Here is a 115,343-nt window from a genome sequence, read left to right as displayed (position 1 = left end):
AGTCAAAAGTTACCTCTCAATCCTCTCATCTTTCGAGACAACAAGCTGTTAAAGAACCATCTACCTCTAACTAAAATCCTAGATGATTGGGTCGGTCACACCAGACTGACCCAATCGCTGTCACCCAGCGCTTACAGCACCTGATTCTAAATTCATAAATTTTCTATTGATTTGCTGTCGTTGTCCTCGATCCGGTCTTTAATCCGATTTTAGGCGGTTTGCTGTCGACGACGACAAAAATCACATCTAAATTTCCGCTAATCTCATCACTATTTACCCAGCAAAATCTCACTCCAGACTCATCGCAGATTGCTTCCAGAATCAGCTCTGGCTCATGAATTACCGTTGCTAGCATGAATACTAATCTGATGTTTAACCGCTGGAATCTAATGGATAGATTTCGATGAAGCAGGCGAAAAGGTGAGTGACCGGAAGGCATGACGGACTGGATATCGACCGGTCAAAACGAAAAAAGGCTCATGAATTTCTCCATAAGCCTTCTGGAATTTGGTGGCCCCTCCCAGACTTGAACTGGGGACCAAGCGATTATGAGTCGCCTGCTCTAACCACTGAGCTAAGGGGCCAAATGTGCAACCGATTATATGGGATGGGTGGGGTATTGTCTACCGGACAGGGGGTGACTTTTGTTTGTTTCTTAGGCAGTTAAATGCCTGCCGAGCCCTTGTGTGGCAAGGGTTGTGAGCTGAGTCCCATCGATATGCTGGCCAAGAAAAAGCGGGCAATGATGCCCGCTTTGTCATGTTTGATTGACCGAGAACCGGCTTACTCGTCCAGGAAGCTGCGCAGCACGTCGGAACGGCTTGGGTGGCGCAGTTTACGCAGGGCTTTGGCTTCGATCTGACGGATACGCTCACGGGTGACGTCGAACTGCTTGCCGACTTCTTCCAGCGTGTGGTCCGTGTTCATGTCGATACCAAAACGCATCCGCAGAACCTTGGCTTCACGCGGCGTCAGGCCAGCCAGTACTTCGTTGGTTGCCATGCGCAGGTTGGTTGCGGTGGCAGAGTCCATCGGCAGTTGCAGCGTGGTATCTTCAATGAAATCGCCCAGATGTGAATCTTCATCATCACCGATTGGGGTTTCCATCGAGATTGGCTCTTTGGCAATCTTCAGCACTTTACGGATCTTGTCTTCCGGCATTTGCATGCGCTCTGCCAGTTCTTCCGGCAGTGGCTCACGACCCATCTCCTGAAGCATCTGACGCGAGATACGGTTCAGTTTGTTGATGGTTTCAATCATGTGAACCGGGATACGAATGGTTCGTGCCTGGTCCGCGATTGAACGGGTGATTGCCTGACGGATCCACCAGGTCGCGTAAGTGGAGAACTTGTAACCACGGCGGTATTCGAATTTGTCGACCGCTTTCATCAGACCAATGTTCCCTTCCTGAATCAGATCCAGGAATTGCAGGCCACGGTTGGTGTATTTCTTGGCAATCGAAATCACTAGACGCAGGTTGGCCTCAACCATTTCTTTCTTCGCGCGACGAGCCTTGGCTTCACCAATGGACATGCGACGGCTGATGTCTTTGATTCGCTCAATCGACAGGCCGGTTTCGTCTTCCAGCATGCGCAGTTTGGTCGTTGCACGACGCAGATCTTCTTCGTAGTTTTTCAGACGCTCTGCATAAGGCTTGCCTGAGTTCAGTGCTTCGTCAATCCACGCAGAAGAAGATTCGTTACCGCTGAACAGCTGAACGAAGGTTTTCTTCGGCATCTTGCTGTTGTCGACACACATACGCATGATCAGGCGTTCGTTGGTACGAACTTTATCCATGGAATTGCGCAGTGAGCTGACCAGACGGTCAAACTGTTTTGGGATCAGACGGAACTGTTTGAAGATTTCAGACAGCTCACCAATGGCCACTTCGGTATCGGCATGATGACGGCCATTTTGATCAATGGCAGCAGCCATGCGCTCATAAGAAACACGCAGCTCTTTGAACTTCTCGCGTGCGACTTCCGGATCAATGCTGCCGTCGTCTTCATCGCTATCGCTTGAGTCGTCATCGTCGTCTTCAAGATCTTTGTCTTCGTCTTCAAGATCGGACTCACTCAGCTCGGAGCCAATGTGTGTCGCCGTTGGCGCAGACGTTTCTTCTTCGTTCGGGTCAACAAAGCCAGAAATGATATCAGTCAAACGCAGTTCTTCTGCTTCAACTTTATCAAATTGTTCAAGCAGATAAGAGATTGCTGATGGGTATTCAGCAACGGAACACTGAACCTGATTGATACCATCTTCGATGCGTTTTGCGATGTCGATTTCGCCTTCGCGAGTCAGCAGCTCAACCGTTCCCATTTCACGCATGTACATGCGAACCGGATCAGTGGTACGGCCAATTTCGCTTTCAACGCTTGATAATGCCTGCGCCGCCGCTTCGATGGCGTCTTCATCGGCATTATCTTCAGTCATCATGAGTTCATCGGCATCAGGGGCAGTTTCCACCACCTTAATACCCATGTCGTTGATCATCTGAATAATGTCTTCGACCTGATCAGAGTCAACAATGTCTTCTGGCAGGTGGTCATTAACTTCGGCATAGGTCAGATAACCTTGCTCCTTGCCCTTGGCAACAAGCAACTTTAGCTGTGACTGCGGATTTTGCTCCATAGACGATATCCAACTTAGGGTCTGAGTGAGAAAAAAGAATGCAGAAATGCAAACCAGTAATTATAACAAATGTCAGAATTGTTGACTACTTTTTAGTCGGGACGATTGAACAGCAATAGCTGGAGCTCCCGCTTTTCTTCGACTGATAAGCCGACAGTGTTCGATTTAGCCTGCAACTTCTCAATTTGTTGTGTGACGCATTGATCGATAACTTTATCCATCGCGTCTAGAAATACAGTGTGTAAACTATCTTCGTCATTGCCGAGCGGCATGTCCCAGGTGGCAAGCCGTGCCATCAGGGAACCTTGTTCCGTCTCTCGCCAATCTTCAAGCAACTGTCCGGTAGTGATATTGGGACGAAGTCGACATTTATCAACTATTGTCAGTAATAATTTTAATCCGGCCAGTTCTATGCCGGAAAAATCGGCCGTGTTCAGTTCCAACCCGTCGGCAAAGCCCGGGTTTTGCAGCAGCAGCGCAATGGCGACCCGCATGGGCGTGCGTTTGATGGTCGGCTGTGACACACGCACCGGTTTGTTGTCGCCATGTTCGCTGATCAGCTGTCTGAGTTGTTCCTCATCTGGTAGACCCAGCTTTTGCCCTAAAACTTTCCGTAAGTATAGCCGCAGCGTCCCGCCCGGTACTTTGTCGATCAGGGGAACCGCCAGCGTACTGAGCTTGGCTTTGCCTTCCCGACTGCTGGTATCTACTTGTTTCAGCAGGGTTGAGAACAGAAAATCAGAGAGCGTCATGGCGTCGCTGATTTGCTGCTCGAAAGCTTCCTTTCCGAATTTTCGTACATAGCTATCAGGATCTTCGCCGTCGGGCAGGAACATAAATTTCAGCTGGCGGCCATCATTCAGATACGGCAACGCTTGTTCCATCGCCCGCCAGGCTGCGTCCCGTCCTGCCCGGTCGCCGTCATAACAGCACACCACGGTGCCGGTCTGCCGGAACAAATGCTGAATATGATCGCCTGTCGTTGAGGTTCCCAGGGATGCCACCGCATAGTCGACGCCATATTGCGCCAGTGCGACAACGTCCATATAGCCTTCGACGACTAAAACGCGCTCAGGTTCCCGATAGGTCTGCATCACCTGATACAGGCCATACAACTCACGCCCCTTATGGAAAATCGGGGTTTCCGGTGAGTTGAGATATTTCGGGGTTCCGTCGCCCAATACCCGTCCACCGAATGCGATCACCCGGCCACGACGATCATGGATTGGGAACATGATCCGACCTCGGAATCGGTCATAGCGCCGACCTTGATCGTTTTCGATCAACATGCCAGCGCTGACCAGATCCTGCTGTGCCTGCTCGGTTCTGCCGAAGCGGTTGCGGACCTGATCCCATTGATCCGGCACATAACCAATGCCGAATTGTTTCACGATCTCACCTGACAGGCCGCGCCCTTTTAAATACTCAATGGCAACCTGAGCGTCTTGCTGACGTAACAGGGACTGATAGTATTGGGCGACCTGACCCATCAGGTCATAAAGACTTTGTTTTTCCTGTCGCTTGGCAGCGCTCTGGCCGCTTCCGCCTTGTTCACGTGGCACTTCCAAACCGAGCTGTGAGGCCAGATCTTCAACCGCTTCAACAAATTCGAGACGGTCAAACTCCATGACAAAGTCGAGGACATTGCCTTTGGCGCCGCAACCAAAGCAATAATAGAATTGCTTTTCGGGGCTGACAGAAAAAGAAGGGGTTTTCTCATTGTGGAAAGGGCAGCAGGCACCATAATTCTTGCCTTGCTTCTTGAGCTTCACCCGCGCATCAATTACATCAACGATGTCATGTCGTGAGATGAGGTCATCGATGAATGAACGAGGGATCTTTCCTGCCATACAATGAGTATTACCTGAAATTTGATCGGGAGAAATACAAACAAGCCGCGCATTCCCGGTAGGATAGCACGGCTTGCTGTAGAGCTGGGGGAGTTTTAGCCGAGCTTGGCTTTCACCAGTTGGCTAACTTTCCCCATATCGGCGCGGCCCTGCAGCTGTGGTTTGAGCACAGCCATCAGTTTACCCATGTCTTGCATGCTGCTGGCACCAGTGCTGGCAATCGCTGCGTCCAGCAGAGCGGCAACTTCGTCGTCGTTCAGAGGCTGAGGCATGAATTCTTCCAGCACGGTAATTTCAGCACGCTCAACATCGGCCAGATCCTGACGACCTGCAGCTTCATACTGAGCCACAGAGTCACGACGCTGTTTCACCATTTTCGTTAGTACTGCCACGATGTCGTCGTCGGTCAGAGTGATCTTCTCGTCGACTTCACGTTGTTTGATGGCAGCCAGAACCAGACGGATAGCACCCAGACGGGCTTTATCCTTCGCTTTCATAGCGGTTTTCTGTTCGTTCTTAATACTTTCGATTAGGGCCATGACGCTGTCCTTGTTCTCTGTAAATTAGTACAGACGAACGCGACGTGCGTTTTCGCGAGCCAATTTTTTCAGGTGACGCTTAACTGCCGCTGCTTTAGCGCGCTTACGTACAGTTGTTGGCTTTTCGAAGTGCTCACGACGGCGAACTTCAGAAAGGATACCTGCTTTCTCGCAAGAGCGCTTAAAACGACGTAGAGCTACGTCGAACGGTTCGTTTTCACGTACTTTGACTACTGGCATGTAATACTCACCTCAGAGTGATTCGGTTAACGCTGATGATCAAAATTATCAGCTGATTAAAAATGGTGCGAAATTCTAATCTGATCCGGGGCCGTTTGTAAAGTATTCTGCATGTCAGAACTGGTGAAATTCTGTCAACAGCGGTAACATGCCCGTCCGACGTTCCGCACCGGCTAACGGCATCGGTGCTGCACCGAGTGTTAGTCCGTATTAAGTATAGAGGTTGATATGCGTATCCTGGGCATCGAAACGTCCTGTGATGAAACAGGCGTAGCGATTTACGATGACGAAAAAGGCCTGCTGGCTCATGAGTTGTACAGCCAAGTGAAATTGCACGCCGATTATGGCGGTGTCGTGCCAGAGCTGGCCTCACGGGACCATGTCAAAAAAACCATTCCGTTGATTAAGCAGGCGCTGGCCGATGCAGGATTAACCCCGGCGGACCTGGACGGTGTGGCCTACACTGCCGGTCCGGGACTGGTGGGTGCATTGCTGGTTGGCGCGACGATTGGCCGCAGCCTGGCTTATGCCTGGAACCTGCCAGCAGTGGCAGTACACCATATGGAAGGCCACTTGCTGGCCCCGATGCTGGAAGACAATCCACCTGAATTTCCGTTTGTGGCATTGCTGGTTTCCGGTGGTCACACCATGATGGTGGAAGTGAAGGGCATTGGTGAATACCGTATTTTGGGCGAATCGATAGATGATGCGGCCGGTGAAGCCTTTGATAAAACCGCCAAACTGATGGGGCTGGATTATCCGGGCGGGCCTTTGTTATCAAAGCTGGCCGACCAGGGCACGGCAGGGCGCTTTACGTTCCCGCGTCCGATGACAGACCGCCCGGGTATGGATTTCAGCTTCTCCGGTCTGAAGACCTTTGCGGCGAACACGATTCGTGCGAACGGTGATGATGAGCAGACCCGTGCTGACATTGCTTATGCGTTTCAGGAAGCCGTGGTCGATACGCTGGCGATTAAATGTAAGCGTGCGCTGAAAGAAACCGGTTTTAAACGTCTGGTGATTGCCGGTGGGGTGAGTGCGAACAAGCACCTGCGCGCCGAACTGGAAGTCATGATGGAAAAACTGGGTGGCGAAGTCTTTTATCCGCGCACTGAGTTCTGTACCGATAATGGTGCGATGATTGCGTATGCAGGTATGCAGCGTCTGAAAAATCAGGAAATCATGGATTTGGGCGTGAAAGCGCACCCGCGCTGGCCAATTGATACCCTGAAACCGCTCCGCGGCTAAACCCCTTGCCGAGCTCAGTGCTCCGTCCGAATTCGGGCTGAACGCTGAGCTGATACAATCGCAGTCATTCACGGGTCATCCTAGCTTGTTCAAATGTTCGATCACTGCGTTAGATTTTTGATTGTAGAATGACTACTGATCTAAAAATCTGCTTTGTTCTCAACCATTTTTCTGCGCTATCTCTGACCTCTGACTCACTTTGATTGGTATTATTTCGGCAGAAATTTATGCCAGATTTTATATTCTTTGCCGTCGAGTAACCGGCGTACATTCTCGTGATGTCGCAGGATAATCAGGCAGGAGAGCATCGCCACCGGCATGGTGTACTGTGGTTTCACCCACCAGGTAAACATCGGGGCCAGCAGTGCAGTGATCATTGAAGCCAGCGAAGAATAGCCACAGACGAGCGCCACGACCACCCAGGTTCCAATTAACATGCCGCTTAAATCCCAGCCTATCGGCGCGAGTGCGCCCAAGGCAGTCGCCACGCCTTTCCCGCCCCGAAAATGAAAGAAAATCGGGTAGATATGTCCCAGACAGGCGGCGATCCCGATGATCCCCAGCAGAAACGGATTGATGCCAAGAAAGTAACTGATCCAGACCGGCAACATGCCTTTCAGGATATCGCAAACCAGCACCATAGCGGCGGCACCCCGGCCACCGATACGCAGCACGTTGGTGGCTCCGGGATTCCCTGAGCCGCTGTCACGGGGATCCGGTAAACGGAACAGGCGGCAGATCAAGACAGCACTGGAGATCGATCCCAGCAGATAGGCAGCAATAATGATCAGCAGCACCAGCGGTGTCATAGCGGCTCCTGTGGATCCGTGACGGCGTCGTCATCCGGATCAATTCGGTGTTCGTGACGTGTCACGTCTGATGACATTCTTGAGAACAGCTGTGGTATAGTGCATCAGCTTTCAGCGGCCTGGCGTGTTTTAAACGCCGGGCAGCGCTTATGTCATGAAAAGTGACAACAATGTCCCGATAATACGCACTTTTGCTCACATTGGGTATCCGACCTCTCAACAAATTAGCGATGGAACATGGATTCAGTATTTATCGAACATCTGGACGTCATTGCCTCGATTGGCGTGTACGACTGGGAACAGGAAATTAAGCAGAAGCTGGTGTTGGATTTGGAAATGGCTCACAACAACCAGCCAGCCGCGCTGGCTGACGATGTGAATCTGGCACTGGACTATGCGGCGGTCAGCCAAACCGTCACCGACTTTGTCGAACAGGGACGCTTTTTATTGGTTGAGCGCGTGGCAGAAGAAGTGGCCAGCCTGATCATGAACCGATTCAATGTGCCTTGGATTCAGGTCAAAGTGACCAAGCCGGGCGCCGTGCCAAACGCGCGTGGTGTGGGCGTGGTGATTCAACGGGGACAGCGTGACTGAGGTTTATATCAGCATCGGCAGTAATCTTGACCGTGAGTACTCGGTACGCGCGGCCATTGCCGAGCTGAAACAGTTGGGGGCTGAATTTCGGTTATCGCAGATCTTTGAAGCGGAGCCGGTGGGTTTCGACGGGCCAAGTTTTTTGAATTGTGTTGTGGCATTCAAGACCCAACTGTCGCCGGATGCGCTGCAGGCGCAGCTGAAAACACTGGAACGTCAGTATGGCCGGTTACCGGATGCCCCTAAACATCAGAGCCGGACGCTGGACTTGGATCTGTTGCTGTATGGCGATCTGATCCGGACGGATGCGCCCGTGCTTCCCCGTGATGATATTTATAAGTTTGCATTTGTCTTGCAGCCGCTGATGGAGCTCTGTCCTGAACAGGTGATTCCCGGCGATGGCAGAACCGTGGCAGAAATCTGGCGGGAATTTGAACACCCGCAGGTGCTTCGGCCGGTCGTCATCAAGATTTGACCCGGAATTGTCTTTGCTGCCGGAACTGACTGCGTCAGCTGCGGTCAATCCGTTGACGATCAAACACCAAAGGTCACAGACCTGAAAAAAAGAAAGGAAAACAATGAGTCATTTTGAAGCGTTCATGTTGGCATTGATCCAAGGCTTGACGGAGTTTTTACCGATCTCCAGTTCGGCCCATTTGATCCTGCCGTCTCAGGTTCTCGGCTGGGCGGATCAGGGTATGGCGTTTGATGTTGCAGTCCATGTGGGGACGTTGGCGGCCGTCGTGCTGTATTTTCGTAAAGAAGTTGTCGCGTTGCTGGTGGCTTGGGTGCGATCGCTGATCACCGGTAAATGTTGCCGGGAAGCCTCACTGGCCTGGATGATTGTCCTGGCAACGATTCCGGCCTGTGTGTTCGGCTTTTTTATGGCTGACATTATTGAGCATTATCTGCGTTCAGCTTGGGTGATTGCGATCACGACGATCGTTTTTGGTCTGCTGTTGTGGTGGGTGGATCGCCGGGCTCCGCAGAATATGGATGAATACGCAGCTGATCCGAAACGTTCACTGTATATTGGTCTGGCGCAGGCTGCAGCCATGATTCCGGGCACTTCCCGCTCTGGGGCCACCATGACCGCGGCACTGTATCTGGGGTTCACCCGTGAAGCGGCAGCCCGGTTTTCGTTCCTGATGTCGATTCCAATTATCGTGCTGGCGGGGACCTATCTGGGCACCAAGCTGGTGGAAAGCCCGGCACCGATTGATCTGGGCGGTCTGGGCATCGGTGTGGCGGCCTCTTTTGTCAGTGCCTATGCCTGTATTCACGTGTTCCTGAAACTGGTGACCCGACTGGGCATGCTGCCGTTCGTGATTTACCGGTTATTGCTGGGCTTTGGTCTGATTGCTTTTCTGCTGAGCCAGCAGTGAGCCTGATTGGGCCATTTGTGATGAAAGCCGGACAGTGTGCCGGCTTTTTTGTACGCGGAGTTCAGGATTGGTTCACGCCATCATGAGCTGGCAAACCCGGGAGTCAATCTAGCGTCCCAAAACGTGTGCGGCAGCCTCGGTGCGGCGTATGGCCAGTTGTTCCTTGATGGCTGCGCCCTGATATCCGGCCTCGACAATGGGCTGGACTGCGACGGCCTGAGCCGCTGCAAAGACAGCCAGCAGCACATCTGCCTGTGGGTAGGGATCGTTTTCAAAGCCTGTCCGGCCCCGGACATCTGCCCGGCAGCACAGGGCCAACTGTGTCACGCGTTCTGGTTTTCGCCAGGCATCGATCTGGTCGAAGATTTTGATGAACGTGGCCGGACGCAGCTCATCGGCTTTGTGGATCTTGGTGTGCTGGGCGCAGACCATTAAGGCGGCATCGCGGTAATGATTGGGGATCCGCAGCCGCTGGCACAGATTGCGAATCACATCCAGCCCGAGCTGGCAATGCAGTTTATGGCTGGGCAGTTCCTCGACCGGTGACAAGGCTTTGCCGAGATCGTGGACTTGGGCACAAAAACGAATCACCGGATCCGTGCTGAGCAAAGACGCCTGATAAGCAACCATCAGGGTGTGCACGCCGGTATCGATTTCCGGATGCCATTTGGCCGGTTGCGGGACGCCAAACAGGGCATCAATTTCTGGCATGACCACGGCTAAGGCGCCGCACTGGCGCAGAACCGTCAGGAAGATGTCGGGCCGGGCGGTGTTCAGGGCACGCTCCCATTCCTGCCAGACGCGCTCCGGGGTCAGGGCTTCCAGCTCACCCTCGGCAACCATTTCCTGCATCAGTGACAGGGTTTCCGGTGCGACCGTAAACCCCTGTGGTGCGAAGCGGGCCGCAAAGCGGGCCACACGCAAGACCCGCAAAGGATCCTCAACGAATGCCGGGGAGACATGACGTAACTGACGCTTTTCCAGATCGCGCTGGCCGTGATAGGGGTCGATCAGCGTTCCGTCATCTGCCTCAGCGATAGCGTTGATGGTCAAATCCCGGCGCATCAGATCCTGCTCCAGCGTGACTTCCGGCGCCGCATAGCATTCAAAACCTGTGTAGCCTTTGCCCGCTTTCCGCTCCGTGCGGGCTAAGGCGTATTCTTCTTTGGATTTCGGATGCAGAAAAACGGGAAAATCACTGCCGACCTGGCTGAATCCCTGTTCCAGCATCTGCTGTGGTGTCGCGCCGACGACCACCCAGTCTTTATCTTTGACGGGCAGATTTAACAGCTTGTCCCGAACAGCGCCGCCCACCAGATATATTTCCACGATTCTCTCCTCGTCTTTGTCAGTCTTGCGTCCGAAGGGTATACAATCGGTGTCACGAACGCTAATGTATCTCAGTTATTTTACTTCATCCCGGACGAAGACATGTACACGGCATTTTTTGGCCTGACCGAAGCCCCTTTTTCTATTGTGCCCAGTGCACGCTTTCTATTTCTCAGTGATCGTCATCGGGAAGCACTCAATCATATGCTGGCCGGACTGGCGGACGGTGGCGGTTTCGGCCTGCTGACCGGTGAAGTCGGGACGGGCAAAACCACAGTGCTTCGGGCGTTACTCTCAAAGCTGGGTGAAGACACTCAGGTGGCTGTGGTACTGAACCCGGCGCTGTCGGCGCACGAGCTGCTGGAAAGCATCTGCGATGAGCTGGGATTACCGGCTTCGCCGAAAGATAGCTATAAAGCCCTGACTGACCGCTTGTATGCGCATCTCAAACAGAATGATCAGGCAGGGAAGCATACCCTGTTGCTGGTGGATGAAGCGCAGCACCTGCTGCCGGATGTGCTGGAACAACTGCGGTTACTGACCAATCTGGAAACGGACCAGCGCAAACTGCTGAAAGTGGTGCTGGTGGGCCAGCCGGAATTGCAGCAGTTGCTCCAGCAGCCTGGTTTACGGCAACTGGCACAGCGGATCACGTCCCGCTATCACCTGTTACCCCTGACAGAAACAGAAGTGGCTGCTTATGTTCGCTTCCGGCTGGAGCAGGTGGGATGCGCGCAGCCTGTCTTTACGCCTGCCGCACTGAAAACGCTGGCCCGGGTGTGTCATGGTATTCCGCGACAAATCAATCTGGTGTGTGACAAAGCCATGCAGCTTGCCTGCAGGGACAGTCGTCAGCAAATCGCACCGGAGCACATCCGGCAGGCCAGTGAGCTGGCACTGGGCTGGGCTGTTCCGCAGCCGGTAAGTACGCCCGCCGCGGGTCAGCGACATTGGAGATGGGTGATCGCCGGGTTGCTGGCACCTGTGCTGGTGGCCAGCGGCTATTATGGTGCGGGCTGGCTGACAGAAAACAAGCTGGGCGTGGTGATTCAGGCGCCGGCTGTTGTGGATCTTGAGTCTGGCGAAGCGACGCCTTCCGCTGAAACACTTGCGGCGCGAGCATCGGCCGAGCAGGAAAAACGCTGGCAGCAATTACTGGCGATGCAGCCGGATGAACGGGGCGCGATGCAGCGTTTATACCAGTTGTGGGGATATGAGGTCACCCCGAATCTGGCCAATTGCCTCAGCAGTCAGCGAATCGGGCTGGTGTGCCAGAAGCGGGAAGGGGATCTGGCCGAACTGAGCCAGATTAACCGGCCAGCAGTGCTGCCGCTGACCCTTGAGGACGGCACCACCGATTACGCCGTTTTGTATGCACTGTGGCCCGGTGAAGCCGAACTGATGCTGGGTGACGAGCGGGTTCGGGTGAGCCGGGCCTGGCTTCAGGCGCGCTGGCAACAGCAATATACCCTGATGTGGCGACCCCCGATGGGCGAGAGCAGTAGCATTCGTTATGGTCAGCAGGGGTCGCGTGTTGCCTGGCTGGATCGCCAGCTCAATCGGCTCCTGGGAGAGCCCGGTGGCGTCAGCCGTCAGTTTGATCAGGATGTGCTGGAAAAACTCCGCCGGTTCCAGCGGGCACAGGGCCTGTATCCGGACGGGATTGCCGGGCCGATGACCCTGATGGTACTGGATACCGCGCTGGGCTTGCCCGGCCCAGTCCTCCATCAGCAGTACCGCACCGATGCCGAACCTGCACATGAACTGGGGCCGGTCGCTTTCCTGCCGATGCCCAAGCTCACGACAGAGGCATTACCGGATCTGATTCAGACCGGTTATTCACCGTCTGGTGATGCACAGCCTGAGCGGAGCGCGTCGGACAGCACCCCGGATGATCAGTGGCCTGAACTGGCTGAAACACCTGTGGAATATGACAGCGCTCGGGACAGCAGCTGGGATCTGGATAATCTGGATCTGTCGGAGTTATCGCCAGAGCTGGCCAGCCGGTTGCATCAGGCCATTTCGGCTACAGATCAGCCGAAAGGTCAGGGGCCTTCCCTGATTGATTCACACATGCTGGAAAAATCAGCTCGGGATGAAACACAAGCCCCGGCAGAGGATGAGCTGATGAGTGTTGAGCAATTACCAGTACGACTGCAAAAGCAGTTACCCGCGATTGATCTGCAAACCCATATCTATTCTTCCAGCGCGAACAGCCGCTGGATTAAGGTGAATGGCCGCGAAGTCTATGAAGGGGATGAAATTGCACCGGGGTTGATTCTGGAGCAGATTGGTCCGAGAAAAGTGGTGCTGGACTTCCGAAACCAGCGCTTTGAAATGGCCGCACTGTCGCAGTGGCCTGCTGGTTAAAAATCGAGAGGCAAAACGGACAGCTACAAAAATGGCAGCCTTGGCTGCCATTTTTCTGTGTCGGAATACGGGTTCCGTTGACGGGGGATTATGCCCAGCCGTTGTTGCGCTTTTTGCGGCGCGGGATCAGGTGTGGCAGAACCAGGCCAAACAGCAGGCCACCACCGGCAACCATACCGCCGTAAGTGAACCACTTCATCAGCAGGTCGTCCGCTTGCGTATCCAGCTTGGCGCGCAGTTCACGGATTTCAGCCTGTGACGTCGACAGTTGTTCATTCAGGCTGGAATTTCGGTTTTCCAGATCGGTGATCTGCTCTGTGCGGCTTTCCAGAGAAGACTGAAGCGTCGCATTGCGCTCGTCACTGGATTGTTTGGCATTGGCCAGTGCTTTTTTCACTTCACTCAATTCTTTTTCAAGCTTCGGCAGGCGTTCTTTCAGGCCAACCTGATTGGAAATGTAATCACTGTTGACCCAGCCGGTGCGACCACGGTCATCTAAAACCTTGGTGAAACCTGTTTCTCTGTTGGTTTCCAGCACGGTGACTTTGGTGCCGGCATCGACGCTGCCTAAAATTTTGTATTGCGTACTTGGTCCGCGATGCATGTAAGTAAACAAGTCATCGGAGATATAACGCACCTGCTGAGCGTGTACCTGAGCGGCCATCAGCACGGCGACAGCGGCAAAAATTAAGCGGAAAAGTTGCTTCACTCTGGGATCCTTGAAGGAGCTTGGTTAATCGTTGGAGCACAGATACTAAAAATTTTGCGTCTTTTGCGCAAGAGAAGAGGGAGGCATAGCCTCCCTCTTTTGACCTTGTGCTACTTTTTGGCAAAGTTGACTGAAGGTTGACTGAAATCAGCCAAAAGCCGCTTGCATTACGTAGAAGAAAATGACTGACAGCAGCGCACCTGCAGGCAGGGTGATGATCCAGGATGCCACGATGTTACGGACAACGCCCAGATTCAGTGCCGCGATACCGCGTGCGAAGCCGACACCCAGGACAGCACCCACCAGTGTTTGTGTGGTGGAAATCGGCAGACCTGTGCCCGACGCCAGCACAACGGTTGAAGCCGTTGCCAGCTGCGCGGCAAAACCACGGCTAGGGGTCAGTTCTGTGATCCCGGTACCGACGGTTGCCATCACTTTATGGCCCATGGTCGCCAGACCGACAACGATACCCAAACCACCCAGCGGCAGAATCCACCAGGCAATGGTCGCTTTCTCAGCCAGTTCGCCCATATGCTCAACCGTGGACACAACGGCAGACAGCGGACCAATCGCGTTGGCAACGTCATTTGAGCCGTGGGCGAAAGCCATCGCACAGGCCGTCACCACCATCAGCAGGCTAAACACACGCTCAACGCCCGCGTAACCATTGCTTCCGACAGATTGCTCTGCGTCTTTGTAATTGCGCTGAATATACAGATAACCGAAACCCATCACGATCAGAGACACCACGATTGAAGCCGCCCAAGCTTCTGTGTTGCTCAGATGCAGGCCCACGTGCTTCAGACCTTTTTTAATGGTCACCAGCGCAATAACCATTGCGGTGATAAACATATAGACAGGCACAAAACGTTTGGCGTTGATCAGCGGATTATCGGTATCGAAAATTAATCGCTGCGCACTGATAAAGATGACATAGGCAAAAATACCTGAGATCAGTGGCGTGACGATCCAGCTGCCTACGATGCCCTGTACTGAACCCCAGTCGACAGCTTCTGTTCCGACAGAGACACAGGCAAAACCGATGATGGCACCAATGATGGAGTGTGTGGTCGAAACCGGCCAGCCCATGTAGGAGGCCAGCAGCAGCCAACAGCCAGCAGCCAGCAGTGCCGACATCATGCCGTACACCAGAATTTCAGGCTGTGACGTATAGTAAGAGGTTTCAATCACCCCTTTCCGAATCGTTTCGGTCACTTCGCCGCCCGCCAGATAAGCCCCGGCGAACTCAAAGATCATGGCGATGATGATCGCCTGTTTCACCGTCAGTGCTTTGGAGCCGACCGAGGTACCCATTGCGTTTGCGACATCGTTGGCACCGATACCAATCGCCATAAGAAAGCCAAAGAGGGCCGCCACCATGATAATCACGGTGCCATAATTAGCCAGGATTTCCATTGTAAAACCTTGTGTATTTACTCTTGCTCGTTAAGAGCGGGATAGCATAATTTCGAGTCGTGAACCGACGCGTTGCGCCTGATCCGCAATACCACCAATCCATTCGAAGATTTTGTACATAAACATCACGTCGACGGGATTGTATTGGTCTTCGACCTTGCGTAACTGCTGCCGCAGGGTGACCTGCATGCTGTCAGTATCATCTTCGATCACATCAAGCTGGTTGATCATTTCAGCAACCAACGTGACTTCGCGGCCTTTGAAACCGGTTTCCAGCAGTTCATCCAATTCGTGAATAACACGGCTGGCCTGATTCGCGGCATCAAGGCAACGTTGAACATAGGCGAGAAAGTCTGCGTAAAGGTTCTCAGGGATGTCTAACTGGCGTCCGTAAACGCGCCCTGCGATATCCTTGGCGAGGTTGGCAAGTTTGTCCTGCTGGGTCAGAAGGTCCAGCATGTCAGTCCGGTCGACTGGCATGAACAGACCGCGGGGAAGCTTCAGGCGGATTTCACGTTTCAGCACATCTGCATCTTTTTCAAGCTGCGAGATTTGCTCACGGTACTGTCCGGCTTTTTCCCATTCTTTGGCGTGACACGCTTCAAAAAACGGGACAAGCAGTTCACAACATTCATTCACACGAGTGACGTGGCGTTGCAACGGTTTGATTGGGGATTTCGCAAAGAGCCCCATAATTGTATTTACTGGCATAGCCGATCAACCTAAAGATACCTGTGATAAAGGCGAAATCTTGAGCGATGAATCTGAGCCTGTTGCGCGTTGGAGACTTGTTCGGGACATCAGCAACAAGCCGATGTGGCAGCAGAAAGCAGGAGGGGCGTCGCAAAATAAAAGCCTGAATGACGTCGGAGAAGCGATCATAGTCGTCACAGTTCAGGTTCTGAACTGAACGAGCGCTTCACTGCGTTACTCATCATTTATTTAGACGCACTAAACTCCATGATTCGTGCCTTGATTAGCGCTTTATCCAGCACTGAACAGAACAAATAGTCCAAAGGTCAATAGGCCCTATGGCGCGCATGGTAACGTATAACTTAGTACAGGGAAACACATTTTGTACGGCGATTTCGGGAGATTTCCTGCTTGCTCCCGGCAGGATAAGCAAATATCCTTGGCTGGCTACCGTTTATAGGGACAATTATGGAAACCGAGATAGAACTGAAGTTTTTCGTCTCAGCGGACTTTTCGAGTCATTTATTGCGGAAAATTGCGCAAGCCAAGATTTTGCAGCAGAGCAGTAAACGACTGGGTAACATTTACTTTGATACCCCTGAGCAAATTCTTCGTCAGCATGATATCGGCCTTCGGGTGCGCCGGATTGATGATGTCTATATACAGACCCTCAAAACAGCAGGACGCGTTGTTGCCGGTTTGCACCAGCGCCCGGAGTACAATGCTGAACTCAATGGCTCGCAGCCGGACTTATCCTTACATCCTGCAGATGCCTGGCCGGAGCATTTCGACATTGCTTCTATATCCAGCCAGATCGCCCCTCTTTTTTCGACTGATTTTGAACGCCAGCAGTGGCTGATTGCCATGCCGGACGGCAGCCAGATTGAACTGGCTTTTGATCAGGGGGAAGTGCGTGCAGGTGAGCGGAGCGAACCGATTTGCGAAGTGGAGCTGGAACTGAAATCCGGACAGACCGATGCGCTGTTTACACTGGCTCGCGATCTCTGTGATGAAGGCGGTATGCGGCTTGGAAACCTGAGCAAAGCCGCTCGTGGTTATCGTCTGGCGGCTGACTATCCCGGAGATAATGTTCATCCGCTGTCTGAGGTGATGCTACCCGGTGATGCCTCTGCTGAGCATGCGCTGATGGTTTCACTGGAGTCTGCACTGGCTCACTGGCATGATCATGAGCAGATTTATGTTGAGCGCCAGCCATTAGAAGCCTTGATTGAAATCCGCCATGCGATTTCTCTGATCCGTCAGGCTTTGGTGGTCTTCGGGACCATGATTCCACGCCGGGCCAGCGCGCAGTTGCGTCAGGAACTGAAATGGCTGGAAGGTGAGCTGGACTGGCTGGAAGAAGCAGGGGCGCTGGATCGCTGGCTGGCTGAAAAAGGCCATGCGCTGAAAAAACTCAATGCCCGCAAACCGTTGGTGAAAATGCTGAAAGCGCAGCATGAAGATCTGCCGGACAACGAAGCGGTGTTGCGGCTATTCAATTCCAGCCGCTACTGTAATTTACTGCTGAATCTCAGCAACTGGTTATTAAGCCGTGGCTGGCAGCCATTTCTGGATGAGAAAGCGCGGGACAAGCTGGCGGCGTCGGCCAAATCGTTCGCGGATATTTCTCTGGCCAAAGCCTGGGAAGAGTTGGGTGAAGCGTTCAGTGAAAAGCGACACCTGAACCGGGCCGATTATCTGGATCAGCAACCGCGCCTGTTGCGAAATCTGGTCGGTGGTTTGTGTTTTGCGTCGCTGTATGACGCGGAGCGCCGCGAAGCATTCCGCAGTCCCTGGCTGGATATTCTGCAGGGGATGGAAGATCTGAAACAGTTGGAGCCGATTCGCGCACTTCAGCCCGAATTTGATGATGAAGATGATCGGAAACAAATCGATAAATGGTTGCACCGCAAGGAAGATTCTTTGCTGCATGCCATGGATCAAAGCCGGCAGATTGGACTGACGCAACAACCTTACTGGCCCTAAGCCATCGCCGGTATGATTAATCCGGCTCTGAATCTGAACGCCCTGTCTGCGTTGCCTCGGAATCTGAGGACAATGCGCCGGGCGTTTTTCGTTGCTGTTTCTCGCGTGCCGCTCTGTCCAGTTTGCGCTCCAGCGCATCGATTCGAGTCAGTAGCTTTTGCTGGCTCTGAAGCAGTTGTTCGAAATCCTGCTGATTGGTCACGGGTGTTGCCTGTTTATGTTTGCCCGGCTCAGAAATAAAGGAACTGATCAGGCCCGCGACCATACCGAACAGCCCCACACCACAGGTAATAATGACCGCTGCCAGTAATTTTCCCAGCGTGGTCACCGGATAATGATCGCCGTAACCCACGGTTGAAATCGTCACAAAAACCCACCACAGCGCATCATCCGCACTGTGAATATTTGCCGCCGGATCTTTACTTTCAATGATAAGGATCAAGGAGGAGCCGACGGTAACCAGTACAGTGAGCAACAACACAATGGTGGCGATGGTCGCTTCCCGGCGGTAAGTCAGGACGTGCTGCAGCACCTCCTGACCGGATCGGAGCAACCGGATCACCCGGAAGATCTGAACGACTCGCATAAACCGCAGGGGTTCAATAATAGGGATACTGGCCAGATAATCCGGCCAGTGGGTTTTCAGGAAGGCGCGCTTGTCCTGACTCCGGAGCAGATCCGCTGTCAGCTGTAGCCAGAACACCAGACAAATCAGGGTATCGACGGTGATAAAGAGCGAATAAACCCGGTCATCGCGCGGGATAAAGAACAAACTGGTGACCAGCGCCAGCGAGATAAACGAAAGCACGAGTGCAACCAGACTCATCGGGTTCAGTTCATGTTTGACACCGTCGATATTTTTCATCATTCCATTTTAGTTATTCATGACAGGCATATAAGATACAAAATTACTGCGGGCTCTCTGAATTTACTGGTGTTACTCAGGAAAATGCAAGTGTGTTGTTGCGTGTGAATGCACACTTTCGGATACCGTTGCAGTGCAGAGACTGTGCCATCGCAGCAGACGCCAGGCGTTCGAGGATCGAACTGCTGACACAGACAAAGGGGATTCATCCATGATGGTCGAAATGACGTTCAAACCTTGGGAGCGCGGGGTGAGTAATCTCCGGCTGGTGCCCAAGCTGGTCTTGCTGATGGTGTTCAGCACAGTGTTATTGATTGGTAAACAATTGTGGGATGCCCGTACCTTTTATCATGCCGTGGTTGATATGCAGCAGACGCAAGCCAGAGAGCAAGCGATCAGTCAGGCCGGGATGTATCGGGCTTTGCTCACTCAGGGTGAATCCGGTGTTCGTCTGATGCAGTCTGCGCTGGCCGCGCAGCAGCGCGAGGACGGTGCTTATCTGTATCTGATTCAAACCGAAAGCGGACAGGTTTTGGGTCACCCGACTGCGAAGCGTCTGAATGATTTATCGGCGGCCACACAAACCGATCAGAAACTTGGACAGGTTTTGAAATCATTGTCGTCCGCACAGGCATTGACCCTGGGCGACAACCAGCGGTTTGAATACGCTGTACTGCTGGACGGCAACAGTGGCTGGGTGTTGGTGGCGTCACAATCCGGCGCGGAAGCCGACAATTATTATCAGGCTTATCTGGTGCAGATGGCCTGGCAAACCGCCGGGATGATCGTGGCGTTCATGGTGTTGCTTCTGGGCGCAGCCAGCCTGATGCTGCGTCAGACCCATTATCTGGCCGATGCCATTCAGCGCATGGCCAACCGGGACTTTTCTCAGCCCGTGGTGATGCACTGCCGCGACGAATACGGCGATCTGGCCCGTGAGCTGGAACGCACCCGGCTACAACTGAGCGATGTTATTCGCAGTCAGCGTAGCGCTTCAACAGAGCTGACAGAGCTGGCCGATATCATGTCGCTGAGTATGCAGGAAACCAAAGCGTCGGCGCAGGAAGAATTCCACGAGATCGATCAACTGGCGTCTGCAATGGGTGAAATGACGTCGACGGTTCAAACGGTGGCTGAGAATGCCCGTGAAGCGTCCGGTGCCACTGAAGGAACTGCGGCGCAGGCGCATCAGGGACAAGAGTTCGTGGCGAAAACCATTACTACTATTCATCAGTTATCGACCGATATCCGGGCTTCGGCTGAAGTTGTCAGTCAGGTGGAAAGCCGGGTGGAGCAAATTGGCTCGGTGATTGTGACCATTCAGGGTATTTCCGAACAAACCAATCTGCTGGCGCTGAATGCGGCAATTGAAGCGGCCCGTGCCGGTGATGCCGGGCGGGGGTTTGCTGTGGTTGCAGATGAGGTCCGCAATCTGGCCCAGCGAACCCAGACGGCAACGGTGGAAATTCAGGACATGATTGGCCAGTTGCAGGGGAGTGCCAAGCAGGCGGTCAGTCTGATGGAACAAAGTGTGGTTGAAGCGGCGGAAGGTGTGGATCTGGTCACCAGTGCGGGTGGCGAGCTTGATAAGATTGTCGAGCAGGTTCAGCGGATCAATGACATGAACTTCCAGATCGCGTCAGCATCGGAGCAGCAAAGTACGGTCGCGGAAGAAATGAACCAGAATCTGAACAATGTCAGGGAGCTGGTGGAGGCGTCTGTTGTGGTCGTGACGGAGCTGACGGAAACGGCTGACACCATGAAAGGCCACGCCGCCGATCTGGAGCAGAAAATACAGGCCTTCCGCGTCTGATTCATCTCAAATTGACACGGTAGACACAACGCCCGCCTTTTGGTGGGCGTTGTTGTCCTGATCCGTTATCTTATATCAATCGCAGTCAATCACTGGTCATCCTAGCTTGTTCAATTGTTCGATCGCTGCGTTAGATTTTTTGATTGTAGAATCAGGACTTATCTAAAAAATCTGCCTTGTTCTCAAACATTTTTCCTGCGCTATTTCTGATCATTGACTGACTTTGATTGGTATTATTGGCGCTGCCTGGCACTTCTGACGGCCGGGCAACACAGCGATGTCGGGTGGACAGCCCCTATGAATTGCCAAGGAACCGATATGACACATGCACTGCTGAAACATGCCGCCGAACGCGCTCTGGAAACGTTGCAAAACACCCAGCCGGAGTATATAGAACAATGGCCGTCATCTTTACAGGACGAGCTTGCTCAGGTGCTGGGATACAGCGATTTTATTCAGGACGCCCTGGTTCAGGACGCGGCTCTGCTGCCTTGGCTGGCCACGCAACTGCATGTGCATGAGCGCAGAGCCCTGTATCGCCGTGAGCTGAAAACAGGGCTGTCCACAGTGACGGATGAAGCGGCGTTCATGCGTGTGCTGCGGTCGTTCCGGCGCCGCGAAATGGTGTGGATTGCCTGGCGGGATTTCACCGGCCGGGCCACGTTGTCGCAAAGCCTCTCTCATTTGTCATTCCTGGCTGAAGCCCTGATCATGGAAGCCTATCACTGGCTGTACGCGCAATGCTGTGCGGAATATGGCACGCCATGTAATGCTGAGGGTGAGCCTCAGCCAATGCTGATCCTGGGGATGGGGAAACTCGGCGGCGGCGAGCTGAATTTCTCTTCTGACATCGATTTAATTTTTACCTATCCGGAAAACGGGGAAACTCAGGGTGGACGCCGTAGTCTGGCCAATGCGCAGTTCTTTACCCGGCTGGGGCAGCGGCTGATCAAAGCGCTGGATCAGCAAACCGTGGATGGATTTTGCTACCGGGTGGACATGCGTCTGCGTCCGTTTGGGGACAGCGGTCCCTTAGTCATGAGCTACGCTGCGCTGGAAGATTATTATCAGGAGCAGGGGCGGGACTGGGAACGTTACGCCATGATTAAAGCCAAAGTCATGGGGGATGAAAGTGCCGGGCATTATCAGGCACTGCGCCAGATGCTGCGCCCTTTCGTGTTTCGCCGTTATATTGATTTCAGTGCCATTCAGTCGTTACGCCGGATGAAATCCATGATTCGCTCGGAAGTCCGTCGCCGGGGCCTGACCCATAACATCAAGCTGGGGGCGGGCGGCATCCGTGAAGTGGAGTTCATTGCGCAATCCTTCCAGCTGATTCGTGGAGGCCGCGAGCCCAGTCTGCGTCAGCGTGGCTTGCAGCCAACGCTGGATGCGGTGAATACACTGGGCCTATTGCCGTCGTCGCAGGTCGCGCAGCTTCATGATGGTTATGCTTTCCTGCGTCGGCTGGAAAATCTGTTGCAGGCGCTGGGAGATAAGCAAACGCAAACGCTGCCGGATACTGCACTGGATCAGATTCGCCTTGCCAAGGCGATGGGTTATGACGACTGGGCCACGCTGTCTGCGGCAGTGAACCAGCATATGTCTGCGATTCATCAGGTGTTTGAGGACATTATCGGTGCCGATGACGAAGACACGCATGACACCGCCGCACAGTCTTATCAGGAACTCTGGACGCTGATTGACGATGATGAAATGCTGGCATCGATTCTGACCGATGTCGGTGCGCCTGCAACAGACATTCAGATCACAGTGCTGGGACGGATACGCGATGATCTGGCGAAACGGACGATTGGCTCGCGTGGACGGGAAGTTCTGGCCCGGCTGATGCCGGAAGTGTTCTCCCGGATCGTCACCCGGGAAGATGCCGCGCTGGTGCTGGAACGCGTCGGGCGTCTGATTGTTCGTATTGCCACGCGGACCACCTATCTTGAGTTGCTGAGTGAGCATCCGGGGGCGCTGGATCATCTGGTCCGGTTGTGTGCCGCCAGTTCTATGGTTGCCGAACAGCTGGCGCAGTATCCGATCCTGCTCGATGAACTGCTGGATCCGCAACATCTGTACCATCCGGTGCCGCTGGATCAGTATCAGGCCGAACTGCAGGAATATCTTGCCCGGATCCCGGAAGAAGATATGGAACAGCAGATGGAAGCCATCCGCCAGTTCAAACAGGCCCAGTTGCTGCGCATCGCCGCGGCAGATATTGCCGGCGTGCTGCCTTTGATGAAGGTCAGCGACCATCTGACTTACCTGGCGGAAGCCATTATCGGTGCCGTGGTCAAGCAGGCCTGGCATCAGATGGTGGCCAAGTATGGCGAGCCGTCGCATCTGGCGGAGCGGAACAGTACCGGATTCGGGGTCATTGGTTACGGAAAACTCGGCGGGATTGAGCTGGGCTACGGATCTGATCTTGATCTGGTGTTTTTGCATGACTGCCCGGCGGACGTGTACACCACGGGCGATAAAAGTATTGATGGCCGACAGTTTTATCTGCGTCTGACTCAGCGGATTGTGCATCTGTTCTCGACCCGTACGGCGTCTGGGGTGCTGTATGAAGTCGATGTGCGGCTGCGTCCTTCCGGAGCTTCGGGCTTGCTGGTCAGCCCGCTGGATGCCTTTGCAGATTATCAGGCGAAAGAGGCCTGGACCTGGGAGCATCAGGCACTGGTCCGTGCCCGGATGGTCTATGGTGATGACGTGCTGCGGCCCGGTTTTGATCAGGTGCGGGCTGCGATCCTGTCGCAAACCCGCGATCCCGAGACCTTGCGTCAGGCTGTCGTGGAAATGCGGGAGAAAATGCGCCAGCACTTGGGGCAGAAAAAGGCCGGTCAGTTTGGCTTGAAGCAGGATCCGGGCGGGATCACCGACATTGAATTTATGGCGCAGTATCTGGTACTGCGCCATTGTGCGCGCCAGCCGAAACTGTCGCGCTGGTCTGACAATATTCGTCTGTTCGAAACCATGGCAGCCCGTGGCGTGCTGGAAGAAGCGCAGGCGATGGCACTGATTCAGGCCTATTGTACGCTGCGCGATGAAATTCACCGTCTGAATCTGCTGGGTCAGGATGCCTATGTGGACGAGCAGGCGTTTGCGGCCGAGCGTGATGTGGTGACGCATCTGTGGCAGCAAATCTTCGAGATCTAAGTGAAGGGTCAACTGACTGTTAACTCGGTGCCAGCGGCATGCCCCCAGGTGTATGCCGTCCCGGCTTTTATGATAAGATTCTGCTGTTTTTACCGTTCCGGAGAGAAGAATGAAACTGACACTGCCTGATTATGACCATGCCAGTGTGCTGGTTGTGGGTGATGTGATGCTAGATCGCTACTGGACTGGCCCGACAGGACGCATTTCACCGGAAGCGCCTGTGCCTGTTGTGAAAGTAGACCAGATTGAAGAACGCCCGGGCGGTGCAGCCAACGTGGCAATGAACATTGCGGCTTTGGGCGGCCATGCGCGCCTGGTTGGTCTGACCGGAATTGACGATGCGGCCCGAGCGCTGAATGAAAAGCTGGCGTCACTGAAAGTCCGTTGTGATTTTGTCTCCCTGCCGGATTATCCAACGATCACGAAACTGCGTGTGATGAGCCGGGGCCAGCAACTGATCCGTCTGGATTTTGAAGAAGGTTTCCATGATGTCGACGTCGATTTGATTCTGCCGCGTCTGGAGCAGTCGCTGCCGAATGTCAAAGCGATGATCCTGTCTGATTATGCCAAAGGTGCACTGGAACATGTGCGTGCGATGATCGAACTGGGTCGTCGTCACGGCGTTGCAGTCTTGATTGATCCGAAAGGGACGGATTTTGAGCGTTACCGTGGTGCGACCATGCTGACGCCGAATCTGTCTGAATTCGAAGCGGTGGCAGGCAAAGCGAAAACCGATGAAGAACTGGTTGAGAAAGGCCTGGCGCTGATTGACCAGTTTGAACTGGAAGCCTTACTGGTGACTCGCAGTGAGCATGGCATGACGTTGTTGCAAAAAGGCCAGGCGCCGCTGCACATGCCGACTCAGGCGAAAGAAGTCTATGACGTAACAGGTGCGGGCGATACAGTGATTTCGGTGCTGGCTGCTTCTCTGGCTGCCGGGAAATCCCTGTCTGATGCCTGCAAACTGGCGAATGCTGCGGCTGGCGTTGTGGTTGGGAAGCTGGGAACTTCGACCCTGTCGACAATCGAGCTGACCAATGCCGTCCACGGCAGTCAGGACAGTGGCTTTGGCGTGATGGCGGAAAGTCAGCTCAAACAAGCGGTTCTGGCAGCAAAAGCCCGTGGTGAGAAAGTCGTGATGACCAACGGGTGTTTCGACATTCTGCATGCCGGTCATGTGGCTTATCTGACGGAAGCGGCGAAACTGGGCGATCGCCTGATTGTGGCCGTGAACTCCGACAGTTCCGTGCGTGGCCTGAAAGGGCCGGGTCGTCCGGTCAATCCGGAAGATCGCCGTATGGCGGTACTTGCCGGACTGGGTGCAGTGGACTGGGTCGTTCCTTTTGCTGAAGAGACCCCACAGCGGTTGATCAGCGAAATTCTGCCGGATTTACTGGTGAAAGGCGGTGACTACAAGCCAGAGCAGATTGCGGGTGGCAAGGAAGTGATTGCTAATGGCGGGGAAGTGCGTGTGCTGAATTTTGAAGACGGCTGCTCCACCACCGAAATTATCGAAGCGATTCGTGGCGGCAAAGGTTAATACCAATCGCAGTAAGTCACTGGTCATCCTAGCTTGCTAAAATATTCGATAACTTCGTTAGATTTTTTGATTGTAGAATAACTACTTATCTAAAAAATCCGCCTTGTTCTCAAACATTTTCCCGGCGCTATTTCTGATCATTGACTTACTTTGATTGGTATAAGACACCTGCCCGGTTAGTCGCCATCGTGTTGCTGACCGGGTATTTGCAGAGATAAAAAAAGCGCCTTACGGCGCTTTTTTGTTGGCTGTGACCCGTATCAGGGCGGGTTATCGCTTCGGTTATTTCTTCTTCGCTGGGATCAGGCCCTGGTTGACATCCAGCACATCCTGCTCATTCAGAGAGCCCACCGCTTGTCTCAGCTGCAATTGGCTGAGGATGTATTCATAACGCGCATTCGCCAGCTGGCGGTTGGCATCATAAAGACGACGGGTTGCATCCAGCACATCGACAATGGTCCGGGTGCCGACATCAAAACCAGCTTCAGTCGCTTCCAGTGCGGAACGTGCAGAAATCACGGACTGCTCGTAGGCTTTCAGTGCCCCGATGGACGCATTGATGTTGTTATAAAAGGCACGGACATTTTTCACCACACCCCGATACGTTTCTTCCAGGGACTCGCTGGCGGAAACATAAGCGTATTGCGCCTGTTTCACTTCAGAAGTCACGCGCCCCCCGGTATAGACAGGCAATTTGAGGTTGATACCGGCTGAAATCGTCCCTTCATCACTGCTCTGGCCTTGCTGCATATCGTTGTACTGATAACCCGCATCAAAACTCAGTGTTGGCAGGTGACCGGTCTCCGCCAGTGAGATTCTGTCACGGGAGATGTCTTGTGAAATGCGTTGGCTGAGGAGTGATAGGTTTTCACTTTCGGCATTTTCCAGCAAGGTTCTGACCTGATTTTTCGGGCTGCTGGCAGAAAAACGTTTTGTATCCAGCACAGCCAGGTCTTTGTGTGCCTGACCCGTAATTTCACGCAGGTTCTCATAGCTGTTGGTCAGTGCGTTTTCTTTCAGAATTTCATCAGCCAGCACGCTGTCGTACTGTGCTTGTGCATCATGGACATCGGTAATGGCAGACAGGCCGACTTCAAAGCGCTGTTTGGTTTGCTCTAACTGGCGACCAACAGCGGCTTTTTCTGCCCGAACGAACTCCAGATCATCCATTGCGCGCAGGACAGAGAAGTAGGCGTTTGCGACCCGAAGGATCAGGTCCTGCTGAGCAACCGCGTAGCTGGCGTCGCTCTGACGAGCCAGTTTTTCACTGATATCCAGGTTCACCCAGCTGGCACGGTCGTACAGCGATTGGCTCAGCGTCAGGCCACCGGTGAAGCCTTCGTCATCATAATCCAGACGGGTGGCTTGTAGTCCCGCACTCAGATTGATTTGAGGCAACAGATTACTGCGGGATGAATTAATCGCTTCGAAAGCGGTATCTTTATCAGCCGCGGCCCGGAGCAGCTGAGGGTCGTTTTGTTTGGCTTGTTCGTAGATATCGGCAAGATCGTCGGCAAAAGCAAATGGGGTAAGACCACCCAAAGCTAGACCGAGATAAAGCGGAAGCAATTTTTTCATGAATGCTTTTCCTGAGTCCTGACAAATTATGTGCAACGTTCAGTTTACCTGATGATACCTTGCTTGAAACTGATCAATTGTGATTTTTTTGCGCAATTTTAACCTGATCGGCTGCTTTTACTTGATTGTAATTGCGAACTTTTTGTACAGATGTCGCAATGATAGCGAATATTTAACATCATAGCCCAGCAAAATTTCACATCTAACTTTTCCTGTTTAACATTTGATTCATGCTAAGAATAGGCCCGATTGGGCGTGCTGATGAAAAATTACTGCAACATTTATCAAAAAAGTTGAGTTTACCCATTGCCACCTTGTGGGGATGAATGGAAGAATGGTGCATTGCTCAACGAGCTTCAGACCAGTCGTTTGGGTGTCTGCAAGGAGAGGAAAGATGACTGAACCACACACGGAATCGGCGGAAACATTCGGGCAGAGTGATGTCGAAGTGACTGCTGAAACGGTGCTTTATCAGGGATTTTTTCGTTTAAAAGCGTTTCAGTTTCGCCATCGCCTGTTTGCTGGTGGCTGGAGCCCGTCCCTGAACCGGGAAATGCTGGACCGTGGTCATGCCGCAGCGTTGCTGCCTTATGATCCGGTGCGGGATGAAGTGGTCCTGATTGAGCAGTTTCGGATTGGTGCGCTGGCCGGTGACTGCCAGCCCTGGCAACTGGAGATCGTTGCCGGGATGATCGAACCGGGCGAGACGGCGGAAGCCGTGGTCAGCCGCGAGGCGGTTGAAGAAGCGGGGGTGACGGTGGATCAAATGACCTACGTGACTCGCTATCTCTCCAGCTCGGGTGGCTGCTCAGAAACGCTGAGTGTATATGCTGGTTGTATTGACAGTCGGTTGGCGCAGGGCATTCACGGCCTTGAAGATGAAGGCGAGGATATTCGTGTCCACGTCGTCAGTCGTGAACAAGCCTATGCGTGGGTAGCGTCTGGTAAAATAGAAAATGCAGCCAGCATCATTGCGCTACAATGGTTGCAACTACACTATCAGCAATTACAGGCTAAATGGGTTAAGGAAGGGTTGTGAACAACAGAAGGTACACCGTCGATCTCGCAGGTATCATGCGTTTATATGAAACCAATTATGCGAAGTTGCTTCCATTGCTACCAAAAAGTGAAGTGGTGGGGGATGAGTGTGCCTATCAGGTTGGCAGCCATGACTATAAGCTTCGCATTCTGGAATCAACCCGCTACACCACGTTGATTCAGCTGCAAATGGAGACCGATACCGGTTTACCGGAATACCTGATCCCGACCTTCAAAGTACGCTTGTACCATGATGCCAGGGTGGCAGAAGTGTGTTCCATTCAGCAGATTTCGCGTCTGAAGCCAAGGTATGATTACCCCAATATGCGGATGCACCAGAAAGATGAAAAACATCAGGTCAATCGCTTTTTGGGAGATTGGCTGGCTTACTGCCTGAAGAACGGTCTCAGTAAGCAATCGGTTTATTAACGACTTCATTCAACAAGGTTTTGACGTTTTGCAGACCTACTCTCTGCCGCAAGAAAATTCAGATAGTGTGCTGTTACTTCAGCTGACCGATACTCATTTATTTTCGGATGAGACGGGCAGTCTGCTGGGAGTTGCAACCAGAGACAGCTTCCATGCCGTGCTTGAAGAGGTGGCGGCTCAGTCACGTCCGTTTGATGCAATCATTGCAACCGGCGATATTTCCCAGGATCATACACCGGAATCCTATCAGCGCTTTGCCGATGGGATCCAACGCTGGACGCAGCCGTGTTTCTGGTTGCCGGGTAATCACGATGATCAGCCGAGCATGAAAACTGTGCTGCCTTCAACACAGATCAAATCTTGTGATCAGGTGTTGGCAGGTGAACACTGGCAGGTGATTTTGCTGGACAGCCAAGTCGTCGGGGTGCCGCACGGGGAGCTCAGTGCGGTGCAGCTGGACATGCTGGATCAGGCGCTGTCTGGTGAACCGGACCGTCATGCGCTGGTGTTGTTGCATCATCATCCGTTAGCGGCCGGCAGCCGCTGGCTGGATCAGCACCAGTTGAAAAACAATGATGCATTCTGGCAGGTCGTGTCCCGCTATCCACAGGTCAAAGCCGTGTTGTGCGGTCATATTCATCAGGAACTGGATGTGCTGCATCAGGGCGTTCGCGTGCTGGCAACGCCATCGACCTGTATTCAGTTTAAACCGGACTCTCAGGATTTCGCGCTGGATAAATGCAACCCGGGTTGGCGCTGGTTATCGCTTCTGCCGGACGGTGCCATCGAGACTCAGGTTGAGCGCGTTTGTCGCCGGACGTTTTCACCTCAGTTTGATGCGGCAGGTTACTGATGAAATCACTGCTGCTCTATCTTCACGGTTTTAACAGTTCCCCCAAGTCCCTGAAAGCCCAGCAAATGGCAGCGTACTGCCAGTTGGAACGCCCGGACATCAGAGTCGAAATCCCGCAACTGCCTTGTTATCCGGCGCAGGCGGCTGATTTCATTGATGCACTGGTCACTCAACTGAAACCCACCCACCACATCGGGTTGGTGGGCAGCTCGCTCGGGGGCTATCTGGCTACCTGGCTGAGCCAGCGTCATCAGTTGCCGGCAGTGCTTGTGAACCCGGCGGTCAGGCCGTTTGAATTACTGATGGATTATCTGGGCGAGCAGGTGAACCCCTATACGGGAGAAACCTATGTCCTGATGCCGCATCATATGGATGAGCTGAAAGCACTGGACATTGCCGGATTGAATCATCCTGAACTGCTGTGGCTTTTGCAGCAGGAAGGGGATGAAGTGCTGGACTACCGTCAGGCGGTTGAAAAATACGCAGCCTGTCTGAATACGGTAGAACCGGAAGGGGATCACAGTTTCATTGGATTTAATCGATATCCCGCCGATATTGTCCGCTTTTTAGGTTTATAACTGTTTTTCAGTGTGTGCTTCGGCACACTTTGTTTATCTGGTCTCAGCGAGCCTCAGCTTGACATCAAGGCTGAGGTTACTGACTATTGTGGCAACATTTTCTCGTAACTTTCCGAATCTATGACAGACCAAAGCTATAACGCCGGAGCCATTGAGGTTCTGAACGGCCTTGAGCCGGTTCGCCGTCGTCCCGGCATGTACACCGATACGGCACGGCCTAACCACCTGGGTCAGGAAGTGATCGACAACAGTGTCGATGAAGCCCTGGCTGGCCATGCCAGGAAAGTCGAAGTCATCCTGCACGCAGATCAGTCACTGGAAGTGATTGATGACGGGCGGGGGATGCCGGTCGATATTCACCCTGAAGAAGGGGTTTCCGGGGTTGAACTGATCCTGTGTAAACTGCATGCCGGCGGTAAATTCTCGAATAAAAACTACCAGTTTTCCGGTGGTCTGCACGGGGTGGGTATCTCCGTGGTGAATGCCCTGTCGAAGCGGGTGGAAGTCACCGTGAAACGTGACGGCCAGGTTTATCAGATTGCTTTTGAGCATGGCGATAAAGTCAGCGAGCTGGAGGTGATTGACACCTGCGGTCGTCGCGCCAAAGGCACCCGTGTGCATTTCTGGCCGGATGGTCAGTACTTTGACAGCCCGAAATTCTCGCTCAGCCGTCTGAAAAGCGTGCTGAAAGCCAAAGCTGTGCTTTGTCCCGGACTTGAAATCGTCTTCACAGACAAAAACACCGACGAAACACTGCGCTGGTGTTACGAAGATGGCCTGAACGATTATTTGTACGAAGGCGTCAAAGAGTATCCGCTGTTGCCTGAAGCCCCCTTTACCGGTGTGTTTTCCGGTCAGACGGAAGCGGCAGACTGGGCGGTGGTGTGGCTGCCGGAAGGCGGAGAGCTCATCACCGAAAGCTACGTGAACCTGATTCCAACGGCGCAGGGCGGTACCCACGTGAACGGCTTACGTCAGGGGCTGCTTGATGCCATGCGTGAATTCTGCGAATTCCGGAGCCTGCTGCCGCGTGGTGTGAAGCTGACGGCTGAGGATATCTGGGAACGCTGTGCTTACGTGCTGTCGGTGAAAATGCAGGATCCGCAGTTTGCCGGTCAGACCAAAGAACGCCTGTCGTCGCGTCAGTGCGCGGCCTTTGTTTCGGGTGTGGTGAAAGATGCCTTCAGCCTGTGGCTGAATGAGCGTCCGCAGATTGCCGAGCAACTGGCGGAAATCTGTATTGCGAACGCCCATCGCCGGATGCGTGCCAGTAAAAAAGTGGTGCGCAAGAAAGTCACCAGCGGCCCGGCACTGCCCGGTAAACTGGCAGACTGTTCGCAGCAGGACCTCAGCAGAACTGAACTTTTCCTGGTCGAGGGTGACTCGGCAGGCGGCTCGGCCAAGCAAGCCCGTGACCGTGATTTTCAGGCCATCATGCCGCTGCGCGGTAAGATCCTGAATACCTGGGAAGTATCTGCCGATCAGGTACTGGCCTCTCAGGAAGTGCATGATATTTCGGTTGCGCTGGGCATTGACCCGGACAGCGACGATCTCACCGGCCTGCGTTACGGCAAAATCTGCGTGCTGGCCGATGCGGACTCCGATGGTCTGCACATTGCCACTCTGCTGTGCGCCTTGTTCATGAAGCACTTCGAATCGCTGGTCCGTGCCGGACATGTTTACATTGCGATGCCGCCGCTGTACCGGATTGATTTGGGGAAAGAGGTGTATTACGCCCTCGATGAAGCCGAGAAAGAAGGCATTCTGGATCGACTCAGCAACAAGCGTGGCAAAGTGAATGTGCAGCGCTTTAAAGGTCTGGGTGAGATGAACCCGATGCAGCTCCGCGAAACTACCATGGATCCGAATACCCGGCGTCTGGTTCAGCTCACCATTGATGATGATGAGCAGACCACCCAGATGATGGATATGCTGCTGTGTAAGAAGCGTTCAGAAGACCGCCGCAGCTGGCTGCAGAGCAAAGGTGATCTGGCCGACGTAGAAGTCTGAGCCTCGCCCATTCAAGATTGATCTCTGCCGGGCGATCCCGGCAGAGCAAAGACACGGATTTTAGCCACCATGACTGATGTCTCAATGGAAGGTATCGAACAGCTTCCGCTGCGTAAGTTTACGGAAGATGCCTATCTGAATTACTCCATGTACGTAATCATGGACCGGGCCCTGCCATTTATTGGTGACGGCCTGAAACCGGTTCAGCGCCGGATCATTTACGCGATGTCAGAGCTGGGCCTGAGTGCCACAGCCAAGTATAAAAAATCGGCCCGGACTGTTGGTGACGTGCTGGGTAAATACCACCCGCATGGCGACTCGGCCTGTTATGAAGCCATGGTTCTGATGGCGCAGCCGTTTTCTTACCGTTATCCGCTGGTCGATGGTCAGGGGAACTGGGGTGCGCCGGATGATCCCAAATCATTCGCAGCGATGCGTTATACCGAATCGCGTCTGTCCCGATTCTCTGAAGTGCTGCTCAGTGAGCTGGGTCAGGGCACGGTAGAGTGGGGGCCGAACTTCGATGGCACCATGAAAGAGCCCCTGACGCTGCCTGCACGCCTGCCGCATATTCTGCTCAATGGTGTGACGGGGATTGCCGTGGGCATGGCGACGGACATTCCGCCGCACAATGCCCGTGAAGTGGCCGATGCTGTGGTGCATCTGATTGAAAATCCACAGGCTGATCTGGATGATCTGATGGGCTTTGTGAAAGGTCCGGATTATCCGACAGAAGCTGAGATCACATCCGCCAAAGAGGATCTGAAAAAGATCTACCGCACCGGGAAAGGCAGCGTGAAAATGCGTGCCGTGTGGAGCAAAGACAATGGTGAAATCATCATTACTGCGCTGCCACATCAGGTGTCCGGTTCGAAATTGCTGGAGCAGATCGCCGGATTGATGCGGGCCAAGAAACTGCCGCTGGTCGATGACCTGCGGGATGAGTCGGATCATGAGAACCCGACCCGAATCGTCATTGTGCCGAAATCAAACCGGGTGGATTGTGAACAGCTGATGGAGCATCTGTTTGCGTCTACGGATCTGGAAAAAAGCTACCGTGTGAACCTGAACATGCTGGGGCTGGATGGCCGTCCGCAGGTGAAAGGTCTGGTGACTATTCTGTCTGAATGGCTGACGTTCCGTCGCGACACGGTTCGCCGTCGTCTGCAGCATCGTTTGGACAAAGTGCTGGCCCGTCTGCACATTCTGGAAGGTTTGCTGGTGGCTTATCTCAACATTGATGAAGTGATTGAGATTATCCGCACCGAGGACGAGCCGAAAGCCGTACTGATGAGCCGTTTCGGCCTGAGTGCGACCCAGGCGGAAGCGATTCTTGAGATCAAATTACGCCAGTTAGCCAAACTGGAAGAAATTAAGATTCGTGGCGAACAGGATGAGCTGAACAAAGAGCGTGAGAAGCTGGAGCAACTGCTGGGCTCCGAGCGTCGGATGAACACGCTGCTGAAGAAAGAAATTCTGGCGGATGCCGAGAAATACGGTGATGAGCGTCGCTCACCCCTGGTCGAGCGTGCAGAAGCCAAAGCCATGACAGAACGCGATCTGATCCCAAGTGAAGCGATTACTGTTGTGCTGTCCGACAAAGGCTGGATCCGTCATGCCAAGGGGCATGACGTGGATCCGAGCAGCCTGAATTACAAGTCTGGTGACAGTTATCTGAGCCATGCGCGGGGCAAGAGCAATCAGCCTGCGGTCTTCATTGGCAGCGATGGGCGCAGCTATGCGCTGGAGTCGCATACACTGCCATCGGCCCGGAGCCAGGGTGAACCGATCACCGGACGCCTGAATATTACTGCGGGCAGCAGTGTTCGTCAGGTGCTGATGTCAGAAGAAGAGCAATACTGGCTGATGGCCTCAGATGCGGGTTATGGTTTCGTCTGCAAAGGCAGCGACATGATTTCCAAAAACCGTAACGGTAAAGCCCTGCTGACCGTACCGGCGGATTGCGAAGTGATGCCGCCGCAGCCGATTAAGGATCTGAAACATGATCTGGTGCTGGCGATCACCAATGAAGGTCGGATGCTGATCTTCCCGATTCAGGATCTGCCGCAGCTGGGTAAAGGGAAAGGGAACAAGATTATCAATATTCCTTCCGCTCGTGCCAAAGCAAGAGAAGAGTTCCTGTCGCACTTGCTGGTGCTGCCTGCGGGCTGTGAACTGACGCTCTATGCCGGGAAGCGCAAACTGGGGCTGAAGCCAGCCGATCTGGAGAACTTCTACGGCGAGCGCGGTCGCCGTGGCGCCATGCTGCCACGCGGCCTGCAGCGTGTGACCAGCTATGAGATGGTACGACCGGCTCAGGACAGCGACGACAGTTGATCGTTTCAGTCACATCCATTGAACAGGCCTCAAATATGAGGCCTGTTTTGTTTATCGGGGTGTTTGAACTGGTGTCAGAATCGGATAAAAAAGCGGTTTTTTGGGTGTAATTTCCCATTGACTGAGTATACTAGCGCACGCTTGTACGCTGAGGAGAGTTTGATGATTGCTGTATTTCGACTGGTGGCCATTGCGTTGTTTGCCATCGTCATGTTTGTATTTGGGTGCGGTTATTGCCTGCTGAGTCCGAGAAATCCGAAACATGTTCACACGTTTGCCCTGTTATTCGCTAAAATGTCGCGGATCCTCGGTATCAAGCTGGAATTACGTGTGGCCGACTCGGCCAGAGAAGTGGGTCCGAGCATTCATATCGGTAACCATCAGAACAATTATGATTTGTTCACGATTTCCGGGGCTGTCTTGCCGCGTACCGTGACGGTTGGCAAGAAAAGCCTGCTGTGGATGCCATTGTTCGGTCAGCTGTACTGGCTGACAGGGAACATTCTGATTGACCGCGCCAATCGCAGCAAAGCGATGGGGACGATCAGCCAGGTCGTTGAAAAGATTAAAGATCGTAATGTATCGGTGTGGATGTTCCCGGAAGGCACCCGGTCTCGTGGCCGTGGCTTGCTGCCGTTCAAAACCGGTGCATTTCATGCGGCGATCAGTGCTGGCGTGCCTGTGGTGCCGATTGTGTGCAGCAGCACGGAACATGTGAAGCTGAATCGCTGGAACAATGGTGTGGTCATTGTTGAGGTGATGCCGCCGGTTCAGACGGAAGGCATGACCAAAGAGGATGTCCGTGATTTGTCTGTACGCTGCCGGGATCTGATGGTTGCGAAGCTGGATGATTTGAATGCTGAGGCTGCGTCACGTTCATAATCAGGGATACACTGAAAATCAGATTGTCAGGAAGACAGGCCGTTATGGCCTGTCTTTGTTTTTAGCGCACAGCAGTGCGTGGTCGGAGGGTAAGCGATGAGCCGGGAATATGTGATATTAGTCAATCAGGACGGTGAACCGCGTGGCCTGGCTGAAAAAATGCAGGCACACCGCGACGGCGCACTTCATCTGGCCTTTTCGGTGCTGTTGTACCGTGAGACCCCGTCAGGCCGCGAATTTCTGCTGCATCAGCGGGCACAGGGGAAGTACCACAGCGGCGGGCTGTGGACCAATACCTGTTGTTCGCATCCGCGTGAAGGCGAAAGTCTGCAACAGGCTGCGACACGCAGACTGGGTGAGGAAATGGGGATCACCAGCGTGCGTGAGTTTGATGAGATCGCCCGTTTTATCTATCGGGCAGCACTGGATAATGATCTGGTCGAGCACGAGCTGGATCATGTGCTGGTGGCGCATGCTGATCCGGCTATTGTGCCAAATCCAAATGAAGTGATGGCGTATCGCTGGTGGCCGGAAGCAGAATTGTCGGCCCGGTTAACCCAAACGCCAGAGGTATTTACGGCCTGGTTTGCAGAAGTCTATCGCAGGACACTGGCCTCATTCTGAGGTGCTGACTATGGCGGGAGATGAAGGCGGAAAACCCGCCTTCAGGAAGTGATATCAATCGCAGTCAATCACTGGTCATCCTAGCTTGTTAAAATGTTCGATCACTGCGTTAGATTTTTTTGATTGTAGAATCACGATTTATCAAAAAATCTGCCTTGTTCTCAAACATTTTTTCTGCGCTATTTTTGATCACTGACTGACATTGATTGGTATGAATCAGGCTTTACGCACTGCAATCGCTTCAATTTCAATTTTCACATCTTTCGGCAGACGTGCCACTTCAACACAAGAGCGTGCCGGATATGGCGCATGGTTTTCGTCAAAGAACTGGCCATACACTTCGTTCACAGTGCCAAAATCATTCAGATCTTTCACAAACACCGTCATTTTGACGATATCAGAGACTTTCAGGCCTGAAGATTCAACCACAGCCTTCACGTTTTCCAGCGACTGACGTGCCTGCGCTGCGATATCGTCCGGCACTTCACCTGTGGCCGGATTCACTGGGAGCTGGCCTGAAGTCAGAACCATGTTGCCCAGATCTACGCCCTGGACGTAAGGGCCAATGGCAGCAGGAGCTTTGTCGGTGTGCAGTACTTGAGTCATCTTCGATCCTTATTGGCTTTATTCGGGAAGAAAGACCCTAGTTTGCAACGGCTTTTCGGGCAGGTCAAAAGGTTTGCGGGCCCGAGTGGAAAAGGCCCGCTGACGTTAACGAAATGCCGGGTCATTATTCATGTTCTGAATCATCTCCGGAGGCGACTGGCGCTGATAAATCACGGGCTGGGGTTGTTTCAGGGCAATGTCATTCTGCTCTTCTTCCGTGGCGGGAAAAGTACCAGACACCGGGGTCTGGAAACTCCCCAATGGCGATGGCGTATTGTGCGTGCCTGCAAATGGGGCGAAGCCCGCGACGTTTTGCCGTGCCTGTGTATTGCGGGGCAGGCCCAGCTTGTCCGGGACATCCGTATGCCGGTTGATCTGGCGGACATAATCCGACACCTGGATACCCGCCAGTGCGTCATTGGCTGCGGTTGGGCTGATCCCCAGCTCTGCCAGCCAGTCGAAGATCAGGGTGGCAGGAACAAACTGGCTGTAGCGGTCTGCAGCCCTCAAGTTGCGCAGATCTTCCGGATTATTGACGATGGCCACGGTGATCCCAACCACTTCGCCTGCCTGATTGAAAACCGGGCCGCCGCTCATGCCGGACATCACCGGCGCATCACTCAGCGAATACAGACATTTGGTGTTGGTATCAATCACATCCTGCAGATATTTCCCCTGTCCCTGAATACTGGTGCCCAGCAAAGAGTGACCCAGATGGGTAACCGGCTGATCGGGATAAATCAGCCCCCAGGTCGGGATGGTGGCTGAATCGGCTCGGATCAGGGCCAGATCGCAGAGCGGGTGATAAATCACATCCCGGTTCCAGGCATACCGAGCGACGTGTTTGGCCGTGACCTGAAGTTGAGGCGTAATGGGTACGGCAGAGCCAAAACCACCCAGTAAAATCGGTACGCCAATGACTACTTGCCGGTTGGCGGCGTGGGACGGCGCCTGCGTGACGTCGCCATTGGCCGTGATACAACTGGTCAGGAAGATGACCAGTCCCACGACCAGAGATTGACCGGCCTGAAATTTCAGCAACCGGCGACAAAACTGCGCATTCAAACTCATGCAATGTCCCCGAAACGAGCTTTTGATGAAAACAGAACGAATCACGTGCTGTTTTCCTGAGTCTAGTGAGCGGGGACAGGCGGAATTGTTGTTGAACTGAGAAAGGCGGGTTTGTAGGGGAGAAAGCCTGAAAAACAATAAAGCCGACTCAGGGCTGAGTCGGCTTTCTCAGTTTTGCCATCCGGGAAACCGGGGGATTAGTGGTAATCGGTCACGATATCGCGGGCAAAGACTTTCTCGCAGTATTTACACTTCAGGCGAATTTCTTCACGTTTCGTCAGCACTTTGAAGCTGCTGTCGACGGGTTCGTTATGGGTAATACAGTTGGAGTTCGGGCATTTGAAAATGGCATGGATCTGATCGGGCAGCGACAGCGTCAGTTTCTTCACAACCTGATAGTCTTCAATCTGATTGACGGTCGCATTCGGCGCATATAACGCCAGCTGATTGGCCAGTTCCTCATTCAGGAACACGTTTTCAATTTTGATCAGATCTTTGGTGCCCTGCACGGAAGACGGCAGATTCAGACCGATGGTGACGCGTTCTGAAGCTTGGTGCAGTTGAAATAACCGCAGCACTTTGATGCCGATGTTGGCAGGAATGTGGTCAATGACAGTGCCATTTTTAATGGCTTCGACCTGAAGCTGAGTATCTTTTGTCATGATGGGTCTCCTGCTTAAATTGTTTCGTTCAGGACCAGGGCCAGCAGCGCCTGGCGGGCATAGACGCCGTTCTCCGCCTGCTGGAAGTAGTATGCGTGCGGGGTTGTATCTACATCTGTCGTGATCTCATCCACCCGTGGCAGCGGATGCAGGACTTTGAGATTGGCGCGCGCATTGGCCAGCATGTCCGCGTTCAGAATGTAAGCCGCTTTCATATGGGCATACTCGGATTCATCGAAGCGTTCTTTCTGCACGCGGGTCATGTACAACACGTCCAGTTCCGGGATCACTTCTTCCATTTGGGTGTGCAGGCTGTACTGAATCCCGGCGTCGTCCAGTTCTTCGCAGATATAATCCGGCATCGCCAGCACTTCCGGAGCGATGAAGAAAAAACGGATGTTGTTGAACTTAGACAGCGCCTGGGTCAGCGAGTGCACGGTGCGGCCATATTTCAAATCACCGACAAAGGCGACATTGAGGTTATCCAGACGGCCTTGTGTTTCGGCAATACTGAACAGATCCAGCAAAGTCTGCGTCGGATGCTGATTGGCACCATCACCGGCATTGATCACCGGCACTTTGCCGGAAAACTCGGAGGCCAGACGGGCCGCACCTTCCTGCGGGTGGCGCATGACGAAGGCATCCACATAAGAGGTGATGACCTGCACAGAGTCAATCAGGGTTTCGCCTTTCTTGGCCAGTGAGGTATTACCGCCGCTGTCAAAACCAATCACGCTGCCGCCCAGCCGCTGAATGGCGGTTTCGAAAGACAGACGGGTCCGGGTCGATGGCTCGAAGAAGCAACTGGCAATGACCTTGTGTTTCAACAGCTCAGGATTCGGGCTTTTCTTCAGCTGGGTTGCCGTTTCCACGATAAGCTCGAGTTCGCTGCGGCTAAGCTCGGGGATTGAAATAATGTGCTTATGGTATAGCGAATTCGCCATGACGCTTTCCCTCTTTTAGGCTGGAACGAGTTGCTGCAAATCTGTCTCACCTGACGTGCAGGCAAAAAAAAGCCCCCTGAGATCAGGAGGCTTCTGGATTCAGATCCGGAGAAACAAAAACGGCATCGCTCGCCGTCAACCGGCGGCATCGCAACGGATTGTGCAGTGCGTTTGGGGCCATTTTTTGCTCTCGCTGGACAAATTGCGGAGGATTATACCGTCATTTATCCGGGGCGCAAGCGTTTGCCTGCTGGCTTGGCGGATTAACTGCCCAGCGTGGCGACCATCACAGCTTTGATCGTGTGCATTCGGTTTTCTGCCTGATCAAAGACAATCGAGTGTTCCGACTCAAACACGTCTTCTGTCACTTCCAGACCGGAAAGCCCATACTTTTCTGCGACTTCCTTACCGACACTGGTTTCGTCGTTATGAAAAGCAGGCAGGCAGTGCATGAATTTCACTTTAGGATTACCGGTGGCCTGAAGCACCTGAGTGTTGATCTGGTAAGGCAGCATGGTTTTGACCCGTTGATCCCAGGCTGAAGCTGCTTCGCCCATAGAAACCCACACATCGGTATACAGGAAATCACAGCCTTGAACGCCTTCCTCAACGGATTCGGTCAGGGTGATTTGGGCGCCGGTCTCTTTGGCAATCGCCTGACACTGACGGACCAGCTCGGCTTCCGGCCAGTAATCTTTCGGCGCCACCAGACGGAGATCCATCCCCATTTTGGCGGCGCCGACCATCAGAGAGTTGCCCATATTGTTTCGCGCATCGCCCAGATAGGCGAATTTGATGTCCTGTAAATTTTTTCCGGTGCTGTGCTCTTGCATGGTCAGAAAGTCGGCCAGAATCTGGGTGGGATGAAATTCATCGGTCAGACCATTCCAGACCGGTACACCCGCGTATTTTCCCAGCTCTTCCACAACCGCCTGACCAAAACCACGGTACTGGATGCCGTCATACATGCGGCCCAGCACGCGCGCGGTATCTTTCATTGATTCCTTGTGCCCGATCTGACTGCCCGAAGGGCCCAGGTAAGACACGCGTGCACCCTGATCAAACGCTGCAACTTCGAAGGCGCATCGGGTCCGGGTGGAGGACTTCTCAAAAATCAGTGCGATGTTTTTACCCGTCAGCTGGGGTTGCTCGAAACCACCGTACTTGGCTTTTTTCAGCTCTGCGGAAAGAGACAGCAGATACCCGATTTCTTGTGAAGTGAAATCCAGCAGCTTGAGAAAATTCCGGTTGCGCAGATTAAATGCCATCGTTTGTCCTCGTGTTCATGACTTCAGCGAACACTGAATCGCAGTGTTATGTGTGAAAACGTGTATTTTATGAATAATTATCCATAAAATATGAAATTGTATATGGTTGTGTCAATCGAAAAAACAACCTGAAAATCGGCGGGGCGAATCCCTTCTTGAACCGGCCTGTATTGAGGATGGAAATCCGCGAGAATCCGTGCCATATTGGCGGCCAATTTCGTACATACTTTGGTCGGCAGACCTTACTTGGAGAGACCCCATGTCTTATGCAGAATTGATTGAAGAGCAGAAGGAAGAGACTCGCGAGATTATTGAGTCCCTGCTGGAAGATGGCAGTGATCCTGATGCGCTGTATTCGATTGAGCACCACTTCTCTGCGGATACCTTTGCGCAGCTGGAAGGCGCGGCTGCAGAAGCCTTCAAAATGGGCTATGAAGTCATGGATGCAGAAGAGCTTGAGCTGGATCCGGAAGACGGTGGCGGTAAAGTTGTCTGTTTTGATGCCGTGATGGAATCTGCGCTGGATGCCGAACTGATCGACGCGCAGGTACTGAAGCTGGTTGAGCTGGCGCAGAAATACAATATTGATTACGACGGCTGGGGCACTTACTTTGAGTCCGGCGAAGACGATGAAGGCGAAGACGCTTAATTTTCTTCGCTGACAGGATAGGTTTCACCTGCCATCAGGGGCCGTAAAGACTGGCCATGATTCAAAAAAATCCCCCGACTCGTCGGGGGATTTTTTTATGGGCTGCTTCTGAATTTCCGGGGAACATCTGACACTGAAGATTGTGTTGGAATCATCCCCGCGGTTGCCGCTTACAGGCTGAGGTTACGCTCGAAAAGAACGATATCCACATCTGGTTTTAAGGTATAGAGCTGCGCCAGTCGGCCTCCGGATTTCACTTTTTCACCCAGCGCTTCAAACATGCCGCTGGCCTCGATTCTTCTGACCAGGCTTTTACGCTGGATGGGCTTGGCAATGATGGCTTCAATGGCGGACTTGAGCTGCCCGATGGTGAATTGTTCAGGCAAGCAGTAGACCGGGATCATCGAATACAGGGCCTTCTGCTGTAAGCGCTCTCTGGCTTTTTCGATGATGTGTTTGTGATCAAATGCGACGGCAAGATCAGGTAAGTCACTCAGATCGACCCATTGAACGTCATCCACGGCGTCGATTTGTGTTGCAATCTGCTGTGGAGAAATTAAAGCATAATACACCAGCGTCACGCTGAACCCCCTTGGATCGCGGTTGATCCCGGAGAAGGCTTGCAACTGTTCCAGATATTGAGGTGCTACGCTGGTTTTCTCTTTGATCTTCCTGAGTGCACTCATCTCTGTATTGTCGTCTGAATCGACATCCACAAAGCCGCCAGGCAATCCCCACCGACCTTGAAAAGGCGCATTGGCTCGTTTCACCAGCAGCACTTTCAGGCTGCCCTGCAAAATTGTAAACAGCACACTGTCCACCGTGAACAGTGGGTTTTTGTATTGATTTAAATCGTAATCAAGTGCCATGAGAGTCTTATTTTGTGTCTTTCCGACACAATAACGAATTCTGACTGCTCATTCAAATGAAGCGGGAGAAGGATAGAAAACTGAACCAATAGTGTCCCTGAGACATAAATTTGTTGATCCGCAGAATCTTGTTTGCTACCTTGTTTGTGTCTTAGGGACATTATATGTAGGGATTTATGAAAATCATCAGTTTTGATGGTGCTGGCAACACCAAAGAAGTGGCATATGAAGCGTTTACATTCTCCGGTGGGGAGGAGCACATTCGTTTCGAGCCATCGGATTTTGCTCAAAGTGAGAAGATACAGGTGATTGTCAGAGCCTCGGATGCCTCACAGATCATGCGACTCTTCCTTGCTGTCGATGCATTAAAAAGGTTGCGTATGGAACGAACATCAATTGAGTTGCTCTTGCCCTATTTTCCTTATGCACGTCAGGACCGGGTCTGTGTTGCGGGGGAAGCGCTGGGCGCAAAAGTCATGGCCTCACTGATCAACTCGCTTCACCTCAATCAAGTCACCGTGTGGGATGCCCATAGCGATGTCGTCCCGGCGTTATTGGACCGGGTTGAAAATGTTTCGCAGGTCACACTGATTGAACAGTTTCCAGCTTTGCGAGCGCAACTGAGCCGCGGTGAGCTCGCTCTGGTGTCGCCGGATGCTGGCGCCAGCAAAAAAACGATCAAAATTGCGGAGCACTTTGGCGGTGAACCTGAAGTGATTCAGGCACAGAAAGTTCGTGATCTGAAAACCGGAGATATCCTGCAAACTCAGGTACTGGGCGAGGTCAGGGGAAAAGACGTGCTGATCGCCGATGATATCTGTGACGGAGGCCGAACCTTCACCGAGCTGGCGAAAGTGCTGAAGGCACAAGGGGCCAAGTCGGTTGCCCTCTATGTCACTCACGGCATCTTTTCTCAGGGGCTGGCTGTTTTTGCTGGTCTGATCGACACCATTTACACCACGAATTCTTGCCGTGACAAAGCGGACTTTATCCAGCACAGCGATGTGCAACTTGAAATGATTGAACTTTAAGGAGCACCTCATGACCATTACCGCAGCCAGCATGCAGAAAGATGTGTATAAAGAGTTTCACAGCCGTGCCTATCACCCGGATGTCACAGAAGTCTATGCAAACTATACGTCCCGCAGCGGCAAGTTAAGCAATGTCGAAAATAACGACACAGTAGCCTTTGTCGGCCTGCAATACTTCATCAAAAGTTACCTGCAGGAAGAGTGGCAGGCCTTCTTTGCGGCAGACAGAGAGAGTGCAGTAGCAAACCACAGACGGATTATGAGTGCCATGCTGGGCTACCCTGTGGATGTCAGCTATCTGGAAGCTTTGCATGATTTGGGCTATTTGCCGTTAAGGGTGAAAGCGTTACCGGAAGGCACGCTGGTGCCTTATCAGGTGCCGCCAATCACCATTGTAAACACCAAACCAGGCTTTGAGTGGCTCACAAACATGATTGAGACCGTCCTCAGCTGTGAAAACTGGCCGATTCAAACCAGCGCCACCACGTCTGTGGCATATCTGAAAGTCTTCCGGGAGTTTGCGGAAAAAACAGGACTGCCAGCCGAGTTCGTCCCTTTTCAGGGCCATGATTTCAGCTTTCGCGGCATGTTCGGTAAACACGCCGCGGCGATGAGTGGTTTCGGGCATCTGGCATCGGGGCTGGTGGGAACCGACACCATTCCTGCGGTGCTCTTTGCAGAAAAATATTATGGTGCAAATGTGGATGAGGAGCTGGTGGGATGCTCAGTCGATGCGACGGAACACTCAGTCACCTGTTCCTGGATCCTCGAAGGCGAAATTGAGTTTTTCCGTTATCTGATGCGGGAACAGTCACCGACGGGCATTCTCAGTGTGGTATCAGACACCTGGGATTTCTGGAAACTGGTGACGGACTATCTGCCACAACTGAAAGAAGAGATCATGGCCCGCGAGGGGACTGTGGTGATTCGCCCGGATTCCGGCGATCCGGTGAAAATTCTGACGGGTTATCGGATGTCGCCCGTGTCTGATTACAGTGAACGGGTTAACTCACAGCAAGCCGCAGAACAAGCGGCTGTGCGTGAAGGGTACGAAGCCTATCGTTGGCAGGGGGAATACTTCGGGGTGGTCGAAGGCGACACGCAACGGCTCGAGCACTGTGAAATCAAGGGACTCATTGAGTGCTTGTGGGACACCTTTGGTGGCACATTCACCGACAAAGGCTATAAATTGCTGGATGATCATATCGGTGCCATTTATGGAGATGCGATTACCCTGACCCGCCAGCGTCAGATTCTGCAGCGGCTTATGGACAAAGGGTTCGCTTCCAAAGTGGTACTGGGAATTGGTTCATTCAGCTATCAGTATGTCACGCGGGATACCCATGGCTCAGCGGTGAAAGCAACCAGCGTTGTGAAAGGCAACCAGCGGGTTGCGATTTTCAAAGAACCTAAAACCGACAGTAAAAAACGATCGGCAAAAGGTTTACTCAAAGTGGATCGTGTCGATGGCGAATTGGTGTGCTTTGATAACGTGACCGAAGCCGAGGAGCAGCAAGGATTATTGCAGGTTGTTTTTGAAGACGGACAACTGGTGAAAGAGACGACACTTCGCGAGATCCGGGGGCTGATCAGCACGCAGATTTAGCGGGCATCATCAGCTCAATATGCCGCTCAGATAAGAGCGGCATCGATAAGAAAAACGCGACTTCATGGCAATATTGAGCAGTGAAATTGTTTCTGTCCAAACCACTTCACCATCCGGATTTCACAGGCATCATGCCCGGTGTTGCCCATAGGTTCCTCAATATGGTGAAATCCTAAAGACTCGTAAAGCGCGATGGCTTCTACCAGATTGGCAGTCGTTTCCAGGTAGCAGGCACGGTAACCCTGTTCCCGGGCGAAACGCAGGGCTTTCACCGCAAGCTTTCGCGCCAGCCCTAAACCGCGAAGCTCCGGCAGAAAGTACATTTTCTGCAATTCGCAGACATCCGCTTCCCCAGCCAGTGCGGCAATACCACCCCCGCCCAGCACCCGGTGGTGATGTTCGATCACCCAGTACTCATGCCTGTCCGCCTGATAGACTTCACTCATGCTGTCGAGCGTCGGATCGGCGACACCATAGCCTTTGTCTGCGGTCAGGCCATATTCAGCCGAGACTTTTCGGATCACGGCGGCAATCGATGCGTTATCCAGCGGCGTTAACGGCCGGATGGCGTAACCCTGCTGACGGCTGGCCATGACCATGGATTTTTTGTATCTGGCCAGACTGGCACCCAGCGCTTCAATCTCATCCAGATCCATCTGATCCAGAAAACCTTCCACCTGAGTATTCAGACTGTGGTGCAGTGCGGTCAGTTTCGTCTGCCCGGCAGGGGTCAGCGTGGCAATCTGGCTTCGTTTATCGTCGGGATGCGGATGAAAGCGGATCAGGCCCAGGTTGCTCAGAACAGCGAGTGTACGGCTGGCATTGGACTTATCGACATTGAGCAGACTGGCCATATCACTGACGGTGCAGGGCGCCGCTTCCAGTTCGATCAGTGTGTGGGCCTGAACTGGAGTGAGGTCTATATTGCCGCACTGATTATCCAGCATGCCGAGCTGGCGAACCAACTGGCGGGAGAGGTGGCGCAGGGTTTGTGCATCCATGTCTGTGTTCCATTCGGTTGTTGTTCGCAACCGAATTTAGTTGCGGATAACAACAATGTCAATGAAAAACAGAATGATGATGGCAGTGAAACGCTGTATGTTGTGCCTCACGTTTTTCACGACGTTGCCACAGGGTTTCATGCGCCAGATATGCCAGCGTATTAATTGAGGGCTCAATCAGCGCCATAATGCCGCCAATCATCCAGCTGCCACTGAGCAGGGAAGCCACACTGAATGCAACACTGAAATGGACCACGGCAAATGTCATGGTCTTGTTTGATGGTTTCCCAAACCGGGATGTTTTCAGAGATGGCCACTGCCAGACTTTCTCGTGAAAGTAGAAGGCGACTGTGTTGACCATAGGTTCAATCATGGCGATCAGGCTGCCCAGAATCACATCGCCGGTCAGCAGGTAAGCGACGGTGAAGGCAACGGTAAAGTGAATCACGGCGAAACTGATTGTTTTTTTCATGGCAAAACCCTCTGTTTGATGTTTTCAGTATGGGTGTACCCGGTAAATAAGTAAAAACGATTGGTTCTATCATATTAATCGTCATTAACTATTGTTTGATACGAATCAACATGAATAATCTTTTCGGGTCGCCTTATCTTTTCTGGCTTCGATGAAAAATGGCGACGATACGCTTTATTGTGCTTTATGTTGCATTATGATGGCGTCGAATGAACGACCTGCCTCCTCAGGTAGATGTGATTGCTTGCGAACAGCTAGGAACGATAAGAATGAATAATAAGGTTATATTTCACGGTAAAGGTGGCGAGTTTTTCGGCATCTGGATTGTTAATATTCTGCTCAGTGTTGTGACGCTTGGGATTTACTCGGCGTGGGCAAAGGTCCGGACAAAGAAGTATTTTTACGGCAACACGGAGCTTGCAGGTGATCGCTTTGATTATCATGCCACCCCGACGCAAATCCTGATTGGCCGGATCATTGCTTTTGTGTGTGTTTTGATCTGGGCAATCGCAAATGCAACTTTCCCATTGGTTGCTTCATTACTGATGCTGATTTTTGTGGGCTTCACCCCCATTCTGGCCCGAAATAATGCCCGGTTCGATGCGCGGATGAGTAGTTACAGAAATGTCCGTTTTAACTTTACGGGAAGCGTGAAAGGCGCTTACTGGGCGATGATGGGGGCTGGTCTGATCGGGATGATTCCGCTTGTGTTCTTGGCGATCATCACGGCGCTTGTCGCAGCGCACTCTGTCGTTTTGGTTATCATTTGTGGCATTTTGACTGTTGCAGCCTATCTCTTTCTATTTGCTTATGTGAGTGCAGCAATGACCCGTTATTTCGCAAACGGGTATCAGTATGGCGATCGGCCTTTCCGCGCAGAAATCAGCACTGAGTTTTTTATCAAAACCATCTTGCTGGGGGCATTAATGGGCGCTGGCCTGACTATCGTGATGATGGCTGTCGCCGCCATTATCGCTGTAGTGATTGCTTTCTTGACGATGAGTTCGGGTGAAATGGGCACTGTGATTGATCAATTCTGGTTTATGGTGGGCGGGATGTCTGGCATGGTGTATGTCATTTTACTGATGGCCTTTATTGCCGTATTTGTGCAGGTGCGTGTCCGGAACTACACCTTTGCGCAACTGGTCGTCTCGGGAGACCCGGAATACGGTTTTACGTCGACCGTCCGTACGCGCAGCTTCGTTTGGCTGATGATTACCAACTTCCTGGCGCAGGCTTTCTCTCTGGGCCTGGCACGGGCATGGGTGATGGTCCGCACAACGCGCTTCCTGTGTGAGCATACGTCTGTGGTCGGGGATCTCTCGCTGCTGACGGCCAAAGGTGAGGTCATGGATGAGGGCGCAGCCATTGCGGATGAAGTCGCGTCTGCCTTTGATATTGAAATGGGACTGGGATGATCATCTCTGGCTTTTGTTATCCGCCGCTCAGTGCTGAGCGGCAGGATGCAGAATTGGAATTGGGAGCTTCGGGTGAACTGACGTTACGTTGCGGGGAATACACCACGCAATGTGCGGCCTCGCGTGCGAAGCTGACTGAGCCATTAGGAAATCTGCCTGTATCGGTGACATTTCCGGATGGCTGGTTGTTTAAACCCAACGATGATCAGACTCTGAAGGGATGGATTGCGCAGCATGCGCCACATCAGAGCCGTTGGGTGCACCGACTGGATCGCCACTGGCTGGCGATCCTGCTCAGTATCGTGCTGACGGTACTGGCGGGCCTGGGAGGGTTCCGTTATGGCATTCCTGCGGCGAGTCATTATTTTGCCCGGATGTTGCCACAAGCGGTGCCTGTCTATCTGGGTGAAAATGTCCTTGAGATCTTGGATGCGCATCTTTTCGAGCCGTCGGATCTGACGGAACCGGAGCAATGGGAGATTCGAGACCGGTTTGCTTTGTTGCAGGACAATTTGCCCGCTTTACCGGTTGAACCGAAGATCGTGTTTCGCACTTGGGAGCATGGCCCCAACGCTTTTGCATTGAGTGACGGGACCATTGTCGTGACGGATTCGCTGGTTGAGCTGGCAACGACACCTGCCGAACTGGAGAGTGTGCTGCTGCATGAAGTCGGCCATGTGTACCACCAGCATGTGATGGAAGCCGTGGTTCAGTCGGCTCTGATATCTGTCTCGGTTGCCCTCCTGACCGGGGAAAGTTCAGGTCTGGTGGATAACCTGACCGGTACCGGCGTTTTTATTGCGTCTTCCGGTTACTCCCGGGATGCCGAGCGCGAGGCGGACCGCTTCGCTGCTGAGCAGATGATCCGGCAGTATGGCTCAACGGAGCCCATGGTGGCGATGTTCAATCGTTTTATGGATCACGATGGTGACAGCGAGTTGCCGGCATGGCTGCAAAGTCACCCGGAGCTTTCTGAGCGTATTCAGAGCCTTCAGCAAACATCCCGCGATTAACAAAAAAAGCTATCCGGTGATCCGGGTAGCTTATACCAATCGCAGTAAATCACTGATCATCCTAGCTTGTTCAAATGTTCGATAACTGTGTTAGATTTTTTGATTGTAGAATAACTACTTATCTAAAAAATCTGCCTTGTTCTCAAACATTTTTCCTGCGCTATTTTTGATCACTGACTTACTTTGATTGGTATTATTGATTCCTTTCTATTTTCGTCTTCCTGCTTTTCAGCTCAACTCTGATTTCTTGTGCAATGACATGAGGAAAAACATTTCAGCCTGTGAAAACGGTCAAGAGCAATTTATTGCATTCTTGTGTCTATCGGTTTGAAAGTTAGTCTCCGGTGGTTCACGCGGATGAACACGATGTTCAGAAATCACAGGAAGAACGCTCAATGAAAAAACAAATGACACTGGCCTCAATGCTGTCCACTTTTGCTGCCGCTTGTCGTCATCCTGCTGGGTCTCATGAATGATATCCGTGTCGCAATGCGTGATGTTCGTGGGTGAATGTACGGGCAGGAACGAACCTTTATGTTGTAACCAATTGATTAGCATTTAAAATCCACCGAACTATACATCTTGTTGGTTATGCGCTTGCTGTGTTGGGATTGGCGCAGGCCTGTTTATCCAATCATGTCACCTCATGGAAGATAGTGATGATCTCATTTTCAAATATCAGACAAATTTTGATGCTCATGTCTGTGATTGCTCTGGCTGCCTGTCATGGTGGAGACGGGCAGTCAGAGCAGTCTCCTGCTGTCACCGCATCCACTCAGATTCAGGGGCAGGTTTTTAAAGGGCCAGTGGCATATGCGACGGTACGCGCTTTTGATGCCATCGGAAACCCGCTTGGTGAAACTGTCACTGACGATAAAGGTTTTTATCGGTTGTCTCTGGATATGTCTTATCAGGGGGTGATCCGGATTACTGCCGCTGGGGGAAATTACATTGATGAAGCAACCGGCGAACTCACGTCACTGACGGACAGTTTGAGTGCAGTGAAAGTGCTGTCGGAAAGCGAAGCGGTGATGAACGTGACCTTGCTGACCGAGTTAGCGGCCCGTGAAGCCAATCTGGGTCTGTCGATGGATCGGGTCGCATGGGCAAATCGTCATGTTGCGGAATCCATGGCATTGGATCTGGATATTGTGAGTGAAGCCCCCGTTGATTTGCTGGATACCGCGCATCAGGGACAATCCGGCCTTCATGTTGATTATGCGCTGGTCATTGCCGGGATGACGAAAATTGCACAGGCTGAAGGCATCGGTCTTGGGGAAGTGTTGAACGGTTTTCGTCAGGACTTTGCAGATAATGGCAATCTGGATGACCCTCAAGTGCTGAATCAACTGCATGCGGGCATCAATGATTTTCTCGATTCTCCACTCAACCGGGTTGTACTGGACCGGAGTCAAACATCCAAAGACAAGGCGTTTTACCGCAATACACCGCCAGTGGTAGAAAAACTCGCAGCGTCAACGCTGATAGAGGGGGGCGTCTATGAAATTGCGCCTGAGATTACGGATAATCAAGGTGCATTGGGGTATCAGTGGCAGCAAATCAGCGGTCCTGAGGTGTTCATGCAAGGGGCTGAAACCGCTGCGGTTTCCATCAAAGTACCGGCACCAGAGACAAGTCAATTCTTCGTGCTCAAATTAACGGTCACAGACGTTGAAGGCTTATCAACGGAACAGCACTATTCTTTTCGCATATCTCCGGTTCCGGTGATTTCAGGCATCGCTTTTAAAGGTCCGTTAGCGGGTGCAAGGGTGATCATTTATCAGCCAGATGGCACGGTCATCGGAGAAGCGATCACCGCAACTGACGGTCGCTATCGCATCAAGAATTATCAATTTTATGAAGGCATTATTATTGCTGAAGTGACGGGGGGCATATATGAAAGTGAGGCGACAGGTCAGTCCGTCACTCTGGAACAGCCCCTCCAGGCAGCAACCTATACGTCTGCGGCCAGATTGACGACATTGAATATTACGCCGTTGACTGAACTCGCTGTTCGCCGGGCAAAAATGCTCGGGACAATGCTGACGAAAAATACCGTTGAGCAAGCGAATCGGGATATTGCGTTCGCCTTTGGTCTGCGTCGCAGCCTTGTTTTTTACTCGCCCACGAATTTGCTGGATCCGTCGGGCATCTTCAGGAAAGGGGATAGCACTGAGCATGCTTTAGCGATTGCAGCCATGATGGTTGCGATTAATACAAATGCGTACAGTTTAACCGACTGGCTTGAAATGGTTTCCAGAGACTTGTCGGACGATGGCCGGCTGGATGATGTCAATTTGCAGAAAGTGCTGTACCAAGGGTTGAACGACTTTATCCGATCGCCGTTGAATGTGCTTGGTGTGACCCCCGAAGACACACAGTTGGATGAACGGTTTAGCGGGATCGCGCCGCCAGAAATTATTTCAGTGACGGGGAACGATGGTTTTGAGCGGCAACTGACTTCCGCGACGGTTCAGGTCAAAGACACTTCGGGTGTGAGCTATGACTGGTATCAGACTGAGGGTCCTCACGTCACGCTCTTTGATCGTGATAGCAGCCGTGTCACATTCAAATTTCCGAACATTGAAGAAAACTCACCAGAAACGATCACATTGGCTGTCACGGTGGAAAACAGCGACGGGCTGATGAGTTCATCGCAAATCACGCTACAGATCCAGCCCTATACTGAGGTTGCGTTCGATAAAATTATCGATTCACAACTGCGTCGCTGTGTTGAGGATCTTGCCCCGAAAGTTCGTGATATCGGGGATTTAAACCAGCTTGAATGTGGTCCTGATTATGCGGGGATCAGTCAGTTCGATGGCTTGGCACAATTTACCCATCTGAACCATATCGGGGTGCTGGCGAAAAACCAGATCACGGATGTTTCCGCTTTGGTGTCATTGAGCACACTGAAAAGTCTTGAGCTTCAGCAAACGGTCATGACTGATTTGACTGTGCTGAAAGCGCTGACCAGCCTGACGGAGCTGGCTTTGACCCATAGTCCATGGCTGACCGATATCAGTGCGCTGCCTCAACTCACTCAACTGAATGGAATCAACTTGTATGGCACAGGCATCAGTGATGGTCATATTTTTCTGCGAATGAATGAGCTACAGAAAATTGCGATAGGGAACACTCAGATCAGCGACTTCAGCTTTTTCAGGGAAAAGTCCAACCTGATTTCCCTTGAGCTTGCTGATTCAGGATTGACTCAGCTTGATCCAATCGGACTGGCGGTTCAAACCGAATTAAAAACACTGGATATTTCGGGCAATCCACTGACAGATATTTCGGCCCTGTCAGGGTTGACGAAGTTGCAATGGGTGAACTTATCAGACACCGATATCTCAATGTTGCCATCGCTGGAACAGTTGAGTGAATTAAGAAATGTGTATCTGAATCATACCCATGTCACCGATCTTTCTGCTTTGCGCGTGTTACCGGAACTCATGCATATTTCTTTACAGGGCTTCAAGGGGACAGATATCAGCCCGTTGATTGACCTGAAGCAAAAGAGACTGTTCAGTTCGCTGTCTCGGGTTGATCTCACCGGTGCGGTTCATGTGCCTTGCTCGCAAATGACAACGCTCAAGCAATTGAATGTGAAGATTTTTGTCGACGTGAACCCCGGTGTGACCTGTGCTGCGGATTAGGGGGCGATGTTTGCGCACAAAAAAGAGGCCATTCGGCCTCTTTTTTCATGTCTTGCTGTGAACTGAAACCGCTTACAGCGCTGCGATGGTCGCTTTCTGCTCTTCCAGTTTGAACAGGGTTTCTTTGTAACCTTCCAGCTTCTCGCGCTCTTTGGCCACCACGGCTTCCGGCGCTTTTGCGACGAAACCTTCGTTACCCAGTTTGCCTGCGATGCGTTTGATCTCGCCCTGAGTCTTGGCCATTTCTTTGTCAAGACGTGCCAGCTCAGCGTCTTTGTCGATCAGACCCGCCATCGGAATCATCAGCGTCGACTTGCCGACCAGTGCTGTGGCACAAGCCGGTGTTTCTTCACCGGCAGCCAGTACACGCAGACTTTCCAGTTTCGCCAGCGCAACCAGAACAGCCTGGTTTTGCTGCAAACGGGCAGCGTCTTTGTCGTCGGCGGCTTTGAGCATCACATCCAGGCCTTTGCTTGGTGCAATGTCATATTCGGCGCGCAGGTTACGAATGCTGGTGATAAAGTTCTTCACCCATTCGATGTCAGCCAGTGCATCGGCATTGAAGTTCGCGTCATCATACTGAGGCAGTGCCTGTGTCATGATGGTGTCGCCTTCGACGCCTTTCACCAGTGGCTTCACGCTCTGCCAGATGGTTTCTGTGATGTACGGGATCACCGGATGGGCCAGACGCAGGGTCTTCTCCAGCACAGTAATCAGGGTACGGCGGGTCGCGCGTTGCTGCGCTTCAGTGCCTTTCCACAGAACCGGTTTGGTCAGTTCCAGATACCAGTCACAGAACTGGTTCCAGATGAACTCATAGATACTGTTGGCTGCCATATCCAGACGGAAGTTTTCAATGTGGCTGTTGAACTCTTTCGCAGCCAGCTCGAACTGAGATTCGATCCACTTGTCTGCCAGAGAGTATTCCAGCTCAGCGCCTTCGGCAAAGCCGCAATCCTGATCTTCGGTGTTCATCAGCACGTAACGGCTGGCGTTCCACAGCTTGTTACAGAAGTTCCGGTAACCTTCCAGACGCTTCATGTCCCAGTTGATGTCACGGCCGGTCGATGCCATGGCAGCCAGGGTGAAACGCAGGGCGTCAGTACCATAAGGTTCAATGCCGTTTTCGAATGTTTTACGGGTGTTTTTCTCGATCTTCGCGGCCAGTTGCGGCTGCATCATGTTGCCAGTCCGTTTCTGAACCAGAGACTCCAGATCAATCCCGTCGATCATATCGATTGGATCCAGCACGTTCCCTTTCGACTTCGACATCTTGTCGCCGTTTTCGTCACGGATCAGGCCGGTCACGTAGACGGTTTTGAATGGAACCTGTGCTTTACCGTCTTCATCTTTACAGAAGTGCATGGTCATCATGATCATGCGGGCAACCCAGAAGAAGATGATGTCGAAACCGGTCACCAGCACATCAGACGGGTGGAAGACTTTCAGATCATCGGTTTTCTCCGGCCAGCCTTGAGTCCCGAATGTCCACAGGGCAGAGGAGAACCAGGTATCCAGCACGTCGTCGTCTTGTTTCAGCACGATCACAGGTGCCAGACCGTATTTTTCACGGACTTCTTCTTCCGTGCGGCCAACATAGACGTTGCCGTCATTGTCGTACCAGGCCGGGATGCGGTGACCCCACCACAGCTGACGGGAAATACACCAGTCCTGTACGTCGCGCATCCACGAGAAGTACATGTTCTCGTACTGCTTCGGCACGAATTTGATGTCGCCGTCTTCAACCGCTTTCACTGCTGGTGCGGCAAGTGGTGCAGTGCGCACGTACCATTGGTCGGTCAGCATCGGCTCGATCACCACGCCGCCACGGTCGCCATATGGCACGGTCAGGTCGTGATCTTTGATTTCGTCCAGCAGGCCCAGGGCATCAAATTCAGCGACAATGGCTTTCCGCGCTTCAAAACGTTCCATGCCTTGATAGGCTGCAGGCATGTCGGTCGCGTAAACGTCCGTGGGTTCGCCGTTGCTGTTGAATACTTCAGCCGTATCACGGATGTTAGCGTCGAAAGTCAGAATGTTGATCATCGGCAGACTGTGACGCTTGCCTACTTCGTAGTCATTGAAATCGTGCGCCGGGGTGATCTTCACACAACCGGTGCCTTTTTCCATGTCTGCGTGCTCATCGCCCACGATAGGAATCCGGCGGTTCACGATTGGCAGCAGGATGTGTTTGCCAATGAGATCCTGATAACGCGGATCTTCTGGATTCACTGCAACGCCGGTATCACCCAGCATGGTTTCCGGACGTGTGGTGGCAACCACGATGTAATCTTTGCCATCCGCAGTTTTTACGCCATCGGCCAGCGGATAGCGGAAGTGCCACATGTGGCCCTTCTTGTCTTTGTTTTCAACTTCCAGATCTGAGATTGCCGTGTGCAGTTTTGGATCCCAGTTCACCAGGCGCTTGCCACGGTAGATCAGATCGTCTTCGTACAGACGGACAAAGACTTCACGCACGGCATTGGACAGGCCGTCATCCATGGTGAAACGCTCACGATCCCAGTCGACCGATGCACCCAGGCGGCGCAACTGCTTGGTGATGGTGCCGCCGGATTCGCCTTTCCATTCCCAGATCTTGTCAATGAAAGCTTCACGACCGTAATCGTGCTTGGTTTTGCCTTCTTCAGCAGCGATCTTACGCTCCACAACCATCTGGGTGGCAATGCCTGCGTGGTCTGTACCGACCTGCCACAGGGTGTTTTTGCCTTTCATACGCTCACAACGGATCAGGGTATCCATGATGGAATCCTGGAACGCGTGGCCCATGTGCAGGCTGCCTGTGACGTTCGGCGGTGGGATCATGATGCTGTAGGCATCTTTCGTCGTGTCACCGTGAGGCTTGAAGTAACCAGCCTCTTCCCAGCGCTGATACAGCGCTTGTTCAATCGATTGTGGGTTGTATGTCTTTTCCATAGCGCTCTTGATGGATCTCGGTGGAATTAGGGCGACTCAGGCGCAGCGGCGGTCTGTAATTGGATGCCAGCCAGGCGATACGCTTTAAAACGTTCGCGGGCCTGCTGCTTGAGTTGTTCATCGCAAGGAACGAAGTCTACCACTTGTGCAAAGGTCACGGCAAAATTTGGTGCGTCTTGTCCCAAATTTATCAGCACGGCCCGTCGGCCACTGTGGCGCATACCGGGCCAGCCGATTTCGACCGGGGAGCCCTGACGCGGACCTTCCCCAATGAGATTATGGGGGACAAAGTGATCCGGTTCCTGTTGCCAGAGGTATTCGTCCAGCCATTCGGCCTGTTCGCGGCTTTCAGCGAGCAGATAAACGGTCTGGCCTTGCTGGTAGCGCCATGCTGCCTGCTGACAGGCCAGTTTCAGCCTTGCCTCGGGGGCGGCGTCATCAATGATATAAAAGGTCGCATGGCTCATAAATTACTATCCGAAAAAAGGGGCCTGCTGGCCCCTCTGTCGATGATGATTAATCGAGGTTTTCCAGCCCGGCTCTATTGAGCAGGAACTGGACCAGCAGCGGAACCGGACGACCGGTCGCGCCTTTGTCTTTGCCTCCGGTCCAAGCGGTACCGGCGATATCCAGGTGTGCCCAGTTGTACTTCTTGGTGAAGCGCGACAGGAAGCAGCCGGCAGTGATGGTACCGGCACCCGGACTGCCCAGGTTGGCCAGATCCGCAAACGGGCTGGCCAGCTGCTCCTGGTACTCATCTGTCATTGGCAGACGCCAAGCACGGTCCCCTGCCTGCTCAGAGGCATTCACCAGCTCATGCGCCAGTGGATTGTGGTTCGCAATCAGGCCACTGATGTGATGACCCAGTGCCACAACGCAGGCGCCGGTCAGGGTGGCAACATCCACCACACATTCAGGCTCATAACGCTCGACATAAGTCAGGGCGTCGCACAGCACCAGACGACCTTCGGCATCGGTGTTCAGCACTTCAACCGTCTGGCCGGACATGGTGGTCAGAATATCACCCGGACGGTACGCACTGCCGTCTGGCATATTTTCACAACCCGCCAGTACGCCAATGACGTTCACCGGCAGATTCAGTTTCGCCAGAGAGCGCATGGCGCCGAAGACCGTCGCGGCACCACACATGTCGTATTTCATTTCGTCCATGTTGGCAGACGGCTTAATTGAAATACCGCCGGAGTCGAAGGTCAGACCTTTACCCACCAGCACAATCGGCTTGGCGTTCGGGTCCGGATGACCTTTGTACTCAATGACGGACATCATGGCTTCGTTCTTTGAGCCCTGACCAACCGCCAGATAGGACGTCATGCCCAGTTCTTTCATTTCCTGCTCGCCAATGATCTTGGTGCTGACGGTTTCAAAATCGTCTGCCAGACGGCGTGCCTGAGAAGCCAGATAAGCCGGGTTGGCCACGTTCGGTGGCATGTTGCCCAGATCTTTTGCAGCACGGACACCGGAGGCAATAGCCAGACCATGGCTGATTGCACGTTCACCCAGCGACAGTTCGCGGCGGGTCGGAACATTAAAGACCAGCTTGCGCAGCGGACGACGCGTCTCCGGCTTCGTGCTCTTGAACTGGTTGAAAGTGTAGAGGCTGTCTTTGGTGGTCTCTACCGCCTGACGAACCTTCCAGTAGGTGTCGCGGCCTTTGACATGCAGTTCAGTCAGAAAACACACGGCTTCCATCGACCCGGTTTCATTCAGGGTACTGATGGTTTTCTTGATGATTTGCTTGTACTGGCGCTCATCCAGCTCGCGTTCTTTTCCGCAGCCAACCAGCAGGACGCGCTCTGACAGCACATTAGGCACGTGATGCAGCAACAGCATCTGTCCCGGCTTTCCTTCCAGATCACCGCGACGCAGCAGGGAACTAATGTAGCCCTCGCTGATCTTATCCAGTTGTTCAGCAATTGGAGAGAGGCGGCGTGGTTCGAAGACGCCAACGACGATACAGGCACTGCGCTGTTTCTCGGGGCTACCACTTTTAACACTGAACTCCATGCGTACTCCTAACATCCTATAAAGACAATGAGGGCTAAATGATAGATAATGCCGCACTTACTTGTTGTCTCTTGAATTCAGTTTAAGATCGAAGTGCAGGCTGACAGTTAGCCGAAAGATAAAAAAATAACTGATTTACCGGAAAATTATAGTGATTCCAGCAAAAAAACAAGTTTTCTATGGGTATGTAACGCGTGATTATTGTTCGTTATTTGACACGTGAGACAATAAAGAGCCAGGTTGCAGTGCTTTTTGTATTGTTTCTTATCTTTATTAGTCAGAAGTTTATCCGCATCCTGGCCGATGCGACAGAAGGATCCATTCCCGGCGACCTGGTACTGACCCTGATGGGGTTATACATGCCGTCAATGGCGATGTTGATGCTCCCGCTCAGTCTGTATATCGGGATCTTGCTCACATTTGGGCGATTATATGCGGAAAGTGAAATAACTGTGATGAATGCCACAGGGATTGGAAATACTTTCCTTATTCGCGCAGCATTGTGGCTGGCAATCATCACGGGGTCAGTGGCAGGCTTTAATGCCTTGTGGCTGGCGCCCTGGAGTGCCGAGAAAGAAACCCAGGTGATGGAGCAGGTGGAAGCTGATTCCGGCCTTGATCTGCTGGTCAAAGGGCAGTTTCAGGGCGCGCCGGATGGTCGGGGGGTCGTTTTTGTCGATGACATTACAGACAAAGGCGGCACGTTGAATCGTGTTTTTGTGGCACAGCCGACGGCCAGTGACACCCTGCGTCCGAGCGTGATGTTTGCCAACAGCGGCACGATCAGTGAGCTGAAAGACGGCCGGCAGGTACTCGATCTGCAAGATGGGGTGCGTTACGAAGGGCTACCGACGCGTCTGGATTACAGCATCACCTCTTTTGATAACTATCAGGCGGTGATCGGGCAGCGGGCCATCAAAGAAAAGAACCGGGACTGGGATGCACTGCCGACTCTGGCGCTGATGCAGCGACCGGAGCTGGCTGCGCAGGCTGAATTCCAGTGGCGGATGTCGCTGGTGCTCTGTATTCCGTTGCTGACCATGGTGGTGGTGCCGTTATCTGCGGTGAACCCGCGACAGGGTCGTTTTGCCAAACTGGTGCCTGCGGTGCTCATCTATCTGACCTATTTCCTGGCAATCAGTGCTGCGAAATCTGCTGTCGAAGACGGTGCGTTACCGGTCGGGATCGGACTTTGGGGGATCAATATCATCATGCTGTTGGTCGCCATTGGCCTCAATAGCTGGGATACCTTACCAATGCGACTATTCAGAGAAAAATTCCGGAGACGCGGCTGATGTTTAAGATTCTCGACTGGTACATTGGCCGGACCATTATTGCGACTTCTGCATTGACTCTGTCGACGCTGGTGGGGCTGTCGGCCATCATTAAATATGTGGAACAGCTGCGTAAAGTCGGCGACGGTAGCTATGATTTGTGGAAAGCATTAATTTACGTGTTGCTCAGTGTGCCGCGTGATATTGAAATGTTTTTTCCCATGGCAGTCCTGCTTGGGGCCCTGATTGGTCTGGGAACGCTGGCCTCCAGTTCGGAGCTGGTGGTCATGCAGGCGGCAGGGTTCTCGAAACTGGATATCGGCATGTCCGTGCTGAAAACGGCGGTACCGCTGATGCTGCTGGTGATGGTGCTGGGGCAATGGGGGGCGCCACAGGCGCAAAAGGCAGCCCGTGAACTCCGGGCGGTCTGGACCTCCGGGGGGAACGTGTTCTCGGTACAGCGGGGAGTCTGGGCCAAAGATGACAATGACTTCATCTATATTGGTCGGATCCATGAACAAACCACGCTCAATGCCATCAACATCTGGGAATTCGATGAGAATGACGTCTTAAAGGAAAACCTGTTCGCCCGTACGGCAACCTTTGTCGAGGAGAAAGGCTGGGAACTGAAAGATGTCACCGTGACCCAGATCGGTGAGGTAAAACAGGAAAATACGCATTTTGATACGAAAATCTGGCAAACCAGTCTGACGCCGGACAAGCTGGCCGTGGTTACGGTGAAACCGGAAGAACTGGCACTGACCGGCGTCTATGACTATGTGAGTTATCTGAAAGATACCAAGCAAGATGCGTCCCGGTATGAGCTGGCTTTCTGGCGTAAAGCGCTTCAGCCGGTTTCGATCGCCGTCATGATGTTGCTGGCTCTGTCGTTCGTGTTCGGGCCACTGCGTTCGGTCACGATGGGGGCCAGAGTATTGTCCGGGGTGATTTTTGGATTTGCCTTCTATATCTCCAACGAAGTTTTCGGTCCGCTGAGTATTGTCTATCGGCTGCATCCGGTGATTGGGGCATTGGGGCCAAGTTTGGTGTTCCTTGGCATTACACTGTATTTGCTCAAGCGAAAACTCTGAGACAGAATCATCAACAAATAGAAATGGCGCCGTTCAGGCGCCATTTTTTTATCCGTGAGCACTTAGTTCGGTTTCGGCAGTAAGACCATTTCGCACTCTGCCATCAGATCCTGAAAAGACTGTTTGGTGGTGCTGAAGGGAACCATCAGATTGCCTAAACCAAAAGCTGACGTTGCCATCCGGATCAGGGCCTGCGTCAGGCGAATGTTGGAACCGTCCGCATTTTGGATGCGTAGTTTCCAGGCCCGCATGCCCAGTGTCTGTCCGGCTTTACACCAGAAATAAGCATAAAATCCAATCACACTCAAAGCCAGATACATCGAATACAGCGGGGCAGCCACCGAATGTCTGCTGAGGTATTCACTGGCATCGATATAAGGTGCCAGCGTCAGTATGCCGGTATTGAGCAGGATGGCGACGACTGCCATTGCCAGTCCGCCCGCGAGCATGAGTACGGCCGCAACGACCAGCGCATCATAAATCCAGGCGCCGATCCGGCGGAAAAGCCCCGGATATTGTTTGGTGTGCGTTGTGTCCTGATTCACTTTCGTTGTCATGGTTCCACCAGAAAATGTGAGCGATCGGCCAAACCGGCCTGCCAGAAAAATCTGGCGCACAGTGTAGCAATACTTCTTTCGCAGGGGTACATACCAAAGGTGTCTCCCCACGTTTATTCGTTGAATTGAAAGCCTTGATGTGTAAATTGGTTGATGTGTTTGCATCGTGTTGAAAAAAACAGCAAACGGTTCGTGAGGCCAGATAAAGTTTCTTGCACATCAACACGGTATACGTATAATGACCCCCATCTGCCCGGGTGGCGAAATTGGTAGACGCAGCGGATTCAAAATCCGCCGGTGGTAACACTGTGCCGGTTCAAGTCCGGCCCCGGGCACCAACTTCAACGACAAAGCCTCGACGAAAGTCGGGGCTTTGTCGTTTCTGCGTTCTGAAACGGACGCCCGCTTTTCTCTTGTCATCAAACGCAGGAAAGCGGGCTGATGTTTTCTGTCTTCTTCTCTAATACCAATCGCAGTCAATCACTGGTCATCCTAGCTTGTTCAAATGTTCGATCACTGCGTTAGATTTTTTGATTGTAGAATCACTACTTATCTAAAAAATCTGCCTTGTTCTCAAACATTTTTCCTGCGCTATATCTGATCATTGACTTACTTTGGTTGGTATAAAAACATTCCTCAGACTTGAAGTATGAAACCCGAAAATGTCTGCATATACTGGATGTTCAGGGACGCTTTGTTCATTCAGGGAAAATCTTTTGAAGACTCAATTGATCAGCCTGTTCCTCGGACTCGGACTCGCGGGATGTGGCTTACAGATGCATCATGGTCGCCCGGATATCCTGACGGAACACGCCAGATATCGCATTGCAGATCAGTCTGATGACGATGGCAGACAAATCCGGTTTGCCGATTTTCAGGGAGTGATCCGAAAGCGTTGGGTGAATCTTCATGAAGCGGGTGATTTTCCGGACGCGCACCATGCACCATTCAATGTGCAGGAAGTGCAACTGACGTTGTCGGGGTTTACCGATGTACAGGCTGCCATGAATTACCGGCAGGCCTGCGTTCAAACAAAGCCTGTCTTCGGGGCAGGGGACTCATTGTTTGGGGATGAGCCAGTGTTGCTCAGTGGCGCAGCGCAGGTGAAACAAGCGTTGTGGACCGTGCAAAATACGGCTCTGCTTGAAAATGAAGCCAAAGACGCCATTGAGGTTGGCGGCAACCGCGTCCGGCTTAATCAACGTGTGATCGCAGAATATCATTTCTCGTCAGGGCAGCCTTTAGGCGCTCGCGGCGATTATGTCTGGCTGGATGAATCACTGCCGGATGAACGTCGTGTTCTGGCGGCCTTGATGGTTGTCTATGCGATGACGTATGAGGCAGTTTCCTGTGCATTGAATTAGTTTAACATCCATCTTAATGTATGCTCTCTGTTTCTTAATGAGAACAGGTTGGAGCTATTGATGAAATATGTTTTAACGGCGGCGATGATAGCAGCCAGTGGGTTGGTTCAGTCTGCTGAGACAATCGACTGTGGTGAGGTGGATTTGAAAACTGTTTATGTGCAGGCTGATCGCGGAGATGGGTCTTTCCATGCCAACAAAATGTTGATCTTGATGGGGGCGGGGAAGAATGCCGCTTGCAATGATATTACGTTTGCCTATCTGGAAAATAATGATGACGCTTATGACAGTACGTTATCGATGGCGATTTCGGCTTATATGGCAGGCAAAAAGCTCCGGGTTGTTGTTGAAGATGCACCAGCTCAGGCTGATGCGAAAAGGATTGCCTGGATAAACTTTTGAATCAGAGACTGAACGGCATGTATGCTGTTCGATTTAACTGACTGAAAAGTCATGTTATCTCTCACAACACCTGTATTCGTGCAACTGGTTCAGGTCAGACAGGTTCCGCAAACCATTGCCTGATGGCGGGAGATGTCTGCCGCAGGTTAACCGCACGATTGATCACTGGCTTCGGAAGGATTTCCGAAGCTTGTGTTCTCAGCGTCTTGCTTTTTTCTCTGGCAAACGTTTTCTTTTTCCTGACCGGAAATCGGTGCTGGAAATTAGATGCATGTCACATTAATATGCGCTCCCGGCTTGCGTGTTCAACCTGAATTCAGATTGAACTCTGCAGTTGCCAGCTATCAGTCGCCGCGTTTGCCCATGGATGCCAGGTGTTGCACTGAGATGCTTCTTGGCACACACGCATGACGGAATTTCTCGCCTTCGGCAGCTTTGCGTGCGCCAGTCCACACTCATCGGACTTCGACATCGCAAGGTAGTTTTATGCAGCTTCTCTTCAGCGCGGCAGGTATCGTCGCAATTTTTTTATGTGCGTATGCACTTTCAACCAATCGACAGGCCATTCGCTGGCGAACCGTATGCGGCGCATTCGGGTTGCAGTTTGCGCTGGCAGCCTTTGTGCTGTATCTGCCGTGGGGGCAATCCCTGCTCGGTAAGATGAGCCAGGGAGTATCGACCATTATCGGATTCGCCAACGAAGGGATTGGATTTGTCTTCGGCCCGCTTGCAGACAGTGGGGCTGTGGGGTTTGTGTTCGCTGTCAAAGTTTTACCGCTCATCATTTTTATCAGCGCACTCATTTCTCTGCTCTATTATCTGGGTGTCATGGGCGTGGTGATCCGGGTGATCGGCGGTGGTCTGGAACGTTTGCTGGGAACAACCCGTGCTGAATCTCTGGTCGCGACCAGTAATATTTTTCTGTCTCAGGGCGAATCGCCTCTGGTCGTCCGACCATTTCTGGCTTCCATGACGCGTTCAGAGCTGTTCGCTGTGATGGTGGGCGGCATGGCTTCCGTCGCTGGCAGTGTTTTGGGCGGTTATGCAGCCATGGGCGTGGATCTGAAGTACCTGATTGCAGCCAGCTTTATGGCGGCTCCGGGCGGACTGCTGATGGCGAAAATCATGGTGCCGGAAACCCAGCAGCCCGTTGATCAGTCAGAGATTGACCTCTCTGGCAGTGAGCAAAGTAATGCAATTGATGCGCTGGCATCCGGTGCCATGAACGGGATGAAAGTTGCCGTTGCGGTCGGCACCATGCTGATTGCCTTTATCAGCGTGATTGCCATGGTGAACCACGGACTGGATCTTCTGGGTCAGGAGCTGGAGATTCAGGGGTTGTCTCTGCAGCGTCTTTTCGGTTACCTGTTTGCGCCGCTGGCCTTTGTCACGGGTGTCCCAATGGATGAAGTGATGGCTGTTGGCAGCCTGCTGGGCCAGAAGATCGCCATGAATGAATTCGTTGCCTTTATGGATTTCGCGACCGTGAAAGATACTTTGTCGGCACACAGCCAGATCATCGTGGTGTTTGCCCTGTGTGGTTTTGCGAATATCGGTTCGATTGCCATTCAGCTGGGCTCAATTGGTGCCATGGTGCCGGAGCGTCGTAAAGATGTTGCCAGCCTGGGAATTCGTGCCGTGATTGCCGCGACGTTTGCCAACCTGATGAGTGCTTCACTGGCAGGCTTCTTTACGCAATTGTCTCTGTAATCACCGACCTCCGGAGTATATTCAGAGAAAAGCAGCACTGTGGCTGATGCGCTCCGGCATCAGAGCCCAGTGCTGTTTTTTTATGCCTGCCAGTGGGCTGAAGGGGAGAAAAAGGGGCGCCAGATTGGACTGAAGGCATCGGTGAGGGCAAAAAGCAGCTAAACTCAGTGCATTACGATGAACGTCGCAGGAGGGACAGATGATTGATCTGGTGACTTTGGGCGTTACGGTTTTTATGGGCTTTTTCGCCATCATGAACCCCATTGCCAATACCGCGGTGTTTACGGGGCTGACGGCGCACCAGTCCAGTGCCGAAAAAAGACAAACTGCCATCAAAGCGCTGACGGCTGCATTCTTTATTGTCGCGGCGTTCAGTTTGCTGGGAAAAGGGATATTCCAGTTATTTGGCATTACCTTGCCAGCGCTGCGTCTGGCAGGAGGCATTCTGGTCTTTTTAGTCGGCTTTCATATGTTGCAGGGGAGCAGTTCTGCCATGCACTCTCAAAGTCCCAGTCGTGATGCCGAGGATATCTCGATTTCGCCGCTCGCCATTCCGATTCTGGCCGGTCCGGGCACCATCGCGACCGCGATGAATTATTCTGCGGCAGCGAGTCTGCTGCATATTCTGATCACCATCTCGGCATTTGCGGTGTTGTGCCTGCTCACCCTGATTTGCTTTTTATACGCGCAGAAACTGGTGGATTTTCTGGGGAAAGACGGGGTGAATGTGATCACTCGAATCATGGGGTTACTCCTAACGGTCATCGCGATGCAGATGCTGATTCAGGGGGTACATGATGCGATGCATCTGTTTACGCCTGCGGGCGGGCCGTGAACCTCAAGAATCATGAACACTGAGAAAAGATGATGAGCGACAGATCTGAGCATGCGTTGTATTGAAATTGGGATTGTGTGAAAGGCAATGGCATTCTTTCGTCTGTTACGAATAAAAACCTCAATGTTTTTTATTTATTTGATTTTATTTAGTTTTATATTTTTATCGCCTGAGTTTGATTTACATCAAGTCTGATGCCTGACGCATTTCCTCCCTCTTATTATACTTATACCTGATCAAATCGTCGGGGGTGAATCTTCTGTGTGGAAGGAGGTTGAAAATGCGTACTGACGTTAAAAAAAGTGGATTTCCTTCACTGCTGGATAATGATTTTGACAACTTGTTTCAAGGCTTCTTCCGGCCAGTGCTCGGCGGTGATTTTTTGAATCAAGCCAGTCAATTGCCTGCGGTGGATATTCATGAAACCAAGGACAATTATGTTCTGACTGCAGAGCTGCCTGGATTCAGTAAAGAGGATATTCAGGTATCGTTCCACAACGGTAAATTAACCATTGCCGCTGAACATAAAGAAGAAACCGAGAAAAAACAGGAAGGACAAGCTGTTTTGACAGAACGGCGCTACAACAGCTATTCGCGCACTTTCCAGTTCGGATCGAATATTGCTGAGCACGACATCGATGCGGCCTATCAGGATGGTGTATTGCGTCTGGTGATGCCAAAAACAGCGATAAGTGAGCCTGAAGTACGGAAAATTGAAGTCCGTTAAACTTAGGGCGTTATCATAAACATCAGGTGCGGGCAGCAATGCCGGCACCTGCTGCCAGTCAGACAGGGGATTTCCCCTGATATCGGAGGTCTGGAAAATGAAAACTTTTGTTCTCACCGCGTTATTTGTGACGATTGCAGGGCTGTCCGGATGTGACAGATCCAGTCAGGGCTTTAGCTTACCTCAGGGCAATGCTGAGCTGGGCGAACAGGTTTTTGTGAAGTACCAATGTCTGCGTTGCCACACGATGGCTGGCTATGAAGCAGAAGCCGAGACTCTGTCCGGTGCGCTGCAAACGCCGGTACAGCTTGGTGGACAGGTGAGTCGCATCCGGACTTATCCTGAGCTGGTGACTTCGGTGATTAACCCCTCACACAAACTCGCCGAAGGCTATGATGGGGCAGATATTCAGGTTGATGGCCAGTCTGTGATGCCGAACTTCAATGATGTGATGACGGTGACTGAGTTGGTGAATCTGGTGTATTTTCTGGAAGACCATTATGAGTTAGAACCCTATCCGCGTACAGAGTATGTCAGCCCTCACTGAGTGTGTGTCTGCGTGGCTCACTGCTATTTCTACAGCGATTCGGCTGGAATAGCAAAAAGCACCACCAGCGCCAGAATGATGACCAGCAGAGTGAATGCACACCTGAGCCATCTGCGCTTTGTGGTTGCCTGAATTTCCCCTGCCAGTAACCAGGCAGTCATGCATTGGGTGAGGTAGTAGAGCGCGAAGGCTTGCGAGGCGAGCGTGATGATTGAAAACAGGTTGGTACTCCAGATCAGGGCAATGGCAAGACAGACGGCAACCGTGTAGCCTGTGCGCTCACTGTGCTTTTTCTTGATCACCTCATGAAATAACCCGCCAAAGCCTGCTGTGTCTGCAACGGCGGCACTGAACTGGCTCATCACGGCAGCAACAGTCAACAAAATGGGCAGCAATAAGCTTACCTGCTGGCTCATGGTGATAATGGCTGTTTCTGACGGTGAACTGTTGCTGATTGGAAGCAGAGAATGCGCTAGAGTGACAAAAACTAGGTATATCAAAGCGGATAACCACTGGGCATATTTCATTGTTTGGATGCGGTGTCTGGCTGAGTACGCACTGCCAAGGTAACGTGAGGTTTCAAATCCTTGAACCACCAGGAGCATGCCTGCGAGCAAACGCAATGCGTGGATAGGATCGCTGACGGGGGCCGAGGGAATAAATAATGATTCGGCAGGCGTTTGGAACTGATAGGCCGTCAGGCCAACCAGCAGGGCTGCGATGATACTGAGTTTGATGCTGACCGCAAATTCTTCAGCAACTTCCATGCCACTCAAGCCCCGGAAGACGCCAGTGATAGCGATGCATAACAGGCAAACTGTTGCGATTGAGTTGGCGATGGCTATATGGGTGCTCATGTTGAATGCATTCAGCACGAAAGAGGCAAATAACCTGATGTAAAAAGCGATAGAAATCAGGTAGGCAATGGCAAGTATGAATTTGCTGGTAAGTTCTATGACTGTTAATAGCGGCGCTGCCGGGTTGGCGTCTTTATCCAGCTGAGCAATGTTGAACCGAATGACCCAACCAATGCAATAAGCCAGCAAGACAATCAGTAGCATTGCAATTGTGCTCCAGGATCCGACGGCATAGCCGAGTAGTGGTGCAATCACCAGAAAGCCGCTGCCTATGATTGAGGCAAGTGGTGTCAGTGTGGCCCGCCAGATTTTGTTCTTTCGCATGCCCGGCATTAGCAGTCCTGAAAGTGCAATGGCTATAGTCAGCAGTAGCACGGCGTTCAGTAAAATACATCCCCCCTTGATTTAAAGGTACCTCTCCTTAAAAGGCAGAGTTTTTAAGATCTTATGGTATTGAGTATAGGGTGCGATCAGGTGTCGCAAAGGTAAATTCAGGAATTTGTTAGGGGCAGATCATTGGTCAAGCGTAATCCGCTTTACAAGCCAAGGCGCAATGGGCGAGACTTCACCTGATATTATTATGGTCAATATTGTGTGCTGTCAGCTGCTGTGCGTGACACGACAATCGACTAAACAGGTTGAATGCTAATTATGTGGATCCCCTTACTGGACAATCTAGAACAAGTAGTAACCTACTTTTTAACACATAAGTTGTTGTTAAGTTTGTGTCTTATTCTGCTTGTGATCTTGCTTCGCCGGATAACAATTACCCGGATTCGTGGTGAGGCCAATTTTCTCAGTGAAGATCAGCGAAAATGGATCTCGCGCACCAAAAATGGTGCCTTCACTTTATTGTTACTGACGCTTTTTCTGTTATGGGAATCGGAAATCAGCAAATTTGCCTTGTCGCTGACAGCGATCGCGGTGGCACTGGTGGTGGCGTCGAAGGAAATTATTCTGTGTTTGACCGGATCCCTGCAGCGAGCCAGTTCGCGATCGTTCAGAATTGGTGACTGGATTGAAGTCGGGCCGGTTTGTGGCGAGGTGATTGAGCACAATCTAATGGCGACCGTGATTCAGGAGATCGCTTTGCAGCAAGGGCAGTATCACTACACCGGAAAGACCATCACACTGCCAAACAGTATGTTTTTCACGGTTGCCGTCAAAAATCTCAATTTCATGAAACGCTATGTTTATCATGGTTTTACGATCACTGTGAAAGAAACGGTGAATCTGTATCCGATGGTGCCGATGATGCTGCAGAAAATAGACGCGCACATTGTTGAATTTTTTGATGTGGCACAGCGTTACAATCATATGATTGAACGTCATGCTGGTGTCGATTTACCGGGAGCGGATCCGCACATTTATATCACCACCACCCCGACGGGGGAGCAGCAGGTTCACTTTAAACTGTTTTGTCCCACCATTCAGGCAGCAGAGCTGGAAGCGATCATCCGGGAAGAATTTATGACCATGTATTGCCGGGATTTTCTGCCTCAGCCGAAACAGGAACCCTGTGTACCGGATCCTGTTGAATCCGTTCTGTAGTGCAAAATGAAAGCAGCGCCCGAAGACGCTGCTTTTTATGCGAACAATGAACAAACATGGTTTACCTGACAACGTCATCCCTGCTGGTCAGGCGGTCTCCTTTCGGATAACCCATACGAACAACACAGTTTGAGGTTGGTGGAGAACCACCACTTTGTATGTTGCAATGCCTGTGCCAATTGAATCTACGATTTAACCTCTTGATTTTTAAATATCATTTCCAGCGGATGTTTCACGGCTTGATGCTGTTTTGCAAAATGCATTTATCGGTTTGAAAGTTGCAGTGTGTGATTGCATTTTAGGACACTTCCCGGCATTGTGCGTGTGGTTGACTATGTGTTTCAGAGATGTCGGTGCTCATCGAAGGCATATCTGAAGCAGATAACACTTGATTGACAATGTTTGGCATAGGGAGGTTTGATGCGCGAAGTAACTTATCCGATTCGGGGCGCCTGTCAGTGTGGCGGGGTCACTTATTCTTTGCTGGCACCACCGAAAATGGTAGTGGCCTGTCATTGTAAGGAATGCCAGAAATTATCCACCAGTGCCTTCAGTATTACTGCGATGGTCGATGCGGAGAATCTGGTTTTCGAAGGCGTGATGTCGGACTGGTCCCGTCCGGCGGACAGCGGCAACACCAGCGCTGCAAAATTTTGTCCAACCTGCGGCAATCGGATCTATCATTATGATCCGAATCAGCCGAATGCGATTAAGCTGAAACCCAGCAATCTGGAAGATACCCGTATCATTGAGCCGACATTGCATGTCTGGACCAGTGAAAAACAGGCCTGGTATCAAATCCCGGATGGTGTGAAGCAGTTTGAGAAACAGCCTTAACCGACTCGTTTTCAATGAATAACCACCTGCGTGCAGGTGGTTTTTTTTATGCCAGTTTCAGTGACATGAATCCATGCAGATTGAATCGCTGCGATATTCGAAACGCTTCTGACCCAATGGTCACGAACCGGTTCTGGTGAGTTTTTGTTCTACACTCTGATTGTGCAGTCGTAAGATAATAACAAGAAATGGGTGTACTGATGAGCAAAGATCGAGAACCAAAGACTGTTCGCTTCTGCTGGCTGACGGGTGTCTTCCTCTTGCTGGTGACGAGCGGGCCTGAGGCGAAAACTGAATCAGAGGCCAAAGCACAAATCAAACAGGATCTGATTGGCTTCTGTGCCGATTGTCATGGCCGGCAAGGGATATCCGAACTGAAAAATGTGCCCAACCTCAGAGCGCAGCCGCCGGCCTATCTGAAGGCGCAGCTGGAAGCGTTTCGCAGCAAGACCAGAAGCACCACTTTCATGGATGCTTTCATCTATCAGATTTCAGATGCCCAGATCGAACAGGCTGTCGCGCATTTCTCCTCTCAACCAGCAAGTTTAAAAACGCAACCTGTGTGGCGTGGTGAAAAGTGGCCGGGGGATATGTCCCCGGGTGAGCAACTGGCGTATGTCGGCAAACTCGCCCCGCATGTGCCAGCCTGTGTTGCCTGTCATGGCCCGAGCGGAATTGGCGTTGAGCCGTCGTTCCCCCGGCTGGAAGGCCAGAAATCTGATTATATGGTGAATCAGCTGAAGGCCTGGAAAGCCGATAAACGGCCACCCGGCCCGTTGGGCGTGATGGCTGCCATTGCAAAATCCCTCACCGATGATGAGATTCTTGCCGTCTCTGAATACTTTGCACAACTGGGAGGTGAGCAATGAAAGCGTTCAACGTGTTCACGCTGTGTCTTCTGAGTACAGCCGTTACAGCGGCGACCGAATTTGAACAGGAATACCGGCATCTGGGCGAGATAGAAGCAGGCCAGCGTCTGCCGGACGGGGAAAGCTATCACGCCACGCCAGACTGGAATAACTTACCGGAAGCGCATTTTGGTGATGCAGTGAAACAGGGCTATCAGGTGTTCACCAACACCCAGTCTCTGAAGTCTCAGGGCGTGATCAAAGGGGGGCTGAATTGTGTGAACTGCCACTTGAATGCCGGCCGCCTTGCCGGAAGCGCACCGTTGTGGGCGGCTTATGTTGCTTATCCGGCTTATCGTTCAAAGAATCAGCGGGTGAATAATTACGAAGATCGGTTGCAGGGGTGCTTTCGCTATTCCATGAATGGCGGCGATAAGGTGCCAGCACTTGATAGTGATGAAATCCGCGCATTAACGGCTTATTCCTATTGGCTGGCAACCAATGCGCCCGTGAACAGCCAGCTGCCGGGGCGGGGATTTTTCAGTGTAGAGAAACCCAAAGTAGCGCCGGATTATAGCCGGGGCGAAGCGGTGTATCAGGAAAAATGTGCGTTTTGCCATGCGGAAAACGGGGAAGGCCGTAAAGTGGCGGATCGTTATGTATTTCCGCCGCTGTGGGGGGAAGACAGCTACAACTGGGGCGCAGGTATGCATCAGATCAATACCGCGGCTGCCTTTATCAAAGCCAATATGCCCCTGGGGATGGGCAATACACTGAGTGATCAGGAAGCCTGGGATGTGGCCATGTATATCGACAGCCAGGATCGTCCGCAGGATCCGCGATTTACCGGTCATGTGAAAGAAACCGCAGAAAAATATCACAGTCATCAGGGGATGTACGGTAAACCTTCACCAGCAGATAAGCATGTGCTTGGTGAACCTTCTAAAAAATGACCCGCTGACTCAACTCGCGCGGCTCAAGCGCAGTTGAGTCAGGGAGCTGTGCTTCAGACTCTGAAATGACTTGTGATTTCTTCCAGTTGTGTCGCCAGCGTTGAAAGCTCTTCACTACTGCCGGAGATCCGCTCGACCGCCTCACTGGTGTCACGGGTCATCATATTGATGGTGTTGATGTTGCTGTTGATTTCTTCTGCCACCGCGGATTGCTGTTCAGAGGCTGTCGCGATCTGGCTGGTCATTGCGGCGATATGATCGACGGATGCGACGACAAGGCGCAGCCCCTCGGTTGCCGCCAGGGCCTGTTCGCTCACCTGGCTGGTGTGGTTGATGCTGTGTTCCATCACCGTGCTGACATCCCGGCCGTGGTTGAGCAGCGTTTCCAGCATGGCGGCGGTTTCATTGGTGGCATCCTGAGTATGTTGTGCCAGATTGCGGACTTCTTCTGCCACCACAGCAAATCCCCGGCCATGCTCTCCGGCCCGGGCGGCTTCAATGGCGGCATTCAGCGCCAGCAGATTAGTTTGTTCTGCTATCCCGCGAATGGTTTCCAGCACTTGGGTGATATCATCCGAACTCTTTCTCAGGAGCGTGAGTTTCTGGTTGGCTTGCTGCATGTCGCTCGACATCACACTCAGGTTGTCCGTGCTCTGTTTTAGCAATTGTGAGCAGTCGCTAACCTTGGTCTGCGCTTCATTCCCGGCTTCTGCAGCCGATGCGATGTTGCCGGAAATATCTTTGGCTGTGGCACTCATTTCATCAATGGCGACGGCGAGATGGGCGGTTTCCTGTTCTTGTTGAGTTACTGCCTGAGCAGTTTCGACGGCACTGGCTGCTAGGGCTTCTGCTTCACTGCGTTGCTGGCCAGCCGCCAGTTTGAGCTGGTTGATGATGGTACTCAGATTCGAAGACATGGCCAGCATAGAGGCATAAACTCCCGTCGCTTTTTGCTGGGATGGATTGTGGATGCGTAAATCTCCTTCTGCAATGGCACTGGCCATCTGTGCCATTTGGTCCGGTTCCCCGCCAATGGGGCGGGTAATGTTCCGGCTGATCAGGATGGCGGCCCCGAGGATCAGCAGCGTCACAACAGCAATGACGGACAACCCGATTTGTTTGAGCTGGCTAATTGCGGCCAGTGCTTCTGCGTGGTCGATTTCTGCCACAATCACCCAGCGGTGCTGCTTCAGTTCAATCGGCGCAAATGCCGAGAGGACGGTATTCCCTTTGTAATCCAGCAGTGCATCGATGCCGCTCTCGCCCGATAACGCGCGCCGGACGGCTTCTGTGTTGACCTGACCTTGTTCCGGGTGGAGAAATGAAGCCACCACGGAATGATTGACCGGATCGAGATAAGAGTTGGACCGCATCAGTTTATCCGGACCAACCAGATAGGTTTCTCCGCTGTCTCCCAGTCCGGCACGGACGCCCATGATGGCGGTCAGGCGGTCAATTGGAAACTGAAACACCAGCACGGCAGACACCTGACCCTGATCGTACACAGGCGTCGCAATAAAACCTGCCGGGGTCAGGTAAGAGGGCAAATAAAGATTAAAGTCGATCAGCGCACTCTGACCTTTGTTAAGCTTTAAACCTTCCTCGTAAGCTTGCCGCAGCAGACTGTCCCGGAACGGACCGCTGCGCAGAGACGTCGCAAAGTCAACTTCTTTATACACGCTGTATATCACCTGTGCGCTTGCAGCATCGATCAGAAAGAGATCGTAATAACCTGATTGTTCGATCAGTTCTTCAAAAAAAGGGTGGTACTGCGCATGCGCGTTATCGTAAGTCGTGTCACCTGCCGTGAGCAGTTTTTGCTTTTCACCCAGTCCGTACGGACTGTCTGCAATATAGCGGGCCTGAAGGATTCGGGCCGTCGGGGAGAGAGCATTTACCAGCGAAGTCGCTGAAAAATCCTGATTGGGCGCGTTGGCTTTCAGGCGTGGCATAAATTGCTGGGTGTAAAACTGCTGTAAACGCGCGTCTGATTGTTCATCAAGCGGGGGGAGGTCCCGAACCCCCTGGCGGAAATCCCTGACCGCCTGAATGGTCTGCGGGTTGGCCGCTTCCAGAAAAATCTGCTGGTTCAGGGTTTCGAAATACCGTTCGATGGCATCCTGCTTCACTTCACGCAGAGATTCCAGCTGGTTATATGCCTGATTTTCCAGCGACTGGCTGGCCTGATTGAGTGTAAAGAACAAAATTGCTGCGGCCGGCAGCAGACCGGATAGTAAAAGACAACTCATCATTTTATGTTGTAGTTTCATCTCTCCCCCAAGAACTGCCGTCCAGTTACCATCGAAATTAGTTCAGCTTTTGACATGCGACGAATCTTTCCGCCGGGGGGTCAGTCATATTTATTTGTTTTTGTGATGTTAATCAGTATTCATATTGTCCGTATGGATTGGCGCAGGATATGAATACCAGAGAAGAGAAAAAATCAGGCGTCCAATTTTTTAAATGATTGTTATTTATCGTTTTATTGTTGTGATCGAGCGGGTTTTCATCACCGCATGTTTTCTGTTCGCTTCGAAACTGTCGCATTAACCAAAGGATACTGATTTTTGCTGTAAGGAGTAATCGTCGATGGGACAAAGGACTCGGCTGACTGCGGAAGACAAACAGAATCTTGTCAATGAGTTAAAACAACTCATCGCCATTCGGATGGGGAAAGCGGTGTGTGTCACGCGACAGCGTGATGATGAAAGTGGTTTGGTGGTTGAATTCACGGTGGAAGGTCAGCGCTTTGCTGAAGTCACCATCTAGCCAGGTCACTGGATGTGTCTGATATGATGCCTGATGCATCCCGTCAGTATTGACGGGCTGCATCGGTTCAGACTTGTTCTGGCTCAGGGGCCGGTTAAACCGGATCGAAGCTGGCGAGGGCAAGAATGCTTTCAATCGTTTGCGCAAAGTCCAGCCCAATCTCCCGGCTGGCCATCGGGAAGACACTGCGCGGTGTCATGCCCGGAGACGTGTTCATTTCAATCGGATAAATCTTTCCGTCATCGCCCAGAATGACATCCAGACGACCCCATCCGCGGCATCCCAGTGCGTGGAATGCCGCGAGCGATACGGCTTGAATGGCTTGTTCTTCGTCGGGAGATAAGTCACTCGGGCAATGGTAAGTGGCTGTTTGCGCACCAAACTTTGCAGTCCAGTCGAAAAAGGTTTCAGAGCAAATCTGGACCACGGGCAGGGCCTGATCGCCTAAAATCCCACAGGTGTATTCTTTACCGCTGATGAATCCTTCCAGCAGGATATTGTCATCATAATCAAAGGCTTGTCGTACAGCGGCGGACAAGTCTTCCGGCGAGGATACTTTGGTTACCCCGATGCTGCATCCTTGAGATGTGGGTTTGACGACCAGTGGATACCCCACGTGTTCAGCGGCGGCCACAATGGCTTCTGCGCTCTGTGAACGGTGCACGGCCTGCCATTTGGCATAGTGGAAGCCTTGTTCAGAGAGGACTTGTCGGGCCCGGTGCTTATTGAGACATATCGATGAGGATGATAGCCCGCTCCCGGTGTAAGGGAGCTCCAGCCAGTCGAGTAAGCCCTGAATATGTCCGCTCTCTCCTAAATTACCGTGCAGCGCAATAAAGACTTTATCCACGGATTTTAAAGCGTCCAGTGTGTCGCTCAGGCTGCAGGGATCAATGCTGATCGCTTCATCACCTAATTGATGGATTGCTTCACAAACGGCTTCACCGGAACGTAATGAAACACTGCGCTCACTGGATTCCCCTCCCATTAGTACACCTACACGCATAATCAACTCCCTCCATAGGTTTATGTGCACATATATTAATACAATGCGGTGCACTTCACAAAGTTATTGATTTATATGGTAATAGTTAATTTTGACATTGAGCGGGAATATCCGTTTCCATCAAAAACATTGCCTTACGGGTATATATGCGACCTTTTGATTGATTTCGTGAATTGTTGTTGTTTGGCATTGTTGTGATGATCTTCAAAGACAATCCTTCAGCGTCTCTGATAGCATTTACACCAAAGTTACCGGTAACATTACATAACAAGAACCGGAACATTTCACGACGTGCACGGGTCTCAGACCCGAAAAACAAAAGGAAAGTACCCATGAAAAAGTTGACCTGCACCCTGCTCGCGGCATCACTTGCCGGTACCTTTACCGCTTCAGCTCTGGCAGCGGATTACACATTCAAGTTCCAGTCGTCGGATCCGGCGGGCGATAAAAACTTTCAGGTACAGCAAGCCTGGGCAGAGCGTGTTGAAACCATGTCGGCCGGCCGGATTGAGATTGATCTGCTGCCGGTCGGCAGTGTGGTGAAACACACCGAAACCCTGGGCGCGATCAAGCTGGGGATTCTGGATGGCCAAATCACCGCGACCAGCTATTTCTCTGGCAAAGATCCGGCATTTGGTCTGATCGGCAACATGGTAGGCGCCTGGTCTGACACCACGCAACTGCTGCAGTACATCAACTACGGTGGTGGATATCAGCTGATGACTGAACTGTATGCGCCTTACGGTGTGAAGTTCATTGGTGGCTCGACCACAGGCGTTGAATCCTTTGTCTCGAAAGTCCCGGTGGATGGCGTGGCCGATCTGAAAGGCCTGAAATTACGCGCCCCGGAAGGGCTGGTTCAGCAGGTCTTTAAAGCCGCAGGTGCATCACCGGTGAATCTGCCGGGTTCAGAAGTCTTTACCGGCCTGAGTAAAGGCGTGATTGATGCTGCTGACTACACAGTTTTCTCGACCAACCAGAAAGCAGGCATGAACGATGTGGCGACCCATCCGGTTCAGCCGGGCTTCCACTCATTGCCGCTGATCGATATTTCGATGAACCAGAAAAAATGGGACAAACTGCCGGCAGATTTGCAGGCGATCCTGACGACGTCTGTCCGTGACTTTGCTTATGACATGACGACCCAACTGAAGATTGCCGATCAGCAAGCCGTGAAAGAAGCGGAAGCGAACCCGAAAATTACCATTCATAACTGGTCTGATGAAGAGCGGAAGAAGTTCCGTGAAATTGCCCGTGAACAATGGAAGATTTTCGCGAAACAGTCGCCAAATGCCGAGAAAGTGTATCAGTCGGTCACGCAATTTCTGGAAGATAACGCCCTGCTGTAATGCTGAGAACACCGGGTCGGTCAGTGGACCGGCCATTCCCCTTAAGGGCTGAATTCAGCCCTTGTTTCTGATGTCGTCCGTGTTGTGAGCTTTCCGCCATGAATACCAACCCTACGCCTGCCGGGCAGGATGAAGAGCAGCCTAAGAACGGGCTGGACGCTGCAATTGTCAACATAGGAAATTTGCTGAGTCTGCTGTTTCTGTTCACCGTCATGATTTCATTTTATGAAGTCTTGATGCGTTATATGTTTGATTCGCCAACCATCTGGGTGCATGAAACTGCCTCTTTCCTTGGGGGATCGCTGTTTATCGTCGGCGGCCTGTATGCACTGGCGACCAATAAACATGTGCGGGTTGTTTTGCTGTATGACATGGTTTCGCAGCGCACCCGGCAGTACCTGAATCTGTTCCATCATGTGATGGGGTTGCTGTTCTCCGTCCTGATGGCCTGGGCGTCTTACACCATGGCGCATGAAGCCTGGATCACTCCCTGGGGCGAAATGCGTCTGGAGACTTCCGGCTCTGCCTGGAATCCGCCGTTCCCAGCGTTGCTGAAAGGGATCATTTTCGTGTCTCTGTGTGTGTTGTCCGTGCAGTTTCTGTTGCACCTGATTGCCGAAATCCGTGGCCTGAGGAAGAAAGATGTTTGAGTTATCGTCAATGGGGATCGGCTACGGCAGTCTGCTGATGCTGGGGCTGATGATTGCCTTATTGCTGACCGGTATGCAGCTGGCTTTTGTCACCGGTCTGGTGGCCCTGATTTTCACCCTAGGCTGGTTTGGCCCGGACGCTTTACCGCTGGTCACCAGCCGCATGTATTCCTTCGTGGACGGCTACATTTTCCTCGCGGTGCCCATGTTTGTCCTGATGGCAGCCCTGCTGGACCGTTCCGGAATCGCCCGTGATTTGTTTGATGCCATGAAGTCCGTTGGCCGTCGCATCCGGGGAGGCGTGGCAGTCCAGGCGCTGCTGGTGGCCGTCGTGCTGGCCTCCATGTCGGGCGTGATTGGTGGTGAAACGGTGTTGCTGGGCATTCTGGCACTGCCACAGATGCTGCGTCTGGGGTATGACCGCAAGCTGGCGATCGGCACCACCTGTGCCGGTGGGGCATTGGGGACCATGTTGCCACCCAGTATTGTGCTGATTATTTACGGTCTGACCGCCAGTGTGTCCATTGGCGATCTGTTCAAAGCGGCCTTCCTGCCAGCATTGCTGCTGGCGCTGATGTATATCGGCTACGTGCTGATCCGATGCAAAATGAATCCGGCGTTAGCGCCACTGCCAACGGAAGAAGAGCTGGCTGAAGATGCGGCGCGGGACACCCGTTATTTCAAAGCCCTGTTCTTCCCGATGCTGTCTGTGGGCGTCGTTCTGGGCAGTATTTACACCGGCGTCGCTTCTGTGACGGAAGCCTCGGCACTGGGTGTGGTCGGGATCATGGTCAGCGCTCTGATCCGGGGCGAGATGAGCTGGAACATGCTCAAGGAAAGTGCCATCGCAACCATGCGAACCTGCGGCATGATCATGTGGATAGGGATTGGCGCCAGTGCCTTGGTTGGGGTGTATAACCTGATGGGCGGCATCGATTTTGTGGAAGAAACGATTCTGGCGTTCAGTGGCGGCAGCCCGACCCTGACCCTATTGATCATGATGGTCATTCTGCTGGTGCTGGGGATGTTCCTGGACTGGGTGGGCGTGGCTTTACTGACCATGCCGATTTTCGTGCCGATTATTACCGGCCTGGGCATGGATCCCATCTGGTTTGGTGTCGTGTTCTGCCTGAACATGCAGGTGTCTTTCCTGTCTCCGCCATTTGGTCCGGCGGCATTTTATCTGAAATCTGTCGCACCGAAAGACATCAGTCTGGGCGAAATTTTCTCTTCACTGCTGCCGTTTATTGCGCTTCAGCTGGTTGCGCTCACACTGGTGATTTTATTCCCGCAGCTGGCGCTGTGGTGGCGTTAAAGACGGACAAACCATAAGAACAATGATTTGCCCTGCAACCATGCAGGGTAAGGATGATGGCTATGACACCGAAAAAGATGATTGTGATGGGCGTTTCGGGCTGCGGTAAAAGCTCGATTGGCAGCCATCTGGCAAAAACGCTGGGGCTGAACTTCTTTGACGGGGATGATTTTCATCCGCCTGAGAATGTGCGCAAAATGAGTCAGGGCATCCCGCTCAATGATGATGACCGGGCTGAATGGCTGGCAACACTGAACCAGTTGCTTCGGCAGGAACCTCACGCAGTCCTGGCCTGTTCGGCGCTGAAGCCGGATTATCGTGCACAGTTGCGTGACGGCGTGGAAGATCTGGTGCTGGTGTATCTGCAGGGGGATTTTGACACCATCTGGCAGCGTCATCAGCAGCGTTCAGATCATTACTTTAATGGTCGCACGATGCTGGAAAGCCAGTTTGCGACACTGGTTGAGCCCGCGCAGGATGAAGCTTTGTTTGTTGATATCCGCCAGACTCAGGCGGCAGTCCTGCAGGAAATCCTCAACCGGCTGCCCGAAACCGGCTCACTGACTGAATCACCCATGGTTGAAAGGAACAAAGGATGACAGCGACTTCGTGCAATATTGCGATGATCGGTTTGGGCGTCATGGGACGCAATCTGGCACTGAATCTGCTCGAACATGGTTTTTCGGTAGCGGGTTATGATTTGCAGGCCGATCTGACGGCGCAGGCAGACAAAGAAGCGGCAGCACTGGGCAAAGCCCGTTTTGTTGCCTGTGATTCGCTGGCGCAGGTCTTGGCGATGTTGCAGAAGCCGCGTGTCATTGCATTGTCTGTCCCTGCCGGCCCGGCTGTGGATGCGGTGATTTCGGCACTGCTTGAGGCCGGTCTGGCTTTCGAGGATACCGTGATTGATACCGGCAACAGCCTGTGGACGGATACCCTGGCCCGCGACAAAGCTTATCAGGGAAAATTGCAGTTTTTCAGTACGGCTGTCTCTGGCGGTGAAGTCGGTGCCCGACACGGTCCGGCCTTAATGGCTAGCGGCAGTGCGGATGCCTGGCGTCAGGTCGGGCCGATGTGGAAAGCGATTGCGGCGCAGGTGGATGCGCAGGGAAAACCGCTGCCGCCCATGAGCCAGGGCGAAGCCTGTGCTGCTTATTTAGGGCCGGATGGTGCCGGACATTATGTCAAAATGGTTCATAACGGTATTGAATATGCCGACATGCAGCTGATTGGCGAAGTCTATCAGTGCATGAGCCAGCAGCTCGGGATGGCCCCGGCAGAGATTGGCAAAATTTTTGCGGAATGGAATCAGGGCGTGCTGAACAGTTATCTGATGGAGATCAGTGCTGATATTCTGCAGCAGGCCGATCCGGAAACCGGTCGTCCGCTGGTCGACATGATTCTGGATAAAGCCGGTCAGAAAGGCACCGGGCTCTGGACTGCCGTCAACAGTCTGGAAGTCGGCAGCCCGGCTCCGACCATTGCTCAGGCTGTGTTTGCCCGTGCGATGAGCGGACTGAAAAGCCAGCGCCGGGAAGCGGCAAACAATTTGCCGCTGATGGCCGAAGGCACGCTGACGCCGGATCCGTCTGCGCTGATCACCCAGCTGCATGATGCACTGTACTGCGCCAAACTCTGCACCTACGCGCAAGGGTTTGCCCTGATGAAAGCCACTGCTGCTGAGCAGGGCTGGCCGCTGGATTATGCAGAGATTGCGCGCATCTGGCGGGCGGGTTGTATCATCCGGGCCATTTTCCTGCAGGACATCAGCCATGCCTTTCAGCAGCAGCCGGAACTGGAGAATCTGTTGCTGGCCGCTCACTTTCGGGATGCGCTGACCGAGCGTCAGCAAAACTGGCGCCGGGCGGTTGCTCATGCCTGCCTGACCGGCGTTTCGATGCCCGGGATCAGTTCAGCCCTGCAGTACTTTGATGCGTTTCGTACCGAGGTGCTGCCTGCGAATCTGCTGCAGGCCCAGCGGGATTACTTCGGTGCACACACTTATGCCCGGATTGATCAGCCGGAAAGCAAAGCTTATCACCTGACCTGGAGCCAGATGCCCCGGCGGCAGGTCAACGTTTAATCTCAGCAGGCCCTCAATTGAGGGCCTGTATCGTTGTACTTCAAGGAATTTGAGGTTGCCTGAGGATATGCGACGGATTCCTCACCTGCTGCCGGGCTTATGGTAATCTAGTGCACTTGAAGCCAAACTCAGGGCATGCCCGATTTCAGACATGAAAGATACTCCCCGAATGACAGCCAAACCCAAACGTCCCACGCTGCAGGATGTCGCCAATCAGGTCGGTGTGACCAAAATGACCGTCAGCCGTTATCTGCGCGATCCCTCTCAGGTTTCTGCCGCTTTACAAACCAAAATCGCTGCGGCGGTCGAAGCGCTGGGTTATATCCCGAACCGTGCCCCGGATATTCTCTCCAATGCCAAGAGTTATGCGATTGGCGTGCTGGTGCCCTCCCTGACCAACCAGGTTTTTGCGGAGGTGATCCGGGGCATTGAGAAAGTCACGGGCCCTGCGGGCTACCAGACCATGCTGGCCCACTATGGCTACAGTGCTGAGATTGAAGAGAAAAATATTGCCTCCTTGCTGTCTTACAATGTGGACGCGATGATTTTGTCTGAAAGTGTGCATACCGAGCGGGCGCGCAAGATGCTCGATACTGCAGGTATTCCTGTGGTGGAAATTATGGATTCGGCTTCTCCTGCCATTTCGCAGGCTGTCGGATTTGACAATCAGGCGGCGGCTGCCGCAATGACGGAACAGATGCTGGCCAGAGGGCGGCACAATCTGGTGTATTTTGCGGCCCGGATGGATGCGCGAACGCACCTGCGTTATCTCGGTTATGAACAAGTCATGCTCGCACATGGCCTGCCCCCCCGCAGTATCGAGACCGAAGAAGCGTCGTCATTCAGCCTGGGCGCCACTTTACTGCGCCAGACGCTGCAGGAAATGCCAGCAACGAACGGAATCTTCTGCACCAATGATGACCTGGCAATCGGTGCGATTTATGAATGTCAGCGATTGGGCATTGCAGTCCCGGAGCAGATGGCGGTTGCGGGGTTTCATGGTCATGATATCAGTCAGGTGATGGTGCCTCGGCTGGCCACCGTGATCACACCGCGGGAGCAGATTGGCAAGGTCGCGGCAGAGCAGATTTTACAGCGACTGCGTGGTGAGCCGGTGACGGAGAAAGTGATGACGCTGGATGTGACCATTGCACTGGGTGAGAGTATCTGACCTTCTGTGCTTTCATCAGGCCCGAAAAAAATGGGAGCCATTCGGCTCCCAAAATATTGCCAACACAACCAATAAAGGTCTAAAGACACTTCACAACACACGGCTGAACCCGGTCACTCAATACCGTTTCAACGTCCGCGTTCAGTCCATGTTTTTGCTGACCGCCGCGTTAACACGGACGGTAATTGATCCCCATCCGGTCCAGATATGCGAGCTGGCCATGGAGGCGCGCCAGAAAATCGTCCCAGTGCCGCTGCTCCGGCGAACACCAGCACACTTCACTGATGGCCATTAATCTCGGGAACAGCAGGTATTCAAAGCGAGACTGGCTGAATACGTGCTCACACCAGAGGCCACACTGAATCCCCAGAATCTGTTTGAGCTTCGGATCAGATGGCTCCAGCGCTGCCAGAGGCCGGTAGCTGTACACGGTTTCCAGCGGCAGGAATCCGGCCCAGTTGGCGCCCGGTTCTTCTGCGCACGCACTCTGCGCCAGATCCAGATAGGTGAATTGCGCAGGCTGCATGATGACTTCATAGCCATTGCCGGCACAGTCCAGGCCTGCCTGCTCATTCATCCAGGGCAGAACAATGGTGTTTTTGCTGACTTTGTCGCCTTTCACAACTTCCTGCCAGCCCAGCATGCGTTTTCCTTTCTGGGACAGGTAGTTTTCGACAAACCGCAGCAGGTGGCCCTGAAGCTCCATCGGATCGGTATAGCCGTGCTCGTCCATCATTTTTCGGCAGGCCGGGCTGTCCGTCCATACCCCATGCGGGACTTCATCCGCCCCCACATGCAGGAAGGGCGCCGGGAACAAATCGCAGACTTCGTCCAGCACGGTTGTCAGGAAGGTGTAGGTGCCTTCAAGGGCTGGCGACAGGACGTTGTCCGAATAATTCTGGATACTGCGGTAGCTTGAATGATCTTCAGGGTCGACCAGCAGTTCCGGCAGCGACTTGATGGCTGCGCGGCAGTGGCCCGGAATATCAATTTCAGGGATGACCTGAATGCTGCGATCTGCTGCGTAAGCCACGATATCGCGAATATCCTGTTTGCTGTAGAAGCCACCGTGACGTCGGTCAATCGTTGAAAATTGCGGGATCAGCGCTTCTTCTGGCCCGCGCCATGCGCCAATTTGAGTCAGGGCAGGGTAGGCATCAATTTCAATGCGCCAGCCTTCATCATCGGTCAGATGCCAGTGGAACGTATTGAATTTCAAGCGTGCCAGTTGATCCAGCAGACGCTTGATCCGGGTGACCGGATGAAAATGGCGGGCGCAGTCCAGCATCATTCCCCGGTGACCATACTGCGGTTGATCCTGAATATCGACCATCGGCAGGGTGATCTGGTGTTCAACCTGATGAACCGGCTGAGTGGGAAGCAATTGCAGCAGGCTGGCCGTGGCATGACTGAATCCGGCTGCAGAGCTGGCTTCCAGCCAGATGGCTTCGGCTTCAATCAGCAGATGATAAGCGCCTTCGGCCAGCTCTGGTTTCAATTGATAGTGGATCTGGCCCTGAGGCTCAACCGTCAGCGGCGTATCCAGCCATGACGCCAGGGTTTGCTGCAGCCAGCGCACGCTGCCGGTTGCTGCGTCCGGGACAGAGGCCAAGGCTGTATAGCGGGACCACCGGAATTCACCCTGACGTTCCTGCAGTGCCGCAGGCGCCGGGATCAGGTTGATGGCTTTGGCCGGCGGTAAATCGAGATGATTCCGTTCTTGCGCCGGTTGTTTGAGGTTCAACGGTGTCACGACCACAGGAAGCGGCTTTTCAGACGTCGCCGTATAGAGGCAAGCTTCAGCAATCCCGTCACTGTGCAGCGTCAGCGGCGGTGTTTTGATGGCGAACTCGGTGTAAAAGTGTCCGTTGGCCTGTAATGCAGACTGAGGATGAGCTGCCAGCGTGCAGTAACTGCCGTTCTGTTTCAGGTGGCCGTGACTGACCGTGGCCGGCTCAATCCAGCGGCTCAGGATAAAGGCCAGTGACCAGGCTTCCAGCGATTGATCACTCAGGTTATGCAGCGTCAGTGACAGCCGGGTTTCGGTCTCAGTTTGATGGAGTACAGTGAAATCTAGGCGGTAGCTCATGATAGCCCCTTATAATGGATACAGGTTGTGATCGCCCTGAGCAATCAGAATGGCACCATCCATGGCATCTCCCTGCGGAGTCGCCAGCCGGCGCTGAATCGCTGGTGTCAGCCAGGGGGCAATCCGTTCACCAATGCCGCCCATCAGGCAGACCCGGTCTGCACCCTGTGCAAGTAAGGCATTCAGCCACATTTCGATGTCGGCCGCGGTTTGCTGCAACATGGCCACAGCCAGGCTGTCGTTCTCTTCGGCCAGCCGGAAAATCTCCGGTGAAAACTGACCATAATCCCGGGGACGGGCGGTTTTCGACCAGGCGACAATCGCGTCGAGATCATCGTCGAAATGGGCCAGAACATGACGTGCCAGTGCCGTTTTCGGCACGATTCCATCAACGCTCAGTAACACCTGCTGGATCAGGCGCAGCCCCATCACCGCGCCGCTGCCCTGATCGGAGATTGGAAACTCGCGGCCACCGACCACGGTGATGGCTTTGCCTTGTCTCAAGATCCCGACAGAACCCGTGCCTGCAATGAAGATGGCACCGTCCCGACCTTGCCAGGCGCCCAGACAGGCACCATAACCATCGGTATTGAGCACGACCCGGCCATAAGGATGTGGCAGCGCCATGAAGTCATACCAGGCCTGACGGTGTTCTGCGCCCGCGAGTGCCAGACCCACAGCAAATTGCCCGTAATCTGCCTCGCTCAGCCCTGCCTGCGCGGCGGCTGTCGCGATGGCGTCCTGAATGGATGCCATGGCCACTTCAGCCCCCAGCAGAATGTTGGCACTGCCGGTTTTGGCTTCGGCCAGAATCGTTCCGGAACGATCGCATATCCGGGCGCGGCAGGCGGTGCCGCCGCCATCAATGCCAACCCAGTAACGGCAAGTCTCAGTCATGTTGGTACTCCTTAAACTGCAATGCGATGGCCAGCAAATACCAGGCGGCATGGGGGATCCATTGCTCTCCCCAGCGCCAGTTCTGCAACATATCGTTCGCCTGAGGAGCCGGGTTAAATGCGATATCGGACTCATTGTCAAAGCCCGAGGTGATCCCGTTGCAAATCCCGCCTTTGGCGTTGAAGAATCCCAGATGCGGCAGATAGTCCGGGTTATTTTTGCCTTCCCCGTCCAGCATGCACAGATCGAATGGGTTGAGGCCAAGAATCCAGTTCAGTAACTGATCCCCATAATGATGCAGCTGCTGTTTGAGCTGTGGATCCTGCACAGTCGGCGCTGCCAGATAAGCCATAGCGGCCAGAGAGCCGAGCCGTGCATTTTCACCTTGCCACCAGTATCCGCTTTCATTGCAGTGCGGGATAAAAAAGCTGCCCTGTTTTTCACCATCCACGGCTTTCACATACTGCCGGGGATAGCCGAAGGGATTGGCGACTTCCTGTGTGATCTTCAGTTCAAAGCGCAGTGCATTTTCAATGACCCGGTGAATGGTAGCCAACCGCTCGGGTTCGGACTCCACCTGCTGGTACTGCAGCAGGCTGATGACGGGTAAACCGGCTTCGGCAGCGTGATAGTAAGGGCGACTGCCATCCGGCGTGGCGCTCCAGAAATGGGTTTGCTGCGTATCGCTTTGCTGACGGCTGGCCAGCCGATCAGCCCAGTGGCGCGCTTCGTCCAGATAGCGCGTTTCCTGCGTGGCTTTGTGTAATTCCACCGCAGCCAGTAAAGCGCAATATTCGTCGATGATGTTTTCCTGGCCATCGTCCAGGTATTGCTCATTGTGTGTTTTCAGGTGCCAGTAGGCGGTTTGAGCCGCCGCCAGATACGCGTCGGTGTTTGGCTGCACGCCCAGATCCAGCTGCGAAACAACCGGGCTGTTGATCAGCCGGAAAGCCGCCGCCAGTGCGGCAATCGCGATGCCGCCGCCCTGACGGAAACCTGCCTGATAGCGCTCGGATTTAATCCCCTCCTGTGTTGAATAGCTACAAATCTCCCGTTGCCCGGTGGATTTACTCCACTTATCGAACACTGTGACATAAAAATATCCCTGCGGAGAAAGCATCCGCAGTAAAAAATCCGCGCCAAAAAGTGCCTCTTCAATCAGGCGGACGCGGGAAAAGTCCGCAAAAGCGGGGTCATCGTGCAGCGACGTCAGGGCTGTCAGCATGTTCCAGACAACCATGGGCGTCTGCTGCGGATTCAGATAATTGGCATAAGACAGGTGACTGAAATATTTGCTCACGTCACCGGAAGCGTCGTACCAGCCGCCGTGTACATCCACACGGGTCTGGCTGCCAAACAGCGGGACGGCATGATCAAACTGCTCAAACTTGCCGCCGCAGCGCTGGGATTTAAAGTAGTGCAGCACATCGCTGAAGGTGCGCTGCATGAGTAAGCCTTCTCGAATCTCGAAGTCCGGTGATTCCAGCGCGCCACACCGGATCCGGTAACGGCCGGACTCCTGCCAGTCGCTGAAATCAATCCGTGCAGCAGCACCGGTGTGCCACTGATCCGTGTGCAGACTTGGGGAAAGCGTCAGTTGCATCACCGGTTGCTGATCCACACTGCGGATCAGCGTTGCCTGCGTCAGAGGCAGGGGCGACTGATGCTGAATCATTGCAATTTTACTGCCTGTCCGTTCGTACCCGAGTTGATTGATGAGCAGCTGCATAGCTTTCCTTTTTGGTGAGTCGGTGTTTGAGTCTGAAATCAGTTTTCGTACAGATAGCAGCGAACAAAATGGTTCTCTGCCAGTTGGGTGACTTCCGGCAGACGCTGGCGGCATTGCTCTGTCGCATGCGTGCAGCGTCCGGCAAACGGACAGCCCAGGCTTTCCGGAGTCCACAGCGGAATGTCCCCTTTATTGCCCGCCAGCGGATCGTGAATCGATTTGCTGGGATCCGGCACCGCTGAAATCAGCAACTGGGTATACGGGTGCTGCGGGTTGTGAATGATCGCTTCGGTATCGCCCCATTCCACCATGTGGCCGACATACATCACGGCCAGATCTTCGGCGATATAACGGGCTGTGGCGATATCGTGGGTGATATACAGCAGCGCCATTTCCCGCTCGAACTTCATTTCTTCCATCAGGTTGAGTACCCCGGCCCGGATGGAGACATCCAGCATCGAGGTCGGCTCATCGGCCAGGACGACTTCAGCACCAACCGCAATGTTCCGGGCCAGATTGACCCGCTGACGCTGACCGCCGGACAACTGATGCGGATATTTCTCCGCCGTTGCTTTGGGCGGGATCAGGCCAACCTGCTCCAGCAGATCGTAGACACGCTCTTCCAGCTCTTTTTTGTTGGCTTTGCTGACTTTGTTGTGAATCAGCAGCGGCCGGGCGATATGGTGAAAAATCGTGTGTGTCGGGTTCAGAGAGCCGAACGGATCCTGCCAGACCATCTGCACGCCCTGACGGTAGGTCATCAGGTCTGCTGTTTTGGTGATGTCCTGAATATCCCGGCCGTAGTATTCGATAGAACCGGCCGTCGGCTCGTACATCTTGGCGATCATTTTCGCGGTGGTGGATTTTCCGGAACCGGATTCCCCCACCACGGCCAGACCGCGACTTTTATACATTTTGAACGAGACCTGGTTCAGTGCCCGCATCATAGATTTTTTCAGCGAGTTACTGTTGACCGCAAAGTCTTTGACCAGGTTTTTCCCTTCGATAATCGGTGTTCCCACTGGATTGCTCATCTTGCCTCCATTCTTCTTTTACTTGTTATACAGGTGGCAGTTGCTCAAACGGCCAGGTTCCAGTTGGCGAAGCTGGGTGCTTTGCGAGAAGCAGGCATCGTGCGCTTGACTGCAGCGGGCCTGAAAACGGCATCCCTGCGGGATTTCCAGCAAGTTCAGCGGGTTGCCCGGAATCCCGGCCAGACGGGTTTTCGGCCCGGTCAGCGGCGGGAAGGAACTCCCCAGTCCTTCGGTATAAGGGTGGTACGGGGTTTCCAGAATTTGCTTGGAGGGTGCGACTTCCACCAGTTCGCCGGAATACATGATGCCGATGCGGTCGGAGAATTCGACCATCAGCGACAGGTCATGGGTGATGAACAGAATGGCAAACCCAAACTCTTCTTTCAGCGCATAGATCTTTTGCAGGATCTCGCGCTGAACCACGACGTCCAGTGCAGTTGTCGGCTCGTCCATGATGATGAGTTTCGGGTTCAGCGCCAGCGCAATGGCAATCACCAGTCGCTGACGCATGCCGCCGGAAAACTGGTGCGGATAATCCTGTAACCGGTCCGGATGGATATCGACGATTTCCAGCAGTCCCTGTGCCCGGCGAACGGCTTGCTCACGGGTGAGCTGCGTGTGGCGCATAATCACGTCACAGAACTGCTCTTCCATGGTCAGAACCGGGTTGAGCGCGTTCATCGCGCTCTGAAAGACCATGGATACCTCGCTCCAGCGAAAGCTGTTGAGCTTCTGATCATCAAATTTCAGAATATCGCCATGACCGTCGAACAGAACTTCCCCGCCTGTAATAAATGCAGGCGGCTTGTGCAGACGCATCAGGGAAAAGGCGACCGTGGATTTGCCACAACCGGATTCACCCGCCAGCCCGAAGACTTCGCCTTTCCCGATGTCAAAGCTGACATTGTTCACGGCGCGGACATCCCCGGCGTCGGTAATGTAGTCGACGCACAGGTTACGAATCGAGATTTGAGGTGTTGTCATGACTTCTCTCCTCCCTGCAGGGCAGGCTGGGCGGTTACTTCTGTGGCAGTTTGTGCCTGTTGGTTTTTCTTTGCCAGGTTTTTCCAGCGACGCAGGCCTTTGTGCGAGCGCAGTTGCGGGTTGGCAATTTCATCGACCGCAAAGTTCAGCATGGCCAGACCGATGGCAATCAGCGTCAGCGCGATACATGGGGCCAGCAGTTCCCACCAGGCACCCACCAGCATCGAAGATGAGGTCTGTACGTTATAGAGCATGATGCCCCAGCTGATGGAGTTCGGGTCGCCCAGTCCCAGGAAGGACAGGGTGGCTTCGGTCATGATGGCCAGCATGACGGAGCCGATGAAGCTGGCACCGATGATGGAAATCAGGTTCGGCAGGATTTCCACGAAAATGATGCGCCATGAAGATTCGCCGAGCACTTCAGCGGCCTTGACGAATTCTTTCTCACGCAGAGACAGGGTCTGTGCCCGCACAACCCGTGCGCCCCAAGCCCAGGAGGTCATGGCGATGACCACGGCAATCGTCAGCGGGCCGGCCTGACCGATAAAGGCTGCAATGACGAACAGGAGCGGGAGCTGCGGCATCACCAGCATGATGTTCATGGCCGCCGTCAGCACATCATCAACGCGACCGCCGAAGTAGCCGGCAGAAACACCAATCACAGTGGCCAGAAAACACACCATCAGGCCAGCACCGAAGCCAACCGCCAGCGACGTCCGCGCGCCATAGACCAGCTGCGACCAGATATCGCGGCCCATGCGGGAAGTGCCCATCACGTGTTCGGCTTTTTTCGACATCCGCAGTGTGCGTTTGTTGTCTGCCAGATTCTGTGCCACCCAGCCATCCGGATTGCTCTGAGCCGATTTGACGATGAACGATGGATATTCATGCGGATTGCCGGTCCGGCGATCCGGTTCATGCTGCGTAATCAAGGGGGCAAAAATTGCCGCGAGGAGAAAGGCACTGATAATGATCAGCCCGGCCAGCGCTTTGTTATTGTTTGAGAGTAGTTTGATAAACCCTTTCATGATTATTTGCCTCCCTTACGCAGGCGTGGATCCAGTGCCACAATCAGCAGATCGGCCATGAAGTTAAAGAACAGCATAAACATCGTCATGATGAGTAACTGACCCTGCAGTACCTGATAATCCCGGGCATGAATGGCATTGAGCATCACGGTACCCAAGCCCGGATAGTTAAAGATGATTTCAACGATTAACTGTCCGCCAATTGCCATCCCCAGCGCCATCGACAGCGCGGTGACGCTGGGCAGCATGGCATTCCGGGCTGCGTAGTTGAAGACCACCCGGTTTTCGTTCAGACCTTTGCCTTTGGCCATGGTGATGTAGTCTTCATTGAGCAGGTTGATCATGTTGTTCCGCATGCTGATCAGGAAGCCCCCGATCTGAATCGCTGTGGCACACAGCAGCGGCAGTGCAGCGTGGTAAAGCACATCCTGATAAAACGCCAGACTGGTCCAGTCCGGTAAAGTGCCTGGTGTGTAGGCGTAGCTGGTCGGGAACCATTTCAGGCCCATGCCAAAGGTAAAGAGCACCAGCATGGCGACAACCACCGGGGGCACGGCCTGGATGACGAGCATGCCCGGTGACACGAAGGCATCATATTTGCTCCCGCGTTTCCAGGCGGCGAAGATACCCAGCACGGAGCCGATGCAGAATGCCATAATCACTGCCGATCCCGCCAGAAACAGGGACCAGCCAACCGCGCCACCGAGAATATCGTTTACGGTCTGCGGGTAGAATTTGATCGAGATCCCCAGATCCCAATTCAGAATACTTTTGATGTAGGTGAAATACTGTTCGTACCATGTCTGCGCTTCGTCGAAGCCCAGCAGTTTTTTCATGGCTTCAATCCGTTCTGCGGTGACCTGGACTGAGGCATTGGCGAACATCATAGTCACCGGATCGCCGGGCATGGCCCGGGGAATAGCAAAGTTCAATGTGGCTGCAAAGAGCAGAGCAACCAGATAGAACGATAAACGACGAAGAAAAAATCCCATAACTCTCACCTTTCCCAACCAGTGACTTCCGACCCTGGGCTGAACTCAAAACGTAAAACCCCCTGACGCTGTGCGCCATACGTGTCATTGTACGGGGGAAGAGGCGGTGCACAGGGCGTGCACCGCAAATAAAGTTGTAATTATGATTTAGGTTTCAGGTCAAGCACTTGCAGCAGACGCTCTGGTACACCAGCCCAGACCATTGGACGGCCGTTCGGGTGCTTCTCGTTCCACCAGCCCGTGAATCGGGTTGAGTTGTACTGGAACATGTCTGCACCAGACAGCACTGGAACGGTAATCTGGTTCTCTGCAATGATCTTCTGAATTTTGTGAGCCATCACCATCTGCTCTTTCTTGTCGGCTGTTTTATAGAAGCCGTCCAGCAGTTGGTCCAGTTCAGCATTCTTGAAGAAATGCATCGAGAAACGTGGGTTTCCTTCGCCTTGTAAACGGGAGTTGAAGCCACTGTTCCAGTACAGGTGCGGATCTGCACCGTGGAAGTAGTTGGTATAGGCAACATCGTACGAACCTTTCAGCATCGCTTCATTGTAAACTGCGAAGTCAGGTGTCCGTGCGTTGGCTTTGATACCGACATCCTGGAGCTGCTCAACAGCCAACTGAACCGTGTTGTTGAAATCAGTCCAGCCATTTGGCGACTGCACATCCAGTTCAATTTTCTTACCGCTGGGTGATTCCACAAAACCGTCACCGTCGAGGTCTTTAAAGCCCGCTTTTTTCAGCAGTGCTTTGGCACCATCAACGTTGTAGGTGTTGTATTGCTTGTACTGGTTATAAACCGCATTGTCAGACCAAGGCTTGAATGCGTCACCCAGACCGGAAGCATAGTGGTTGGGTGTGCCGTTGCCATAGAAGGCAATGTCAATAATGGTTTGACGGTCAATCGCCATGGAGAACGCACGACGGAACTCAATGTTGTTGATCGCTTCGTTGTTGCCTGCTTTCGGCGACTTGAAGTTCAGCATGAACGCCTGGGTGCCTGCTGCCGGATACCAGTATTTGTGATTCGGGTTGGCCGCCGCATAGGTGCTGTCGATATCCGGAATGAACGAAGACGTCCAGTCCAGTTCAGAGGCGATCACTTTGCTCAGCAACTGGTCGTTGTTTGCGATCTGTGGCATGCGGATACAATCGATATCGAGGTTCGCGTTATCCCAGTAATGCGGGTTACGGCACTGGATGTACAGCTGCGGGGTGAAGGTGTCGATTTCAGTGAACGGACCTGTACCGACAGGGTTTTCATTGGCGAAGGTTTCAGGCTCTTTCACCTTGCTCCAGATGTGCTCAGGCACGATGCTGACGAACGACATCTCATAAGGCACATTGGAGTTCGCTTCTGTCAGGTCGAAGGTAATTTTGTCGCCGTCAATTTTGACATTTTTCACCCACTTGATGATACCGCGCTGGTCCAATGCCGGATGCTTGCGCAGCATGTCATAGGTGAATGCCACGTCTTTGGCAGTGAACGGGGTGCCGTCAGACCATTTCACACCGTCACGAATCACATAAGTGACCTGCATCAGATCATCAGACATGTAAAAGTCTTTTGCCAGACGCATCACGGGATCATTGCCGTGCATTTGGTTGAAAACAGCCAATTGCTCGTAAATGAAGTCGGTGGTGGTACGAAGGTTGGTTTGCAGATAAGGGTTGAAGTTACGGACCAGAGTCGGATAGAAATCCGGCACAATGGTCAGTTCACTGCGCTCTGCACTCATGGCGGGTGCAGTCATTGCCGCGGCTGCAACAGCCAGAGCGGTCAGAGTTACCTTTGTTTTCTTTATGTTGGCAAGCATAGCTGTTCCTTACTCTTTGCTTTGTAGGGTTTCCGTTTCACTTAGGTCTCCTGCCTTCAATGGCGGAGCTGCTTATCCACTCTGTCGCGGCTGAGTAAAGCGACCGCAATTCAGATGGCCTGTGGACACTCAGTGCCTTAAGGAAACGATTTCAGACGATATTCGTCAATTCCATCGCTCGTTAAAAACGTCAAAACGACGATGCGTGCTGTCAAAACCGTAAAAATCGCGAGTGAGTTTACCTGCTCATGCAGGATGTTTCACGTCGGAATGGGGCTGAGATTGAATCTCATGTGAGCGCTTACTATGATTTTATGTCAGTTTTATGAATGGTTTAGGTGTCGATTCTTTTTCATTGTTTTCAGAAGGATGTTATCTGAATGCTTATTTTCAAACGGAAATTTTTTGTGAATATTTTGTTGTGATTGGCTTCTCATATCATGAAATTTATCACTACAGAAGGGGGTGCCAGAGGGAAAATGGCGTATTTTTGGCCGCTGTGCGGTGCGATTTTTACTGCTGAAACGCGCGACAAGGCGGCTTATTTTTTATCGGAAGAATTAAGTTTCCCGACAGATTTCAGACCAGGGTGCGGGCTTAAAATACAGGGATAGCGGTGGGGTTTCGGTTTGGGGTAGCGTGGAAGGCAGATCGTCTATTTACCGGATGTACGCGGGCATGAGGCTCAGAAACTCAGCGCTTGCCGTCCCTTGAGCTTGAGCTGGTCGTAAGAGAGATTAAGGGACTGCGTCGCTCATTCAGCCTTGTACCATCCGTTGAATCCGGTTTCGCATCTCAGTCATTTGCTCGCGCTCAGGGCTGGCTTTCGGGCAACGGGCCAGCACAAAATCCAGTGTACTGATCACGGTGCGCCAGCGGGGCGTTTTCGGTAACGTCTCGACATGCAGGTATTTGTCCAGCGTTCGGGTTTGCAGCGTACTGCGGTCCAGATAAACACGCCATAAACCGCTTTCTTCGGCCAGATCAAACTTGGTTTTCCCGGTTTGCGATTCCCAGACATGCAGGCTGGCTTTCATCACCTCGACCAGCAACTCACGAAGCTGATCGGCTTTATCCGGCTGACTGTGGTCCAACCGATCGGCCAGTTGACTGAATTCATCCCCCAGTGCCCGAAGTTGTTGCAGGCTGTGCTTGTCGCCATCTGCCGCAAAACCGGACAAGACATCCACGGCATTTTCCAACAGGGCGATGCGCTCTTCGGAGCTCGGTCCCTGACTGTCAAAGAGGAACATCTGGCTGAGCCCGGAAGCCTCCGGTAACTGAATCAGATCCGTTGCCAGTGTCAGATTCTCATCCTGAATTCTGTAGGTCAGTTCGCCACTGTAATGCCGGTTCTGCTCAATATGCTCGGGGAGCTGAGTCAACAGGATGTCCTGAATTGACAAGCGCTCCAGTTGTTCCGGGGAACGCAGAAACAGCTGTCCGGCAGCATGGTTGGCGTAGCGGATCCGTCCGTCATTGCGGACGCACAAAATGGCTTCGCTGGTGGTTTCAAGCAGACCCAGCAGGCGGGTTTGTGTGTCGAGTAAAGCGGCCTGTACGGCTTCCCGGTGCTGAATTTCCTGTTGCAGTGTGACATTTTCCTGCCGTTGTCGCTCCGCCTGAGCGGCCTGTAAATGTGCCCGGATCCGGGCGGTCAGTTCATCTTTGTGGAACGGCTTGCTCAGATAGTCGTTGGCACCATACTCAAAGCCTTTCACCCGGTCCTGCACCTGACCCAATGCTGACAGCATGATGACCGGCAGTTCAATCAGAGTAAACCGGGTGCGCAGTTGCTGACAGACTTCATAGCCGCTCATGCCGGGCATCATGACATCCAGCAGGATCAGATCCGGCTGATGGGTGTCCAGCAGTTGCAGGGCCTGAGGGCCGTTTTCTGCAGTAATGACCCTGAATCCGGACATCCGCAGGAAGCTGGTCACCACCTGAAGATTGACCGGCTCATCATCGACCACCAGCAGCAGTTCACCATCGGCCTGTTCAGGTAAATCCCCACCTTCAATGACATGGGGCTCCTGGCGCGGTGCCTGAAAATGGGTTTGAACAGTACATTGTTTGCTGCGGGCAATTTCGTCTGCTGTGGCGAGAGGTAACGTAAAGCTAAATGTCGTGCCGATCATCGGCTGGCTACTGACATACAAACTGCCGCCCATCAGCTCAATCAGCTGGCGTGTGATCGACAGTCCCAGCCCCGCACCCTGGCGGTAGTTCGGCGATCCGAGATTGGCCTGCACCAGCGGTTCAAAAATATGCTCAAGCTGCTCTGGCGGAATGCCTTGTCCGGTATCCACGACCTGAATCCGGACCTGATTTTCCAGAATGGTGGCAGACAGGATGATTTTGCCCTCTGTGGTGTACTTGATGGCATTGCCAACCAGATTATAGAGAATTTGTTCCAGCCGCTGTTCATCCGCCAGAACCAGCGGCAGATCCGGCTGAATCTGGTTGATGATCCGGACCGGCTTGTTATCCAGTAAATGGGAAGACAGCTCCAGAACGAGGCGGTTGGCAGCCGCCAGATCGACCGCATGGGGCTGAATATCCAGATCGCCGTACCGCATTTTATGGTAATCGAGCAGGTCATCGACCAGCCGGGTCAGGCGCTGGCCGCTGCTGATCATCATCTCCAGCTGACGGGCTTGTCCGGACTGGACTGGGCCATTGGCCCCTGCCATCAGGGCTTCAGCGATGCCCACCATGCCATGCAGCGGTGTCCGTAATTCATGGGAGGTGGTCGCCAGAAATTCATCTTTGAGCTTATCAGCGGTTTGCAGTTCGTCATTTTGCTGCTGGATCACCGCCAGATTTTGCTCCAGCTCTTTATTCTGTTCACGGATCAGGGTGATTTTTTCCCGGATCGAACGCTGCATCCGGGCAAAGCTGATCGCCAGACGGCCAATTTCATCCCGGCGATCGGTCGAGGTGATTTTCTGATCCAGATCGCCTGCTGAAACCTGCTCCGCAGCCCAGGTCAGTCGCAGCAGCGGCGCAGTAATATAGTTCGACAGCCAGTGCGCTGTCAGGGTCACGCCGATGACGGCAGCCAGAATGGCGAGGAGAAAAAATTCCTCCAATTGATGTATTCTGGAGAACGCTTCCTGCTCTGGCAGCTCAACGGCCAGTGCCCACTGATGGCCGAGGACATTAATGGGAGCATAAGCACTAAGCACCTGAATATCCTGATAATTGCGCAGGCTGCCCACACCCGCCTGTCCGGCCAGTGCCGCATCAATACTCTCACTGGATAACTGCATGGGAAGATCATTTTCCTTCGGCAAGCGCAGGCTGTGATCCGGGCCAACCAACAGAGTCCGGACTGATTGACTGCCTTCCCGGCTGTTGATCATCACTGAGGCAATGGCTTGGTTGTTCAGCTGGAAAAAAGCGTAACTGTGCAGGTAACCGTGCTGGATGACGGGTGCTGCAAACCAGGCTGTTTCGCCATCGTCGGTATGCTCTGCAGCAAAGTCGGTAAAGGCGACGGGTAACGGCTCGGATTCACGTTCACCGGTTTGCTGGCGTGCATGTTGTGATTGCCGGACCCGATATTGATACGTCAGGCTCTGGATACTCACAAAGGTTTCGTTCAGCGCCGGAAACTGCGCTTTAGACTCACTCAGATTCGCTGCAAACAGATTTTGATTCTGCGAGGTATAAACAACATTGCCGTCCAGATCGACCAGCAGGATATCCAGAAAATCGGAACGTTTCAGATACTCTTCATAGGCCCAGTGATAGCGCTTGTAGATCAGCCGGTAGCGTTCCTGAACGATATAGTCTGACGAGGTATTATCAACAGTACTTGTTAAGGGTTTGGTCGTCAGTATCTGGCTGTAATAATCGCCCCGGCTCGCCCCTTTACTGAGTCGGTTAATATCCCCCAGCTGGCGGAAGGCGCCGACCAGTCCGTAGAAACGCCCGCCACTGGCATTGGCCAGCTCAGAACTGACAAAGCTTTGTATTTCAGACTCTTTTGAGGCAAAAAATGCGCTGAGTTGCTGACTTTTGTTATCCCGAAGCGAAGCCAGATGGTTGGTACTCTGCTCTGCAAGGTCCCGGGTGTGGGAGTGGAGGAAAAACAGGGATGATACCGTCAGAGGGATCAGACTGAGCATGAGAAAAGCCAACATAAGGGTATGCTGAAGACGTTTAAAACGTGTGGTTTTCTGCATGTCTGACGGACCTAATAACCTGAAGATGACAAGACGGTCTGAGATGCAATCTGTTTTGACGATCCTCACGTCACCTGTACGACGGCCATGTGTGCGCAGTCGCAGGAAATTGCATCAGAATCCCCGGTTATACTGAGTTTTTTTTTACAATCAAGGAAGTCTTGGATGAAGCGTGTGCCAAGACACAATTTTGACGATCTTGACGGGGTGTGGGCTGAAAATGGCGGGATGTATCCCCTGCATGCAGTCAGTACAGCAGGGGATTCGGGTTATTTTTTCGCGTGATAAATTGAGAACTTATTGTTCTTCGCACGAATATTAACGGTGCCTAATGTACGTTCCAGTAACGGTGGATATTGCAGGAAGTTATTCGCGACGATCACCAGTTCTCCCTGAGCAGTCAGGTGAGCAGGTGACTGTTCAATAAACTGTTCTGTTGCGGCGTAGAATGTCTTCAGGCCAGCATGGAAGGGCGGGTTACTGATCAGGAAGTCGTATTGATCCGGCAGAGCAGCGTAGACATCCGTTGCCACAAAGTGACCTTCCAGGTGATTTTCACGGAAAGTTTCCCGGGCCGATGCAATGGCCAGCGCACTCACATCAGCCAGATCAATCCGGATGTCCGGATATCGTGTTTTCAGCACGGCGCCAATCACGCCCGCACCACAGCCGAAATCCAGCACGCGGCCGGTCAGATCCGGCAGGTTGTCGATCAGCAGTCGTGAGCCCTGATCGAACTCGCCATGGCTGAATACACCCGGCAGTGAGCGGATCGTCAGTGTATGTTCTCCGACGGTCAGCGGATAACTGCGGAACCAGTCATTCAGGTTGAAGGCCGGGGCTGTTTCCTGACACCGTCCCCAGTAGAAGCTACAGCGGCGGGCAGAATCGTATTTATTGAGCGGCCCATAGGGGGCGAACATTTTTTCGGCACTGCGCACACCACTGCGGTTTTCACCCACAATGCAGATTTCAGTGTCCTTGCCACAGTGTGACATCAGCATGGCCATCAGGTAGTCGGCTTCTGCTTTGGCTTTTGGCCAGTACAACAGCACCATGTCGATATCTTTGACATCATCCGCTGACAGTTCAGCGCCGAAGTGACTGCTGATCGCATCAAAGCGGTTCAGTGCCAGATGCTGACCGTAATGCGTGGTGAAGACTTGAACCTGTGCAGCAACCTTGGCTAATTCGACGGGATACAGATCGTCCAGTTCACCGGCGACCAGGACATGGCGATCGATGAAAAAGTCGGATTGGCGTGCAACGACCTGACTGGCCGCGCTGAAAGTTGCAGCATTGGAAGACATGATTGCCCCTGTGGGTGATTCTGATTTCGGGCGCGAATTGTTCCACAAAAGCGCCCGGATGGAAAGGTAGCCAGCTATTCAGTATCCTGCTTTTCCAGGAAATCTTTAAACTCCACTTCATAAAGTTTAAACAACACCAGCGTGACCGAAAAGATGATCGGTCCGTAGATCAGACCAATCAGGCCAAACAGGTGCAGGCCGCCCAGAATCGAGAAAAAGATCAGCAAGGTGTTCATCCCAGAATTGCCTTGCATCAGGAGCGGACGGACAAAGTTATCAATGGAGCCAACCACAATGATGCCCCAGGCGATGAGAAAAACTGCCCATTCCCACTGATCGACCAGCAACAGGTAGACAGAGGCTGGCAGCCAGATCAATGCGGTGCCAAAAACCGGAATAAAGGAGGCAAAGGCCATCATGGAGCCCCAGAACAAGCCCGGGAATCCGGCCAGCCACATGGCAAAGCCCCCCGCGACGCCTTGTGCCAGAGCCGTCAGAAACGATCCCATCACAGCCGATTTCGCCACTTTCTCGACTTCATCCAGCAAAGCATCTTCCTGACTGCGGGACAAGGGCACCACATGGCGCAGGGTGGTGACGATTTTGTCGTGGTCACGCAGCAGGAAGAAGAGCACGAACAGCATCAGCATGAAGCTGAGGATAAAGTTGGTTGCATCCCCCAGCAGTTTGGCACTGATATTGAGGAGCTGTGACCCCAGTTTCGACGCAGCGGACGCCAGCTTCTGAACGATCGACTGAATATCCAGACTCTCAAAAGGTGACCATTTATTGATGGTCTGTAATGCGGTTTGCGCATAAGGATGCGAGAGAATTTCTTTCGGACCCCCTTCGGTCAGCCAGGTGTAACTGTCTTTTGAAAAGGTTGAACCTTGCTGCACGATCGATGCAAAGACAATCAGCACCGGGATCACAATGATAAAGGTCAGAATGATGCAGGAAAGCATCGCAGAACGGTTCGGGCGGCCCAACTTGCCCTCGATTTTCGCATGCAGCGGGTAAAACAGCAGCGAGATGATAAAGGCCATCACGATCGGGCCGAGGTAGGGCTCAATCAGCCGGTAACTGGCGTAAGCCGCCAGCACGAGGGCAGCAACGAGCATCCAGTGTCGAGATTGGGGTTGAAAATTATTCACATGAAGGTCTTCCGTTCACCAAAGCAGGGGCAAATATCATTACACCGAGCAAAACCGACCGCAAGGTCACTGTTCTTTCAAAGTTGCTGATTGATTGAGGTTTTAGCGATACATCTCACTATTTTATAAAAATAGCAGCGGACCTTGAGATGCTCAGGGAATAAATGAATCTTTCCCCGGTTGATTTATTTTGCAGGCAATATTTAGCACGGTTGTTGATTTGTTGTGCTTTTTACCGGTGAAAAATGAAAATAAGATTGATTGTCGGCTTGTCGTATTTGATGGCATGGAGTGTTCAGGCGGAAGCGTTCTCTCCGTTTGTCGATAAGACAAGGAGAAATTTCGTTACCGGATGATTTTCGCAATACGATGTCACATTTAGGCTCATGGTATGTCCCTCAAGGTGATGCCAGTGGATTCCATGATGTTTACATGCCTGCCGATCAGGTGGCCCAGTATCGTGAAAGCGGTCAGTTTCCAGATGGTGCCGTGATTGTGAAAGAGTTACGCCATTCTGCCAGTGGTGCGTACACCACAGGGGCTGGTGTCTCGTATGCGACGGAGATGGTGAAGCAGACGTTTGTCATGATCAAAGACAGTCAGGGCCGCTTTAGCGATTCCGGTAACTGGGGCGAAGGTTGGGGCTGGGCTTTATTTAAAGTGGGCCAGAAGAAAAACGCTTCCATGAATTACATAACGGACTGCTTAGGTTGCCATATACCAGCGAAGCAGAATGATTACGTTTATACGGAAGGTTATCCGACATTACATGCCAAGTAGTCTTTCGGGATGTTTTGACAGGATGACAGAACCAAGCCAGACCCTGAAAGCGTCTGGCTTGGTTTTTTGTTACTTGGCTTCTTCAGCCAGCGTTGCAAAAGCGTATTCAGCCGCTTCAAGCGTTGCGTGAATTTCTTTCTCGCCGTGTGCCAGTGAGGTAAAGCAGGCTTCATAAGCGGACGGTGCAAGATAAACACCTTTTTCCAGCATCAGATTGAAGAAGCGCTTAAAGCGTTCCACATCGCAGCGTGCGACGTCCTGATAGTTGTGCACCTCGGCCTGATCGGTAAAGAAGAAACCGAACATGGCACCCACCTGATTCGTCACCAGCGGAATGCTGTACTTGTCAGCCAGAGCCTGGAAGCCTTCAGCCAGACGCTGTGTGGCCTGCGCCAGACGTTTCTCGTTGCCTTCCTGAGTCAGCACCGACAGACAAGCGTAACCTGCAGCCATGGCAACCGGGTTGCCAGACAGCGTTCCCGCCTGATACACCGGACCGGTTGGAGCGACATAGGCCATGACTTCACGACGGCCGCCGAATGCACCGACTGGCATACCGCCACCGATGATTTTACCCAGCGTGGTCAGATCCGGTTTCACATCGTAGTAAGCCTGTGCGCCGCCGTGGGCGACACGGAAGCCGGTCATCACTTCGTCCAGAATCAGCAATGCGCCGAATTCGTCACAAATGTCGCGCAGTCCCTGCAGGAAGCCCGGGACTGGCGGGATACAGTTCATGTTGCCCGCAACAGGCTCAACGATGATACAGGCGATCTGCTCTGGGTTTTCTGCAAAGGCAGCCCGAACGGAGTCCAGATCGTTAAAGGTGCAGGTCAGAGTATGTTTGGCGAAGTCTGCCGGAACCCCCGGAGAGCTTGGCTGACCCAGCGTCAGCGCACCTGAGCCGGCTTTCACCAGCAGGCAGTCTGCGTGACCGTGGTAGCAGCCTTCGAATTTGATGATTTTGTCCCGGCCGGTAAAACCACGCGCCAGACGAATCGCGCTCATGGTTGCTTCTGTGCCTGAGCTGACCATACGGACCATTTCCATGGACGGCACCAGACGGGAAACGAGCTCAGCCATGGTGATTTCCATCTCGGTCGGGGCGCCAAAGCTCAGACCCTGACGCGCAGCATCAATCACGGCATCACGAATTGCCACGTGATTATGGCCAAGGATCATCGGGCCCCATGAGCCGACGTAGTCGATATACGCTTTGCCATCGGCATCAAAAATGTAGGCACCGTCGGCACGATCGATAAATAGCGGATCACCGCCCACGCCAGCGAATGCGCGGACCGGAGAGTTCACACCGCCAGGAATGGTTTGTTGTGCTTTGGCAAATAGTTCAGCCGATTTGCTCATGATGATTTCCTGTAATCCTTGGTGAAGAAGGCGCTATTGTACGGAAATGCGTTTGGGTTGGCGAGCGTGCATTTCTTGTGGTGATACAGACAAAAAGCCCTCAATCATGGTCAATACTTGAACGCAGCAGTCAGGTATTAGATAATCGTGACAAAAGGTCAGATGGCCGAAGAATTTTGAATTGAGAGGTTGCTCATGAGCGATGCCAGTTTCCCGCTGAACTTTTCTGACGTTGCAGCGAACAAGGTAAAAACGCTGATAGCGGAAGAGGAAAACCCAAACCTGAAGCTGCGCGTGTACATCACGGGTGGCGGATGCAGTGGCTTCCAGTACGGTTTTACCTTTGACGAGAAAGTCAACGAAGGTGATATGACCATTGAGAACAGTGGTGTAACCCTGGTGGTTGACCCGATGAGTCTGCAGTATCTGATGGGTGGGACCGTCGATTATACCGAAGGTCTGGAAGGTTCCCGTTTCTTTGTCAATAACCCGAATGCCACCACCACGTGTGGCTGTGGCGCATCTTTCAGTGTGTAATTGATCGGGTCAACCGGATGACAAAAAAGCCGTCACTTTTCAGTGGCGGCTTTTTTTATCGTTTAACCTTGTGCCGGGAACAGGCTGGCGTTGGTATTCGCTGCCAGCAGATGCCTGAACTGTGTCAATTGGCCCAGACGTTCGTTGGCTTGCTGGATAAAGGCGGCTTTGGCCTTGCCACTCAGCGAGTCGGCCTGTGGAAGCGACACAGTTCTTGGGTTCTTGTGAACCCCGTTGACCAGGAACTCATAGTGCAGGTGCGCCCCCGTCACCCGGCCGCTGCTGCCCAGCTTACCTATCGTTTGTCCTTGCTTCACCCGCTGGCCGGTTTTCACCAAACGCTTGCTCAGATGCAGGTACTTGGTGATGTAGGTCGAGCTGTGGCGGATAAAGACATAGTTGCCGTTAAACTGGTTGTAGCCGGATTTCATGACGATGCCATCTCCGGCCGCCCAAATTGGGGTACCCACCGGTGCCACATAATCGGTGCCGCGGTGTGCTTTCACCTGCCCGGTAACCGGATGCAGGCGGCGCGGGTTGAAGTTGGAGCTGACGTAACGGAAGTTCACCGGTGACCGCAAGAAGGCTTTCTGCATTGCCCGTCCTTCCGGATCATAATATTTGCCATCTTTACTGTTGCGAATCGCCGTAAAGGTTTGTCCCAGGTTGGTGAAGGTTGCAGCCAGAATGTTGCCACGGCCAATGGGTTCGCCTTCCACGTAACGCTCTTCAAACAACACGGAGAAGGTATCGCCTTCGCGAATGTCCAGCGCAAAGTCGATGTCCCAGCCGAAGATGCCGGCGATTTCCATAATTTGGTTTCCGGTCAACCCGGCATCGGATGCTGCATTCCAGAAACTGGAGGTAATGACGGCCTGTGCAAAATTCAGTTGGGTATCAACGGATTTGACTTCTTTACGGGAATGAAAGGTGTCGCCCTTGCGGGTGATGAACAGGGTTTCGGTCGCATTCACCGGCTGGATTAACTGAACCAGATCTTTATTTTCATCCAGCCCGAAACGGAGTTTATCGCCGGGGCGCAGGGTGATCAGCGACTTGGTGCCTTCATCGGCATTGATCAGCCGATAGAGCGTGGCCGGGCTGAGGCCGACTTTGTCGAAGACCAGGGCCAGACTTTCACCCGGCTCAATGACATGTTCCGTCCAGGCCAGTGGTGGCGGCAGTAAAGGAGGCGTTACCCCGCTGGCCTGAAGTTGCGGGCCGTTTATGCTCAGTTCAAGCGGATAGGACTTGCCGATTTGGAACTTTCGCTCGGGCTGCGCCATTGCCTCGGGTTCCGGCAGCAGCATCAGAAGTACCGTCACTGCACTAATCAGGGTGATGAGAATCTGGTGCATCCGTGGCAACCGGGAAAATTTTGATATTAGCATGTGATGGTTTTGATGTTGTTTTTGCGAATCAGTGAAAAATAAGACAAGCCTAAGTCTAACTGGTTTCAAAAAACATCGCTATTCAAGTAAGATTGCCCTTTATCATATTTATGCCAATTTTGTGGGAGTGAACAAGAATGGCCAGCATTGAGCAAGCGTTAGCGGAAATTAAGCGCGGGGTCGACGAACTGATCCCGGAAGAAGAGTTGATTGCCAAACTGAAAGAAAACCGCCCTCTGCGTATTAAACTGGGTGCGGATCCAACGGCGCCGGACATTCATCTGGGCCACACGGTGATCCTGAACAAGCTGCGCACGTTCCAGGAACTGGGTCATGAAGTGACTTTCCTGATTGGTGACTTTACCGGCATGGTGGGTGACCCGACCGGTAAAAACACCACGCGTCCGCCGCTGACCCGTGAAGATGTGCTGCGCAATGCTGAAACCTATAAAGAGCAGGTATTCAAAATCCTGGATCCGGCTAAAACTAAAATTGAGTTCAACTCCTCCTGGCTGTCGGAACTGGGTGCTGAAGGCATGATTCGCCTGGCCGCCAGTCAAACTGTTGCCCGGATGCTGGAGCGCGACGACTTCAAAAAGCGTTATAACGAAGGTCGTCCTATCGCCATTCATGAATTTATGTACCCGCTGCTGCAAGGCTACGATTCTGTGGCAATGAAAACAGACGTTGAGCTGGGCGGTACGGATCAGAAGTTCAACCTGCTGATCGGTCGTGAGCTGCAAAAAGCGGAAGGTCAGAAGCCGCAGGTTGTGCTGACGATGCCACTGCTGGTGGGTCTGGACGGTGTGAAGAAGATGTCCAAGTCAGCCCACAACTATATTGGCATTACAGAAGCGCCGAACGAAATGTTCGGTAAGATCATGTCGATTTCTGATGATCTGATGTGGAACTATTACGAACTCCTGTCTTTCCGTCCGCTGGAAGCGATTGAGCAACTGAAGCAGGAAATTGCTGATGGCCGGAACCCGCGTGATGTAAAAATTCTGCTGGCAAAAGAAATCATTGCCCGTTTCCACTCTGAGGCGGACGCTGAAGCAGCCGAGCAGGATTTCATCAATCGTTTCCAGAAAGGCGCGATGCCGGATGAAATGCCTGAATTCGAATTTGAAGCGGGCGTGGCGATCGCCAACCTGCTGAAAGATGCGGATCTGGTGAATTCAACGTCTGATGCACTGCGGATGATCCGTCAGGGTGCCGTGAAAATCGACGGTGAAAAAGTAGAGGACACCAAGCTGGAATTGTCTGCTGGTACTGCGGTATACCAGGTCGGCAAGCGTAAGTTTGCCCGGATCACCCTGAAATAAGTTCATGATGTTTAAGGAAAAGGCGCCGAATGGCGCCTTTTTTGTCCCATTCAGGCAAGCGCCGTTGCAGGTGTGTTTTCCTCCGCAACCTGAGATTGAAGCAAGCCAGCCACCCGCTGGCCGAGATGCGCCGCTGTTTTGAGATCGGCTTCACTGAGTTCACCGTTTGGTGTGTGGCCGCTTGCGCCGAGCTGGCGACCCATCGGATTGATTCGTTTATCATCATAGCCGTAAGGCATGTCCATCCCAACCCACAGCATCCCGTGCTGCATCGCAAGAATCATGAGGTAATTCAGGGTACTGTCCTGTTCGCCCCCCTGACTGCCACCGACAGTAAAACCGGCGGCCAGTTTATTGCGCCACCCCTGTCCGCTCCAGCTGTCGCTGCTGGCATCTGCAAACGCTTTAAACTGAGCGGCAGGGCCACCCATATAAGTCGGCGTGCCAAAGAGAATGGCGTCTGCCTGTTGCAGGCTGGCAAACAGAGCCGGATCGTTAAAACGGCCCTGCTGAATGGCGTCCCCGGAAATCCGGTAGCTGACCACCTGGATGTCGGCTTGGGTTTGGGCTCCCCGGGTGATGGCTTCAGCCATCTGGTGGGTTGCACCAGTGCCGGAATAGTAAATCAAAGCAATGGTTTTCATGCGGTGTTCCTTAATTGTTCTTCATGTGTGGCCTGTTTCATCTGAATCGCGGCCAGATACTCATTGAATGAAAAAGTCTGATACAGGCGGCTGCAACTGTAGGTCAGCTTGATCGTGTGGTCGTCTGACAGCGAAGTCACGGCGTCAAACCAGCGATCCCACTCAGGTTGGATATCTGCCACAGATTCTGTCGGGAGAGGCTTCATGGTTTCCGCTGAACAGAAAGCGGCGACATAAGCCTGCCAGTAACAGGCCAGTGCCTGCCGGCGATCAGCGATATAGGGCATGAGCTGCAACAAAGCATCAAAGCCGGTGACTCCGTGCAGCAGGGTAAAGTCCCCGCTCGCCAGATAGGCACGAATGATCAACCGGGCCATCTCGTTTTCATTCAGAGATTCCGGCACTGCCGCCAGCAACTGATAATCCGGATGTGCGATCACTTCGCCAATGCGTTCGGTGATGATCCACGGCTGTATCTGGACATCACGGAAAGACTGATACGCCGCGGTCAGCTGTTCATCGGGCTGATAACGGTCTGTGAAGGTTAACGGTCCTAACGACTGGTATTCACTGGCCCAGTAGGCCAGTGCGATGGCAATTTCATCGTTATTGTCAGCTTCCAGCGCGTAACTGAGGCGAATCAAGGCATGAAAGGCACTGGCGGCAAGTCCGGGCAGTAAGATCGGCAACCATTCCCGCAGGACGGTATCCACATCGTGGAGGGCAATCTGCTGACGAAACTGCTGGAGAAAGGCCGGGAAACTGTCGCGATCCGCCAGTGCTGGCGTTGCGTGCCGGGTTGGGATCGTCTGACGGAGCGGCCGTAAGTTCGGCGCATAGGCCTGATAAAAATGGTCCAGCTGGTGTGGACTGGCACCGCAGCGAGCCAATGCGATCAGTGCCATGGGTAAATGATTCGACAGGTCCGGTCCGTAAATAGGATCGAACTGTAGCCCTTGCTCAATCAGGGTCAGGCATTCGGCGTGAATGGGGGAATACATATTCAGAGCTCCTTTCGTGTCGGTTTACCGGGAATAATCATTGCGCTGTGATGGTTCGTCACTCAGGTACTGCGTGAACTCCCACTCGATCCCATCCCGATCAAAAAAGTAAATCCGCGTGCGCCAGGGATGGCGGGTCTCCAGGTCATTTTCCCGGTATCCGGCACGAAGTAACCGGTCGCGCACCTGTGCCACATCGTCGACGACCAGACCAATATGGTTGATCCCCAGATCCCGGTAGGGGGTGCGATCGATCGCATCGCGTTCAATCACCTCCTGCAGCGCCAGATAAGTTTCATCCGTGCCGATATGGCACCAGCGGTACATTTGGTGCTGCCCCAGATGACGGGCGGTAAATTCCGGGATCGCGGTTTGCAGAAATTGGATCGTGTTTTCCAGATGACGGACGGTGAGATTGGCATGTTCAACGTAGGGTTTCATGGTGCCTCCTGGCTTGTGTGACGCTCTTGTTAGTAAAGTATTTTGTTTATATATTAGTATGAAACCTGATTAAGTAAAGTTTTTTGTTTATTTAATGATGGCGTGACTTTCTCATCCGTTTGATTGGGTATAGCATGGAGTCCGCTTACAGAATCTTTGGAGAATGGCATGGAGCATCTGGTACAGGACTTGGCGCCACTGATGCAGGAATACGGCTATGCAGTGCTGGCACTGGCCATCGCGATTGAAGGGCTGGGGATCCCGGCGCCCGGTCAGTCTCTGCTGATTGTCGCCAGTTATTTGTCGGTGAGTGGCACGTTTTCATTGCCGTCTGTGTTACTGGTGGCCGGTGCGGCCAGCTGGCTGGGGAATACGGCCGGTTACCTGGTGGGATCGAAATTTTCTCATGTCGTAGAACAACGGGGATGGCTCAAACCCGCGTCAGTCGAGAAGGTGTACCGCTTTATCGACAAGTACGGTGTCATGGGGTTGATTCTCAGCCGGTTTCTTGAAGGGCTGAAGCAATTGATGTGTCTGGGATGTGGCATGGCGCAGATGCCGAAGCATCACTTTCTGGTTGGCAATACACTGGCGGTCGGGATCTGGCTGACGGTGTTCGGGATGGGACCTGCGTATTTTCATGATGAAATCGGGCAGATTGGCTTATTGTACCAGCGGTATCAGCATGAATTCTGGGCTGTAGCCGTTTTTGCAGGACTGGCGCTGTGCTGGTGGGTGGTGCGCAGACGCCGTCCTGCAAATTAAATCAGGAGGATGAAGAGTTTCGCAGCGAGAAGGTTGGCAGGGACAAGTGCCAGCGGATTGCTGCCAGACGGATCGACAAGGTGGTTGCGATACCGCCCAGACTCGCAACGGCGGTGTCCAGCCCGAAGTGCAGACCCAGCGTGTGGACGATGCCTCCCAGAATACAAGCCGTGGCATAGACTTCAGTCCGCAGGACCATCGGGACTTCACGGGCCAGCACGTCCCGGATCACCCCGCCGCCACAACCGGTGATCACGCCCATAATCACGGCCACCATCGGCGAAGCGCCAAAACGGAGGGCTTTTTCCACACCAATGGCAACAAAGACCGCCAAACCAATGGCATCGGCAACCGGCAGGAAGTACCAGGGTATTTTTCGTGGATTCTGAATCGCCAGCATGGCCAGCAGGCAGGTGCCGAAAATTACCCAGAGATAGGTGGTATCCGTGATCCAGAACACGGGCGTTGCCCCCAGCGCCATATCGCGGATTGTGCCGCCGCCAATGGCTGTCACACAGGCCAGCACCACGACCCCAAACGGGTCCATTCTCAACCGGCCCGCCAGTAAAATGCCGGAAATGGCAAATACAGCGGTGCCAAACATATCAAGCGTGTAAATCAGCATAGGGTTCCTGCATAGAGCCAGTCATGACTGACCGCGATATCTGGCTGAACTGATCACGGTCAAAAGCGGCTGAAATTGTACGGTGAAATGTAAGACTGACAACAGATTGCGCTGGCTTTGTGAACTCATTCACACCCTATTTGCTTGTCTGCTTGCGCACTTCATCGAGTTGCTTACAGATAATTTCCGCAGCTTTTAGTGCGCGGGGCGTCGGGCGATTAAGCCAGTCAGCCTGAACCTGATAGAGATGTTGATGTTTCACTGCCGGTAATTGTTCCTGCCAGGGCTGCCACAAACTGAACACGCTCTGATCCGGACCGCCGTGGCCGAAGGTGGCAAAAAGCGCCTGCGGCTGACGTACCAGCACCTGTTCTCTGGAAATCTGAGGATAAGCCACCGGGCTGTCGGCAAAAATATTCTGCCCGCCGCAAAGGCTGAATACCTGACTGGGCCAGCTGTCCCCCGACATTGACATGAGTGGCGAGTGGCCGAGCTGGTAGAAGTAACGGACGGGGGATTTCTGCCCGTATTCAGCGGCCAGTCTGGATTGGATCTGACGAAAATCTGCCGCAGCTTTGCGGGCCACAGCTGGATCGTCGGCAAACTGACCCAGTGCGTCCAGACTGTCTGCAATGGCATCCAGGCTGGTGGGGTGAGAGTAAAAAATCTCAATTCCGAGCTCTGTCAGTTTGGCCATTTCACGGGGAGGGTTCCCGCCTTGCCAGGCCAGCACCAGATCCGGTTTCAGTGCGAGAATACGCTCAAGTTTGAGCCCCCGGTGATTGGCGACCCGTTCCAGCGCCAGAGCGGCAGGCGGATAATCACTGTAATCACTGGCGGCCACCAGTTTGTCGCCCAATCCTGCAGCATAGGCCAGCTCCGTGGTGTGCGGTGCCAGACTGATGATACGTTGCGGTTTGGCTGAGGTCGCTTGTGCCAGTGTTGAAGCCAGACACAGGAGGAGCAGCAGAGCACGAACAGGCTTCACAGCAGGCTCCCCATCAGAAACATGAACAGACTCTGCATCATGACCCAGCTCCAGAGACGTTGCTGAAGCAGCCGATCGATTTGCGACAGATGTAATGCAGCCGGGGCAATCCGGCCACCCAGCCGCGGGCGCTCCATTTTATTGCTGTCATAGACGGCCGGCCCCCCCAAGGCTAACTGAAGCTTGTGTCCGGTCGCAGTCAGCAGCCAGCCCGGTCCGGGCAGTTGCCAGTTTTCCCCCTGTTCGCGGATGCCGCGAAAGGCCTCCCGGCTGTTCTGTCCCAGGCTGATTACCACGGCCAGTAAGCGCAGCGGGATAATATCCAGCGTCGCCAGAATCCGGATGGCAGGTAATCCAAAATATTGGAACTGGCTGCGGCTGGGCGACCAGCAGCGGGCCAGACTCACGGCAAGCCGATACAATATAGCGCCGAATCCACCGGCAATGGCATACCAGAACAGCACGCCGGCCACCTGTCGTCCGTAACTGAGCAACTGGGTTTCCGCGCAGGCTTTGCCCAGTCCCAGCAGGGATAAGTTGTCGGTTTTCCGGTTGAGGGCCAGCGCAAGCAATTCGCGGCAACTTTGCTTATCTTCCCGGCCGTACGCCTGAATAAACTGGTGGCTGAAGGTCCGGCTTTCTTTCCAGCCCAGCGCCAGCCAGAGCAGCACCAGGTGAAACAGGCTGTCGAACCAGACCAGCTGATAAAACGCAACCAGCAACACCAGCACGGTCAGCCACATCAGCGACCAGGCCAGCAGGCCGGAGAGAATCCGCTGTCTTGGGGTATCGGTGTTCTGATTGACGCGGAGAGCGATCTGAATTGCCAGTTGCTGCCAGGTGTGCAGGGGATGAAAGCTGGCCGGGACAGGCAGTAGCCAGTGTAATGCCAGCGCTCCCCACATGGCGAGCAGGGTCGGATGCTGATTGAGGAGCGCAAGCAAGTCGTTCATTACGCGTTCAGCAGTGCTGCCATTTTCACCACCATGGCTGAAGAGCTTTTCGCAGCCAGCGGCAGGAATTCTTCGAAACTCATTGGGGATTCTTTATCAGCGACATCGGAAATGGCACGGACGACCACGAATGGCACATTGAACTGATGACAGGCCTGCGCGATCGCCGCGGCTTCCATTTCAACAGCAACCACTTGCGGGAAGTGAGTGCGGATGCGTTCCTGTTGCGCAGCGCTGCAGACAAAGGCATCGCCGGTACAAATCAGGCCGCGTACGGCGTGTGTGGACGCATCGAGCTGAGCCAGTGCCTGTTCAGCAGTTTGCATGAGTTTTTCGTCGGACAGAAAAGCCGCAGGCTGTTGCGCCATCTGGCCGATTTCATAACCAAATGCGGTCACATCGGCATCGTGATAACGCACTTCGGTTGAGATCACGACATCACCAACGTTCAGGCTGCTGTCGAAACCACCGGCAGAACCTGTATTCAGCACGACATCCGGCTCAAAGATTTCCAGCAGCACTGCAGTCCCGACAGCCGCTGCCACTTTACCAATGCCAGATTGCAGCAGGACAACGTCCGCACCGTTCAGGGTGCCGGTATAAAAAGTACAGCCGCCTTTTTTCAGCGTTTCACAATGGTCCAGCTGATCTTTCAGGATGGCAACTTCCTGCTCCATTGCGCCGATAATGCCGATTTTCATTGATGTGATCTCTCGTTAAATTAAACCGCACTGGGGCGGCGAATGGGGGAGATTGTAGCAATGCCTGCCAGCAGAGAAAAGGCGACTGGGAAGGAGAATCCCTGAAGGACGAAAATAAAAAAGCGAGCGGAAGACCGCTCGCTCGACTCGATGATGGACAGCCTTAGAGGCCGAGGAAATCGAGGATCCCATCCGCAGCACGGCGACCTTCATCAATGGCGGTGACGACCAGATCCGAACCGCGCACCGCATCACCACCGGCAAAGATCTTGGCATTGGTGGTCTGGAAAGCGTGGCTGCCGCTGGTTTTGATCCGGCCCCATTGATCCAGTGCGACGTCGAAGCTTTCCAGCCATGGCATGGCATGTGGCTGGAAACCAAAGGCCATGATCACCGCATCTGCTTCCAGCACATGTTCACTGCCTGCAACCGGCTCAGGGCGGCGACGTCCGGCTTCATCCGGTTCGCCCAGTGCAGTTTTCACCACTTTCACGCCCGTGACCTGACCGTTGCTGTTCACTTCAATGCCCAGCGGTTGCAGGTTGAACATGAAGTTCACGCCTTCCTCGCGGGCATTTTTCACCTCACGGCGTGAACCTGGCATGTTGGCTTCATCGCGGCGATAGGCACAAATGACATGGCTGGCACCCTGACGGACGGAGGTCCGGACACAGTCCATGGCGGTATCCCCGCCCCCCAGCACGACGACGCGCTGACCGGCCATATCGATATATTCCGGTGCGTTCTGGTCCAGATTCATCACCCGGTAGGTGTTGGAAATCAGGAACGGCAGGGCATCGTAAACACCTGTCGCATCTTCGTTTTCCAGTCCGGCACGCATGTATTTGTAGGTGCCGACCCCCAGGAATACGGCATCGTATTCATCAATCAGATCCTGCAACTGAACATCGGTGCCGACTTCGGTATTGAGGCGGAAATCAACGCCCATCTCCGTAAACACACGGCGGCGGTTGATCATGACCTCTTTTTCCAGTTTGAACGACGGAATACCAAAGGTCAGCAGGCCGCCGATTTCCGGGTAGCGATCAAAGACCACAGGTTTGACGCCATTTCGGACCAGAATATCGGCGCAGGACAGTCCGGCAGGACCCGCGCCGATGATGGCGACTTTTTTGTCGGTCCACTCAACGCCGGACATATCCGGTTTCCAGCCCATTTCGAAGGCTTTGTCTGTGATGTACTTTTCGACATTCCCGATGGTGACGGCACCAAAGTCGTCATTCAGGGTACAGGACCCTTCGCACAGACGGTCCTGAGGACACACCCGGCCACAGACTTCCGGCAGGGTGTTGGTCTGATGCGACAATTCAACCGCTTCGAGAATCCGGCCCTCATTGGCCAGTTTCAGCCACTGCGGAATGTAGTTGTGCACCGGGCACTTCCATTCACAGTATGGATTACCACAGTCAAGACAGCGGTCAGACTGAGCGCTGGCCTGCTGCTGCGTGAAAGGTTCGTAAATCTCAACGAATTCGATTTTACGGACTTCAATCGGCTTCTTTGGCGGATCAACACGCTCAACATCGATAAATTGGTAAATGTTCTGACTCATTGGATTCCCTCCCTTATTGTGCCTGAACGCGTAGCTCAGCAGCTGAGCGGCTTTGGTGACCCAGCAGTGTATTCACATCTGCCGACTTCGGTTTAGCCAGGAAGAATTTCGGGATCCACTGGTCAAAGTTGGCCAGAATTTCCTGTGCACGGCTTGAACCCGTCTCTTCCAGATGACGGTCAATCAGACCCCGCAGGTGTTCCTGATGAATCGCCAGATCCTGCAGTGGCAGGGCTTCGATCAGCTCAGGGTTCACCCGGCCGGCAAAATCGCCGACTTCATCCAGAATATAAGCGAAGCCCCCGGTCATGCCCGCGCCGAAGTTGACGCCAGTATGGCCCAGAATCGCGACAATCCCGCCGGTCATATATTCACAGGCGTTGTCACCTGCGCCTTCCACGACGGCAATCGCGCCAGAGTTTCGGACACCGAATCGCTCGCCTGCTTTACCGGCGGCAAACAGCTTCCCGCCCGTAGCCCCGTAAAGACAGGTGTTGCCGATAATCGTGGCTTCGTGCGATTGAAACGCCGAGCCCACTGGCGGACGGATGGTGATTACACCCCCGGTCATGCCTTTACCCACGTAGTCGTTGGCATCGCCGGTCAGGTAAAGGTTCAGACCGCCGGCATTCCAGACGCCGAACGACTGGCCCGCCGTGCCAGACAGGTACACATTCACCGGATTGGCTGCCATGCCCTGATTTCCGTAGCGCTGAGCAATTTCGCCGGAGAGGCGGGCACCCACGGAACGGTCGGTGTTGCGCACATCCAGATAAAGATCCGCACCGGTTTGTGCTTCGATGGCCGGTAAGGCCAGCTCGACCAGTTTCTGGTTCAGGACGCCAGTGTCGAAGGGTGTATTGGGTTCACTGCAGTACAGGGTTTTCCCTGCCACCGGCGTTGGCGCATGCAGCAGGCCACTCAGGTCCAGCTTGCTCTGCTTGGCAGTGAAACCATTGACCACTTCAAGCAGATCGGTCCGGCCAATCAAATCCGTGAGTTTTTCAACGCCCAGTTTGGCCAGCAGGGTACGGACTTCCTCACCCAGACCGATAAAGTAGTTCATCACCTGCTCTGGCAGACCTTTGAAGAAGTCCCGGCGCAGGGTGTCATCCTGCGTAGCAACGCCGGTTGCGCAGTTGTTCAGGTGACAGATTCGCAGGTATTTACAGCCCAGCGCGACCATAGGGGCGGTCCCGAAGCCAAAGCTTTCTGCGCCCAGAATGGCCGCTTTGACCACATCCAGGCCTGTTTTCAGGCCGCCATCCACCTGCAGGCGGATCTTATGGCGCAGACCATTGGCGACCAGTGCTTGCTGTGTTTCTGCCAGGCCCAGTTCCCACGGGCTGCCCGCGTATTTCACTGAGGTGAGCGGGCTGGCACCTGTCCCGCCGTCATAGCCGGAGACCGTGATCAGATCGGCGTAAGCTTTTGCCACACCTGTGGCAATGGTGCCAACGCCCGGCTCTGAAACCAGTTTGACCGAAACCATGGCTTTCGGGTTGACCTGCTTCAGGTCGAAAATCAGCTGAGCCAGATCCTCAATCGAATAAATATCATGGTGCGGTGGCGGAGAAATCAGTGTCACGCCGGGGACTGCATAACGCAGCTTCGCAATTTCCGTCGTCACTTTGTGACCCGGCAACTGACCCCCTTCACCGGGTTTCGCCCCTTGCGCCACTTTGATCTGAATGACGTCTGCATTGACCAGATAATGCGGTGTCACACCGAAGCGGCCGGACGCAACCTGCTTGATACGGGAGTTCCGTTCGTTCCCAAACCGGCGCGGATCTTCGCCGCCTTCGCCGGAGTTGGAGAACCCGCCCAGACGGTTCATGGCAATGGCCAGTGCTTCGTGTGCTTCCGGGCTCAGGGCGCCGATCGACATCGCAGCGGAGTCGAAGCGTTTGTAGAGCTCAGTGGCTGCTTCAACGCTGGCAACGTCAATCGGGTTCTCAGACGTTTTCAGTTTCAGTAAGTCACGCAGGGTTGCCGCCGGACGCTCGTTCACCACTTTGGCGAAGTCCAGATAGTCTTCGTACTTGCCGCTTTTGACTGCTTTTTGCAGTGTGGTGACCACATCCGGGTTGTAGGCATGGAACTCACCGCCATGCACAAATTTCAGCAGGCCACCGTGGTCAATCTGTTTCCGTTTGACAAAGGCTTTACGCGACAGGTTAAACAGGTCTTGCTGGAAGTCGTCAAAGTTCGCCCCCTGGATCCGGCTGGACACGCCTTTGAAGCAGAGTTCCACCACATCGGCATGGAGGCCGACGGCTTCGAACAGCTGTGAGCAGCGGTATGAAGCAACGGTTGAGATCCCCATTTTCGACATGATCTTGTAGAGACCTTTGTCGATACTGTTGCGGAAGTTCAGCATGACTTCGCGGTACGGTTTGTTGATCGCACCACTGTCGATTTGCTGCGCCAGTGACTCATACGCCAGATAAGGATAAACGGCGGTCGCACCGAAGCCGAGCAGCACAGCGAACTGATGCGGATCCCGCGCAGTTGCGGTTTCCACGATGATGTTTGCATCACAGCGCAGGTTGGCATTCACCAGACGGGTCTGAACGGCACCCACAGCCATGGCCGCCGGAATGGGCAGCTTCTCGTCGCTGATGCCCCGGTCTGACAGCACCACCAGCACAGTGCCGCCGCGTACCAGACGCTCAGCCTGATCACAGAGATCAATAATGGCTTGTTTCAGGTCTTTTTCGGCCGGGTCGTAGTTCATATCCAGGATGTTATTGCGATAGTGCTGATCATCCAGCCCCAGCAATTGCACCATATCGGAGTACAGCAGGATCGGCGACTTGAAAGCAACACGATGCGCGTGGCCGTCGGTTTCGCAGAACACATTCATTTCACGACCGATACAGGTCGCCAGTGACATCACGTGTTTCTCACGCAAGGGATCGATGGGTGGGTTGGTGACCTGTGCAAACATCTGGCGGAAGTAGTCCGACACCAGACGTTCTTTGGAAGACAGCACCGCCATCGGGGCATCGTCGCCCATAGAGCCGGTGGCTTCCTGACCCATTTCACCCATGACACGCAGCACCTGATCCAGCTCTTCGCGCGAGACCGCAAAGAGTTTCTGATAGGTATTGAGCTCATCGGCAGACATTTCACGGCTGCCGACCTGATCGTCACCCATGTCTTCAAAGGGCACCAGACGGCGCACATGCGTATCCAGCCATTCTTTGTAGGGATGGCGGCCCATCAGATCTTTATCAATGTCGGCGGAATGCCAGATTTTGCCGAATTTTGTATCGATGACCAGCAGTTCTCCTGGACCGACGCGGCCTTTCTCGGCCACTTCATCCGGGGCGTAATCCCAGATACCGACTTCGGACGCCAGCGTGATCAGTTTGTCTTTGGTGATCACATAACGGGCCGGGCGCAGGCCGTTCCGATCCAAGTTACAGGCCGCATAGCGGCCGTCCGACATGACGATACCTGCCGGGCCATCCCAGGGCTCCATGTGCATGGAGTTGAAGTCGTAGAAGCTGCGGAGCTTCGGATCCATATCCGGGTGATTCTGCCATGCGGGCGGCACCAGCATCCGCATTGCACGGAAGAGATCCATGCCACCAGACAGGAAGAGTTCCAGCATATTATCCAGGCTGGAGGAGTCTGATCCGGTTTCATTCACGAAGGGGGCAGCCGTTGCCAGATCCGGTAACAGGGGTGAGGCAAATTTATACCCACGGGCACGGGCCCACTGGCGGTTTCCGGCAATGGTATTGATCTCACCATTGTGCGCCAGATAACGGAATGGCTGCGCCAGCGGCCATCGCGGCTGGGTATTGGTCGAGAAACGCTGGTGGAACAAACAAATCGAAGATTCCAGGCGAAGATCGCCTAAATCTTTGTAAAATTTCGGCAAATCTGCGGGCATGCACAGCCCTTTATAGACGGTGACCTGAGTCGACAGGCTACAGATATAGAAATCCGGATCGTCTTGAATGCGTTGCTCAATGCGGCGACGGGCAATATAAAGACGACGATCCACGTCCCGGGGCTTCCAGCCCGCCGGAGCGTTGATGAACACCTGCGCAATGGCAGGTAAAGAGGCTTTTGCGATTGGGCCCAGAACCTGCGGGTTGACCGGCACATCTCGCCAGCCTGCAATCGACAGGGTTTCTTTGCTGAGCTCTTCTTGGATAATTGTTCGGGATTTCTCAGCCAGTACAGGATCCTGACTTAAAAACAGCATACCAATGGCATATTCACGGGCCAGCGTCCAGCCCAGCTCTTTTGCCACGAGTTGATAAAAGCTATCCGGCTTTTTCATTAACAGGCCGCAGCCATCACCGGTTTTGCCATCAGCAGCGATGCCGCCACGGTGTGTCATACGATCCAAGGCCGATATTGCTGTGCGGACTAACTTGT

95 protein-coding genes and 2 tRNA genes (2 of these 97 running past the window's edge) are annotated in these 115,343 nt (G+C 53.1%); 48 read left to right on the top strand and 49 right to left on the bottom strand.

Features of this window, described 5'->3' with window-relative positions; translation table 11 throughout:
• Positions 1–74: the 3' end of a hypothetical protein gene (locus Q4579_RS01715; protein ID WP_303561136.1), read on the top strand. The gene continues 94 nt to the left of window position 1, outside the view; the window shows 74 of its 168 coding nt (coding positions 95–168); its start codon lies off the left edge, out of view; it ends in the stop codon at positions 72–74.
• 434 nt (positions 75–508) lie between these two features.
• On the opposite strand, the gene Q4579_RS01710 is transcribed toward Q4579_RS01715, so the two are convergent.
• From Q4579_RS01710 to rpsU, 5 genes are all read right to left on the bottom strand, one after another.
• Positions 509–584, bottom strand: a tRNA-Ile gene (locus tag Q4579_RS01710).
• A 199-nt stretch (positions 585–783) separates the two neighbouring features.
• Entirely contained in the window at positions 784–2,631 is a 1,848-nt protein-coding gene (rpoD, locus tag Q4579_RS01705; protein WP_303561134.1) for an RNA polymerase sigma factor RpoD, read from the bottom strand.
• 92 nt (positions 2,632–2,723) lie between these two features.
• A complete protein-coding gene (gene dnaG, locus Q4579_RS01700; RefSeq protein ID WP_303561133.1) occupies positions 2,724–4,481 on the bottom strand; it encodes a DNA primase in 1,758 nt (585 codons plus the stop codon).
• Positions 4,482–4,576: 95 nt separating this feature from the next.
• Positions 4,577–5,020, bottom strand: a complete 444-nt coding sequence (locus Q4579_RS01695; protein ID WP_303561132.1) for a GatB/YqeY domain-containing protein — start codon at positions 5,018–5,020, stop codon at positions 4,577–4,579.
• Between the two features lie 24 nt (positions 5,021–5,044).
• Positions 5,045–5,260 (bottom strand): 30S ribosomal protein S21, encoded by a 216-nt coding sequence (gene rpsU, locus Q4579_RS01690; protein ID WP_002537656.1) that lies wholly within the window; start codon positions 5,258–5,260, stop codon positions 5,045–5,047.
• A 228-nt stretch (positions 5,261–5,488) separates the two neighbouring features.
• Here rpsU and tsaD point away from each other — a divergent pair, with 228 nt between their 5' ends.
• Entirely contained in the window at positions 5,489–6,508 is a 1,020-nt protein-coding gene (gene tsaD, locus Q4579_RS01685) for a tRNA (adenosine(37)-N6)-threonylcarbamoyltransferase complex transferase subunit TsaD (protein WP_303561131.1), read from the top strand.
• Positions 6,509–6,717: 209 nt separating this feature from the next.
• Here the strand turns inward: tsaD and plsY are convergent, their stop codons facing one another.
• Complete coding sequence (gene plsY, locus Q4579_RS01680) at positions 6,718–7,317, bottom strand: glycerol-3-phosphate 1-O-acyltransferase PlsY (RefSeq protein ID WP_303561130.1); 600 nt, start codon at positions 7,315–7,317, stop codon at positions 6,718–6,720.
• Positions 7,318–7,554: 237 nt separating this feature from the next.
• Here plsY and folB point away from each other — a divergent pair, with 237 nt between their 5' ends.
• The 3 genes from folB to Q4579_RS01665 all read left to right on the top strand — a co-directional run bounded on the left by folB (position 7,555) and on the right by Q4579_RS01665 (position 9,296).
• Entirely contained in the window at positions 7,555–7,911 is a 357-nt protein-coding gene (folB, locus tag Q4579_RS01675; RefSeq protein WP_211647061.1) for a dihydroneopterin aldolase, read from the top strand.
• The gene (folK, locus tag Q4579_RS01670; RefSeq protein WP_303561129.1) at positions 7,904–8,386 is read left to right on the top strand and encodes a 2-amino-4-hydroxy-6-hydroxymethyldihydropteridine diphosphokinase; all 483 of its coding nucleotides are present in this window, start codon (positions 7,904–7,906) and stop codon (positions 8,384–8,386) included. The genes folB and folK overlap by 8 nt, the downstream gene beginning before the upstream one ends.
• 103 nt (positions 8,387–8,489) lie before the next feature.
• Positions 8,490–9,296 carry an undecaprenyl-diphosphate phosphatase gene (locus tag Q4579_RS01665; protein ID WP_303561128.1) on the top strand — a complete coding sequence of 269 codons (807 nt, stop codon included), beginning with the start codon at positions 8,490–8,492 and terminating at the stop codon, positions 9,294–9,296.
• A 108-nt stretch (positions 9,297–9,404) separates the two neighbouring features.
• Here Q4579_RS01665 and Q4579_RS01660 read toward each other — a convergent pair whose 3' ends face one another.
• The gene (locus Q4579_RS01660) at positions 9,405–10,625 is read right to left on the bottom strand and encodes a multifunctional CCA addition/repair protein (protein WP_303561127.1); all 1,221 of its coding nucleotides are present in this window, start codon (positions 10,623–10,625) and stop codon (positions 9,405–9,407) included.
• Between the two features lie 102 nt (positions 10,626–10,727).
• Between Q4579_RS01660 and Q4579_RS01655 the strand changes: the two genes are divergently transcribed.
• The gene (locus Q4579_RS01655; RefSeq protein WP_303561126.1) at positions 10,728–12,995 is read left to right on the top strand and encodes an AAA family ATPase; all 2,268 of its coding nucleotides are present in this window, start codon (positions 10,728–10,730) and stop codon (positions 12,993–12,995) included.
• A gap of 88 nt (positions 12,996–13,083) precedes the next feature.
• Here the strand turns inward: Q4579_RS01655 and Q4579_RS01650 are convergent, their stop codons facing one another.
• The 3 genes from Q4579_RS01650 to Q4579_RS01640 all read right to left on the bottom strand — a co-directional run bounded on the left by Q4579_RS01650 (position 13,084) and on the right by Q4579_RS01640 (position 15,831).
• A complete protein-coding gene (locus tag Q4579_RS01650) occupies positions 13,084–13,659 on the bottom strand; it encodes a TIGR04211 family SH3 domain-containing protein (protein ID WP_303561160.1) in 576 nt (191 codons plus the stop codon).
• Between the two features lie 192 nt (positions 13,660–13,851).
• Positions 13,852–15,120 (bottom strand): inorganic phosphate transporter, encoded by a 1,269-nt coding sequence (locus Q4579_RS01645; protein ID WP_303561125.1) that lies wholly within the window; start codon positions 15,118–15,120, stop codon positions 13,852–13,854.
• A gap of 30 nt (positions 15,121–15,150) precedes the next feature.
• On the bottom strand, positions 15,151–15,831 hold the full coding sequence (locus tag Q4579_RS01640) for a TIGR00153 family protein (protein WP_303561123.1): 681 nt from the start codon (positions 15,829–15,831) through the stop codon (positions 15,151–15,153).
• 450 nt (positions 15,832–16,281) lie between these two features.
• On the opposite strand from Q4579_RS01640, the gene Q4579_RS01635 reads away from it, so the two are divergent.
• A complete protein-coding gene (locus Q4579_RS01635) occupies positions 16,282–17,799 on the top strand; it encodes an inorganic triphosphatase (protein ID WP_303561122.1) in 1,518 nt (505 codons plus the stop codon).
• 16 nt (positions 17,800–17,815) lie between these two features.
• Here Q4579_RS01635 and Q4579_RS01630 read toward each other — a convergent pair whose 3' ends face one another.
• Positions 17,816–18,664, bottom strand: a complete 849-nt coding sequence (locus Q4579_RS01630) for a potassium channel family protein (RefSeq protein ID WP_303561121.1) — start codon at positions 18,662–18,664, stop codon at positions 17,816–17,818.
• Between the two features lie 214 nt (positions 18,665–18,878).
• Between Q4579_RS01630 and Q4579_RS01625 the strand changes: the two genes are divergently transcribed.
• The 3 genes from Q4579_RS01625 (at position 18,879) to hldE (ending at position 25,182) form a co-directional block, all read left to right on the top strand.
• Positions 18,879–20,477, top strand: coding sequence for a methyl-accepting chemotaxis protein (locus tag Q4579_RS01625; RefSeq protein WP_303561159.1), 1,599 nt, complete (start codon positions 18,879–18,881; stop codon positions 20,475–20,477).
• Between the two features lie 318 nt (positions 20,478–20,795).
• A complete protein-coding gene (glnE, locus tag Q4579_RS01620; protein WP_303561120.1) occupies positions 20,796–23,642 on the top strand; it encodes a bifunctional [glutamate--ammonia ligase]-adenylyl-L-tyrosine phosphorylase/[glutamate--ammonia-ligase] adenylyltransferase in 2,847 nt (948 codons plus the stop codon).
• Between the two features lie 109 nt (positions 23,643–23,751).
• The gene (hldE, locus tag Q4579_RS01615) at positions 23,752–25,182 is read left to right on the top strand and encodes a bifunctional D-glycero-beta-D-manno-heptose-7-phosphate kinase/D-glycero-beta-D-manno-heptose 1-phosphate adenylyltransferase HldE (RefSeq protein ID WP_303561118.1); all 1,431 of its coding nucleotides are present in this window, start codon (positions 23,752–23,754) and stop codon (positions 25,180–25,182) included.
• 282 nt (positions 25,183–25,464) lie between these two features.
• On the opposite strand, the gene tolC is transcribed toward hldE, so the two are convergent.
• On the bottom strand, positions 25,465–26,760 hold the full coding sequence (gene tolC / locus Q4579_RS01610) for an outer membrane channel protein TolC (RefSeq protein ID WP_303561117.1): 1,296 nt from the start codon (positions 26,758–26,760) through the stop codon (positions 25,465–25,467).
• A gap of 394 nt (positions 26,761–27,154) precedes the next feature.
• Between tolC and nudF the strand changes: the two genes are divergently transcribed.
• From nudF to idi, 8 genes are all read left to right on the top strand, one after another.
• Positions 27,155–27,799: an ADP-ribose diphosphatase gene (gene nudF / locus Q4579_RS01605; protein WP_303561115.1), complete on the top strand. Its 645-nt coding sequence runs from the start codon at positions 27,155–27,157 to the stop codon at positions 27,797–27,799.
• Positions 27,796–28,227 (top strand): DUF1249 family protein, encoded by a 432-nt coding sequence (locus Q4579_RS01600; protein WP_303561114.1) that lies wholly within the window; start codon positions 27,796–27,798, stop codon positions 28,225–28,227. The genes nudF and Q4579_RS01600 overlap by 4 nt, the downstream gene beginning before the upstream one ends.
• Before the next feature lie 28 nt (positions 28,228–28,255).
• On the top strand, positions 28,256–29,080 hold the full coding sequence (gene cpdA, locus Q4579_RS01595) for a 3',5'-cyclic-AMP phosphodiesterase (RefSeq protein ID WP_303561113.1): 825 nt from the start codon (positions 28,256–28,258) through the stop codon (positions 29,078–29,080).
• Complete coding sequence (gene yqiA / locus Q4579_RS01590; RefSeq protein WP_303561111.1) at positions 29,080–29,658, top strand: esterase YqiA; 579 nt, start codon at positions 29,080–29,082, stop codon at positions 29,656–29,658. Before cpdA ends, yqiA begins: the two co-directional genes overlap by 1 nt.
• Before the next feature lie 120 nt (positions 29,659–29,778).
• Positions 29,779–31,668 carry a DNA topoisomerase IV subunit B gene (gene parE / locus Q4579_RS01585; protein WP_303561109.1) on the top strand — a complete coding sequence of 630 codons (1,890 nt, stop codon included), beginning with the start codon at positions 29,779–29,781 and terminating at the stop codon, positions 31,666–31,668.
• A gap of 69 nt (positions 31,669–31,737) precedes the next feature.
• Positions 31,738–34,005: a DNA topoisomerase IV subunit A gene (gene parC / locus Q4579_RS01580; RefSeq protein WP_303561107.1), complete on the top strand. Its 2,268-nt coding sequence runs from the start codon at positions 31,738–31,740 to the stop codon at positions 34,003–34,005.
• 162 nt (positions 34,006–34,167) lie between these two features.
• Positions 34,168–34,887: a 1-acylglycerol-3-phosphate O-acyltransferase gene (locus Q4579_RS01575; RefSeq protein ID WP_211647080.1), complete on the top strand. Its 720-nt coding sequence runs from the start codon at positions 34,168–34,170 to the stop codon at positions 34,885–34,887.
• Between the two features lie 96 nt (positions 34,888–34,983).
• On the top strand, positions 34,984–35,511 hold the full coding sequence (gene idi, locus Q4579_RS01570) for an isopentenyl-diphosphate Delta-isomerase (RefSeq protein WP_303561105.1): 528 nt from the start codon (positions 34,984–34,986) through the stop codon (positions 35,509–35,511).
• Positions 35,512–35,727: 216 nt separating this feature from the next.
• On the opposite strand, the gene Q4579_RS01565 is transcribed toward idi, so the two are convergent.
• From Q4579_RS01565 to argF, 5 genes are all read right to left on the bottom strand, one after another.
• Positions 35,728–36,117, bottom strand: coding sequence for a RidA family protein (locus tag Q4579_RS01565; RefSeq protein ID WP_303561103.1), 390 nt, complete (start codon positions 36,115–36,117; stop codon positions 35,728–35,730).
• A 105-nt stretch (positions 36,118–36,222) separates the two neighbouring features.
• Positions 36,223–37,188, bottom strand: a complete 966-nt coding sequence (locus tag Q4579_RS01560; protein WP_303561101.1) for a serine protease — start codon at positions 37,186–37,188, stop codon at positions 36,223–36,225.
• A 197-nt stretch (positions 37,189–37,385) separates the two neighbouring features.
• The gene (pyrI, locus tag Q4579_RS01555; protein ID WP_303561099.1) at positions 37,386–37,850 is read right to left on the bottom strand and encodes an aspartate carbamoyltransferase regulatory subunit; all 465 of its coding nucleotides are present in this window, start codon (positions 37,848–37,850) and stop codon (positions 37,386–37,388) included.
• 14 nt (positions 37,851–37,864) lie between these two features.
• Entirely contained in the window at positions 37,865–38,794 is a 930-nt protein-coding gene (pyrB, locus tag Q4579_RS01550) for an aspartate carbamoyltransferase (RefSeq protein WP_303561097.1), read from the bottom strand.
• Positions 38,795–39,057: 263 nt separating this feature from the next.
• Positions 39,058–40,062 (bottom strand): ornithine carbamoyltransferase, encoded by a 1,005-nt coding sequence (gene argF, locus Q4579_RS01545; RefSeq protein ID WP_303561095.1) that lies wholly within the window; start codon positions 40,060–40,062, stop codon positions 39,058–39,060.
• A 259-nt stretch (positions 40,063–40,321) separates the two neighbouring features.
• Here argF and rraB point away from each other — a divergent pair, with 259 nt between their 5' ends.
• Positions 40,322–40,711: a ribonuclease E inhibitor RraB gene (gene rraB / locus Q4579_RS01540; protein ID WP_303561094.1), complete on the top strand. Its 390-nt coding sequence runs from the start codon at positions 40,322–40,324 to the stop codon at positions 40,709–40,711.
• A gap of 170 nt (positions 40,712–40,881) precedes the next feature.
• Here the strand turns inward: rraB and Q4579_RS01535 are convergent, their stop codons facing one another.
• Positions 40,882–41,580: an NUDIX domain-containing protein gene (locus Q4579_RS01535; RefSeq protein ID WP_303561092.1), complete on the bottom strand. Its 699-nt coding sequence runs from the start codon at positions 41,578–41,580 to the stop codon at positions 40,882–40,884.
• A gap of 176 nt (positions 41,581–41,756) precedes the next feature.
• On the opposite strand from Q4579_RS01535, the gene prs reads away from it, so the two are divergent.
• The gene (gene prs, locus Q4579_RS01530) at positions 41,757–42,611 is read left to right on the top strand and encodes a ribose-phosphate diphosphokinase (protein WP_303561090.1); all 855 of its coding nucleotides are present in this window, start codon (positions 41,757–41,759) and stop codon (positions 42,609–42,611) included.
• A 10-nt stretch (positions 42,612–42,621) separates the two neighbouring features.
• Positions 42,622–44,217: a nicotinate phosphoribosyltransferase gene (locus Q4579_RS01525; RefSeq protein ID WP_303561089.1), complete on the top strand. Its 1,596-nt coding sequence runs from the start codon at positions 42,622–42,624 to the stop codon at positions 44,215–44,217.
• A 62-nt stretch (positions 44,218–44,279) separates the two neighbouring features.
• Here Q4579_RS01525 and Q4579_RS01520 read toward each other — a convergent pair whose 3' ends face one another.
• Both Q4579_RS01520 and Q4579_RS01515 read right to left on the bottom strand, forming a co-directional pair.
• Positions 44,280–45,218: a helix-turn-helix domain-containing GNAT family N-acetyltransferase gene (locus tag Q4579_RS01520; RefSeq protein ID WP_303561087.1), complete on the bottom strand. Its 939-nt coding sequence runs from the start codon at positions 45,216–45,218 to the stop codon at positions 44,280–44,282.
• Positions 45,219–45,276: 58 nt separating this feature from the next.
• Entirely contained in the window at positions 45,277–45,690 is a 414-nt protein-coding gene (locus Q4579_RS01515; protein ID WP_303561085.1) for a DUF2061 domain-containing protein, read from the bottom strand.
• A 269-nt stretch (positions 45,691–45,959) separates the two neighbouring features.
• Here Q4579_RS01515 and Q4579_RS01510 point away from each other — a divergent pair, with 269 nt between their 5' ends.
• From Q4579_RS01510 to Q4579_RS01500, 3 genes are all read left to right on the top strand, one after another.
• Positions 45,960–47,108: a YjgN family protein gene (locus Q4579_RS01510; RefSeq protein WP_303561083.1), complete on the top strand. Its 1,149-nt coding sequence runs from the start codon at positions 45,960–45,962 to the stop codon at positions 47,106–47,108.
• Positions 47,105–48,121, top strand: coding sequence for a M48 family metallopeptidase (locus Q4579_RS01505; protein ID WP_303561081.1), 1,017 nt, complete (start codon positions 47,105–47,107; stop codon positions 48,119–48,121). Before Q4579_RS01510 ends, Q4579_RS01505 begins: the two co-directional genes overlap by 4 nt.
• A gap of 698 nt (positions 48,122–48,819) precedes the next feature.
• Positions 48,820–51,777 (top strand): leucine-rich repeat domain-containing protein, encoded by a 2,958-nt coding sequence (locus Q4579_RS01500; protein ID WP_303561079.1) that lies wholly within the window; start codon positions 48,820–48,822, stop codon positions 51,775–51,777.
• A 72-nt stretch (positions 51,778–51,849) separates the two neighbouring features.
• Here the strand turns inward: Q4579_RS01500 and Q4579_RS01495 are convergent, their stop codons facing one another.
• Genes Q4579_RS01495 through pepA form a run of 3 tightly spaced genes read right to left on the bottom strand, consistent with a single transcriptional unit; the run spans position 51,850 to position 56,736 of the window.
• Complete coding sequence (locus Q4579_RS01495; protein WP_303561077.1) at positions 51,850–54,711, bottom strand: valine--tRNA ligase; 2,862 nt, start codon at positions 54,709–54,711, stop codon at positions 51,850–51,852.
• Between the two features lie 26 nt (positions 54,712–54,737).
• Entirely contained in the window at positions 54,738–55,178 is a 441-nt protein-coding gene (locus Q4579_RS01490) for a DNA polymerase III subunit chi (RefSeq protein ID WP_211647104.1), read from the bottom strand.
• A gap of 49 nt (positions 55,179–55,227) precedes the next feature.
• On the bottom strand, positions 55,228–56,736 hold the full coding sequence (gene pepA / locus Q4579_RS01485) for a leucyl aminopeptidase (RefSeq protein WP_303561074.1): 1,509 nt from the start codon (positions 56,734–56,736) through the stop codon (positions 55,228–55,230).
• A 194-nt stretch (positions 56,737–56,930) separates the two neighbouring features.
• On the opposite strand from pepA, the gene lptF reads away from it, so the two are divergent.
• Both lptF and lptG read left to right on the top strand, forming a co-directional pair.
• Positions 56,931–58,031: an LPS export ABC transporter permease LptF gene (gene lptF / locus Q4579_RS01480; protein ID WP_211647106.1), complete on the top strand. Its 1,101-nt coding sequence runs from the start codon at positions 56,931–56,933 to the stop codon at positions 58,029–58,031.
• The gene (gene lptG, locus Q4579_RS01475) at positions 58,031–59,101 is read left to right on the top strand and encodes an LPS export ABC transporter permease LptG (RefSeq protein ID WP_303561071.1); all 1,071 of its coding nucleotides are present in this window, start codon (positions 58,031–58,033) and stop codon (positions 59,099–59,101) included. Before lptF ends, lptG begins: the two co-directional genes overlap by 1 nt.
• 62 nt (positions 59,102–59,163) lie before the next feature.
• Here the strand turns inward: lptG and Q4579_RS01470 are convergent, their stop codons facing one another.
• On the bottom strand, positions 59,164–59,658 hold the full coding sequence (locus Q4579_RS01470; protein ID WP_303561069.1) for an RDD family protein: 495 nt from the start codon (positions 59,656–59,658) through the stop codon (positions 59,164–59,166).
• A gap of 251 nt (positions 59,659–59,909) precedes the next feature.
• Here Q4579_RS01470 and Q4579_RS01465 point away from each other — a divergent pair.
• The 7 genes from Q4579_RS01465 to Q4579_RS01435 all read left to right on the top strand — a co-directional run bounded on the left by Q4579_RS01465 (position 59,910) and on the right by Q4579_RS01435 (position 65,243).
• Positions 59,910–59,996 (top strand) — tRNA-Leu (locus tag Q4579_RS01465).
• A 378-nt stretch (positions 59,997–60,374) separates the two neighbouring features.
• The gene (locus tag Q4579_RS01460) at positions 60,375–61,022 is read left to right on the top strand and encodes a hypothetical protein (RefSeq protein WP_303561067.1); all 648 of its coding nucleotides are present in this window, start codon (positions 60,375–60,377) and stop codon (positions 61,020–61,022) included.
• A gap of 60 nt (positions 61,023–61,082) precedes the next feature.
• Positions 61,083–61,424 carry a hypothetical protein gene (locus Q4579_RS01455; RefSeq protein ID WP_303561065.1) on the top strand — a complete coding sequence of 114 codons (342 nt, stop codon included), beginning with the start codon at positions 61,083–61,085 and terminating at the stop codon, positions 61,422–61,424.
• A 486-nt stretch (positions 61,425–61,910) separates the two neighbouring features.
• Positions 61,911–63,134 carry a NupC/NupG family nucleoside CNT transporter gene (locus tag Q4579_RS01450; RefSeq protein WP_303561064.1) on the top strand — a complete coding sequence of 408 codons (1,224 nt, stop codon included), beginning with the start codon at positions 61,911–61,913 and terminating at the stop codon, positions 63,132–63,134.
• A 199-nt stretch (positions 63,135–63,333) separates the two neighbouring features.
• A complete protein-coding gene (locus tag Q4579_RS01445; RefSeq protein WP_303561063.1) occupies positions 63,334–63,969 on the top strand; it encodes a MarC family protein in 636 nt (211 codons plus the stop codon).
• Positions 63,970–64,249: 280 nt separating this feature from the next.
• On the top strand, positions 64,250–64,696 hold the full coding sequence (locus tag Q4579_RS01440; protein WP_303561060.1) for an Hsp20/alpha crystallin family protein: 447 nt from the start codon (positions 64,250–64,252) through the stop codon (positions 64,694–64,696).
• Positions 64,697–64,793: 97 nt separating this feature from the next.
• On the top strand, positions 64,794–65,243 hold the full coding sequence (locus Q4579_RS01435; RefSeq protein WP_303561059.1) for a cytochrome C: 450 nt from the start codon (positions 64,794–64,796) through the stop codon (positions 65,241–65,243).
• Positions 65,244–65,272: 29 nt separating this feature from the next.
• Here Q4579_RS01435 and Q4579_RS01430 read toward each other — a convergent pair whose 3' ends face one another.
• A complete protein-coding gene (locus tag Q4579_RS01430; RefSeq protein WP_303561057.1) occupies positions 65,273–66,424 on the bottom strand; it encodes a hypothetical protein in 1,152 nt (383 codons plus the stop codon).
• A gap of 342 nt (positions 66,425–66,766) precedes the next feature.
• Between Q4579_RS01430 and Q4579_RS01425 the strand changes: the two genes are divergently transcribed.
• The 4 genes from Q4579_RS01425 (at position 66,767) to Q4579_RS01410 (ending at position 70,289) form a co-directional block, all read left to right on the top strand.
• Positions 66,767–67,651, top strand: a complete 885-nt coding sequence (locus tag Q4579_RS01425) for a mechanosensitive ion channel family protein (RefSeq protein WP_303561158.1) — start codon at positions 66,767–66,769, stop codon at positions 67,649–67,651.
• A 420-nt stretch (positions 67,652–68,071) separates the two neighbouring features.
• Entirely contained in the window at positions 68,072–68,488 is a 417-nt protein-coding gene (locus tag Q4579_RS01420) for a GFA family protein (RefSeq protein WP_303561056.1), read from the top strand.
• 200 nt (positions 68,489–68,688) lie between these two features.
• Positions 68,689–69,357 carry a cytochrome c gene (locus Q4579_RS01415; protein ID WP_303561054.1) on the top strand — a complete coding sequence of 223 codons (669 nt, stop codon included), beginning with the start codon at positions 68,689–68,691 and terminating at the stop codon, positions 69,355–69,357.
• Positions 69,354–70,289, top strand: a complete 936-nt coding sequence (locus tag Q4579_RS01410) for a c-type cytochrome (protein ID WP_303561053.1) — start codon at positions 69,354–69,356, stop codon at positions 70,287–70,289. The genes Q4579_RS01415 and Q4579_RS01410 overlap by 4 nt, the downstream gene beginning before the upstream one ends.
• Before the next feature lie 53 nt (positions 70,290–70,342).
• On the opposite strand, the gene Q4579_RS01405 is transcribed toward Q4579_RS01410, so the two are convergent.
• Positions 70,343–72,559 carry a methyl-accepting chemotaxis protein gene (locus Q4579_RS01405; protein WP_303561051.1) on the bottom strand — a complete coding sequence of 739 codons (2,217 nt, stop codon included), beginning with the start codon at positions 72,557–72,559 and terminating at the stop codon, positions 70,343–70,345.
• Positions 72,560–72,878: 319 nt separating this feature from the next.
• On the opposite strand from Q4579_RS01405, the gene Q4579_RS01400 reads away from it, so the two are divergent.
• The gene (locus tag Q4579_RS01400; protein ID WP_211647119.1) at positions 72,879–73,058 is read left to right on the top strand and encodes a hypothetical protein; all 180 of its coding nucleotides are present in this window, start codon (positions 72,879–72,881) and stop codon (positions 73,056–73,058) included.
• A 94-nt stretch (positions 73,059–73,152) separates the two neighbouring features.
• On the opposite strand, the gene Q4579_RS01395 is transcribed toward Q4579_RS01400, so the two are convergent.
• A complete protein-coding gene (locus tag Q4579_RS01395) occupies positions 73,153–74,064 on the bottom strand; it encodes a D-alanine--D-alanine ligase (RefSeq protein WP_303561048.1) in 912 nt (303 codons plus the stop codon).
• A 332-nt stretch (positions 74,065–74,396) separates the two neighbouring features.
• On the opposite strand from Q4579_RS01395, the gene Q4579_RS01390 reads away from it, so the two are divergent.
• The 6 genes from Q4579_RS01390 (at position 74,397) to gntR (ending at position 80,632) form a co-directional block, all read left to right on the top strand.
• Positions 74,397–75,413 carry a TRAP transporter substrate-binding protein gene (locus tag Q4579_RS01390; protein ID WP_303561046.1) on the top strand — a complete coding sequence of 339 codons (1,017 nt, stop codon included), beginning with the start codon at positions 74,397–74,399 and terminating at the stop codon, positions 75,411–75,413.
• A gap of 98 nt (positions 75,414–75,511) precedes the next feature.
• Positions 75,512–76,063, top strand: a complete 552-nt coding sequence (locus Q4579_RS01385) for a TRAP transporter small permease subunit (RefSeq protein WP_303561043.1) — start codon at positions 75,512–75,514, stop codon at positions 76,061–76,063.
• On the top strand, positions 76,056–77,378 hold the full coding sequence (locus Q4579_RS01380) for a TRAP transporter large permease subunit (protein WP_303561041.1): 1,323 nt from the start codon (positions 76,056–76,058) through the stop codon (positions 77,376–77,378). Before Q4579_RS01385 ends, Q4579_RS01380 begins: the two co-directional genes overlap by 8 nt.
• A gap of 62 nt (positions 77,379–77,440) precedes the next feature.
• On the top strand, positions 77,441–77,977 hold the full coding sequence (locus Q4579_RS01375) for a gluconokinase (protein WP_303561040.1): 537 nt from the start codon (positions 77,441–77,443) through the stop codon (positions 77,975–77,977).
• On the top strand, positions 77,974–79,461 hold the full coding sequence (gndA, locus tag Q4579_RS01370) for an NADP-dependent phosphogluconate dehydrogenase (RefSeq protein WP_303561039.1): 1,488 nt from the start codon (positions 77,974–77,976) through the stop codon (positions 79,459–79,461). Before Q4579_RS01375 ends, gndA begins: the two co-directional genes overlap by 4 nt.
• A 169-nt stretch (positions 79,462–79,630) precedes the next feature.
• Positions 79,631–80,632: a gluconate operon transcriptional repressor GntR gene (gntR, locus tag Q4579_RS01365; protein ID WP_303561037.1), complete on the top strand. Its 1,002-nt coding sequence runs from the start codon at positions 79,631–79,633 to the stop codon at positions 80,630–80,632.
• A 169-nt stretch (positions 80,633–80,801) separates the two neighbouring features.
• Here the strand turns inward: gntR and Q4579_RS01360 are convergent, their stop codons facing one another.
• From Q4579_RS01360 to Q4579_RS01310, 11 genes are all read right to left on the bottom strand, one after another.
• Positions 80,802–82,721: a beta-N-acetylhexosaminidase gene (locus Q4579_RS01360; protein WP_303561036.1), complete on the bottom strand. Its 1,920-nt coding sequence runs from the start codon at positions 82,719–82,721 to the stop codon at positions 80,802–80,804.
• A gap of 9 nt (positions 82,722–82,730) precedes the next feature.
• A complete protein-coding gene (locus Q4579_RS01355; RefSeq protein ID WP_303561034.1) occupies positions 82,731–83,618 on the bottom strand; it encodes a BadF/BadG/BcrA/BcrD ATPase family protein in 888 nt (295 codons plus the stop codon).
• Positions 83,611–85,347 (bottom strand): glycoside hydrolase family 9 protein, encoded by a 1,737-nt coding sequence (locus tag Q4579_RS01350; RefSeq protein ID WP_303561033.1) that lies wholly within the window; start codon positions 85,345–85,347, stop codon positions 83,611–83,613. Before Q4579_RS01350 ends, Q4579_RS01355 begins: the two co-directional genes overlap by 8 nt.
• Positions 85,348–85,385: 38 nt before the next feature.
• Positions 85,386–86,381, bottom strand: coding sequence for an ABC transporter ATP-binding protein (locus Q4579_RS01345; RefSeq protein WP_303561032.1), 996 nt, complete (start codon positions 86,379–86,381; stop codon positions 85,386–85,388).
• Positions 86,382–86,399: 18 nt separating this feature from the next.
• A complete protein-coding gene (locus tag Q4579_RS01340; protein WP_303561031.1) occupies positions 86,400–87,365 on the bottom strand; it encodes an ABC transporter ATP-binding protein in 966 nt (321 codons plus the stop codon).
• A complete protein-coding gene (locus tag Q4579_RS01335) occupies positions 87,362–88,393 on the bottom strand; it encodes an ABC transporter permease (RefSeq protein ID WP_303561029.1) in 1,032 nt (343 codons plus the stop codon). Before Q4579_RS01335 ends, Q4579_RS01340 begins: the two co-directional genes overlap by 4 nt.
• A gap of 2 nt (positions 88,394–88,395) precedes the next feature.
• Entirely contained in the window at positions 88,396–89,385 is a 990-nt protein-coding gene (locus Q4579_RS01330; RefSeq protein ID WP_303561027.1) for an ABC transporter permease, read from the bottom strand.
• Positions 89,386–89,525: 140 nt separating this feature from the next.
• Positions 89,526–91,199 (bottom strand): ABC transporter substrate-binding protein, encoded by a 1,674-nt coding sequence (locus Q4579_RS01325; RefSeq protein WP_303561025.1) that lies wholly within the window; start codon positions 91,197–91,199, stop codon positions 89,526–89,528.
• Positions 91,200–91,957: 758 nt separating this feature from the next.
• Complete coding sequence (locus Q4579_RS01320; RefSeq protein WP_303561023.1) at positions 91,958–95,392, bottom strand: response regulator; 3,435 nt, start codon at positions 95,390–95,392, stop codon at positions 91,958–91,960.
• Between the two features lie 269 nt (positions 95,393–95,661).
• Positions 95,662–96,702, bottom strand: a complete 1,041-nt coding sequence (rsmC, locus tag Q4579_RS01315) for a 16S rRNA (guanine(1207)-N(2))-methyltransferase RsmC (protein WP_303561020.1) — start codon at positions 96,700–96,702, stop codon at positions 95,662–95,664.
• A gap of 74 nt (positions 96,703–96,776) precedes the next feature.
• Positions 96,777–97,856: an AI-2E family transporter gene (locus tag Q4579_RS01310; protein ID WP_303561018.1), complete on the bottom strand. Its 1,080-nt coding sequence runs from the start codon at positions 97,854–97,856 to the stop codon at positions 96,777–96,779.
• 318 nt (positions 97,857–98,174) lie between these two features.
• Here Q4579_RS01310 and Q4579_RS01305 point away from each other — a divergent pair, with 318 nt between their 5' ends.
• On the top strand, positions 98,175–98,636 hold the full coding sequence (locus Q4579_RS01305) for a cytochrome P460 family protein (protein ID WP_303561017.1): 462 nt from the start codon (positions 98,175–98,177) through the stop codon (positions 98,634–98,636).
• Between the two features lie 69 nt (positions 98,637–98,705).
• On the opposite strand, the gene hemL is transcribed toward Q4579_RS01305, so the two are convergent.
• Positions 98,706–100,001 carry a glutamate-1-semialdehyde 2,1-aminomutase gene (hemL, locus tag Q4579_RS01300; RefSeq protein ID WP_303561015.1) on the bottom strand — a complete coding sequence of 432 codons (1,296 nt, stop codon included), beginning with the start codon at positions 99,999–100,001 and terminating at the stop codon, positions 98,706–98,708.
• A gap of 195 nt (positions 100,002–100,196) precedes the next feature.
• Between hemL and erpA the strand changes: the two genes are divergently transcribed.
• Positions 100,197–100,538, top strand: a complete 342-nt coding sequence (gene erpA / locus Q4579_RS01295; protein ID WP_211647137.1) for an iron-sulfur cluster insertion protein ErpA — start codon at positions 100,197–100,199, stop codon at positions 100,536–100,538.
• 62 nt (positions 100,539–100,600) lie between these two features.
• Here the strand turns inward: erpA and Q4579_RS01290 are convergent, their stop codons facing one another.
• Positions 100,601–101,929, bottom strand: a complete 1,329-nt coding sequence (locus Q4579_RS01290; protein WP_303561013.1) for a peptidoglycan DD-metalloendopeptidase family protein — start codon at positions 101,927–101,929, stop codon at positions 100,601–100,603.
• Positions 101,930–102,066: 137 nt separating this feature from the next.
• Between Q4579_RS01290 and tyrS the strand changes: the two genes are divergently transcribed.
• Positions 102,067–103,254 carry a tyrosine--tRNA ligase gene (tyrS, locus tag Q4579_RS01285; protein WP_303561011.1) on the top strand — a complete coding sequence of 396 codons (1,188 nt, stop codon included), beginning with the start codon at positions 102,067–102,069 and terminating at the stop codon, positions 103,252–103,254.
• 50 nt (positions 103,255–103,304) lie between these two features.
• On the opposite strand, the gene Q4579_RS01280 is transcribed toward tyrS, so the two are convergent.
• Genes Q4579_RS01280 through Q4579_RS01270 form a run of 3 tightly spaced genes read right to left on the bottom strand, consistent with a single transcriptional unit; the run spans position 103,305 to position 105,340 of the window.
• Positions 103,305–103,898, bottom strand: a complete 594-nt coding sequence (locus tag Q4579_RS01280; protein ID WP_303561010.1) for a flavodoxin family protein — start codon at positions 103,896–103,898, stop codon at positions 103,305–103,307.
• Positions 103,895–104,899, bottom strand: a complete 1,005-nt coding sequence (locus tag Q4579_RS01275) for a questin oxidase family protein (RefSeq protein ID WP_303561008.1) — start codon at positions 104,897–104,899, stop codon at positions 103,895–103,897. The genes Q4579_RS01280 and Q4579_RS01275 overlap by 4 nt, the downstream gene beginning before the upstream one ends.
• Positions 104,900–104,923: 24 nt before the next feature.
• Positions 104,924–105,340 carry a VOC family protein gene (locus Q4579_RS01270; RefSeq protein WP_303561006.1) on the bottom strand — a complete coding sequence of 139 codons (417 nt, stop codon included), beginning with the start codon at positions 105,338–105,340 and terminating at the stop codon, positions 104,924–104,926.
• A gap of 168 nt (positions 105,341–105,508) precedes the next feature.
• Between Q4579_RS01270 and Q4579_RS01265 the strand changes: the two genes are divergently transcribed.
• Positions 105,509–106,105: a DedA family protein gene (locus Q4579_RS01265; protein WP_303561005.1), complete on the top strand. Its 597-nt coding sequence runs from the start codon at positions 105,509–105,511 to the stop codon at positions 106,103–106,105.
• Position 106,106: 1 nt separating this feature from the next.
• Here the strand turns inward: Q4579_RS01265 and Q4579_RS01260 are convergent, their stop codons facing one another.
• From Q4579_RS01260 to gltB, 6 genes are all read right to left on the bottom strand, one after another.
• On the bottom strand, positions 106,107–106,730 hold the full coding sequence (locus tag Q4579_RS01260) for a TRIC cation channel family protein (protein WP_303561004.1): 624 nt from the start codon (positions 106,728–106,730) through the stop codon (positions 106,107–106,109).
• A gap of 136 nt (positions 106,731–106,866) precedes the next feature.
• On the bottom strand, positions 106,867–107,718 hold the full coding sequence (btuF, locus tag Q4579_RS01255; protein WP_303561002.1) for a vitamin B12 ABC transporter substrate-binding protein BtuF: 852 nt from the start codon (positions 107,716–107,718) through the stop codon (positions 106,867–106,869).
• On the bottom strand, positions 107,715–108,671 hold the full coding sequence (locus Q4579_RS01250) for a cobalamin biosynthesis family protein (protein WP_303561000.1): 957 nt from the start codon (positions 108,669–108,671) through the stop codon (positions 107,715–107,717). Before Q4579_RS01250 ends, btuF begins: the two co-directional genes overlap by 4 nt.
• Complete coding sequence (mtnN, locus tag Q4579_RS01245) at positions 108,671–109,372, bottom strand: 5'-methylthioadenosine/S-adenosylhomocysteine nucleosidase (RefSeq protein WP_303560998.1); 702 nt, start codon at positions 109,370–109,372, stop codon at positions 108,671–108,673. The genes Q4579_RS01250 and mtnN overlap by 1 nt, the downstream gene beginning before the upstream one ends.
• Before the next feature lie 163 nt (positions 109,373–109,535).
• Positions 109,536–110,945, bottom strand: coding sequence for an FAD-dependent oxidoreductase (locus Q4579_RS01240; protein ID WP_303560996.1), 1,410 nt, complete (start codon positions 110,943–110,945; stop codon positions 109,536–109,538).
• Positions 110,946–110,958: 13 nt separating this feature from the next.
• Positions 110,959–115,343, bottom strand: the 3' portion of a protein-coding gene (gene gltB, locus Q4579_RS01235) for a glutamate synthase large subunit (RefSeq protein WP_303560995.1). It continues 79 nt past the right edge of the window; only the last 4,385 of its 4,464 coding nucleotides appear in the window; its start codon lies beyond the right edge, outside the window; the stop codon is at positions 110,959–110,961.

This window comes from Photobacterium sp. 1_MG-2023 (assembly GCF_030547945.1).
Taxonomy (GTDB): Bacteria; Pseudomonadota; Gammaproteobacteria; order Enterobacterales; family Vibrionaceae; genus Photobacterium.
Note: the sequence above shows the minus strand (reverse complement) of the source record. Positions and strands in the feature narration are given on the sequence as shown.

Coding starts and splice junctions, on each gene's coding strand:
- rpoD (WP_303561134.1), bottom strand. CDS start 2,631: ATGGAGCAAAATCCGCAGTCACAGCTAAAGTTGCTTGTTGCCAAGGGC.
- dnaG (WP_303561133.1), bottom strand. CDS start 4,481: ATGGCAGGAAAGATCCCTCGTTCATTCATCGATGACCTCATCTCACGA.
- Q4579_RS01695 (WP_303561132.1), bottom strand. CDS start 5,020: ATGGCCCTAATCGAAAGTATTAAGAACGAACAGAAAACCGCTATGAAA.
- rpsU (WP_002537656.1), bottom strand. CDS start 5,260: ATGCCAGTAGTCAAAGTACGTGAAAACGAACCGTTCGACGTAGCTCTA.
- tsaD (WP_303561131.1), top strand. CDS start 5,489: ATGCGTATCCTGGGCATCGAAACGTCCTGTGATGAAACAGGCGTAGCG.
- plsY (WP_303561130.1), bottom strand. CDS start 7,317: ATGACACCGCTGGTGCTGCTGATCATTATTGCTGCCTATCTGCTGGGA.
- folB (WP_211647061.1), top strand. CDS start 7,555: ATGGATTCAGTATTTATCGAACATCTGGACGTCATTGCCTCGATTGGC.
- Q4579_RS01665 (WP_303561128.1), top strand. CDS start 8,490: ATGAGTCATTTTGAAGCGTTCATGTTGGCATTGATCCAAGGCTTGACG.
- Q4579_RS01655 (WP_303561126.1), top strand. CDS start 10,728: ATGTACACGGCATTTTTTGGCCTGACCGAAGCCCCTTTTTCTATTGTG.
- Q4579_RS01650 (WP_303561160.1), bottom strand. CDS start 13,659: ATGGCCGCTCAGGTACACGCTCAGCAGGTGCGTTATATCTCCGATGAC.
- Q4579_RS01645 (WP_303561125.1), bottom strand. CDS start 15,120: ATGGAAATCCTGGCTAATTATGGCACCGTGATTATCATGGTGGCGGCC.
- Q4579_RS01640 (WP_303561123.1), bottom strand. CDS start 15,831: ATGCCAGTAAATACAATTATGGGGCTCTTTGCGAAATCCCCAATCAAA.
- Q4579_RS01635 (WP_303561122.1), top strand. CDS start 16,282: ATGGAAACCGAGATAGAACTGAAGTTTTTCGTCTCAGCGGACTTTTCG.
- Q4579_RS01630 (WP_303561121.1), bottom strand. CDS start 18,664: ATGAAAAATATCGACGGTGTCAAACATGAACTGAACCCGATGAGTCTG.
- Q4579_RS01625 (WP_303561159.1), top strand. CDS start 18,879: ATGGTCGAAATGACGTTCAAACCTTGGGAGCGCGGGGTGAGTAATCTC.
- glnE (WP_303561120.1), top strand. CDS start 20,796: ATGACACATGCACTGCTGAAACATGCCGCCGAACGCGCTCTGGAAACG.
- hldE (WP_303561118.1), top strand. CDS start 23,752: ATGAAACTGACACTGCCTGATTATGACCATGCCAGTGTGCTGGTTGTG.
- tolC (WP_303561117.1), bottom strand. CDS start 26,760: ATGAAAAAATTGCTTCCGCTTTATCTCGGTCTAGCTTTGGGTGGTCTT.
- nudF (WP_303561115.1), top strand. CDS start 27,155: ATGACTGAACCACACACGGAATCGGCGGAAACATTCGGGCAGAGTGAT.
- yqiA (WP_303561111.1), top strand. CDS start 29,080: ATGAAATCACTGCTGCTCTATCTTCACGGTTTTAACAGTTCCCCCAAG.
- parE (WP_303561109.1), top strand. CDS start 29,779: ATGACAGACCAAAGCTATAACGCCGGAGCCATTGAGGTTCTGAACGGC.
- parC (WP_303561107.1), top strand. CDS start 31,738: ATGACTGATGTCTCAATGGAAGGTATCGAACAGCTTCCGCTGCGTAAG.
- Q4579_RS01575 (WP_211647080.1), top strand. CDS start 34,168: ATGATTGCTGTATTTCGACTGGTGGCCATTGCGTTGTTTGCCATCGTC.
- idi (WP_303561105.1), top strand. CDS start 34,984: ATGAGCCGGGAATATGTGATATTAGTCAATCAGGACGGTGAACCGCGT.
- Q4579_RS01565 (WP_303561103.1), bottom strand. CDS start 36,117: ATGACTCAAGTACTGCACACCGACAAAGCTCCTGCTGCCATTGGCCCT.
- Q4579_RS01560 (WP_303561101.1), bottom strand. CDS start 37,188: ATGAGTTTGAATGCGCAGTTTTGTCGCCGGTTGCTGAAATTTCAGGCC.
- pyrI (WP_303561099.1), bottom strand. CDS start 37,850: ATGACAAAAGATACTCAGCTTCAGGTCGAAGCCATTAAAAATGGCACT.
- pyrB (WP_303561097.1), bottom strand. CDS start 38,794: ATGGCGAATTCGCTATACCATAAGCACATTATTTCAATCCCCGAGCTT.
- argF (WP_303561095.1), bottom strand. CDS start 40,062: ATGGCATTTAATCTGCGCAACCGGAATTTTCTCAAGCTGCTGGATTTC.
- rraB (WP_303561094.1), top strand. CDS start 40,322: ATGTCTTATGCAGAATTGATTGAAGAGCAGAAGGAAGAGACTCGCGAG.
- Q4579_RS01535 (WP_303561092.1), bottom strand. CDS start 41,580: ATGGCACTTGATTACGATTTAAATCAATACAAAAACCCACTGTTCACG.
- prs (WP_303561090.1), top strand. CDS start 41,757: ATGAAAATCATCAGTTTTGATGGTGCTGGCAACACCAAAGAAGTGGCA.
- Q4579_RS01525 (WP_303561089.1), top strand. CDS start 42,622: ATGACCATTACCGCAGCCAGCATGCAGAAAGATGTGTATAAAGAGTTT.
- Q4579_RS01520 (WP_303561087.1), bottom strand. CDS start 45,218: ATGGATGCACAAACCCTGCGCCACCTCTCCCGCCAGTTGGTTCGCCAG.
- Q4579_RS01515 (WP_303561085.1), bottom strand. CDS start 45,690: ATGAAAAAAACAATCAGTTTCGCCGTGATTCACTTTACCGTTGCCTTC.
- Q4579_RS01510 (WP_303561083.1), top strand. CDS start 45,960: ATGAATAATAAGGTTATATTTCACGGTAAAGGTGGCGAGTTTTTCGGC.
- Q4579_RS01505 (WP_303561081.1), top strand. CDS start 47,105: ATGATCATCTCTGGCTTTTGTTATCCGCCGCTCAGTGCTGAGCGGCAG.
- Q4579_RS01500 (WP_303561079.1), top strand. CDS start 48,820: ATGTCTGTGATTGCTCTGGCTGCCTGTCATGGTGGAGACGGGCAGTCA.
- Q4579_RS01495 (WP_303561077.1), bottom strand. CDS start 54,711: ATGGAAAAGACATACAACCCACAATCGATTGAACAAGCGCTGTATCAG.
- Q4579_RS01490 (WP_211647104.1), bottom strand. CDS start 55,178: ATGAGCCATGCGACCTTTTATATCATTGATGACGCCGCCCCCGAGGCA.
- pepA (WP_303561074.1), bottom strand. CDS start 56,736: ATGGAGTTCAGTGTTAAAAGTGGTAGCCCCGAGAAACAGCGCAGTGCC.
- lptG (WP_303561071.1), top strand. CDS start 58,031: ATGTTTAAGATTCTCGACTGGTACATTGGCCGGACCATTATTGCGACT.
- Q4579_RS01470 (WP_303561069.1), bottom strand. CDS start 59,658: ATGACAACGAAAGTGAATCAGGACACAACGCACACCAAACAATATCCG.
- Q4579_RS01455 (WP_303561065.1), top strand. CDS start 61,083: ATGAAATATGTTTTAACGGCGGCGATGATAGCAGCCAGTGGGTTGGTT.
- Q4579_RS01450 (WP_303561064.1), top strand. CDS start 61,911: ATGCAGCTTCTCTTCAGCGCGGCAGGTATCGTCGCAATTTTTTTATGT.
- Q4579_RS01445 (WP_303561063.1), top strand. CDS start 63,334: ATGATTGATCTGGTGACTTTGGGCGTTACGGTTTTTATGGGCTTTTTC.
- Q4579_RS01440 (WP_303561060.1), top strand. CDS start 64,250: ATGCGTACTGACGTTAAAAAAAGTGGATTTCCTTCACTGCTGGATAAT.
- Q4579_RS01435 (WP_303561059.1), top strand. CDS start 64,794: ATGAAAACTTTTGTTCTCACCGCGTTATTTGTGACGATTGCAGGGCTG.
- Q4579_RS01430 (WP_303561057.1), bottom strand. CDS start 66,424: ATGCGAAAGAACAAAATCTGGCGGGCCACACTGACACCACTTGCCTCA.
- Q4579_RS01420 (WP_303561056.1), top strand. CDS start 68,072: ATGCGCGAAGTAACTTATCCGATTCGGGGCGCCTGTCAGTGTGGCGGG.
- Q4579_RS01415 (WP_303561054.1), top strand. CDS start 68,689: ATGAGCAAAGATCGAGAACCAAAGACTGTTCGCTTCTGCTGGCTGACG.
- Q4579_RS01410 (WP_303561053.1), top strand. CDS start 69,354: ATGAAAGCGTTCAACGTGTTCACGCTGTGTCTTCTGAGTACAGCCGTT.
- Q4579_RS01405 (WP_303561051.1), bottom strand. CDS start 72,559: ATGAAACTACAACATAAAATGATGAGTTGTCTTTTACTATCCGGTCTG.
- Q4579_RS01400 (WP_211647119.1), top strand. CDS start 72,879: ATGGGACAAAGGACTCGGCTGACTGCGGAAGACAAACAGAATCTTGTC.
- Q4579_RS01395 (WP_303561048.1), bottom strand. CDS start 74,064: ATGCGTGTAGGTGTACTAATGGGAGGGGAATCCAGTGAGCGCAGTGTT.
- Q4579_RS01390 (WP_303561046.1), top strand. CDS start 74,397: ATGAAAAAGTTGACCTGCACCCTGCTCGCGGCATCACTTGCCGGTACC.
- Q4579_RS01385 (WP_303561043.1), top strand. CDS start 75,512: ATGAATACCAACCCTACGCCTGCCGGGCAGGATGAAGAGCAGCCTAAG.
- Q4579_RS01380 (WP_303561041.1), top strand. CDS start 76,056: ATGTTTGAGTTATCGTCAATGGGGATCGGCTACGGCAGTCTGCTGATG.
- Q4579_RS01375 (WP_303561040.1), top strand. CDS start 77,441: ATGACACCGAAAAAGATGATTGTGATGGGCGTTTCGGGCTGCGGTAAA.
- gndA (WP_303561039.1), top strand. CDS start 77,974: ATGACAGCGACTTCGTGCAATATTGCGATGATCGGTTTGGGCGTCATG.
- gntR (WP_303561037.1), top strand. CDS start 79,631: ATGACAGCCAAACCCAAACGTCCCACGCTGCAGGATGTCGCCAATCAG.
- Q4579_RS01360 (WP_303561036.1), bottom strand. CDS start 82,721: ATGAGCTACCGCCTAGATTTCACTGTACTCCATCAAACTGAGACCGAA.
- Q4579_RS01355 (WP_303561034.1), bottom strand. CDS start 83,618: ATGACTGAGACTTGCCGTTACTGGGTTGGCATTGATGGCGGCGGCACC.
- Q4579_RS01350 (WP_303561033.1), bottom strand. CDS start 85,347: ATGCAGCTGCTCATCAATCAACTCGGGTACGAACGGACAGGCAGTAAA.
- Q4579_RS01345 (WP_303561032.1), bottom strand. CDS start 86,381: ATGAGCAATCCAGTGGGAACACCGATTATCGAAGGGAAAAACCTGGTC.
- Q4579_RS01340 (WP_303561031.1), bottom strand. CDS start 87,365: ATGACAACACCTCAAATCTCGATTCGTAACCTGTGCGTCGACTACATT.
- Q4579_RS01335 (WP_303561029.1), bottom strand. CDS start 88,393: ATGAAAGGGTTTATCAAACTACTCTCAAACAATAACAAAGCGCTGGCC.
- Q4579_RS01330 (WP_303561027.1), bottom strand. CDS start 89,385: ATGGGATTTTTTCTTCGTCGTTTATCGTTCTATCTGGTTGCTCTGCTC.
- Q4579_RS01325 (WP_303561025.1), bottom strand. CDS start 91,199: ATGCTTGCCAACATAAAGAAAACAAAGGTAACTCTGACCGCTCTGGCT.
- Q4579_RS01320 (WP_303561023.1), bottom strand. CDS start 95,392: ATGCAGAAAACCACACGTTTTAAACGTCTTCAGCATACCCTTATGTTG.
- rsmC (WP_303561020.1), bottom strand. CDS start 96,702: ATGTCTTCCAATGCTGCAACTTTCAGCGCGGCCAGTCAGGTCGTTGCA.
- hemL (WP_303561015.1), bottom strand. CDS start 100,001: ATGAGCAAATCGGCTGAACTATTTGCCAAAGCACAACAAACCATTCCT.
- erpA (WP_211647137.1), top strand. CDS start 100,197: ATGAGCGATGCCAGTTTCCCGCTGAACTTTTCTGACGTTGCAGCGAAC.
- Q4579_RS01290 (WP_303561013.1), bottom strand. CDS start 101,929: ATGCTAATATCAAAATTTTCCCGGTTGCCACGGATGCACCAGATTCTC.
- tyrS (WP_303561011.1), top strand. CDS start 102,067: ATGGCCAGCATTGAGCAAGCGTTAGCGGAAATTAAGCGCGGGGTCGAC.
- Q4579_RS01280 (WP_303561010.1), bottom strand. CDS start 103,898: ATGAAAACCATTGCTTTGATTTACTATTCCGGCACTGGTGCAACCCAC.
- Q4579_RS01275 (WP_303561008.1), bottom strand. CDS start 104,899: ATGTATTCCCCCATTCACGCCGAATGCCTGACCCTGATTGAGCAAGGG.
- Q4579_RS01270 (WP_303561006.1), bottom strand. CDS start 105,340: ATGAAACCCTACGTTGAACATGCCAATCTCACCGTCCGTCATCTGGAA.
- Q4579_RS01265 (WP_303561005.1), top strand. CDS start 105,509: ATGGAGCATCTGGTACAGGACTTGGCGCCACTGATGCAGGAATACGGC.
- Q4579_RS01260 (WP_303561004.1), bottom strand. CDS start 106,730: ATGCTGATTTACACGCTTGATATGTTTGGCACCGCTGTATTTGCCATT.
- Q4579_RS01250 (WP_303561000.1), bottom strand. CDS start 108,671: ATGAACGACTTGCTTGCGCTCCTCAATCAGCATCCGACCCTGCTCGCC.
- mtnN (WP_303560998.1), bottom strand. CDS start 109,372: ATGAAAATCGGCATTATCGGCGCAATGGAGCAGGAAGTTGCCATCCTG.
- Q4579_RS01240 (WP_303560996.1), bottom strand. CDS start 110,945: ATGAGTCAGAACATTTACCAATTTATCGATGTTGAGCGTGTTGATCCG.